The organism is Geothrix limicola (assembly GCF_030268085.1).
GTDB lineage: Bacteria > Acidobacteriota > Holophagae > Holophagales > Holophagaceae > Geothrix > Geothrix limicola.
Genome location: NZ_BSDE01000003.1, coordinates 334,093 through 449,435, shown reverse-complemented (window position 1 = coordinate 449,435; position 115,343 = coordinate 334,093). Strand labels below are relative to the sequence as shown.

Here is a 115,343-nt window from a genome sequence, read left to right as displayed (position 1 = left end):
AGCCTTGCGGTGGATGGTCATGACGTTACTTCGCTCTTTCTTGAAATAGACGTTGGCCACGCGCTTGACATCCTCGTTCGTCACGACTGTTAGGCGATCAGGTTCATCTAGGAAATCCTTGTAGGTTCCTCGGCCTTCTGCCTCAGCTAAGGCATCTCGCAACGCCGCATGGCCTTCCATTCGTGAAAAAGACTCGGCACGCACCCTGTTCTTAACACCTTGAAGTTCATGTTCTGTCAGGCCTTCCCTGGCAATCTTTTCGATCTCCGCATAAAGCATAGGTTCCAGATCCTCAGGGCGACGATCCGGGGCCGACATGGCATATAGGGAGAACGTGCCTCCATATTTCATCCCGTGATAGAAGGCGCCAACTCCGACGGCCGATTTCTGGTTCAGGACCAATTCCTTATACAAACGGCCGGACTTCCCATTCAACAATGACCCGAGAACCTCCAAGGCCGCAGCGTCCCGATGCACTGATGGCACGGTTTTGAAGGCGATGATGGTGCTGGGATTGGATTCGACTTCGGCATTCAGACGTTGTTCGGCGGTTTGGACTGGCTCCTGCGTGATGACTTTAGGCGGATTCTTTGGGTTGGCAGGGATGCGCCCGAAGTAGCGCTCAAGCATTTGCAGGACTTCGCCGGGGTTGAAATCCCCCACAAGCACGGCAGTGATGTTATTGGGGGCGTAATAGGTCGCGAAAAACTCGTTCGCCTGGTCCCGGGTCATCTGCGTAACATCGCTGATCCAGCCAATGACAGGCCATGAATAAGGGTGAGCCTGCCAGACCATGGCGGTGAAGGCCTCGCCTGCCTTGCCTGTGGGAGTCGCATCGACTCGAAGGCGGCGTTCTTCGATGACTACGTCTCGCTCGGAATAGAATTCCCGAAAGACGGCATTCTTCAGCCGATCCGATTCAAGCCAAGCCCAAAGTTCGACTTTGTTGCTAGGCAGCTCAATGTGGAAAAAGGTCCGGTCTGATGTGGTGTTGGCATTCATGCCGCGGGCCCCGGCCTGCTTATAGATCCTGTCCAATTCATCCTTTACCGTGAGGGCCCGCTGTTGTTTGACCAGAGAATCGAACTCGGCCATGAGGCGTTGTAATCTCGGGGTTCGGGATGCTGGATCGAGCATGTCGGCGATTTCGCCTCGCCGCTGTTTTTCTCGAAGAACATCCCATTCTTCACGGATCTTTGATTGAATGTTGTCTTGGGAGTCGTTCAATTCAGCATCGCGTTTCGAATCGCGTGTGCCAATGGTCTTGGTCCCTTTGAACATCAAGTGCTCGAAGAGGTGGGCGATGCCAGTCATCCCGGGGCGCTCATCCGCACTCCCTGCACGAACGACCCAGCCTGCGGCGATGGTTGGCTCATCATGGCGCTCCACCATTAAAACCCGCATTCCGTTGGATAAGGTTTTCTCGATCACCGGAATGGCCTGTGCTGTCATGGGAAGCGTCGCCACAAAGGCAAGAAGGCGTGCATGAGTAAGAGGTCGCAGCATTAGGTTCTCGCTAATTCAGTCAAGAAAGAGGCGCGGACGGTTGCCTCAGGGTCAATAATTTCCGGACGACGTGAGTTTCTGTTGCATGATGTCGAGGATTTCGGCATCCACGCTGGCCATGCCTTTGGTCACGACCAGGCCCAAGTAGACCAAGGAGGTTTCGCCATCATGGCCGACGATACCGTTGGTCTCGGGGATGCCTTCGCCGAGCATTGCGTGGTTGGCGGCTCGGAACGCGACCTCCACACCCGTCACTGTCTTCATCGAGCACCCGGTCTTCGCCCCATCGCAGATCATGCCCGCGAGGGTTCCGACGACGGTGCTTATGGCCAGGCCCGCTTTGTGGGCGCTCCCGCCTTCCAACATGACCAGTCCCGCTGCAATTCCGGCCCCGGCTGCGATGGCGGATCCGCAGGCCGCAGATAGGGTTCCCAAACGGAAGGTGGTGGCCGAGGTGATCAAGCACGCAAAGGCCAGGGCTTCGTCGATGTGATGATCGGAATGCCCGGATTCTCTTCCCCACAGCCAAATGGGAATGGAGACGGTGATGCCCTTGTTGCCTGATCCGGCCAGGGTCATCACGGTCCTTGATAGGCCCGACATGCGGGCCCTGACTCCGGCTCCGACGTACATCTCCGCCCGACTCTGGCCGTCGCGCATCTGGGAATAGACGAGGTGCTCAGGGACCAGCGACATTCCGTCCCTGGCCACCTCGACGTTGCAGGCAATGCCTTCCCGCAGGGCGGCTCGGTCTTCTTCCGTGAGGGATCGCGCAAGGGCCATCGTCTCCTGAATGCTCATTCCCGCGATCGAAGCCCTTAGGGATGAAACACGGCAGGGAACGCTCCTCGACGCGGCTGCTGAGGTCAGGATGCCGTTCCGTTCAAGGCGAGTCAGATTTGTATGGTCTCCCTCCACCACGGCCCGCCCGGTTCCGCCTTCGCGCACCACCGTGACATCGATGAACAGGTCAGCCCGGATCGGATGGACGTCCACACGGACTGCACAACGATCCATGAGGTCCTGAGCCTGGACCAGCGCTTCCGCGTCGGCTCCTTCAAAACAGCGGAGGCCCAACGAACTGTCTTTCAATTGGGATCCAATGGCCAAAGTCCAGAGAATACCCTGCCGGCCACCGGAATTCGGGAGACCCACCGCGTAGCAGTTCTTGTAGATCCTTGGGTCGCAGGTCAGGCGAATCTCTTTGATGGCCCCCTCACAAATGCCAGCGGCCAGGGCGGTGGCCCATGCCACCGCCGCCGGCTCCGTGCAACCCAGCGCTGGTTTCCATTCCGCCGCGAGGTATTCAGACATCAGCAGGGTTGCCCCGCCTGAATCGATGCTCATGGCTCAGAGCACCGGCTGCACGAAGGTCCGAAGCTGATCCAGCGTTTGTGGGCCGGTCCGTCCTGCCACCCTCTTCCCATCTTTAAAGAGCATGAGGGCAGGCACGGACATAATGCCGCACTGCTCGGCCAGGTCGGGTGTGGCATCCACATCCACCTTCACGATGGAGAGGCGGCCCTCAAATTCATCACCTAGACGGCACAGCAAGGGTTCCAGCGCCTTGCAGGGAGCACACCAGGGAGCACCGAAATCCACGAGTACGGTGCCCGATGCGATGGTGGTGCTGAAATCGCGGCTTTCAACGATCTTCAATTGGGACATGACGCCTCCTTTTATTGACCCTGCTCACCGAGCCAACGCTCGGCATCGATGGCGGCCATGCAGCCACTGCCCGCGGCAGTGATGGCCTGACGATAGGTATGGTCGGCCACATCGCCCGCGGCGAAGACGCCTGGAATGATCGTTCGCGACGAACCCTTCTCCACAAGCACATACCCGGATGGATCCAACGGGAGCTGGTCCTCGAACAGGCTCGTGTTGGGCTGGTGCCCGATGGCCACGAAGAGCCCCTTTACGGACAGGGAGGACAGCCCACCGTCCACCGTGTCTTTCAAGATCAGGGACGACAGTTTCTCGACAGCCTCTCCGAACGAATTTTCAGTTCGGATCGTCTGAAGGTGGGTGATTTCCTTGTTCCAGTGAAGCTTGATCTTTTCATGCGCCAGCGTGCGGACCTGCATGGCCTTTGAGGCTCGAAAGGAATCACGACGATGAATGAGATGGACCTTTGTGGCGAACTTGGTGAGATAGAGCGCTTCTTCGAGGGCCGTGTCTCCGCCACCCACGACCGCGATCTCCATCCCCCGAAAGAAAAACCCATCACACGTCGCACAGGCGGATACGCCTCCTCCGTGACGGCTCAACTCCAGGTCCTTGCCAAGGCCCAGCCACTTGGCCGAGGCTCCGGTGGCAATGATGATGGCCTCGGTCGTGTACTCTCCGACATTCGTGGTCAGCCGGAATGGACGGCACTTGAGATCGACCTTCTCGACGGTTTCCGACCGGAGCTTCGTTCCGAAACGAAGGGCCTGCTCGCGCATTTCCTCCATGAGGACCGGCCCTGAAATGCCCGTTGTGAACCCAGGGAAATTCTCGACTTCTGTCGTGATGGTGAGCTGGCCTCCGGGCTGGGACCCTTCGAAAACGAGGGGTTCCAGGCCGGCGCGGCTGGCATAGATGGCTGCGGTGTAACCTGCAGGGCCAGTACCGATGATGACCAGGCGGTGATGGGTCGATGTCATGGTCGTTCCATGGGGATGTCAAAATAAATCCTCCCGCCCGTCCCCCCCAAGAGCCGGGCGAGAGAGTTGCAACCCCAAGTCAACCAAACGTGGGGTTGCTTCCTTTTCGAGGTCAACGCTTTTGCCGAGGACCTCTGTCAGGGCGTGAATCGGCGGGTCGCCTCATAGGAAACCAGTTCGATAAAAGGGGAAAGGAACGCAGGTTTCACGGGCTCCTCACGCATGAGGTCCGTGCTGAGATACTTTTTGTTGTCGTCAGGGAAGAGCGTCACGACGACGGCATCTCCTCCCATCTGCTCCTGGATCTTGATGGCGCCGAGCAGATTGGCGCCACTGGAGATCCCCACCGCCAGACCCAGCTGAGCCGCCAGCATCTGGGCCATGATGATGGCATCGCCATCATCCACGGAGACCACGTCATCCAGCTTCTCCAGTTTTACAATGTCGGGAATGAATTCGTCGGAGATTCCCTGGATGCGGTGCTTTCCGACCTTGTAACCGGTGCTTAGGGTCGGTGAGTTGGCCGGTTCCAAGGGATGAATCCCCACCGCCGGGAAGGATTCCCTGAGGTAAGAGCCAACACCCATCACCGTTCCCCCGGTTCCGACACCGGCTACGAATGCCTCGGGACGCAATCCCATTTGGGCCAGCTGGAACTGGATTTCCGGACCCGTCGATTCCCGATGGGCCGCGACGTTGTCTTCGTTCGAGAACTGGCTCGGGAGGAAGCAGGCGGGATTCGATTCCTTCATCTCCTGGCTGAGCCGGACACTGCCAAGAAATCCACCCTCTCGATGGCTCACCAGACGGATGCTGGCTCCGAGGCTTTGGATCAGATCCTTCCGCTCCTGACTCATCCAGTTCGGCATGAAGATGGTGACGGGATGGCCCAGGGCCCGGCCCAGGGCCGCAAATGAAATCCCCGTGTTCCCGCTGGTGGCCTCGGCGATCGGGTCACCGGGCTTTAACACACCGCGTTCATAGGCTCGACGGAGGATGTGGAGGGCCATGCGGTCCTTCACACTTCCGGTGAGGTTGAAATGCTCGGCCTTCACATAAACGCGACGGAGGCGGCCCAGGTAGCGATAGTTCAGGGTCAAGAGGGGGGTGCGCCCCACGAGCGCGTGGGCGGTTTTTTCTAGAAAGTCGGAATGAAGCGCGGATAGGGACATGGCGGTCTCCTCGAGACTCAACGCGATTGACGGAGCCAGGCCAACATCCCGGCTGGTTTCTGGAACCCCAGACTCCGCTGTACCTCATGGCCCTGCGCATCGAGCAGGATCACCGTGGGGAAGCTTCGGATGCCAAGGCTCTTGGCGAGATCGGGGCGCACCTTGTCGGCATCCACCTTCACGGGCACCGCATGATCCTTGATCCAGCCACTCACCTGGGAATCCGGCCAGGTCTTCTCGTTCAACTCCTTGCACTGGGCGCACCACTCGGCGTAGGTATCCAAGAGCACGAGCTTGTTCTCGGCCTTGGCGATCGCCAACGCCTTTTCATAGTCCTGGCTGATCCATGGGTTTTCGGTTTTCTCCGCGGCAGCAGTCCCGCCCGCGGGCAAGAGGTGAAGGTTCAGTCCCGCCTCCGTGGCCTTGATGCCCAGCACCAGGGCCAGGATGAGAAGGAGAATGGCGAAGCCTTTTCTGAACTGGGCCACAAGTCCGTCGCCGGTTCCGAAAGCGCCGAACACCGCTGCGCCCACCAGCAGCACGACGGTCCACATGGCGAGATTCAATGCTTCAGGCACGATCAGCCGCACATTCCAGGCTGCGAAGCCAAGCACCGTGAGGCCCATGATGTATTTGAAGCGCGTGAGCCATTCGCCGCTCTTGGGAAGGGCGGCCGAGAAGGTGCCCACCACCAGGAACAGGACGCCCATGCCCAACGCGAAGGTGAAGAGCTGCAGTCCACCCTGGACGACGCTGCCCTGCTGAGCGATACCCACCAGTACCGCGCCAATGATGGGGCCGACGCACGGCGCGGAGATGGGTCCCAGCACCATGCCCATGAGGAAGGCGCCTCCATAGCCTTTGCGCGGACCACTTCCCTGCAGGCGGCTCTGAAGCCCCTGGGGCAGGGCGATTTCGAAGGCCCCGAAAAGGGAAAGCGCAAAGAGTCCGAAGAGCGCCGACACGGGAATGAGGAAGGCCGGCTTCTGGGCAAAGGCTCCAAAGGCCGCACCACTCTTGGCTGCCACCACGCCCAGGGTGGTATAGGTCAGGGCCATCCCCAGCACCAGCACCAGGGAAAGGGCGAAGCCCTTGAGCTTGCCGCCGCCCTTTGCCCCGATGATGGCCATCGTGATGGGAATCATGGGATAGACACAGGGCGTCAGGCTGGCACCCATCCCCGCGAAGAAAACCAGCAGCAGCGCAACCAAGAGCCCCCGCTGAGGCTCCGGCGCGCTCGCCGTAGTCGACGTGGTCGTCGATGAGGGCACGTCCACGGGCACAACGGCGACCGTCCCGGAGGGTTGTCCAACCCCCGACGACTCTCCTGCGGTCTCACCCTTCACCTCCCTTGAGGCGATCTCTGCCTTCGCCGAGCCCGGGATGTCCGAGGCTTTGACGCTCAGGGTCCTCGTCGTGGGAGGGAAGCAGTTCCCACCTTCCCCTTCGGTGCAGGCCTGGAATTGGACATTCAGGCGTACATCTCCCTTCAGGCCCGTGCCCGTCAGAGGGATGCGGATGGTTCCGTGATAGACCTCTTCACCAAGCTCATCTTTGGCGTCGCTCTTGGGAAGGGGGCCGACCTTCAGGCTTCCGGGTCCCGACGCCAGGGTGACGTCCGTAAAGGACTTCTTGATGTGGGCACCCTGGGGAACGGCGATGACGACGGCGCCCTTCTGGAAGGCGACGGCCACATCTTGGTCAGGCTCGAACCCGAACGCCGACGCGGTGAATGTCCCAAACATGGCCAGGAACATGAACAGACGTGTGAGTCTCATGGGTTTCTCTCAGACATGAGCGCGATGAAGCACTCGAGGGGCAAGGCGAGGACGCCCGGGCTGGTTGTCCTCGTCCTAGTCTTCGGGCGAAACCCCGGCGAGCACCCGTCCGGTTCTGAGGTTTCCAATTGGTCCGGCCCGTTCCGTTCTGGGCTGGTCAGTCCGGATGGCGTCACAAGGAGAATGGGGGGGGTGACCTTGCCGTAGGCACGAATTGGCGCCCCGGATCCGCCCTGCCCCCCGCAAGTCTTTGGCCTACGCAGGCGGCCGCAGATCCTGATGCCGACCCATGGGGGGAGGGATCTCCATTCGCCTTGATGATCCTCCCGAGGCACCGAATTGCAGGATCAGGAAAGCAATTCATAGGATCAGGCAAGCCCAGGTGGTCGGGCCTTTCTAGACTTCTCTCTGCTTCGCGATCAAACACGGTCGCGGTCATGGAGAACCCAATGGCTCACACGGCAATCGGCTACGCGGCGCAGAGCGCGACTTCGGATCTGGCCCCCTTCCACTTCGAACGCCGGGATCCCCGACCGGACGACGTGGTGATCGACATCCTCTACTGCGGGGTCTGTCACTCGGACCTGCACACCGCCCGGAACGACTGGGGCTGGACCGCCTATCCCATCGTGCCGGGACACGAAATCATCGGCCGGGTCCGCGAGGTCGGCGCACAGGTCACTCGGTTCAAGGCAGGCGACCCCGTGGGCGTGGGCTGCATGGTGGATTCCTGCCGCCACTGCAAGCCCTGCGAGCATGAGGAAGAGCAGTACTGCAAGGAAGGCTCCACCTTCACCTATGGCGGCAAGGACCGCCACGATGGCTCCTTCACCCAAGGCGGCTACTCGGACCGGATCGTGGTGTCTGAACGGTTTGTGCTGAAGGTCCCGGAGACGCTGGATCTCAGGGGCGCGGCGCCGCTGCTCTGCGCCGGCATCACCACCTGGTCGCCCCTGCGGCACTGGAAGGTCGGCCCGGGCAGCCAGGTGGCCGTCGTTGGCCTTGGCGGTCTCGGGCACATGGGGCTGAAGCTGGCCAAGGCGTTGGGTGCGGAGGTGACGCTGTTCACCCGCTCCAAGGGCAAGGAGGCAGATGCCCGCAAGCTGGGGGCGGACCGCATCGTGCTCTCGACGGACACGGAGCAGATGGCAGCCGTCTCGGACCGCTTCGACCTCATCATCGACACCGTCCCCTACGTGCACGACCTGAATCCGTACCTGCCGACCCTGGCCACGGACGGGACCCTGGTGTTGGTGGGCTACCTGGGCCCCCTGGATCCCTTCCTCAACACGACCTCCATGGTGCTGAGCCGGAAGTCCGTGGCGGAATCCCTCATCGGGGGGACTAGGGAGACCCAGGAGATGCTCGATTTCTGTGGAGAGCATGGCATCACCTCCGACGTGGAGGTCATCCGCATGGACGGGATCAACGCGGCCTACGAACGCCTGCTGAAGAGCGACGTGAAGTACCGCTTCGTTATCGACATGGCCACGCTCAAGGGGTGAGTATGACGAACGTATTGATCCTCGGCGCCTGCGGCCAAATCGCCCGTGTGGCCACCATGTTCTTCATGTTGCAGCCGGACGTTCACCTGACACTTTTCCTCAGGGACGCCAAGCGGCTGAAGAAGCTGGAACAGACGCCCCAGGTTCGCGTGATCGAAGGGGATGTGCTGGATCAAAAGGCGCTCGAGGCGATCATGCCTGGGCACGACCTGGTCTACGCCAACCTCTCCGGCCCGATGGAACAGCAGGCCAAGAATATCGTCGGAGCCATGAAGAAGACGGGGCTCAAGCGCCTGATCTTCATCAGCTCCATGGGCATCTACGACGAGGTGCCCGGCGAGCGCCACGGCAGCATCCTGGATCCCTACCGGAACTCGGTTCGGGTGATCGAAGCCACAGACTTGGACTACACCATCATTCGTCCGGCTTGGCTGAACGACCGTGACGAGATCGCCTACGGAACCACCCAAAAGGGCGAACCTTTCAAGAATCCTTCCGCCACCGTATCGCGGAAGAGCGTCGCAAGCCTGGTGGTCAAGCTGGCCACCACTCCGGGGCTGGAAGTCCGCCACAGCCTAGGGGTCCACAAGGAACCCTAAACAACCCATCGAGGAGTGAACACCATGAAGAAACGGAATCTTGGAAAGAGTGGCCTGGAAGTCTCTGCGCTGGGTCTCGGATGCATGGGCATGAGCTTTGGCTTCGGCCCCGCCGCAGACAAGCAGGAGTCTATCGCCCTGATGCGAGCCGCCGTCGAGAAGGGTGCCACCTTCTTCGATACGGCCGAAGTGTACGGGCCCTGGGTGAATGAGGAACTGGTCGGGGAAGCCCTGGCGCCCTTCAAGGGCCGCGTGGCCATCGCCACCAAGTTCGGCTTCGCCATCGACCAGGTCACGGGCCAGAATCCGGGTGGACTCAACAGCCGCCCCGAACGGATCAAAGCCGTGGCGGAAGCCTCGCTCAAACGGCTCCGGGTGGAGGCCATCGACCTGTTCTACCAGCACCGGGTGGATCCCGAAGTTCCCATGGAGGATGTGGCCGGAGCCGTGAAAGAGCTCATCCAGGCTGGGAAGGTGAAGCATTTCGGGCTGTCTGAAGCCGGCGTCAACTCCATCCGGCGGGCCCACGCGGTGCAACCGGTCGCCGCACTGCAGAGCGAGTACTCGCTCTTCTGGCGCGAACCGGAGGCCGAGGTCATTCCTGTCCTGGAGGAACTCGGGATTGGCTTCGTTCCCTTCAGCCCGCTGGGCAAGGGCTTCCTGACCGGAAAGATCGACGAAATGACGACCTTCGATCCCACGGATTTTCGGAATGTGGTCCCCCGCTTCACTGCAGAGGCACGCAAAGCCAACCTGGCCTTGGTCGAGGTCCTGAAGACCCTGGCCATGGCCAAGGGAGTCACCCCGGCCCAACTCGCCCTGGCCTGGCTCCTGGCGCAGAAGCCGTGGATCGTGCCGATCCCTGGCACGACCAAGGTGAGCCGCCTGGAGGAGAACCTGGGCGCCACAGACATCGAGCTGAGTCCCGAGGATCTCCAGACCATCCACGCTGTGACCTCGAAGGTCGAACTGACGGGTGATCGCTATCCAGCTCATCTGCAGAAGCTGGTGGGGCGGTAACCCGCCCACCCAGGAGGGAGTCCCTTGAGAACGCAAGACACAGGCAGGCTGGCGCAATCACCGATCCGGGTGCTGATGCCGATCATGGCGTTCGTGTTCATGGTCTACCTGAACATCGGTCTGGCCATGCCTGTGCTTCCTCTGCACATCCACCAGGACCTGGGATTTGATACGTTCGTGGTTGGCCTCGTGGCGGGCGCCCCCTTTGCCGCGGCGCTGTTCTCACGGCTCCTGGCGGGGCGCTTCACGGACCAAAGGGGCGGGCGAGACGCCGTGGTATTCGGGCTCTCCTTAGCCATCGCCTCAGGAGGCTTCTACCTGCTCTCCATGGCCTTCTCCAAGGAACGCATGGTCTGCCTGGGAGTCCTTGTTCTGGGTCGCCTTCTCCTGGGTGCGGCGGAGAGTTTCATCATCACGGGTGCCCTCAGTTGGGGAATGGGGCTGCTGGGCCCGAGCCACTCTGGCCGGACCATCGCCTGGGTTGGAACGGCCATCTACGCCGCCTATGGCGCAGGGGCGCCCCTGGGAACACTCCTCTACCACGGCTACACCTTCACGGGGATCGCCGGGGTGACCACCTTGCTCCCCTTGGTGACCCTACCGCTGGTCCTGTCCCTGCCTAAGGCTGAAGCAGTCAAGGGCGACCATGTCCCCTTCGTGGAGGTGGCGAGGCAGGTGTGGCAACCCGGAGTGGCCCTGTCGTTGAGCGGCGTGGGCTTCGGGGCTGTGACCACCTTCGTGAGCCTCCTCTACGTGGCTCGCGGGTGGGGCTCCGCGTGGTTCTGCCTGACGGCCATGAGCGTCGCCTTCATGGCCGGGCGTGGTCTGCTGGGGCACCTGCCGGACCGGTTGGGTGGGGCCAGGGTCGCCATGGTGTGCATCCTGATCCAGGCCTTTGGCCTGTTCCTGGTCTGGTCGGCGCCTTGGTCCGGCGTGGCGCTGGCTGGTGTGATCCTGGGCGGACTCGGGTATTCCCTGGTCTACCCGGGGCTCGGTGCAGAGGTCATGCGCCGCACATCCCAGCGGGCACGAGGCACGGCCATGGGAACGTTCACCGCGTTCTTCGATCTATCCCTGGGAGTCTCGGCACCGGCTCTGGGGTGGATGGCCGGAAGGACAGGGCTCGCCTCCGTGTTCATGGCGAGTGGTCTCCTGGCCTTGGGGGCTGCCGGAATGACCTTTCACCTTTGGCGTGGTCAGGACCCCGCGATCCAACACCCTGAACCCGCGCTCGTTCCCTGATGAGGAGATGAAACGTGGAAAAGGAATTGACCTCGAAAAACACGCCGGCTCAACAGATGCTCGGTTCCTTCGCTCCGATGCTCGTCCAGCTCACGGATGACGTTCTATTCGGAGATGTCTGGGAGCGGCCCGAACTCTCCAAGCGCGACCGGTGCCTGGCAACCGTCTCGGCGCTCATCGCCCTCCATCGGCCGGACCAGCTTCGATTCCATCTGCGATACGCCCAGGAGCACGGGATGACCCGAGAAGAATTGATCGAGGTGATCACGCACCTTGCCTTCTATGCAGGATGGCCCAGTAGCATGACGGCTATCCTGATCGCCAAGGAAGTTCTGGCGGTGGACGATGGTCAACCGGGGTAAGAATGGACCGAGGCAGACGTGTGGCCGCCTCACCCCCCTCGACCACGAGGACTACGGAAGGGGCGCTGTTCGAGCCCACAGATTGAAGCGATGGGTCACGGCGAGCGCTCTAGAATCTCCCTTCGATGTGGCTGTTCTAAGGACGGTGAAGATGAGCAAGCTGAATGCTGGGTCCAAGCATGCGGGCACGATCGAGGAACTGACCGATCTGGAGCGCCTCGCGCGACTGATCCAGGCTCATGCGCCCATCGACGGAACCTTTGATCTTCGTGTGCCCGGTGTCCACATCTCTCGGGCTTCCCGTGCCCAGAAGACCTTCAACCATGCCATCGCCCAGCCCTCTTTGTGCCTCGTGGCTCAGGGTGCAAAACGGGTGATGCTCGGGAAAGAGATCTACGACTACGACGCCTCCCGGATGTTGGTCTATGCCATGGATGTGCCCGTGACGGGGCAGGTGACACAGGCCAGCCTGGACGATCCCTACCTCAGCGTGCGTCTGGACATCGATCCAGCCCGGATCGCGGAACTGACGGCGAAGGTCTACCCGAACGGTCTTCCTTCAAAAGGGGAGGGACACGCCATCTGCGTGGACCAGGTGGATGACCGGGTGATCAACGCCGTGGTCCGCATCCTCGACCTCGCCTCACAACCAGGTGAAGCGGAGCTGCTGGCCCCGCTGGTCATGGATGAGATCCTCATCCGCCTGCTCAACAGCTCGCTTGGTGTGAAGCTGGCCATGGTGGGCCAGGAGAAGAGCAAGGTCCATCGCATCTCCCAAGCCGTGGCCTGGGTGAGGTCCAACTTCGACCAGCCCCTCGATGTCGAGCGGTTGGCCGCCCTCGTCCACATGAGCCCATCCTCCTTCCATCAGCACTTCAAGTCGGTCACGGAGATGAGCCCCCTGCAGTACCAGAAGGCCCTTCGCCTCCAGGAGGCTAGGCGTCTGATGTTGATCCTGCGGATGGACGTGGGCTCTGCCGGTCGAAAGGTCGGCTACCAGAGCGTGCCCCAGTTCACCCGGGAATACGGCCGGTTCTTCGGCAACCCGCCCACCAAGGACATCATCCTACTCCAGCAGCGGGCGGGGGTGGATGTCACGGTTCCAGAGAGCTAGTCGGGTTCTGGACGTCCTGGGGATTCGACGGGCCCCGTGGGCGATTCTTGGGAGGTGGAAGGAAAGACCGGCAGCAGGATGAATGTCGGATCTCCGACCTCCCTGCCACTGAATGGCGGGCAACCAGCGCTGTCCAAATCTCGAAGGAGTCGGCTCGGTTTCACAGAAAGGGGGCCGCCGCCTAACCATATTGATTACATTTGTATAACAACTCAAATTGCCCAAATGCATTTCGTATGAGGCACGAGCACCTGGAATAAGACAGGACACTGTCAGGAAACCATTGAACCTGCAATTCCCACAATGAACATGCAAATGTTGCGATCAAAAATCTTGAACTTCATTTAATAACCATTTGGTCCAGCATCGGAGCGCTCGGTGCCACCATCCAGCCCCCACACCAGTTCAATAAAAATCGATCTCGAACGCACATCGGCTGACCTTGCTCGCAATGGCCACTTACTCACAACCGGTTGGAACCTCGAAGAGAAAGCAGGTTGCGGTCGCGTGGGCGTACAGCCTGCCACGCTCGTCCTCGATACGAGCTTCGGCTGTGACGATCTGTCGGCCGCCATGAATCACGGCACCAATCGCGCGTAGGGGACCAGTCGTATGAGAGGCAGGCCGGACGATGTTCACGTTGAGTCCGGCCGTCGTATAGGAGCGCCCGGCTGGCAGCGTGGTTTGAACAGCGCAGCCCATGGCTGAATCCAGCAGCGTTGCAAACCACCCGCCATGCACCGTGCCCAACGGGTTGTAGTGTTCTCGTTGCGGTATGCCTTGAAAGACGGCGCGACCGTTATCCACCTCCAGCAACGTCATGTTCATGGTTTGGTTCATGGGTGGATAGGGCAACTCTCCCGACATCATGGCTTCGAGAATCGCGCGTCCGCTCTTGTTGATGAGTTGTTCCACTCGAGCAAGACCAGGGCCGCCCCCACCGGCAACCGATCGTTGCAGTGCGGCTTCCTGCTGGGCGGTCCAGTCTGTGTTTGGAGAGGTCATAGGTTCTCCTCGATGGGGCGCGCGCATTATTCTCGAACACGAAAAGCTTTGGGTTGGTCTGTGGCCTCTTTGCAAACTTCCCAAGTATTTAATTAAGACCGAATGATTTCCGCAGGCCTGAATCGACGGGGCCAGCGGGCATGAAGCGGCGCAGTCTGCGCAGAAGCGTGGCCTCGCCCTTTGGCGTACGCCGCATTTTCCATGCGCCCAATGCTGCCTCGACGATTGTATCGGCAACGCCATTGGGCTCTGGAGCTTTATGGACATTTTTTTGAATGGCCTGGGAAACGATGTTGCGCTCGTTATCGTAGGCTTGAATTTTAGAAGCCGCCTGGGGCGCATTGATATCCAGGTTCGTTTTGGTGAAGGAAGGTTCGACGAGCGCTACACGGATTCCGAATTGGCGCACCTCATGATCCAAGGTCTCAGACAGTCCTTCAACAGCATGCTTCGATGCCGAATAGAGCCCCATGTACGGGGCCGGAAGAAAGCCCAACACCGAGCTGATGTTGACGATGCGGCCGGAACGCTGCTCGCGCATATGCGGCAGCACGGCTTGGGTTGTGCGCAAAATGCCAAAAACATTGGTGTCGAACAGCGCCTGGGCTTCCGCTACCGACGTTTCTTCCGTCGCTCCCAGAAGAGCCACACCTGCGCTATTCACAAGCACGTCGATGCGCTTGGCCTGAGCAATAATGGCCTGGATTCCTTGTTGAACGGACTTCTCGTCTCGGACGTCCATCTCGATGAGTTCAATTCCGGGAAGTGGGTTGACGTTGGCGGTATTACGCACGGTTCCAAATACCTGACAACCCCGCCTGGCCAAGGCAAACGCCGTGATACGTCCGATACCTGAAGATACGCCGGTAATAACGACAACCTTAGGGTTCGACATGACAGTTCCTTTCTGCGTGGGTGGATTGAGATGGATGGCAAATCAGCTATGGACGTGGACTGGCTTGATCTTGTACCAAATGGCATACATGGCTGGCAGGAACACCAGAGTTAGGATCGTTCCGGCGAGTGTGCCTCCGATCAAGGTGTAAGCGAGCGTTCCCCAGAACACCGAATGGGTCAGCGGGATGAAAGCAAGGATCGCGGCCAACGCGGTCAGGACGACTGGCCGGGCTCTTTGCACGGTCGCCTCCACCACCGCGGTGAATGGGTCAAGCCCCGCTTGTTCATTGTGGGAGATCTGCCCAATCAGAATCAGTGTGTTGCGCATCAGGATCCCCGAAAGCGCGATCAGACCTACCAGTGCATTGATACCGAAGGGCTTCTGGAAGAGGATCAGGGTCGGCACCACGCCGATAAGACCCAGAGGACTGGTCAAAAACACGATGACCATGGCCGAAATCGAGCGCACTTGGAGGATGATGATCAACAGGGTCATTGCCAGCATGATCGGGAACAGCGGCAACATCGCCTTGTTCGCTTTGCCGGATTCCTCGATAGAACCTGCCTGCTCGATTCGGTACTCGCTAGGCAGCTTTGCCATGATGGGCTGAAGCTGCTGGAGGATGGCTCCGGAAACATCCGGTGGTTGCAGACTGTCAGCGATGTCTCCCCGGACTGTGATCGTCGGCATCCGGTCGCGGCGCCGCATGATCGGCTCTTCCATGCGTACCTCGACCTTGCCCACCTGCGACAGCGGGATCCGCTGGCCACTGCTGCCAACCAGTGTGAAGTCACCAATCCTTGCCGGGTCAAGTCGGGTATTCCCTGCAGTGCGGGCTACCACTTGGACCGTCCGGATATCTTCACGCGCAGTGGTGACGGGAACACCGCTCAGCAAGAATTGAAGTTGGATCGCCACTGCACTGGAAGTCAGCCCAACGGCCTGCAATCGATCCTGCTGCAGGGTGAAGTGCAGCGTCGGTGTCATGGTGCCCCAGTCAGAGTTGACCGTGCGCATCATCGGGCTGGCTTCCATAACCTGCTGCACTTGATTCGCAATGCTTCGCAGTTTCTCCGGGTCCGGGCCCATGACCCGGTAGGCGACCGGGAAGGGAGAATAGGGTCCGAACACCAACTGGGTTACGCGAACACGCGCCTCTGAAGCGAGCCCTCCTGCGATGGCTTCGCGCAGCCGCAGTTTAAGCGCATCCCGCTCATCCTGACCGTCAGTGCGAATCACGATCTTGGCGAAGGAGGGATCAGGCATTTCTGGGCCCATGGCCAAGTAGAAGCGGGGTGCGCCCTGCCCGATGTAGGCTGTGACGATCCTGGCCTCCTTTTGCTTAGCTAACCAGTCTTCCACCTTGGCTGCGGCGGCACTTGTCTGGGTGATGGAGGTGCCGTAGGGCATCTGAACCTCAACCAGCACTTCAGGGCGATCTGAAATCGGGAAGAACTGCTTCTTGACCGCACCCATGAGGAGCAGGGATACGATGAACAGGCCAACCACCGAACCAGCGACCAGCCACTTGCGCGCGATGACATGACCTAACAACTGCCGGAAGCGGTTGTAGCGCGGTGTGTCGTAGAGGGCAACTTCGAGCGCCGCGTGGCCCCTATGGCTTTTCTTGATTTCAGGCAACAACTTGACGCCCAGATAGGGGGTGAAAACGACGGCCACAATCCAGGACACGATGAGTGCGATGCCGACGATCCAGAACATATTGCTGGTGTATTCGCCCGCGGTGGACCGGGCGAAGCCGTTAGGCATGAAGCCCACAGCTGTGACCAGCGTGCCCGAAAGCATGGGCGCGGCCGTCAGGCTCCATGCATATGCGGATGCGGCGACGCGGCTGTAGCCCTCTTCCATCTTCACGACCATCATTTCGACGGCAATGATGGCGTCGTCCACAAGAAGGCCCAGCGCCAGGATCAGGGAACCCAAGGTGATGCGGTCGAAATTCTTTCCGGTGGCGGCCATCACCATGAAGACGGCGGCAAGCGTCAGCGGCACGGCCGCCGCGACCACGACTCCCACTCGCCAGCCCATGCTCACAAAGCACACCAGCAGAACCACCAGCAAGGCGGCGAAGAACTTGACCATGAACTCATTGACCGAGGAGCTGATATTGACGGCCTGATCCGTGACCTTGGTCAGACCCATGCCCAAGGGGAGTTCGTTGTTGATCTTGCCAACCTCTTGATCCAGCGACTTGCCCAGATCGAGTCCATTCCATCCGTCGCGCATGACGATGCCCAAGAGCAACGCGGGGTCCCGGCCATTACGGATGATGAATGAGGATGGATCTTCGTACCCGCGCTTGACGGTAGCGATATCCGAGAGCTTCAGAGTTCGTCCCTGCGCCACGATCGGCGTGTCGCTGATCTTCTGCAGCTTGTCGAAAGCGCCGTCCAGACGGATGAACACTTGGGGGCCTTTGGTCTCTACGGAACCTGCTGGTGTCAGGGCGTTCTGGCCGTTTAGCGCGGCGAACACGTCCATCGGGCTGATACCGAGAGTTGTCAGACGCTCGTGGGAGAATTCCACATAGATGCGCTCAGACTGCTCGCCGATGATGTTGACCTTCTTTACACCCGGGACGTGGAGTAGCCGCTGGCGAACCGTCTCCGCGTCGCGGACCAGGATGCGCTGCGTTTCGCCCTTGGCCTTCAGCGCGAACAGGGCGAAGGTCACATCCGAATACTCATCGTTGATCATGGGGCCAATCACACCTTGCGGAAGATTGGCTACCTCATCACCCGCCTTTTTCCGTGCCTGGTAGAACTCCTCCTTCACTTCCGAGGGAGGCGTGCTTTCAAGCAAGGTGAGGGTCGTGAAGGCCAGGCCTGGCCTTGTGTAAGTCTCGGTGCGGTCATACCAGCGCAACTCCTGCATGCGCTTTTCAATCTTCTCCGCGACCTGATCCTGCATTTCCTGGGCGGTGGCTCCAGGCCAGGCTGTGACGATGGTCATCACCTTGACAGTAAAGGCCGGGTCTTCCGCTCTGCCCAACTTGAAGAAGGAAACGAGTCCAGCCAAGGAGATCAGGCAAATCAAGAACAAGGTAATCGAGCGCTCGCGTACGGCCAGCGCCGACAGGTTGAATCGGCCTTCGCTCACGGGTGCACTCCCTGGGCTGCGGAAGCGACTGTCTGCCCGGCGATCCGAACCCGTTCGCCTTCATGCAGCAGATGGGCCCCCAGTGCGACGATCTGGTCGCCTTGCTTCACCTGTCCAACGATGTAGGCGGCATTGTCGTCTAGAGACTGGATGGCGACTGGCCGCCAGGAGACCTTGGTCGGCTCACCACTAATGACCCATACACCTGGACCCTTGCCGCCGTCGAACACGGAGCCGATCGGCACCAGCAATCCGCCTTGGGCCGAGGAACGGCCGTCCGCGATCTGGACGCTGACCGTGGTTCCCAACGGTGCATTTGCCAGGTCGCCCTCAAGCACATACCGCGCCTCGAAGGTGCGGGTCAGTCGATCTGCCGCCCCCGAGAGCTGCCTAAGTTTGGCCTGAACCGTAACGCTTTCTTTGCCGAAGAGCGTGGCACGTCCGGAGGACCCGACGGCGGGACGCAAGGTTTCCGGCAACTGAATGACGGCTTCGCGTTGGCCCGCGTGGGCCAAGCGCACCACGATCTGTCCAGCGCCGACCACCTGGCCAGGCTCGGCCAGGGTTTCCATGACCACCCCATCACCATCGGCCACCAGCTCCGCATAGAGGCTGGCATTGCGGGCGGCATCAGCTTGGGCCTCGGCGGAACTGAGCTGCGCTTTCGCCATATCCGCCCCAGCCTTGATCTGGTCATAGGCCGACGCGGAGATGGCACCTGTTCCACGCAAATCGCGGTAGCGGGCTTCGTCTTCCGCGGTCTGCTGTGCTCGCGCCCGGGCGGCGGCAACCGCTTCCTGCTGCGCGCGAGCAGCGAGCTTCAGATCAACTGGGTCGATGCGCATGAGGGGCTGGCCGCGCTTGACCGTCTGCCCCGCATCAACGAGTCGCTCCAGCACCTTGCCGGGGACGCGAAACCCCAGGTCGCTCTGAACCCGCGCGGCTACGGTTCCCGTAAAGATGCGCGAGCCGGAGGCTGCCCCTTGAACGGCCACGGCACGGACCAGCGGGGCCTGGGTGCGAGGATCGACTCCCCCTTCGTGCCCGCAAGCGAGGAGAGCAAGCGGCAAGAGCCACGTGAGGACAGTTGATGGTGAGAGGCGTGGTCTGAGCATGAAGGTCCCTCGAGGAAGTTGTCGGGACGTTCATGCTGGCACTAGTGACCAATTTGGTCAATGGTCACTTCAAATTCTTTTCATCACGGCGACAAACTCCGGAGCACCAAGCCAGCGAGCCGAGCCGGTGCTTCCTCGGCGAAGTCGAGGTTATGTTGTAAAAGCAGTGGGTTAAGATACTGGCGAATGACCAGATAGATGGCCATCGTGGTTTCATCTAGGGGCGTTTTCCGTTCAAAGTCCCCACTCTGCCGCCCTTCCTCTAAGACTCCTTGTAGCAGTTTCTGAATTCGCCCCTCATAGGCGAGTGCTGTTTGCCAGCGCTCAGTGGCAGCTGAAGCGGCAATTTCATAGAGCTTTCGATCCTGAAAGAACAGGCGGAGGCTTGCCTCGACGATCGCTTTGAACATCCGCCGCAGCTTCTCAGGCGGCCGGTCCACTCCGTCAATGGCCGCCCCGACTTCAGCTTCGATCTCCTGCAGGCAGGCTGCACAGATCATCTCTCCAATGACCTGCTTGGATGCAAAAAATTTGTAGATGTAAGCTTTAGAGTATCCAACAGCCTTGGCGAGATCCGAGACGGTCGTTTTCTCGTAGCCGTATCGGCTGAAGTGCTCGGTGGCCGCTGCAACGATTTGATCCCGGACCTCGTGATCAGCTGGGCCACGGCCCGAAACGGGATAGGGGGGGGGCGTCTTCATATGACCAAGCCTACTCTCAACAAAAAAGAAGGACAACGAGTGACCATTTGGTGATATGGTCACCACCGTGCCTTTCTCCTTTCTCGAGAGAACCCCATGCCCTCAAAACACATCCTTGCTCCCCTCCTTGTTGCCAGCCTTTCGGCGGCAACCGTAGCTGGTTCCGACAACATCGGACCGCGTGTCTCCATGCCAGACCGGTTTCTGGGTCAGGCGGCTGTGGACCAGCGGCATGCCACTGCCCATGGAGATTTCCTTGCATGGTGGACAGGTTTCGGTGATCCAAAGCTGAGCCGATTCGTTCAGCTTGCCCTGGAGCAGAATCTGGATCTGGCGCAGGCATCCGCTCGGGTCACCCAAGCGCGCGCCGGACTTGGTGCGGCTAATGCCGCGTTGCTGCCTTTCGGAATGGTCGGCGGTCAAGCGGCCAGAGCCTACCAATCCGTCGAGACGCCCTTGGGGCGAGTCTTGAATTCGGTGCCGGGTTTCGACCGGTACGGCAAGGCCTATGAAGCGAATCTCAGCGCGAGTTGGGAACTCGATCTATTCGGTGGCCTGCGTCACGGCCGGGAAGCGGCCTTCGCGGATTATCAGGCTTCAGAAGCCGGAGTAGTGGCTACGCGACTGGCTGTGGCTGCCCAAACCGCCGACATCTACATCAGCATCCGTGGATTGCAGACACGTCTTGGGGTGGCCCAGAGACAGGTGCACACGCAAGAGGAATTGCTTTCGCTCGTCAATCTTCTATATGGCAAGGGGTTGGTTGCCGAACTTCAAGTGAGGCAGGTCGAGGGTGCCCTGGCCCAGGTTCGAGCATCGATACCGGTCCTTGAGGCGGGTCTGGACGTGGCCATGAACGCTCTGGATGTGATATTGGGTTCGGCGCCCGGCACGCATCGGGCTGAACTGGCTGATACAGGAAGCATCCCCGCCGCGCCGCAGATCGTAGGGACAGAGTCGCCCAGTGAATTACTCCGGCGAAGGCCAGACCTGATCGCAGCTGAGCGCCTCCTCGCCGCGTCACATGCCCGTATTGGGGTGGCCGTCGCTGAGTACTATCCCAAATTTTCCCTGAGCGGACTGATCGGCGGCGCGACGTCGGTGTCCAGCGGCAACCTGTTCTCAAATGGTGCCAGGCAATCCGCTGGAATATTGGGTCTGCGCTGGCGCCTGTTTGATTTCGGGCGCATCAATGCGCAGATCGACGCCGCAAAGGGCCGGGAAGCCGAGTTGCTGGCTGCCTACCGGCTGGCCGCTCTGCACGCCACGGAGGACGTGGAAAACGCCTTCTCGGCGCTGGTGAAGCGCGAAGAGCAGGCAGCCGTGCTCGTCCAGGGTGTGGATTCGCTCAGCCGGGCGCGAGCAGCTGCGTTTGCAGCCTATCAAAAGGGCGTCGTCAGCCTGATCGAAGTCCTGCAGGCTGACGAAAACGTGCTGCGTGCCTCCGATGCACAAGCGCAGGCACAAACGGAATCAGCCCGCGCAGCCGTAGCCGCCTACAGGGCACTTGGTGGCGGCTGGGATGCCCCAGGTGCACCCAAGGCATTGCCATCAAACACCTCTGTCGCAGCCAGGATGATCCCCTAGGTGCTGAACGTGATCCCAAGCCCAGCCGAATCGCACCCCTCATGAACGGAAGCAGGGGGTCGGATATCTGCGGCGGCTCGTCTCGGCCCTTCTTCTATTCCTACCCGGAGACTTGAGGTGCCAATTTGGCACCTCAAAAAATTCCTTCACCCCTGGTCCAGTCAAGGGTCAGATGATAGCTCCCCCGGGGATCAGCAGAGCCGGCAACGACATCTAGCCTGGCCTCAGATCGGACCTGAATCAGGAGCGCACAGGTACACCGGCCACCGCATGGTGGTTCAATCGTAAACCACATTGATGCAGCACATACAATTTCAATACTCGTATTTTCAGTTCATTCCGTGGAATTTCAGTTCATTCCGCACCCGACATCAGCCCGGGCGACTAAACCGATTACGAAGATTTTCGTTGACGACTACGAAACCTGTCGTATCTTTTCGGCACCCCTCCTCTGGAGACAACACCATGCCCCCAGTCGTCCGACCCACCGACGCCGAGCTCGCCATCCTGCGGGTGCTCTGGGAGCGGGGGCCCAGCACCGTGCGCCAGGTCTTCGAGGTCATGTCCGAAGAGCGGGAGCTGGGCTACACGACCGTGCTCAAAATGCTGCAGATCATGCACGAGAAGGGCCTGGTGCAGCGGGACGTGACGGACCGGGTGCATACCTTCTCCACCACGCAGACGCAGACCCAGACCCAGCGGCACCTGCTGGATGACCTGCTGGACAAGGCCTTCGGGGGGTCCTCGTTGAACCTGGTAATGCAGGCCCTGGCCACCCGCAAGGCCAGCCACGAGGAACTGGCGGAAATCCGGAAAATGCTCGATCACGCGGAAGGGAGGAAGCGATGAACCCGTTCCTGTCGCTCGTCCAGCAGGCCGTCGCCCACCCGGCGTCCCAGGCCCTGGGCTGGAGCCTCCTCCATTTCCTGTGGCAGGGCACGGCCCTGGGCCTGCTGGCCTGGCTGGCGCTGACCCTGCTCCGACGGGCCAACCCCAAGGCGCGCTACGGCATGGCCTGCGCCTTCCTCGTGCTCATGGTGGCCGCCCCGGCCATCACCTTCCTCACCCTCCAGCGGCAGGCCCCGGCTCCCGTGGGGGCGCTCTCCCTGAGCGTGGAGACGGCTCCGGCAGCCGTCGCCGCGGCGCCGGCCCCAACCCCCAACCTGGCCCTGACCCAACGCCTGAAGGCCAAGCTGGATCCCGCCCTGCCCTGGCTGCTGGGTGGATGGGCCCTGGGCGTGCTGCTGCTGTCGGGCCGCTTCCTCGGCGGCTGGGTCCGCGTACAGCGGCTGCGCCGCCGCAGCGCCCTGCCCGTGCCCGCCGAATGGCACCTGGTGCTGTCCCGCCTCTGCCGGGAGCTGAAGCTGTCGCGCACCGTGCGCCTGCTGCAGTCCGCGGCGGTGGAAGTTCCCACGGCCCTGGGCTGGCTGCGGCCCGTGATCCTGCTGCCGGCCTGCGCGCTATCGGGCCTGTCGCCCCTGCAACTGGAGGCCATCCTCGCCCACGAGCTGGCCCACATCCGCCGCGGGGATTTCGCCGTGAACCTGCTGCAGTCCCTCGTCGAAGTGCTGCTCTTCTACCATCCCGCCATCTGGTGGCTGTCGGCCCGCATCCGCGCCGAGCGCGAGCTCTGCTGCGACGACGTGGCGGCCGACCTCTGCGGCGATCCCCTGATCCTGGCCCGCGCCCTCACGGACCTTGAGGCCCTGCGCGAGCCCCTCACCCCTGCTCCCAACCATCTGGCCCTGGCCGCCAACGGAGGTTCCCTCATGCATCGCGTCCGCCACCTGCTCCACCCCGCCCTGCCCATCACCAGCGGCGCGCGGGTCACCGCCCTGGCCGTCCTGGCGGCCTCCCTCCTCGGCGCAGCCGGCGTCGCCATGCAGGACAAGCCGAAGGATCCCGCCCCCAAGGCCGATCCGAAGGCGCCCGCCTCCGACGAACAGCGCAAGCTCACCGTGAAGATCCAGGGCGACGTCAAGCTCAATGCCGAAGCCCCCGAACCCGTGACGGTGGCGAGTGGCACCTTCCGCGTGGAGGAGCAGAAGGACGGCAAGGCCCGCGCCTATGCGGCCACGAAGGACAAGGCCACCTACACCGTGAATGGCAAGGAGCAGGCCCTCGATCAGGACGGGAAGGACTGGCTGCGCGGCGTCGTGAAGAGCATCAAGCAGCGCCGTCCGGGCCATGAGCGTGAGCGCGTCGTGGAGTTCCGCACGCGGCACATGGAGGACCGCGCCCGCGACATGGAAGCCCATGCCCGGGAGATGGAGGCCCACGCCCGCGAATTCGAGGCCATGACGAAAGATCTGGAAACCCGCGGCGCCAACATGAGCCCCGAAGAGAAGGCGAAGATCCAGGCCGAAGCCGAGCACCTCAAGGCCGAGGGCGCCAAGCTCAGGGCCGAGGGGGAGCGGCTCAAAAATGATCCCGAGCTGAAGGCCCTCATCGAGCAGGCCAAGAAGGAAAGCCGCCAGGTCCGCATGGAAGTCCGACGCAAACACGGCGAACCCGGTGAATGGACCATGCTCGAGCACCGGAGCGAAGGACCGCTGGACATCGAGATCGAGAAGGATCTCCACATCCCGCCCATCCATGTCCCGCCCGTCCACGTGCCTCGCATGCACGTCCGCACCTTCGTCCATGACGAGGACGATCCCAAGGCTGAGATGGAGGCAATCCAGGCCGAGATGAAGGCGCTCCAGAGCCGCCTGGACCAGCTGAAGAAGGAAGCGGCCTCGCCCTCCAAGACGCCGAAGACCCCCAGGACGCCGCGGCCCCCGGCACCTCCGCGTTCGGTCCATCCCCCGGTTCCGCCGCCTCCGCCGTCCCTGGAAGGTCCCGATGCGCCCCCGGCCCCGCCGGCTCCCCCTGCGCCGCCCGCGCCTCCCACGGCCGTGCCGCCGCCCCCACCGCCACCTCCCGCACCCGAGCGCTGAAACCTTCGGACGACCTGAAGGCGGGGCTCCTTCCTGGAAGGGTCCCCGCCTTTCCTTTTGCCTGAGGCTCCGCTTTACGGCGACCCTTCTGCGACGACCGACGACGCGGTCCCGCTGGGCGCAGCCCTGTGCGGCAATTCCGACGCCTCATCTCCAACGCCCCTTCCATCGCCTGTGGGAGCCCCATGCGTCCTTCTTTCCTCAAGCCCCGAACCGTCCTCGCCGGACTCGCTCTTTCCGTAATGGCCCAGGGCGGCGTGCTGGCCGATCACCCAGGCCGGTGGCTGGGCAACCTGACCCTTCCCAACGGCCGCACCATCCAGACCGGCGTGGAGCTGTTCAGGCGGGCGGACGGGTCGGCCTGGGCCAGCCTGGCCAGCCCGGGCCGGGGGGCCGTCGACATCCCCGTCGCCAGCGCCCGGGAAGAAGGGAACACGGTGCTGCTGGACTTCACCCATGCCACGCTCCAGCTGACCTGGACCCAGGACCACTTCCACGGCGAATGGCGGCAGGGCGGGGACAAGCTGCCCTTCGAACTGCGCGCCACGGCGGCCTTCCCACGGCCGCTGCGCCCCCAGACCCCCAAGCCGCCCTTCCCCTACGAGGATCAGCCCCTCGCCATCCGCACCCCGGACGGCATCTTCCTGGGCGCCACTCTCACCTTGCCGAAGGGCTCGGCCCAGCCCGACGTGGTGGTGCTGATCGGGGGGAGCGGCCCCGGCAACCGCGATGAAGACGGGGGCGGCCACCAGCCCTTCGCCGTGCTGGCCGACCAGCTGGCCCGCCGGGGCCTCGCGGTGCTGCGCTACGACAAGCGCGGCGTGGGCCGATCCACGGGCAACTACTACCAGCACACGGACACCCAGCTGATCTCCGACGCGGCCGCCGTCGTGCGGACCCTCAGGGCCCGCCACGCCTTCCGCCGCATCGGCCTCCTCGGACACAGCGAAGGCTCCGGGCTCGCCGCGACCGTCGCAGCCGCGCATCCCGATCAAGTGGATTTCGTGATCTCCATGGCCGGCATCGGACTGTCGGGCCTCGACAGCATCCTCGTGCAGGACCGTGTCTACGCGAAGGACCAGGGTGCGAGCCCCGCGGAGGTGGACCAGCTCATGGGCTATGTGCGCCAGTACTACGGCACCATCCTCGCCCAGGCGGACGTGCCGACCCGCCTCGCCGCCCTCAGGGCCCTGCAGAAGGGCCTGTCTCCGGAGCTCAAGGCCCTCATCGAAAAGCGCCACATGAACGAAGGCACCCTTTCCCTGGACGCCGCCGAGGAGCCCGCCCTGCGCGCCTCCCTGCTTTCCGACATCCCGGCCCAGTGGCGGGCCGTGCGCTGCCCTGTGCTGGCCCTCAACGGCAGCCTGGACCACCAGGTGCCCCCGGAGCACCTCCAGGGCATCCTCGCGGCTCTGAAGGCAGGAGGCAACGCCCGGGTGGAATCCGCGCTACTGCCCTCCCTCAACCACCTCTTCCAGACCGCCAAGACCGGCCGCGAGGACGAGTACGACAGCCTGGAGGAAACGCTTGCCCCGTCGGCGATCCAGCGGGTGGCGGATTTTGTCGTGGGCCTCGGGTCGAATTCCCGGTAGCCACCGGATCCTAGCGCCCGGCCTCCATCCGCTTCAGCTCGGTCCACAACCAATCCCGCGAAAGCACCGTGCGGCCATCCTTCAGCCGGATCTCATAGGGACGACCGCTCATAGAGCTTTCGCTCGCGCAGAGGCGGATGAAGTCCGGGGCCGTCTTCACGCGGCTGCCGGCATTCTTCCACTTCAGGCGGAGGTGGTCGGCGGCCTCCTTTGGGCTGTGCTGCGTGCCGTTGCGGATGAACACGGCGCCCTGCAGGCTGGCCACGGCCTGGATCAGCGTCTCGATCTTCTGGGCCTCGCTCGTCTGAACGTCGGGCATCGGAGCCGCGGCAGCGACAGGGACGGCGAGAAGGAGCACCGGGATCATGCCCCGAGCATGCCAGCTCCTTGCCCGTCCAGAACAGACGTTCGCCGCACTCAATGTCGCGGGCCGGCAATCCGGACCAGCGTGGCCTGGGTCTCGGCTTCGGCCCTGGCCGGTGGCCAGGAGGCCAGTTCCTGCAGCGATCGGTCCCGAAGCAGCGCACGGATGACGTGCAGACCGAGCCAGTAGCCCGCCCGGTTCGGCAGGTCCGGCTGCTGCGGCGTGCGCGCCGCGTTGAACCAGCGCTTGAAGGCGGTCGTGGGCCCTCCATCAAGCACGGGTTCGTCCGCCTCCGCCAGAAAGCGCGTCGCGATGGCGGGCAGGCGCTGCTCCGGAATCGCGCCCAGGTCTTCCTGAAGCAGCAGCTGGCCCTCCGTGGATCCGGGTGCGAGCCGGACACTGACGCAGGTCGCCAGCCCCTCGACGAACAGGGGCAGGAGCAGTCGGGCGCCGGGCATGACCCCGTCGTTCAGGATGCCCGCGTGCCGCGCATGGTAGAGGTGGAACAGCTCATGGGGGAACAGGACGTCGAGGTTCGCCTGCTCGAGCAGCAGCGAATCCGCCGCGAGCAGCAGCACAGGCGAACCATCCGCCCGCACGCCGCTTTTCGCGTCGAATCCCGGCGCCACCACCACCCGGACCGCGAGATCCGTGGGCGTGTCCGGAAACAGGGAACGGAATGAGACCAAACGCGACGGAAGATCCTTTTCGAGGATTCGGATCATCCCGGGTATTTGATCCCCGACGCGGGCATAGTCGGCGAAGCGAGCCTCGAGCAGGCGCGCCTTCCGAGCCTTCCAATCCGGATGGTTCCGGACCTCCCACACGGCCGAGGCGTAGAGATCCTGTTGCGGTCCTTCGATCCACCGATCCCAGAGCCTGACCTGATCTTCGAGGGAGCGGCCGCGAGCTTCGACCCAGAAGGCCTCGAAGGAGCCTTCGATGGACGGCCTGGAGGCGGCCATCATCATCGGCGTAGAAACGACCGCGCAGGCCCCGAGCAGGCGCAGGGAATGCTTCACTCGGCCCATCTCAGAGAGTGCGCAGGAAGGCCTCCACCCGCTCCCAATCCCGCGTCAGGGGGAAGGGCGGCAGGGCGGCGCGCACCTGGGCGGCGTAGCGCTTTCCGAGGCGGTCCTCGCTGGGCAGCATGAGGCGCGGATCCATGACGGCCACCACGCCGCGATCGGAACGGGTGCGGATGAGGCGGCCGATGCCCTGCTTGAGCTTGAGCGTCATCTGCGGCACCTGGATGCCGATGAAGCCCAGGCCCTCGCGCTGCGCGTCGGCCTCGCGGATGCGGGCCTGCAGCACGGGATCGTCCGGCGGCGCGAAGGGCAGCGCGGAGACGACCACGAGGCTGAGCGCCTCGCCGGGCAGGTCCACGCCCTGCCAGAAGCTGGCGAGGCCCAGCAGGGCCGCCGAGGGCGTGGCGCGGAAGCGGTCCAGCAACTGGGTGCGCGAAAGGCCCTCGCCCTGCACGAAGAAAGTGATCTCGGGCAACGCATCTTCCAGCCGGGGACGGAAGGCCGCCAGCATCTTGCGGCTGGTGAAGAGCAGCAGCGCCCGGCCGCGGCTGGCCCGCAGCATGCGCTCCATGGCCGCCAGGGAGGATTCGACCCAGGCGGGATCACCCACGCCGCCGCCTGCCCCGGGGCGGCGTTCCGGCAGGTCGGGCGGTACGAAGAGCAGGCCCTGGTCTTCGAAATCGAAGGGGCTTTCCACGTGCTCCGCCACCTCGACCTCGGGCCGGGTGAGGCCCAGGCGCAGGCCCAGGCCGTTGAAGCCGCGGCCGTCGCGCAGGGTGGCGCTGGTGAGGACGACGCTTTCGAAACCGCGTCGCACGTGCTGGTGGAAAAAGGGCCGCACGTCCACGGGATTGGACTTGAAGTGCACGAGGCTGGCGCCCTCGCGGCTGAGCGTCGAGACCCAGCCCTCGGGCTGCGCAAAGATCTGCTCCATGCGCGAGAAGGCCGTGCCCACGCGCTCGGCGAGGCGCATCCAGATGGGGTTCTCGGGATCGGCGGCGGCGAGGCGGCGCGCCTCGATCCACAGGGGGTGGCCCGCCTCCACCCAGGCGCCCACGGCGTCGGCCAGGGCCTTCATCTCGGGGCCCGGCGCCAGCAGGGGCTGCACGCCGCCGTCCAGGGGCACCCAGGCCATGAGGTCGGCCCAGGCCCTTTCCCAGGGCTCCAGCAGGCCCAGCAGGGCCGCGCCCTGGTCCCGGGCCGCGTCGCGCAGATCCGTGAAGAGCAGGTTCATGGCACGGCTCGACCAGGCCTCGGCGCAGCTTTCCGTGAGCTGCTCCTCCAGGTCGTGGGCCTCGTCCAGGATGAGCACCGGCGCGTCCGGCAGCACCTGGCCGAAGGCTGATTCGCGCAGCACGCGGTCAGCGAGGAGCAGCGCGTGGTTGACGATGATGAGGTCGGCCTCGGCCACCTCGGCCCGCAGCTTCGTGAGGTAGCAGTCCTCGAAGCGCGGGCACTGGCGGCCCGTGCAGCGCTCGGCGCGGGCGTTGATCTTGTCCCAGAGGGGCGACTCGCCTTCGCCGAAACGGCCCAGGCCCTCGCGGTCGCCATCCTGGGTCTCGCGGGTCCAGCGCTGCAGGGCCAGCCAGAGCTGCTGATCGGCGCGGGTGAATTCGAGATGGGCATCCGTGGAGACGGCCTCCCAGGCCGTGCGGCAGAGGTAGTTGGCGCGGCCCTTGGCGAGCACGGCCTTGATGGGCCGACCCAGGATGCCCGCGGCGCGGGGCACGTCTTCTTCCAGCAACTGCCGCTGAAGCTGCTTGGTGCGCGTGGCCACGAGGATGGGATGGCGCCCCGCCGCCAGGGCCGGCACCAGGTAGCCCAGGCTCTTGCCCGTGCCCGTGCCCGCCTCCACGGCCTGGATGACGGCCTCCGGCTTGGATTCAGGTTCGGCGCCCCGGTCGCGCCACTGCTGGAAGCGGGCGGCGCCCTCCACCACGGTGTTGTGCACCAATTCGGCCATGCGCCGCTGGCCGGGCCGATCCTCCGCCCCCGGGAAGCAGGCGAAGATCCGACCCTCCTGCGGGGCGAAGAAGCGGTCCATGGGATGCGCCATTCCACCAGTCTGAGGCAAAGGCGGAAAAAGGGCGAACAACGAAAAACGGAAACCGCGAATGACGCGAATGGGCGCGAATGAAAATCACGGGATGACCTGGCGCCATTCGCGGTTGATTTTATTTGTGATAGTCCTTGCCCCGGATGATCGTGAAGGCGCGGTAGAGCTGTTCCAGGAACATGACCCGGCTCAGTTCGTGGGGGAAGGTCATGGGCGAGAGGCTGATCTGTTCGCGGACCTCTTTTTTCAAGGCCGGATCGAATCCATGGCTGCTGCCCAGGGCGAAGGCCAGGCTCTCGCCGCGGTCCATGCGCTCGGCCAGCCACTGGGCCAGGCCCTCGCTGTCGCGGAGTTTTCCTTCGGGCGTCAGCAGTACGGGGCAGCGGGCCGCCATCAGCTTCGGCCGCAGTCGCTCGGCCTCCTCCTTCAGCTGCCGGGCCGGGTCGCCCTTGCCCTCGGGCAGCTCCACGACGTCCATGCGGGCATAGGCGCGAAGCATGTCGAGGTAGTGCCGTTCCAGGCTGCGACAGGGTTCCAGGCGGAGGCGGCCGAAGGCCAGGAGGGAAATGGGATACATGATCCTATTGTGATGAATTTCCCTTGGCAGCCCAGCGAAAGGACGACACCATCCTAATCATCCCGATCCTTCAGGAGGAATCCCATGCGTCGTTCCCTGATGCTGCCACTCGCCAGTCTGCTCCTCGTGCCAGCCTTCATCAGCTGCGGCGGGGATGAAATCCCGACGACGGCGCCCCAGGCCGCGAAAGAGCCCGCCGACATTCTCTACCACCTGCAGTACGTGGCCGTGCGCAAGGACTACAAGCACGTCGCGCTCATCGCCCCCATCACGCCGGACGTGGTCTACCCCTCGGCGCGCCAGCTCCACGTGGACGCCAAGGCCCTCGGCATCACGCTCACCCCCGAAGAGATCAAGGGCCTGGGCATCGAGCACCTGGCCGACAAGCTCGACACCCTGCCCGGCGGCCCCACCGATGACTACCCGGTGAAGGACGCGCGCCTGGCCTTCAACGCCGGCATCTACCGCATGACCAAGGCCCTCACCGCCAAGACCTGGGGCAAGATGCGCCACATGGGCATCACGGACAACGCCGCCGGCCGCGCCTACGGCTCGCAGGCCATCATCAAGGACATGGCCCTGGGCTTTGACGGCAAGAAGGTCCTCACCGTCAGCTGCCTCAAGAAGCCCGATGGCACCTTCGGCGTCACCCTGCTGCGTTGGGAAGTGAACCCCAAGACCCTCAAGCAGGACTAAGATTTCAAGGTTCCGAGGCCGCGTGGAATCCACGCGGCCTCGGCATGTACGGCCCCAGGCATCCTCCTGCAAACTCAAAGGAGCCCCGACTCCAGAAATGCAGTGGCTTTTCATTGTACCGCCTGGGAAAATCAATCCTTCGGCTGGCGGGGCGTCCCAACACAATCCAGCCGTGGAGGATTCATGGCCAAAAAGAACGTCATCCACGTCGTCGGCACGGGCACCATCGGCGAACCCCTCATCGGGCTGCTCATCGAATATTCGAAGGAGCTGGGCATCGACGAGGTCACCTTCCACAAGAACAGCGTGACGGATCGGCCCAAGGTGAAGGCCCTCCTCCGCCGTGGCGCCAAGCTGTCCGTGGACCCCCAGAACGTGGAGGGCTTCCGCTCCTGGGGCATCGAGCCCCACATGCTCCACGACCAGGCCCTGGAAGAGGCCACCGTCGTCATCGACTGCAGCCCCAAGGGCCTCGAGATGAAGGAGCAGCTCTACAAGAAGTACGAGCACAACACGCTGGGCTTCATCGCCCAGGGCAGCGAATTCGGCTTCGGCCTGATGTACGCCCGCGGCGTCAACGACGAGCTGCTGACCGGCAAGGAGCAGTACGTCCAGGTGGTGAGCTGCAACACCCACAACCTCTCCTGCATCCTGCAGACCCTGGCCCTGGCCGAAGGCAACGACAACCTCGTCGAAGGCTCCTTCGTCTGCATGCGCCGCGCCAACGACATCAGCCAGGTGAAGGACTTCTGTCCCGCGCCCCAGGTGGGCACGCACAAGGACGGCAAGTTCGGAACCCACCACGCCCGCGACGCCTACCACCTGTTCCAGACCAAGGGCCTGGAGCTGAACCTCTTCAGCAGTGCCGTGAAGCTGCCCACCCAGTACATGCACAGCCTCTGGTTCGACCTGCGCCTAAAGCGCGCCACCACGCTGGACGCCCTCAAGCTGCGCATCAAGGCCAACGACCGCATCGCCATCACCGAGAAGAAGGACGCCAACACCGTGTTCTCCTTCGGCCGCGACCAGGGCCACTTCGGCCGCATCATGAACCAGACCGTGATCCCCCTCAGCACCATGACCATGCCCAACCCCAACCGCGTGGTGGGTTTCTGCTTCACGCCCCAGGACGGCAACAGCCTCCTGTCCAGCGTCTGCGCCGCCCTGCACTTCATCCACCCCGAGGACTGGGAGCAGCGCATCCAGGTGCTGAAGCCCTTCTTCTTCGATGAAGTGTAGGAACCGCTCGGTTCGCCATTGATCCGAGATCGAAAACGGGCCCGCATCCGCGGGCCCGTTTTCATTCATGCTTGTCTTCTCCCGGGCCGCCTGCGGCCCAGGCCCCACAGGATGCCCCGTGCAGATCAGCGCCCGCTACACCCTCACGCCCGACGAAGCCCTGCGCGGCAGCCGGGCCTTCAAGCGCCTCTGGTACGCCGTGTCCGTGGGATCGGGCGCCCTCGTGGCCCTGCTGGGCCTGGCCGCGCTGATCGCGTCCAGGGGCCAGGGCGGCTTCGGCTTCTTCATGATCTTCAACGGCCTGCTCTTCGTGGGCATGCCGGAGGCCGTGCTGCGCTGGGCCCGCCGCCGGCAGGGCGCCGCGCTGTACACGCCCCTGACGCTGCGCCTGGACGACGAGGGCCTGAACCTGGAGACCGCCACCAGCGAAGGCGGCCTGCCCTGGGGCGCCTTCACGGAGATCCGCCGCCGCAGCGGCTTCTGGATCTTCCGCCGGGGCCCCTCCCAGGCCGTGCTCGTCCCCGAGCGCGCCCTGGACGAGGCCGCCGGCGCGGAGCTGGAAACCTTCCTCCGCAGTCGGGAGCTGATGGTGTGATGAGGCTCAGGGCGAAGCCTGCCATTCAGCTGTCCGGCCCCGTGGACCAGGCCGCCCGGACCCTGCTGGGCCAGCTCCTCGTGCGCGGGGACGTCACCCTGCGCATCACGGAGGTCGAGGCCTACGGCGGCCCCGAGGACAGCGCCAGCCACGCGCGCCACGGCCGCACGGGCCGCAACGCGCCCATGTGGGGCCCCCCGGGCCGGGCCTACCTCTACTTCTGCTACGGCGTGCACTGGATGCTGAACGTCGTGACGGGCCCCGAGGGCCGCGCCGAGGCCGTGCTCATCCGGGGCGCCGAGGTGGTGGCCGGACTGGACACCGTGCTCCAGCGCCGTCGCGCCGCCCAGGCCACGCCCCAGCTCTGCGCGGGGCCCGGCAAGGTGGCCCAGGCCCTGGGCCTCGACAAGGCCTTCGACGATCACGACCTGCTGGCGCCCGCGGGACTCGAACTGCGCCCCGGCGAGCCGCCGGCCCTGATCCTCGCCGGACCGCGCCTGGGCATCGGCTTCGCCACCGAGGAAGACCAGGCCCGCCCCTGGCGCTTCGCCGATGGCGGCAGCCGTGCCGTCCTCCAGCGGAAGGCCCTGCACCCGCTTTGAGTCGCGCCTTGTGCAACCCGGTGAGGGCTTGCATACTCAGGATCCGCTCAAGTCGCGCCCTCGCGGGGGACGAGAGAGCGGAACACCAAGCCACGGGGGTGACCGGTTTCGACAGGTCGTGATCCGGGTGCACGGTGCAGGCGGGGGTTGGACGGATGGCCCCCTTATCAATCCGCCCACATCAAACTGCCAACGATAACTTCGAACTGGCTCTCGCTGCCTAGGGCAACCTAGGTTCCGAGCGAGTCCTCGGGATCTCTGGGTACCGAGCTCGTTAAACCTCTGAAAGGGTGGCTTCGGCCTGCCGGACGGAGGCACCAGATAGGCCGCCGCGACGCTCCCTGACGGCGGCCGAGATCAGGGGCACACCGCCCGGACGGCTCGTCCGTTCCCCGCCGGGCGGTTCCAAGAGCGGACCAAGCCTGTGAAGAGCCGCCATTCGGCATGTCTTGGACGTGGGTTCGACTCCCACCACCTCCACCAACGGAAAGCCCCCGCTTGCGGGGGTTTTTTGTTGGTGGAATTGCCGCTGCGGGCAGGTAGGCGCCCATGTCGGCAGCCCCGTGGGCTGTCGGCATGGATCAGCGCCGTGCCCAGCAGCGACACGCTGGGCGGTCGGACCGAGCTCGTTCCGCGCGGATCAGTCCGGCTTGAGGGCCAGGCGGGGGTGCGTTTCGGGAGCAGGCGCTGCCACCGTTTTCGAAGGGCTGAGGAATCCGGGGAGAATCGCCTGGAAGATGCCGTTCCCGATGAGCTTCCGGATCACCTCCCACTCGCTGGTCTTCGGCCCCCCGGTGGAACCGGAGATGTGGGCCACGGTGGCCACCGCATGGGTCGAATGGTTCTTGAAGAGGTTGGCGAGGAATTGCATCCCATGCAGCTTCATCCGTTGGCGGAAGGGCTTCGCGACATCCTTCTGACGATCCGAGATCCTCAGGTTTTTGATGAGGGGTTTGACGTAGCCTTCCACCTGGCCGTTCTTGACGGCGATCTCGGTGTAGAGCGAGAACAGGCCATCCGCCACGTCCACGCCCGCGTGGGCCATCAACATGCCGTTGAGGTCCACCAGCTTGGCATCCTCCACTTCCAGGCTCACCGCGAAGTCGGCCGGCCGGGCCGTAGACCGGATTCGGCCTTTCAGCGTGGTGGTCCCGCTGCCCATCAAATCGCCCCGGGCATGAAAGTCTGAATGCTGCGCGCCCTGGTGGTTGCTCAGATGTTCCAGATCGAGGTTCAGGTGGGACATGAACACGCGATAGGACGGAGTCGTTCTACGGTTCTCGAAACCAAACTGACTGTTCTTCAACCTCAAGACATCGATATCTAGCCGCAGCTTCGGCGCATTTCGAACCTTCTCCGCCAGCTTGACGGCCTGTTGCGCGTGCTGTTTTTCCACGGCCTTGGTGGCGCCGCTGGTGACGTAATCCAGGCGGAGGCCTTCGAGTTCGACATCCGAGAGATGAGCCGTCTGCCCTTCGGGGGTGTATTCCATCGAGCCCTGCAGGGAGAGGAATCCGCCCGTGGTTTTCAGTTGGTACTCCTGGGCGAGGGGGCTGAGGCGGTCCAGGGGCACCTGCTGCAGACGGATGTCCCCATGGGCGGCGACATAAGGCTCACGGAGGAAATCCGCTTCTCCCTTGAACCAGACCCGGCCCGTATCGAACAGCATCCCCTCCATGGTGATGGGCGAGGGATAGGTGCGCTTCGCTGCGGCCAGGTTGCGAACGTTCCTGGCGGTCATGAAGACCCTCGTGAGCTGGATCGGCTTGCTGGCCGTGCGATCGGAAAGGTAGAGCAGGGATCCGTCCTGCACTTTCACCTGGTTCAACTTGAAGGGAAAGATGGATTCGACGGCGCTCTGCCATCCCCGTTCCTTCAACCCCATGTGGCTTTGGGCTTCCTCACGGATCTGGGTGAGGTTCAGATGCAGGGCGGGACGCACCAGGGTCAAGTCCCCGACGACCTTGAACCGCAAAAGCTCCCGCAGCATCAACGAGAATTTCAGCGCTCCAAAATCGGCCACGGAGGTCTCGGGGTGGGAATCCTGCTTCACCACAAGATCATTCAGGTCGAAGGCCGCACGCCACAGGTGCGGATGAACCCGCCCGATCCGAACCGTGTACCCCTTCAATTTCGAATTCATGGTCCGCTCGGCCCAACCCCGCATGGGCTCTGCGAGCAGGGCGTCTCCAAAAAACGAGAGGATCAGCGCCATCAAGGAGAAACCGATCAGGAGGCTCTTGCCGCGATGGGCGCGGCAGATCTTGAGGAATCGCTTCCACCTTCCGGGAGGCTTTCCTGGCTTTGTCATCGGTTCCAATCGTCCTGAAGAAGGGTTGTCCGGGGCGGCCAGCGGTGGGCCGAGACCTGGTTCGATCGGGGCTTCACCAGCTTTTGCGCAGGATGGCGACCATGTAGTCCAGAGCCTGCTGGGTACCGAGTTGGAGCATGCCCTTGAAAGGCCCTGGCGTGGCGGGGTTCATGGGTCGATGGATCAGCACGCCCGTCTGTGAGGCCGCGATCGCAGGGTTCACGGATCGCAGGATGGATGGTCTTGGTTTCATGGGAGCCTCCTCGGGTCAGGAGAGAGAAAGCACCATCCGAACCACATTTCAAATAGCTAAAAAACCAAACGCTTCCATGCAACGATGCGATGCCTTGAAGATCTCCTCCTTCAAGATGAGTTGTTCCATCGATCAATTTGAAAGCCGCCTCGATGGGTCTCCTGTCGACTTCGGTGCTCACACCTTGCGCTCCGCGTGCCCGCCGAAGGCATGGCGCATCGCCGAAAGCACCTTGTCGGCATAGTCCCCCTCGCCCCGGGAGGAGAAGCGCTGGTACAGCGCCGCGCTGAGGACCGGCGCGGGCACGGATTCGTCGATGGCGGCCTTCACGGTCCACCGTCCTTCGCCGGAGTCGGAAACCCGCCCCGCGAAGCCCGCGAGATCCGGTTCTTCGAGCAGGGCCTGGGCCGTCAAGTCGAGCAGCCAGGAGGCCACGACGCTGCCCCGTCGCCAGACTTCGGCGATGGCCCCGAGGTCGAAATCGTAGGCGTACAACTCGGGGTCGCGCAGGGGCGTGGTTTCGGCATCGGCCTCGCGGGGCTTCGTGCCGACGTTGGCGTGACGCAGGATGCTGAGGCCCTCCGCGTAGGAAGCCATGAGGCCGTACTCGATGCCGTTGTGGACCATCTTCACGAAGTGGCCCGCCCCGGCGCTTCCGCAGTGGAGGTACCCGAGTTCAGCGGTGCCCGGTTCCCGCTTCTCGCGGCCGGGCGTGCGCGGGCTCGAGGCCATCGGTGGCGCAAGGCTCGCGAAGATCGGTTCCAGCCGATGGAACGTTTCCGGCTCCCCGCCGATCATCTGGCAGTAGCCCCGCTCCAATCCCCACACGCCGCCGCTGGTGCCCACGTCGAGGTAGTGGAGCCCCAGGGAAGCGAGTTGCTTGGCCCGGCGGATGTCGTCGACGTAGTACGAGTTCCCGCCATCGATGAGGGTGTCCCCCGGGGCCAGCCGCGGCGCGAGGTCGTCGATGGCGGCGTCCACTCCGGCGGCCGGCACCATCAGCCAGATGGCTCGCGGCCCGGGCAGCTTCGCGACGAACTCGTCCATGGACGAAGCCCCCTCGGCCCCTTCCTTCACCAACGCTTCCACCGCCTCGGGCGAGCGGTCGAACACCACACACGCATGGCCCGCGCCCATGAGCCGCCGTACCATGTTGGAGCCCATCCTTCCCAGTCCGATCATTCCGAGTTTCATGGGTTGATCCCTCCTTCTTGCCAAAGTCGAAATCCGCCGAGGAAGGCGTTGGCGTTATCCCCCGGGCGGACACCGGGCGGCAGCGGGCCCAGGCGCGAGGCGTTGCCGCCCCCCACGACCACGGAATCCGCCTCCAGCGCTTCACGCAGCAGGGCGACCACGGCCCACACATGCTTGCGCCATTTCGCCTTGCCCAGGCGTTTCATCCCCGCCGCCCCGAGGTAGTCTTCGTAGCTCCGTCCCTTCCGGTAGGGCAGGTGGGCGAGCTCCATGGGTTCGAGGCGGCCTTCGACGATCATGGCCGACCCCATTCCGGTGCCGAGGCCGAGAAAGAGCATGCGGCCCCCCTGGTAGCTGCCGAGCGCCTGCATGGCCGCGTCATTGATGAGTTTCACGGGAAGCCCGAAGGCCTTGGCGAAGTCGAAACCTACCCAGCCCGAGCCCAGGTTCCTCGGTTCGGCGGCGATGCGTTCGTGCACGACCGGTCCGGGGTAGCCCACGGAAAGGGCCCCGTACGACCAGTCGGCGGTGAGCTGCTTCACCTTCTTCACGAGCTGCGACGGATGCAGGGAGGGACCCGATTCGAACCGGCGCGGCTCCGACCGGTCCGAGGCCAGCATCTTGACGTGCGTCCCTCCGATATCGATGGTGAGGATGATCATGGCGAGGCCTTCGGCTGAGCCCAGTCCCCGGTGGCGGCGATCAACTGGTCGGCCTCGATCGGCCCCCAGGTGCCCGGTTCGTAGGGATGGAGCGGGGCCGCCTGGCCGAGCACGGGATCCACGATGGCCCAGGCCGCCTCCACGGCATCCTGCCGCGCGAACAGGGTGGCGTCTCCCTGCATCGCCTCCCCGAGGAGCCGCTCGTAGTCGCTCATCTCATCGCCCGACGGGTGGTGGATGAGCGTGAGCTCGGTGGGCTCACCCACCATGGCCTCTCCTGGCTTCTTCACCCGGGCCCCCAGCGCGATGCTCAACTCGGGTGTCAGGCGCAACCGGAGGTGGTTCTCATCGCCCAGGGCCAAGCGGGCCAGGGGCGGGCGTTTGAGCCGGACCATCACTTCGGTGGTGGACACCGGAAGGCACTTCCCGGCCCGAATGTAGAACGGCACACCCTCCCAGCGCCACGAGTCGATCACCAGGCTCAGCGCCGCGAAGGTCTCGACTTCGGAATCCGGCGAAACCCCCGTTTCGTTCCGGTAGCCCTTGAACTGCCCACGGACGAGGTCGTCGGGTCCCAGGGGACGAATCTGGCGGAAGACCTTCACGAGTTCATCCCGGATGGATTCGTGGTACGTGGTCGCGGGGGGCTCCATGGCGAGGTATCCCACCACCTGCATGAGGTGGTTCTGCACCACATCGCGGATGGCGCCGGCCTCTTCATAGAAGCTGCCGCGGCCCTGGACGCCAAATGATTCGGCCATGGTGATCTGGACGCTCTCGACGTAGTTCCGGTTCCAGATGGGTTCGAGAAAGGTGTTGGCGAAACGGAAGACGACGAGGTTCTGCACCGCCTCCTTTCCGAGGTAGTGATCGATGCGGAAAACGGAAGATTCGTCGAACACCGTGTGGATCGTTTCGCTCAGGCGCACCGCCGAAGCCAGGTCGCGGCCGAAGGGCTTCTCGACGATCACCCGGGCATTCTTCGCGCAGCCGGAGGCCCCCAAGTGTTCGATGACCGTCGGGAACATGCTGGGCGGGATGGCCAGGTAGTGAAGGGGATGGGCGGCCTGGCCAAGCTGCTCGCGAAGCCTGTCGAAGGTGGACCGCTCCTGGTAATCGCCCTCCACGTACCGCAGGAGGGTGAGGAGTTTCTCGAAGGCGGCCGGGTCGAGGCCCCCGCCGTGCTCCACGAGGCTCGCCCGCGCGCGCTCCTGGAGGCGCTCCAGGCTCCAGCCCGCCCTGGCGATTCCGATGATCGGGCACTCCAGGTGCCGATGGCGGATCATCGCCTGAAGGGCCGGGAACACCTTCTTGAAGGCCAGATCACCCGTGGCCCCGAAGAACACGAAGGCATCGGAAGGCGGCAGGGATGTCGTCATGCGCGACCTCGATGGGAAGACGTGGGTGGCGCCACGGTGACGGTGAAATCGCGGCCTTCCCAGCGGGCCGCCGCAGGCCAGAAGAAGGTGAAATTCAACGGGACGCCGGCCTGGAGCGTTTCCGAGGGAAGGTCGGCCACGTGGATGCCAAGCCCCGTGTCACAGGTCGGGGTATCGATGATCGTCCGCCATCCGTCTGGACTCCAGTGGACCAGGGCGGGTTCGAGCACCTCGAGGCGGAGGCGCTTGCCGAATGGCATCAGCAGGCATTTGTGATTGAAGCGCCAGATGGCGTGGGGAGAATCCACCCGAAGCACCTGGTAGCGCTGCACCGGCTGGGGCGGCATGTCGAAGACCCGACCATCGGCGAGGGAGCGGCACAGCTTGACGTACTCCGCGTGGGCCCAGACCAGCGGCATGGCCGATCCGGTGGGCTTGCCGAACACCAGCTCGTGCTCGGGGCTGTCGGCGCCGTCCCAGGTCTGTTCCGGCAGGAGGCCCCCTTCGTTGGCGAAACGCGAGAGGGCCGAGGTGAGGGCTTCCGCCTCCTCGAGGCGGCCCGCGGCCAGCTCGTAGTGCGCGCGCTCGCCGGTCAGCAGGGGCCAGGGCCGGCCGATGCCCGTGCCGTCGAACGGGCTGCCGTCCTGATGTTCGCCGTAGCCATCGCCGTTGTAGCGCCGCCACAGGGGGCCGCTCGGCGTGTCGACTTTGAGGAGCGAATCGATGGCTTTGACGGTGTTGACGATGCGCGGATCGTCCGCCGCCCGGAGGCCGAACCGAACCAGGGCGAGGGCATCCGGACTGATGATGTGCGAAGCGGCCTCGGCGCTCTGTCCCGGCGGTCGGTTCTTGATGGGGACGAAGCCGGTGGCCGGGGAGGCGGCATCCGCGGCGTCCGTCGGTGCGATGCGGACATAGTAGCCATCGACGCCGAGCTCGCGGGCGAGGTCGGTGCCGGTGACATAGGTCCACCGTTCGATGGCGGCGTTCCAGGCGTCGGCGGTCTCCCGCAGATAAGCGGCAAGGCCCGGCTCGACCTGATCCGCGAGATCTGCGGCGCAGAGGAGTGCCGCCACTTCCACGGCCAGGGTGAACGGCGAGTAGCCCGGATCCTCCTCCCAGCGGTCCTGCTGGGTGACGGGCCCGTTCTGAACGAGGAATCCCGCGGCCCTTCGGACCATGGGCCACAGGCGGGCGAGGTCGGGTTCGGCCAGGGCCCCCGATCGCCGGGCGAGATCCACCAGGAGGATGGGGAACCCCGTCTCATCCATTTGAATGCCGTTCCAGTAGGGCGCCCCGTCGAGCCACATGTTCTGGGGCCAGTGGCCGTCGGCCTCCTGGGTGACCGCGAGGTAGCGGAGGATGCGGCCCACCTCCTCGAGGGCTCCGGCCGCCAGCAAGCCACCGGCACTCTCCACGAGGTCCCGGGGCCAGGCCAGGTGGTAACCGCCGAGGTCTCCGTCGTCCTTGGAGAAGCCCCAGGGGATCGAAAGGCTGGCGATGAGGCCTCCGGGGAAGCGCGAGGATTCATGCGTCCGCAGGACGGCGGTGGACACCCGGTAGAGGTCCCGCGCCCCGGGCCGCGGTCGCTCCAGGGGCCGCAGCGTCCGCTGCCAGGCCTCCCAGTCGCCGCGGTAATCCGCGGCGGCCTTGTCGAAACCATCCCATAGGCTGGCGATGGCGCGATGTCCCGCCTCGGTGTGCGTCAAGCCGAACCCCAGGGCGAGAACGAACTGGCCCCGCGAGGCCATGAGGTCCACCTCGCCGGTGAGGGCGACGTTGCCGTTTTCGGCCCGGTCGTAGGTCCATTCCATCTGGCTGTGCTGGCGGAGATCCTGCCAGCCATCGGAGACGCCCACAAAGCCCGCCGAGCGTTTCTTCCATCCCGCAGAACAGGCCAGCGCCAGGGCCGTGCCGTTGCGCACGGCCAGCAGCATGGGCACGCCCTTGACCTCGTCCACCCAGGCCGTGTTGCCGTTGCCCGCGTTCTCCAGGTGGGGGGCGAGCAGCACATGGACCGAATAGCCCGAGAGGGTCCCCACCAGGGGGACGAAGGTGATTCTCTGGAGCACGACTTCGCGGGAGGGATCGGCGAGGATCTCCTTTTCGATCCGGTACCTGCCCTCCCGACAGGTGTTCACCACGCGGAAGGCCGGGATGCCGTCGGCCACGGTCGTGACCTCGTGCTGCGTATGACGCTTCTCTTCGGAGAAAAACCTCACGCCGTCCGTCACGATCAGCCCCAGGTCGCGCGTGCAGGCCTGGTCGATGCGGGAGTAGTAGACCTCATTCACAATGCCGTGGCTGAGGGTGAACCAGGTCCGGCCGCTGGCGCGGAGGGCCGTGCCCACCCCGCTCTTGGCGCTGGAGGTCCAGCGCGGGGGGATGCCGGGCCAGCCCGGGGGGGTGGGGTCGGATGGGCTCGTCATGGCGGGGTCACGGGGTTCTCATCGCATGGGCAGTGGTGCGTGCCGCCAGCGCGGCCAGGAGCTTGTCGAAGGGTTTGTTGAAGGCTTCGACGCCCTCGTCCTCCAGGCGTTGGGTCACGGCATCCAGGCTGATACCGAGCGCTGCCAATTGCTCCAGGATGAGAGAGGCCGCCGGGATGTCCTGGTCCAGGCGGGCTTCCGGCACGCCGTGATCGCGGAAGGCTTGGAGGGTTTCGACGGGAACGGTGTTGACGGTGTCCGGTCCGATGAGGGCCTCGATGTACTTGACGTCGCTGTAGCCGGGGTTCTTGGTGCCCGTGCTGGCCCACAGGAGGCGCTGGGTGCGAGCACCCTTTTCGGCCAGGCTCTGGAACCGGGGCGAATGAAACAGCTCCTTGTAGATCTGGTAGGCCAGCTTGGCGTTGGCCGTCGCCACCTGACCCAGCAGCCCTTTGGCGAGGTCGGCCGTGGGGCCCCCCTGCGCGACCTTCTTGTCGAGCATGGGATCCACCGCGGCATCGACGCGGCTCACGAAGAAACTGGCCACGGAGGCGACCTTCGATACGTCCTCCCCTTGAGCCAGGCGAGCCTCGAGACCGGCCAGGTAGGCTTCCGCCACCTGGCGGTAGCGCGGCAACCCGAAGAGCAGCGTGATGTTGACGTTGATGCCTTCACTGAGGAGTTGCCGGATGGCCGGGAGCCCTTCAGACGTGGCGGGAACCTTGATGAAGACGTTGGGACGGTTCAGATCGGCCCACAGCCGGCGGGCCTCCTGCAACGTGCCTTCGGTGTCGCGGGCCAGATGAGGGTTGACCTCCAGACTGACGTAGCCATCCTTGCCGCCGGTCCGCTGGTAGAGCGGCCGGAAGGCGTCCGCGGCGCTTTGCACGTCGCGCTGGCTGAGGGCTTCGTAGATGGCATTGGCCCCCTTGCCCTCTTGAACCATGGGCAGGATGTCCTCGTCGTAAGCCTGACTTCCCGCCAGGGCCTTCTCGAAGAGGGCGGGGTTGGAGGTCATCCCCTTCACGCCATCCTCCTCGATGAGTCGCCGGAGCTCACCGCTGGTGATCAGATCCTTCCGGATGTAGTCGAGCCAGATGGACTGCCCGAACGATTCCATGAGCTTGAGAGGATTCAGTTTCATGATCCCGACTCCTTGGCTTCCAGCGCCGCCACTTTGGAGAGACGGCGACGATGGCGTTCCGCGCCGCTGAACCTCGCGGCGAGAAAGGTCCCCACCAGTTCCCAGGCCAGCTCCTGACCGACCACGAGGCCCCCCAGGCAGATCAGGTTCAGATCGTCATCCTCGACGCCCTGATGCGCTGAATAGGATTCATGGATCAGGCAGGCCCGCACCCCCGGCACCTTGTTGGCGACCACGCACGCGCCCACGCCGCTGCCGCAGATGGCCACACCGCGAGCGATCCGGTCGTCTGCGATGGCCCGGGCCAGGGGCACGACCACATCCGGATAGTCGTCCTCGGGAATCGGGTGAGCGTTGCCGAAATCGGTGACGTCGTAACCGGCTTGGCGCAGCCGTCCGACCAGGTACTGCTTGAGGTCATGACCGCCGTGATCGGAAGCGATGCCGATGGACTTCAGGACTCCGGGAGACCGGGCCATGGTTCAGGTGCCTTTCTCGTCGAGCAGCGCCAGGGCGCGCTGACACACATGCTCGGGGCTGAACCCGTACTCGCGCAGCAGGGTGGGCCCAGGGGCCGAGGCCCCGAAGTGATCCACGGCGATCACATCTCCCCGACTGCCGATGTAGCGATGCCATCCCTGCGACACGCCGGCTTCGACCGCGAGGCGCGCCTGGATGGAGGGGGGCAGCACGGCGTCACGGTAGGCCTGGGGCTGGGCCTCGAACAGTTCCCAGCTCGGCATGGAGACGAGGCGGACGGGGATCTGCTTCGCCTGCAATTCCTCTGCGGCGGCCACGATCAAGCCGATTTCGGATCCGCTCGCGAGGAGGATGAGGCGCGGTGCATCCTTGGGTGGGTCCGCCAGGACGTAGGCACCGCGACGGAGGCCTTCCGCGGAGGCGAATCGGTGGCGGTCGAGGGTCGGCACGTTCTGGCGCGTGAGCACCAGGGCCACCGGTCGATGGTTCGATTCCACGGCGACCCGCCAGGCCACCGCGGTTTCATTGGCATCGCCGGGGCGGATGACGATGAGGCCGGGGATGGCTCGCAGGCTGGCCAGATGCTCCACCGGTTGGTGGGTCGGGCCGTCCTCGCCCATGCCGATGCTGTCGTGGGTGAACACGTAGATCACCTGCAATTCCATCAGCGCGGCGAGGCGGATCGCAGGACGCAGGTAATCGGAAAAGGTGAGGAAGGTGGCCCCGAAGGGCAGGAGGCCGCCGTGGGCCGCCAGCCCGTTCAGGACCGCGCCCATGGCATGCTCGCGCACGCCGAAGGCCAGATTCCGCCCCGCTTGATTCCAACCGCCGCCGGCCGAACCCTGCAGATCCCCCACTTCCCGAATGGGGCTCTGGAAATTGCCCATCCCTTTCAGTTCGGTTTCCGTGGAGGGATTCAGGTCCGCGGATCCACCGATGAGGCCCGGTAGCGCGGCGGCGAGGACCTGGAGGGCCGCACCCGAAGCGACGCGGGTGGCCATGCCCTTGGCATCGGCTGGGAAGGACGGCAGTCCCGAATCCCACCCGTGGGGCCGTTCGGACTGGATGAGCTGGCGCAGTTCACGGCCGAGCTCGGGATATTGCGCCTCGTAGCGGGCGAAGGTCGCCTTCCATTCCGCTTCGTCCATCCGCCCCCGTTCGACCGCTTCGCGGAAGTGGCGTTCCACGTCCGCGGGCACGTGGAAGCTTGGCTCCAGGGGCCAGCCGAGGTTCTGTTTCGTCAAGGCCACCTCCTCCACACCCAGGGGTGAGCCATGGGCCGTGAAGGTGTCTTGCTTGTGCGGTGATCCGTAGCCGAGATGGGTCCGCACCTGGATCAGCGAGGGCCGCGTGGTTTCGCCCTGGGCGGCGGCGATGGCGCGGGCGATGGCCTCCACATCGTTGCCGTCCGCCACGGTTTCCACATGCCAGCCGTAGGATTCGAAGCGCAGGGCGAGGTTCTCGGTGAAGGTAAGCTGCGTCGAGGCCGCCAGCGTGACGCGGTTGTCATCGTAGAGGTAGATGAGCTTCCCGAGTTTCAGGTGGCCCGCCAGGGAGGCCGATTCCGCGGCCACGCCCTCCATGAGATCGCCATCACTGACCAGCCCATACGTGAGGTGGTTGATGAGATCGAACCCGGGCCGGTTGTACCGAGCCGCCAGGTGCGCTTCGGCCATGGCCAGGCCCACGCCATTGCCAAAGCCCTGACCCAGCGGACCCGTGGTGACTTCCACACCGGGCGTCAGGCCGCGCTCCGGATGTCCCGGCATGCGGCTGCCCCACTGGCGGAAATGGTGAAACTGTTCCAGCGGCAGATCGTAGCCCGTCAGATGCAACAGGCTGTAGAGCAGCATGGACCCGTGACCCGCCGACAGGACGAAACGATCGCGGTTGAACCACGACGGATCGGCCGGGTTGTGCCGGAGGAAGCGTGTCCACAGGGTGTAGGCCATGGGTGCGGCGCCCAGGGGTAGGCCGGGATGGCCGCTGTTGGCCATCTGGATGGCATCCACGGACAGGAAACGGATGGTGTTGATGGCCAGCTGCTCCAGGGGCCCCACCGCAGGTGCACTGTCGTTGGTGCGGTCCATGGCAGTACCTCCAGATGCTTGGATGTCGGAGAAGGAATCTTTGGAGATCCCGATGCTGAATTTGGTGCGGCGTTGGTGTGAATGGGTGGTGTGACCCCACGGGGCGGCGGTACGTCCATGCCTGAGGGGCATCAAGCGGGCCATGTTGAATGCCGATTAAAATCACTGATTAAACGTTACTTGAACCCGCGTAGACACGGCCGAACCGGCCAAAACGAAGTGGCCCCCCACCAAAATGAAGGGAACGGCCGAGGGGAAGGTTCTGCCCGAGCCGGCTCTTTGCACACCTCCGAAAGAACGAGTCGTCGTTCCCCCAAAATGCTGGGGTGCGGCTCAGTCAAGCCGGATTGGATTCCGAGGTGACGGTTGAGGCTTGAAGCTCAGCATCTGGGAAGTAGATACCGACGCAATCCGGACAGATGCCGTGTGAAAACTGCGCCTCCGAGTGCTGCGAAATGTATGTTTCGATGGCGTGCCATGTTCCTTGATCGGCTCTGATTTTTTTGCAGTGGGCGCAAATGGGCAACAGGCCGTGAAGCTTTCGGATCTCGTGCTGAACGTGACGGAGTTCCGCGTGAACTCGAATTCGGGCAAGCAGCTCGGGGACTCGGAATGGCTTGATGATGTAGTCGGATGCACCCGCCTCGAAGCAGGCGAGAATCACATCCAGCTCGCTGTCGGCGGTGACGAAAATGACGGGAATGGCCGCGGTGGCCGGGTCCCCTTTGAGCCTTCGGCAGGTTTCAAGTCCATCCACCCCGGGCATGAGGAGATCCAGCAGCACCAGGTCCGGTTTCCCTTGGGCCGCGAGCTCCAAGGCCCGGAGACCGCCCTCGGCCAGTGCCAACGTATACCCTTCTCGACCCAGAATCGTGGCGATGAGGTCGAGGTCGCTTGGCGTGTCATCCACGGCGAGGATAAGAAAACTTTCGGATCGTTCCATGAGTCAGCTCCATCGACGGTTGTGTGTGGTTTGCGTTTCATTTTTCAAGGAGACCGGGATTTGGATCCCCGGCGATCTTGAAGCGGTCCTTCTCCCTGCGATCCGATGAGATCTCGACGGCGATGGCCGCCGCTTCCTCGGCCGCCACACCCGTGCTCCGGCGGATGTATTCCTCTTCTCCAAGGCTGTCCTTGGCACGAAGCATCAAGTCCTCGGCCTGCTCCTGCTCGCCCGGAAGGCCCACTCGCAGCTCCTCGATGAGCATCATCACCGTGGCGGCGACGGGCAGGGCCAGGATGGCGCCGAGGAGGCCCATGAGGGTGCCGCCCACCAGAAGGGCGAGAAAGACCACGGAGGAGGGGAGCCGAAGGGATTGTCCGTAGATGCGTGGAACGAGCAGTCGGCTTTCGAATTCCTCGTAGGCCACCATCATGACGAGCACCACGAGGGCGGACGTCGAACTGTGGCCCAGGGCCGCCAGGACCGCAGGAAGCACGGAAAGGATGGCGCCGATGTAGGGAAGGATATCGGCCACGCTCGCGAACACGGCCAGGGCCAGGGCGTTTTCGACCCCGCAGGCCCTGAGCAGGATGAAGGTGAATGCGCCCATGAGCGCGCAGGTGATGAGTTGACCGCGGATGTAGGCGCCAACGATGGTTTCCACGTTCAGCATGACCCGGGAAAGCCGGATGTGATGGGTGCGGGGGACGAGCGCGAAGAGGCCGCCGCGCAGCCGATCCCGGTCGATCATCATGTAGAGGGCCAGGAAGATGGCGCTCATGCCGTAGGCGGCGATCTCGAAGATGCGCAGGGAATAGCCGAACGCCGTGGCGGCCATGGTGTTCCCAAGCGCGCCGTAACTGAGGTTGCGAAGCCAATCTGCGAAAGGGGCGCTGAGGTGGTGCTGGGCGAGTCGATCCGCCAGGCCCGTTCGGAAGGCCGGCTCCCGCTCGAGAAGGGAGATGGCCTGGTTCACGATCGAGGGAACCGTCAGCGTCAAGACGAGCACCGCGGCGATGGATACCGCCAGAAAGACGAGGAGGATTCCAAAGTTGCGCCTCACCCGGTGCCGTTCCAGCCATTGGACCGCCGGACTCAAGGTCCCCATGACGAGAAGCGCGACGATGAGTACGAGAATCACGGGCCAAAGCCGAAAAACCAGCCAAAGAGCCGCACCAAAGAGGAAGATGCGGATCAAAGTGCCGTTCGTGATGTCGTATCGAATGGTGGCTCCGCGCTGAACGGAGGGAAGAATGCAGGTTTCGTTCCGTGGTTCGGATGGCCCGGAAAGGGCCTTGCGGCCAGGGAATTCGCGATTCGGCTTCGGGGCGAATTACCGTTGGCACCGGCGAAGCCACTCAAAATGACGGGGGCACCGAATCATTTCGAAGGAGGATTCCAGGAACCTCCTCTCGCTCCGAGCAAGGGCACGATGCCGCCGTCGATTTGAAGGGCGGAGGCCATCATCTTGATGGGCCTCTGTGACCCTTTGCCCGGTGGTTGTGCTTCGAAGTCCTAGGATTCATGGGTCTTTGTCGTTGGCTCGAAAGCTGCACGTTCAGGTGACCGGATTCCTCGCCGCGGCGCGGAAGACTCGACGCAGGCGAACGGCCCATTCATTCGGAGAGACTCATGAATCGAAACCTGGTTGTCCCTTTGTTCTCGCTCGTTCTGCTTTCGGGCTGCATGGTGGCGCCCAGGATGGGAGGGGGGCTGGAAATCGTGCCGATCCTCCCCGTGGTCGTCGAGGTGGATGCGGATTCCTATTACGCCCACGGCGGCTATCACTACTTCTACAACGATGACCGCTGGTACTACTCGGAAACGAGGGACGGGCGCCGCATGGAGCTTCCGAGATCCCACTGGCCCAGGGAAACACGGCGGCCGGGATGGGATCGCCATTAAGGCGCATCCAGCCTGAACGGCGCAAGAACACGGCCGTCACCGGCTTCCCGCCTGCCTTGCCGGCAGGTGGAGGTGGCATTGGTGAGCGGACGCAAGACATCCAAACGGGGAGGTGGACATGCTCGGACTCATCCTGATCATCATTGTGGTGTCGATGCTCGTCGGCTCCTTCCCCAGATGGCCGCATAGCCGCAATTGGGGCTACTACCCGAGCGGCGGGATGGGCCTTCTGCTGCTCGTCCTGATCGTGTTGCTGATCAGCGGGCGGCTCTAGCCCCGTGTGCCGTGCGCGAATCGTGGCCCCTGCTCCGAAGCCTCGGAGCCTGCCTCGCCGCCGTACTGGTGGTCGTCGGCATGCCGATCCAAGGGGTGGCCGCGGAAAAGCCGTGGCGCGGCCTTGAAACCCGGAAGGCCCACATCGATAAGATCGAGGTGGTGATCGGAGATGTCTTCGACCTTACCAAGGCCGATGAAAACACCTGGATCGGCCGCACGGCCGATCACCTTCACGCCTCCACGCGCGAGATGGTCATCCGGAGGGCACTCCTCATTTCCGAAGGGGAGCAGGTGCGCGAGCGGCGGATCTACGAGACGGAGCGGCTCCTCCGGGCGCTGCCCTTCATCAAGGATGCCCACATCGATCCGGTGATCCAGCCGGACGGAACGGTGGTGGCCCGCGTGCGCGTGCGGGATGCCTGGACGACCCAGGTGAATGCGGGCGCCTCGCAGGTGGGTGGCCAAAGGGCCATGAACTTCGGAGTCGATGAAAAGAATTTCATGGGCACCGGCAAAAGCGTGACCTTCGATCTTTCGAAGGACCACGAGCGAAGCACCTGGGGACTCGCCTACGGGGACCCCCAGTTGTTCGGAAGCCGCTGGACCCTCGCGGCCCACACCCAGTACCTCACGGACGGGTTCACCCGCAGCCTCGATCTTGAGCGCCCATTCTTCGCCCTGGACACCCCGTGGTCCACGGGCCTCAAGCTGTCCCAGGCCCACACCAGCCTTTACCTGTACGACGAAGGAAAGCAGATCGCCCAGGTGCCGTTCATCCAGAACGAGGTCCGCTTGTCGGCCGCCAAGCTCCTGTTCGAAAGGGAAGACCGTGTCTGGCGTGGAGGGCTTCTCTTCAAGCGCCAGGACACCACCTATGGGCTCATGACGCAGACCGCCCCGTCGGGAGCTTTGGCTCCACCCCTGCTGAAGGACCGGCGCCTGCGGGGACCCGCGCTCACCCTGTCGACGCAGAAGGATGCGTTCGATACCTTCGCCGACCTGCAGGGCATGGACACCCCAGAGGACTACAACCTGGCCTGGACGGGGGCCCTGGAACTGGGAGCCTACAGCCGGGCCTGCGGGTCCTCCATGGCCGCGCCCTTCTTCAAGGTCGAGGGGGCCAAGGGCTGGTCCGCTTCGAGCGAAACCCTCACCCTGTTCACGGCCTCCTGGGAGGCGCGGAAACCCCCGGCCGGCCTGGAGAACAACCACCTGTCCACGTCTCTGGTGCACTACCGGAAGCTGACCCCAAACCAGATCCTCGCCGGATTGGTGACCCTCGACCTGGCCCATCGCCCGGATCCGGAAACCTGGTACTACGTGGGCGGAGACCAGGGCCTGCGCGGATTCCCCAACCAGCTGCATCCGGGGGATGCACGGTGGACGGCCTCCTTCGACTACCGGCTGCTGACGGAACAGCGCTGGTGGGGCCTGGTGCGGCTCGGATACACCGCCTTCCTGGACGTGGGGTCGGTGCGCCGGATGGATGGGCAGGGATGGTCCCGCACCTATTCCGATGTGGGGGTCGGGCTCCGGCTCGGCAACCTCAAGAGCGCCCTGGGCCGGGTGATCCTGCTGAGCGTGGCGGTGCCGCTGAATCGTGAACCCTACCAGGCGCGATGGCAGGTCACGGTCGGCAATGCGATGAGGTTCTGAGCCGGGTTCTGATCCGGCGGCTCGTCCTGGATCCCCGGCGGCAACGGGGCGATCCATCAGATCATTTTGGCGACTGGGCTAGTCATAACGATGGATGATGGCGTGAATCGTCCAAGGGCATGTTCCGCATGTGCCATGACAACGGCATTTGGGCGTTGGAACGAAACCTGCTCCATGTTGAGCGTTCGGCGATCCACACCGAGACACCTGTGTTCCACCTCATGGGGGTCTCGGCAACACCTTGGCTGAGGCCAGGGCTGTTACCTTCCCAACGAGCACGCTCTCGCACAGGACTTGGATGTGATCGGGATTTCGAGATGAATGGGCGTATAAGTTAAGACAGGTGGCGCTCACACCTTCGGCCTCGCGATCCGCAAGTTTTTTCGCGGTTACCCAGAGGTCGACCGTGTCCCAACTCCGTTGTCATCCCGTTCCGGCGCTTCCAGCCGCAGAGATGCTTTGGCTTTGCGACATCTGCGCCTTCCGATCGATCCGGGTGGTCGGGCCCCATCCCAGCCATCGGCTTGTTCAGCTTGCGGGCCGCAAACCCGAGGCTCCGGATCCTGAAGCCCTGGATCCTGAAGCCATGGATCTCGAATGGGGCGGCCTTCGAGGCCCGGGTGCCGAAGCCACGTTGCTTCAAACGGCTCGAAGAATCGGAACCCTTTGCGAAGGCGCCTTCGCCTCGGGGCCTCAGAAACGGTTTGCCATGAACCGGCGGCCCGGCCCAGGAATGAGGCTCACATGGCCATGAAAACGCCCTACCGCCTGCTGGCCTCCTACGCGGCTGCGGTCCTCGGGGCCGTGCTGCTCGTGATCCCCTCCTTCTGGGCGTTCGCGCAAATGAAGGAGGCTGGGAGGTCGCGGCAGCACACCTATGAAACCCTCCTCGGCGCCGAAGCCCTCGAAGCGGACCTGCTCCAGGCCGAGGCAAGCCAGCGCGGGTACCTGCTCACGGGAGATGCGTCCTTCCTGGGTCTCTACACGGCCGATCATCGTCACGCGCAGGATCAGCTGAACGCCTTGCGTCAACGGAACCTGGCGCCTTCGGCCCGGGTGCACCTGGAGTCCCTCGCCCCCATCGTTGACGAGAAATGGGCGGACATGGCTTCCACCATGACGCTCCGCCGAAACCGGCATCTGCCCGCCGCGAGAGCGGCGGCAAGCCTCGAGAAGGGCAAGCCGCTGATGGAGGCCATTCGTTTGGAGATGGCAGCCTTCACGCAGGCCGAAGAAAGCGCCCTGGCCCAGAACGAAAGCTCCTTCCGCTCCCTCATGGATCGGCTGTTCATCCTGATCGCCGCGGTCAGCGGCTTCGCCTTGCTGGCGGCCGTTTCCTTCATCCAGTCCCTGCGCCGTCAGACCCATCAGCGGTTGAAGGATCTGGTCCATCTGGAAACACAGCATCTCCTGGAGGCCCAGGAGGAGACCAACAGCCAGCTGCTCCAGGCCAATGCAACGCTCCAGGAGAGCGAGGAGAAACTGGCCGTCACCCTGAACTCGATCGGGGATGCGGTCATCGCCACCGATGCTCAAGCCCGCATCAAGCTCCTGAACCCGGTCGCCGAGCGCCTCACGGGGTGGCCCCTGGCTGAAGCCATGGGACATCACGTGGATGAAGTCTTCCGGATCATCAACCAGGAGACGCGGCACCCGGCGGTCGCTCCGATCCTGGAGACCCTGGCCCATGGCACGGTCCAGGGACTGGCCAACCACACCCTGCTCATCGCCAGGAATGGCACCGAATGCGCCATCGCCGACAGCTGCGCCCCCATCCGGAACCGCGACGGCGGCGTGGGAGGGGCCGTGCTGGTGTTCCGGGATGTCACGCAGGAATACGCTTCACAGCAATCGCTGCGGGACAGTTCCGCGCAGATCCAGGCGATCCTCAATACCGTCGTGGACGGGATCATCACCATCCAGGCCCTCGACGGCCGGATCGAGACCGCGAATCCCGCGGTGGAGCAGATGTTCGGCTACCCGGCCGCGGACCTTGTGGGGCAGAAGATCAGCCTGTTGATCCCGCAGATGGATCAGATTCCATTCGAAGCCCCCTTGGGGCATGAGCTCGCAGACCAAGAGGCCGGAAACGATGGCCCGGGCCGCGAACTGGAGGGCAGGCGCAAAGGGGGCGAGGCTTTTCCCCTGGAAATGATCGCAAGCGACATGTGGTTGGGCGGCAAGCGCTACTTCACCGGCCTTTTGCGAGACCTCAGCTCCCGCAAGCGCGTGGAAGAGGCCCTGGTGAAAGCCGGAGCCCTGCAGACGGCCATATTCCACAGCGCTAATTTTTCGAGCATCGCGACGGATGCCCATGGCGTCATCCAGATCTTCAACGTGGGCGCCGAGCGCATGTTGGGCTACGCCGCGGAAGACGTGGTGAACAAGATCACCCCCGCCGACATCTCCGATCCTGAAGAAGTGATCGAGCGCGCCGCGGCCCTCAGCCTGGAGCTGTCGACGCCGATCGCCCCGGGGTTCGAGGCCCTGGCCTTCAAGGCCTCGCGCGGCATCGGAGACATCTACGAGCTGACCTACATCCGCAAGGACGGCACCCGCATTCCTGCGGTGGTCTCCGTCACGGCCCTGCGGGATCGCCAGGAAACGATCATCGGCTACCTGCTCATCGGAACGGACAACACGGACCGGAAACTGATCGAGCTCGAGCGTGAGCGCCTGGACCAGGTGCTGCAGGACAGGAATGCCGAACTGATCAGCGCGCGCATCGTCGCGGACAAGGCCAACCTCGCCAAATCCGAATTCCTTTCGAGCATGAGCCACGAGTTGCGCTCCCCCCTCAACGCCATCCTCGGCTTCGCCCAGCTCATGGACTCGGCCACGCCGCCGGCGACGCCGGATCAGAAGGCCAGCATCGACCGCATTCTGCACGCGGGCTGGTACCTGCTGGAACTCATCAACGAGATCCTGGACCTGGCGGTGATCGAGTCTGGGAAACTCTCCTTGTCCCAGGAGCCGGTGTCCCTGGCGGAGGTCATGTTCGATTGTCAGTCGATGATCGAGCCCCAAGGCGAGAAGCGCGGCATCAAACTGACCTTCCCGGTCTTCGGAGCACCCCTTTTCGTACGGGCCGACCGGGTTCGCCTGAAGCAGGTCCTGATCAACCTGCTATCCAATGCCATCAAGTACAACCGGCCGGGCGGGACGGTCAACGTCGCCTGCGATTCCGCGACTCCGGGGCGGGTGCGCATCAGCGTCCAGGATTCGGGTCAAGGCATGACGCCGGTGCAGCTTCGCCAGCTCTTCCAGCCCTTCAACCGCCTGGGCCAGGAGCACAGCAACGAAGAGGGAACCGGCATCGGCCTGGTCATGAGCAAATTGCTGGTCGAGCTCATGGGCGGGACCCTCGGGGTGAACAGCAGCGTCGGGGTGGGAAGCCTGTTTTGGTACGACTTGAACACCTCTGAATCGCCGAGTCTGGTGGATACCAAGGTCGAGGACAGGGTCGAGCGGAAGACGTCCGAAGGCGGCGCGACCTCGCTGCGCACGGTTCTGTGTGTGGAGGACAATCCGGCGAACCTGGCGTTGATCCAACAGCTCATTGGCCGCCGACCGGAACTGCGACTCCTGTCCGCTGAAAATGCGACCCAAGGCATGGCCTTGGCGAAAGAGAAGCAGCCCGATGTCATCCTCATGGACATCAACCTGCCGGGCCTGAACGGCATCGACGCGCTCATCATCTTGAAGAACACGTCGTCCACGGCCCACATTCCGGTCATCGCCATCAGTGCGAACGCCATGGTCGGCGACATCAAGAGAGGGTTGGATTCCGGATTCTCCCGGTACCTCACCAAACCGATCAACGTCATCGAATTCATGGACGCGCTGGACGAAGCGCTCGAAAAGGCAGGAACGGCCGCATCCATCCCGGGGCCGAACGAAACTTCGAGGTACACATGATCGGACCAACGGACATCCTGCTCGGCAAAATCCTGATCGTGGACGATCAGGAGGCCAACGTCGCGCTCCTGGAACAGATGCTTCGGGGTGCGGGCTATACGAACGTATCCATGACGCGGGATTCGGCGCGGGTGTGTGAATTGCACCTCATCCATCACTACGATCTCATCCTGCTCGACCTGCAGATGCCCGGAATGGACGGCTTCCAGGTGATGGAAAACCTGAAGCAGGTCGAAACCGAGGGCTACCTTCCGGTCCTCGTGATCACCGCCCAACCCGGCCACAAGGTGCGAGCCCTGAAGGCGGGCGCGAAGGATTTCATCAGCAAGCCGCTGGACCTGGCCGAGGTGCTGATCCGCGTTCACAACATGCTCGAAGTGCGCCTGCTTCACATGGAAACCAAGCAGCTCTACAAACGGGTGCTGGACGAGCAGAAGGTATCCGAGCGGTTGCTGCGGGATCTCCTCCCCCCCTCCCTCGCAGAGCGGTTGGAAAAGCGGGGTTTCGCACTGCCTGCGGCTGCCAGTGGCGTCATCACGGAGAGCTACGCGGAAGTCACCGTCCTCTTCGCCGACCTCATGGCTTTCACCACCTTCGTCGAAGGCGCCAATGCGGAGGTGCTCATGGGCGTACTGGATGAGATCTCCACCCGCTTCGATGGCGCCGCAAAAGGCCCGCGCCTCGATCCAGCCAAGACCATCGGGAATGCCTATCTGGCTTCCGTCGGGCTCAGCGATCAGGCGACGGCGCTGACCATTCAAAGCGCCCGCAGGGCGCTGGAGGTGATCGAGGCCGTCGACCGTTTCAATGAGCGCAGCCGGTACAAACTCAAGCTCCGGGTGGGCCTCGATACGGACGCGGAATCAGCGGACATCGTCGTCCGACGCAAGATCACCTACGACCTCTAGGCGCGTCACGGGGAATCAGCCTGGGGGTTGGGGACCGAGCGCTCAGAAGTTGCTCGGAGCGCTCTTCGAGGCTCCAATAAGTCCGTAGCTCTTCAGTTTCCGGTAGAGGGTCGCGGAACCGATCTTGAGCTGCTCAGAGGTTCGCGTCTGGTTCCCGCTGTTCAAGGCGAGGGCGGCGAGGATGTACTCCTTCTCGATCTCCTCGAGCGGGCGGATGGTTCCGAAGGAGGCGATGGGGATGGGGCAGGCCTGCCGAAGCTCCTCGGGCAGGTCTTCCAATTCCACGCGGGGGCCCAGTGACAGGGCGACCGCGCGCTCCATGGCGTTCTCCAGCTCGCGGACATTGCCAGGCCAGGCGTATCGCAGCAGTTGATCCGTGGCTCCGGGTGTCAGCCCGGTGATCTTGCGCTTCATCTGCAGGGACGATTGGGCAAGCAGGACCCTCGCCAGGGGCAGGATGTCCTCCCGGCGATCCCGCAAGGGAGGCACGTAGAGTTCCACGACCTTGAGGCGGTAGTAGAGGTCCTGCCTGAACAACCCGTTGGCAACGCCAAGGGCGAGGTCGCGGTTCGTGGCGGCAATGATGCGGACGTCCACCTTCCGGTTCTTGTTTTCACCCACGCGGCGGACCTCCCGCTCCTGGATCGCCCGCAGCAGCTTCACCTGCATGCCCGGTGACACTTCGCCCACTTCATCGAGGAGCAAGGTGCCGCCATTGGCGGATTCAAACAGGCCGGGCCGGTCATGGGTCGCGCCCGTGAAGGCGCCGCGCGCATGGCCGAAGAGCTCGCTCTCCAGCAGCGTTTCGGCGATGGCTCCGCAATTGACCGGAATGAAGGGGCCACCGGCGCGGGTGGACTCCTCATGAACGAGGCGGGCGATGCGTTCCTTCCCGGAACCACTTTCCCCCGTGATGAGCACGGTCGAATCCACCCGTGCAACCCGTTTGGCGAGGTCCACGAGCTGACGCATGGCTGCGCTCCTGGCCACGATGCCGAGTTCGGGTTCGTCTCCAACCTCGGTCACCTGGGTAAGCGCTTTGCGGTGTTCCTTGATCTTCCGTTCAGCGGCTTTCAGGGTTTCCGTGACGCGGTGAATGGAGATGTCGAGGCATTCCTCGAGGCGGCCCTGATCAAAGAAGCGGAGCTCGGCCGCCCGGTCCTCGCCCCACTCTTCCCGGGCTCGACCGAAGAGATGGCAGCCCGCGTCACCCTTGCCTTGGCAGCGGTCTTCGAGCACGAAGATATCCTTCCCGAGTGTGCGACTCAGGTACCCGCTGAGGAGCCCGCAGATCGTCCAGCACATGGGCGCATCCGCACGTCCGAAGTGGAGGAGGTGCTGTTCGGCCTCGTAGCAGCCCACAAGCATCATGCCTTCTTTGGAAAGCGGGTCACGACTATCCAACTCGACGCCAAAGAGGCCGCCCAACGTGTGGATGCGGGTTCCTGCCCAGCGACGTTCTTCCTCATTTTCCCATTTGAACTCCGCCTGCATGGCTTCTGCCATGCGCCAACCGTGAGCGAAGCCGAACTGGGTGAGCACAGCGCGAGCCGCCGTATACCCGAAATTCTCCACGAGGTACTTCCGCAAAAGCCCCATGGCCACGGCATCGAGAAGGATCGCGCGCTGGCCGGCGAAGCGGATCACGCCGCCGGCCGGATCCAATTCCAGGAGCTCTTTATGGTCTAGATCGTCGGCACGCATCGGTGGCCTTCATCCTTCGGAGTGAAGGAGCTGATCGTTCATCTTGATGGAGAATTCTACCACCGACATGAAAGGCCAATAATTTAAATATAGAAAAAACATGCGTTAGCAAATGGCTTGAAACGTGCGGAGAAGAACCCTAGATGAGGGAATCACCGTGAATGCTCCAGCTGTCGCCATCCGCCGGGCCACCTATTGGGCAGCGCTGTTAACGGGCCTCGCCTTGGTAGGCATGCAGTTCAAGTGCGATCGACCTCGCACCATCCTGGCCGCCGCGGGATTCCCCCGTGCCAGCCGACGGATCGCACAGCCGGTGGAATCCGTGTCGGCTGGAATGCCGCAATCCGCACGGGACGTTGGCGCACGGACCGAGGCGCAGCGCCTGCGCGAATCGATCTCCTCTTTCCAACCTCTTGAAGGAGCCAGCCGTGAACCACGTTGAAATCCTGAGGCCCACCCTCACCAAGAACCCCCAGTCACCCCACCCGGGATTGGATGCGCGGGCCGAGGAGGTCCAACCCCTTCAGGTGAGGACGTCCGGGAGAAAGGCCGCTGACCTTTCCCCGCATGAATCCAGGCACGATACCGCGCCCAAACCAGCGCCCAAGCTCAACGCCCGGGAGAAGCAGCCCGCGGCGCCCCAGCAAGGACCTTCCCAGCTTCGCCCCGGGAAGCCACCCGTTGAACCCAACAAGACGTAAGTAGATCCATGCGATCCAACGCCTGCCTATCTGCTTCAGCGCAGGATCTCCCAACCCAATCGCCCCGAGGGGCAGAAAGAGAACCCATCATGCGACAGTTCAATTTGAATTTCCGCAACGCCCTGCTTGTCTCCGTTCCATTGATCCTCGCCGGCCTGCCCATGCAGGCCTCGGAGCAGGATCGCCGTATCGAGAACTCGGCCAAGAACAGCTACAACTTCAAGACGCATCTGAAAGACGACACCATCAAGGTCGAATCCTCCGCCGGGGTGGTGACCTTGACGGGGACGGTTTCCCGCGACTATCACAAGTTCCTGGCCCAGGACACGGTTGCCGGACTGGCCGGCGTGAAGAGCGTGGACAACCAGCTGGTGGTGGTGGGCGACCAGCCCGCTGAACACTCCGACGGCTGGATCACCATGAAGGTGAAGACCGTCCTCGCCTTTCACAAGAATGTGAGTGCCATGGGCACCGAGGTGAGCACGGAGAATGGCGTCGTCACGCTTTCGGGCAAGGTCGAAAATGCTGCCCAGAAACAGCTGACCGCCGAGTACGCCAAGGATGTGGAAGGCGTCACCTCAGTCCGAAACAATCTGGTCATCGACAAGACCGAGCACCAGACCGTGGGTGAAAAGGTGGATGACACCTCCATCACCGCCCAGGTCAAGACCACGCTTCTGTTCCACAAATCCACCCACGCCCTGGCCACGAAGGTGACCACGAAAGACGGTGTGGTGAGCCTGCACGGCGAGGCCAAGAATGGGGCCGAACGAGATCTGGTCACCAAGCTTGTGGAGGATGTCCACGGCGTGAAGATGGTGCAGAACCGGATGACCGTGAAATAGATCGCCAGCCATGAACCCCAGTTCCCGGGGAAACCCGGGAACTGGCGCTCCACCGTTCTTTTGGAGGGACAGCCATGTTGTGGACCGTTGCCATCATTCTGATCGTCCTCTGGGCCCTCGGCCTGGTCAGTGCCTACACGATGGGGGGCTTCATCCACGTGCTGCTGGTGCTTGCCATCGTCGTCGTCCTGATTCGGCTCATCCAGGGCCGGAGACTCGTGTAGGAGAAAAGACCCATGCTCGAGAATCGCAAGAGCTATGAAGGCCATCTGGATGCCCAGCTGGCGAAATGGAAGGCGGAAATCGATCTCGCCCGAGCCAAGGCGGGTCGCGCGGAGCCCCGTGCAAAAGTCCAATTCGACCTGGCCATCGACAGCCTCCAACGGGCCCATGACGAGGCAAACCGGCATCTGAGCGGCTTGAAGGAAGCCAGCGACGAGGTGTGGGAAGACCTCAAATTGGGAACGGAAAAGGCCTGGACAGACATCAGGTCTCATTTCAACCGATCCATCGAGATGCACTGAAGGCGGCCTTACCGCCCGTGGATCGCCCAAGTTCGCACCCCACCCCATGCCCGAATCAGGAGTGAATCATGAGCAAGCATCAAATCCTTGTCGAACATGAATTGTTCGATGAAAAGGCCACGGAAGAACTGGTGGCGATGTTGAACCAGTCCCTGGCCGACACGTTGGACCTGGCCTACCAGACCAAGCAGGCCCACTGGAATGTAAAGGGTTCCAATTTCTATGGCCTTCACCTTCTCTTCGACACCCTCTACGTGCAGCTGTCCACTTATGTGGACGACTTCGCCGAAAGGGCCGTCGCGCTGGGAGGCCAGGCCTATGGAACCGTGCGCGCCGCAACTGCCACGTCAAGCCTCGAAGAATATCCACTCGATGCCAAAAAGAGCATGACCCATGTGAACGCGCTGGTGGACCGCTACAGCGATTATTCGAGCCGCGTTCGCCACGCCATCCGAAAAGCCGAAAAGCTCGGCGACAAGGATTCGGCCGATCTCTACACGTCGGTCAGCCGCGCCATGGACAAAGCCCTTTGGATGCTGACCTCGCACCAGGATGTCTGATTCGTTTGGAGTCCCAATGTCCATCGCACTGGAGATCACCCTCATCGTCGTGCTTATCGCCCTGGCCGCCGGTGTGGTTCCCCTGCTCGTCCAGCTGCGCACCACGGCCCGCGGGCTGGACCGGTTCCTGTTGTCCGCCAAGAGCGACCTGTCCCAGATCGCCGAGGACGTTCATGCGTCTCGGCTGCGAATGGATCAGTTGGCCGGAACCCTGCAGATCACATTGGGAGACCTGTCCACATTCACCCATTCGATCCGGGAGGTGGGCAGCGCGGTAAAGGATTGGCACGCACGGTTTCGCAGCGCCATGGATTCCACGACGCGAAACCTGGGCGGCCTGATCGGAGGGGTCAGCTCGGTGCTGGCCTTCTTTAAAAGCAAGCAGGCCCATCACGAAACAGAAAAGGAGCACGCTCATGAACGAACCTAGACCTTCCTCCTATGGCACGACCTTTTTGACCTTCCTTGCCGGCGCGGCCGTGGGGGCGGTGGTGGTGGCCTTGACGACACCCAAAACCGGGCCGGAACTTCGCGGCAACCTGCGGGATCTCGGTCTCCGCGCGAAACGCAGGGCCGGAGAATTGGCCGAAGATGCCGCCGATACGTGGGACGACTTCAAGGAGCGGACCGTACTCGCAAGCGCCGACCTGAAGCGTGGGGTGGCCGATGCCGCCCGTGATTTGCGCGGCTGAGCGCCGCGTAGGACGGCCTCGCCGCCCTGCACTCCTGACTGCTTTCCTGCTCGAAACCCAACAGCCCCTGGCGACCGCCCTCCCCTCGTGGGCAGGCCGGTAGCCCCTCCATGAACCCCTTGAAAGGAATTCCATGATCATTTTCAAAGCCATCCCGCTGATGACCGCCATCCTGGTTGCCCAGGCCGGCACCCCCTCGGCTACCCCTCTCTCCTATCCCAGTCAGAACCAGCCGCCGCCGGCCCAGACGGTTTCGGTTCCCCTCTACCGGGTGACCGTCGTCCAGGGAACGGCCAAGGCCATCAACTACCGGAACCTGAAGCACTCCACCGAAATCGATCTGCTCGGCACCGTGCTCGGGCCGAACGCCTCGGGCGAGGCCCGGGTGAAAAGTGAAGACGGAGCCATCCAGATCACGGCGAAATTCAAGAACATGCCGCCCGTCTCGACCTTCGGTGGGGAGTTCCTCACCTATGTGCTGTGGGGCATCTCTCCAGAAGGACGAGCGACGAACCTGGGGGAGGTCATCCTCGAGCACGGCAAGGGCAAGGTCAAGGTCACGGAGAAACTCCAGACCTTCGGCCTCATCGTGACGGCGGAACCCTATTTTGCGGTGAGCCAGCCCAGCGATGTCATCGTGCTCGAAAACGACATTCGGAAGGGTTCAAAGGAGCAGTTCGAATTCATCGATGCCAAGTATGAACTGCTGAAGCGTGGGCAGTACACCATGAACTTGAGCCCTGTCGCGCCGGTCATCCTCGATAAAAAGACGCCCTTTGATGTCTACCAGGCCCGCAACGCCGTACGCATCGCGCATGCGTCTGGGGCATCGACGTACGCGGCGGACTCCTTCGCCAAAGCCCAGGCGTACCTCGCGGAGGCGGAGACTCATGCGGGCGGGAACAAGGCCCGAATCGTCTCGGCTCGCGAAGCCGTGCAGCGCGCGGAAGACGCCCGGCTCATCGCGGTTCAACGCCAGGACGTAGAGCGTGTGGCCCAGGAACGCAGTGCGGCCGAGGAGAAGGTCGAAGCCGCGAAGCGGGAGGCCTCCCTCGCCACGGCGGCTGAGGGCGCCGCGCTTCGGCAGGCACAGACGTCGGAAAGCGAAAACGCGGGATTGAGAACTCAGAACGCAGGGCTGCAAACCCGCAACGACGGGTTGCAAGAGCGCCTGATGACGGAACTGAATGCCGTCCTCCAGACCCGCGCCACCGCCCGCGGCCTCATTGTCAACATGTCCGGAGTGCTGTTCCAGAACGGCAAGGCCACCCTCTTGCCCGCGGCGCGTGAAAAGCTTTCGAAAATCGCGGGCATCCTCTCGACCCACAAGGGTCTGAAGATCGAGGCCGAGGGCTTCACGGACAGCAACGGGACGGAGGCCTCCAACCAGATCCTTTCGGAAAAGCGGGCCCAGAACACGAAGGATTATCTGGTGCAGCAGGGGGTGCATGCCAACGCCATCACCTACAAGGGATTCGGCGAGAGCAGCCCCATTGCCTCCAACGACACTGCCGAAGGCCGGCAGGAGAACCGCAGGGTTGAGCTGGTGGTTTCTGGCGAGGGCCTTGGTGCGCCCAAGGATGCCGGGCTCTGAGCAGGATGGTCCACCATCCGATCCGCACTCCCAACCGAAGCATTCATCCATCCACTTGAAGGAGTCTTGACATGAGCCAGGTCGTCCAATTTTCCAATACCCCCTTGAAAGCCTCAAGCATCCTCGGCACCCGAGTCGTCGATGTCCATGCGGAAAGCCTGGGCAACATCAAGGAACTCGTCATCGATCCGGAGACCGGGCGGGTGGCATATGCCGTCGTCGCCTTCGGGGGCTTTCTCGGCATGGGAGAGAAGTTGTTTGCCATTCCATTCAAGTCGTTTGATTACGACAAGGCGAACAACCAGTACACCCTCCAGGTTCCAAAGACCCTACTGGAAAAGGCCCCGGGCTTCGACGCAGACCATTGGCCCTCCATGTCCGACGAACATTGGAACCGCGATATCCACGCCTACTACGGATATTCCCCTTATTGGGAGTAGGCCCCGTTGCGGGCCCGACGGAGCCACGGTCCAACAGGGCCATGGCTCCGCCAGCCCGTGATGGGTTCCCAAACGGTTCAAGGAAAAAGCACGGAGCTCAGCCATGACCCAATCCAAATCTCACGCGGCCCTTTCATCCGTCATCACCTTTTTCGCTGGCGCTGCCATCGGGGCGGTGGTGGCGGCGCTCACCACTCCCAAGAAGGGAATAAGGCTTCGGAAGGATCTAGCAGGGCTCGCCAGTGAAGGCAAAGCGCGGATCAAGGCGGCCTGCAACGATCTGAAAGGCACCGGGAAACGCGCAAGAAGAACCTTTGTCTGGAAGCATCCCAATCCAAAGCAAGACATCCATGTCCCAGGGGGGCCCTCACCGGTTGATCCGGAAATCTGGGCCACTGAAACATGATTCGAAAACGGAAGGATGAAAAGGGAGTTCCCATGATGACGCTGATCAACGGCCACCAGGTTGCCTACACGGATGAAGGGAAGGGGCCACCCCTTGTCTTCGTGCATGGCTTTCCCTTGAACCGCAGCTGCTGGTCCAAGCAGGTGGAATGCTTCAAATCCCGAAACCGGGTCATCGCACTCGACCTACCCGGATTTGGTGCCAGCGAAGCAGAACGGGGCCCGGCGACGATGAATCACTTCGCCGAGGGAATCTTCACGCTGTGCCAGTACCTTCAAACCGGCCCGATCGTCCTGGTGGGGCATTCCATGGGTGGCTACATCGCCCTGGCTTTCGCCCAGGCTTACCCCGTGTTCCTCCGCGGCCTGGTCCTCGTGGGAACGAGGGCCGGCAGGGATGAACCCGAAGTCGCATCCGCGAGGCGCATGCGTGCGCGCGCCGTTCAGCAAGCAGGGATCGGCTCGGTGGTGACGGACATGGCCCCGAAGATGCTGTCGGCCATCAATACGGATCTGGACATGGCCCGTCAGGTGCGCGACACCATGGCATCCTCCAGTTCTGAAGGCGTGGTGAGTGCTTTGCTGGGCATGGCCGATCGGCCCGATCGGCGCGCTCAACTTGCGAGCATCCAAGTCCCCACACTGGTGGTGGCTGGCGCCGACGACACCCTGATCCCTATGCGTGAATCCGTGGACATGGCCGAAACGATCCCGGAAGCTCGGCTGGTGGTCATCCCGAAGGCGGGTCACCTGGTGGCGTATGAGCAACCAGGCCCCTTCAATGAAGCCCTGGCCTCATGGCTGGATTCCAGTCCGAGGGGGCGTCAGATCTTTCCGCTGGTCCGCCAGGATTCCCAACTCAGGACCGTACCCGAAGGGGTCACGCCATGAATGAGCGCCACGCGGTGATCGGCGTCTTCCTCTCCCACCTGGAGGCGGAGGCGAGCATCAAGGAACTCCACCATGCGGGGTTCGACATGCAGAAGCTTTCCATTGTGGGCAAGGGCTTCCACACCGAAGAGCATGTCATCGGGTACTACAACGCCGGGGACCGGATGAAGGTCTGGGGCAAGCTCGGTGTCTTCTGGGGCGGGTTTTGGGGCCTGCTGTTCGGTTCAGCCCTCTTCGTCATCCCGGGGGTCGGTCCGCTGGTGGTCTTCGGCCCCTTGGTGAGTTGGATGGTCGGTGCGCTGGAAGGCGCGGCCGTCATGGGCGGGCTGGGAGCCCTGGCCGCGGCCCTCTACAGCCTCGGCATCCCCAGGGACAGTTGCCTGCAGTACGAAACCGCCGTCAAATCCAACCGCTTCCTCGTGATCGCCCATGGAATGGGGGAGGAGGCTTCGAAGGCCAGGCACATTCTCGAAGGGGCTGGTGCAGCCCACACCTGCGTGCATGCCGAATCCTGCAGGGAGCTCGTGAGCGTGACCTAGCCCGCCCCTTCAATCGTCAGGCACCGGGCATGGAGATGCTCAGCTTCGATCCCCAGAAAGGAACCACCTTGAAAGCGCTTGTGTATCACGGACCCGGGATGCGGGCCTTCGAGGAGAGACCTGACCCCGTGATGTCGGAGCCCACCGATGCCATCGTCAGGATCGCCCACACCACCCTTTGCGGGACGGACCTGCACATCATGCAGGGAGATGTACCGACCGTCGCACCAGGCCGGATCCTCGGCCACGAAGGGGTGGGCATCGTCGAGGCGGTCGGCGCCAGTGTCCTGGGCTTCCAGGTGGGCGACCACGTCCTGGTTTCGTGCATCACCTCCTGCGGGCGATGCGTGAACTGCAAGAAGGGCATGCCTTCGCACTGCCAGGAGGGCGGCGGGTGGATCCTGGGGAACCTCATCGACGGAACCCAGGCCGAACGGGTGCGCATCCCTTACGCGGATCACAGCCTGTACGCCATCCCCCCGGATGTGGATGAAATGACCCTGGTGATGCTCAGCGACATCCTTCCGACAGGGTTCGAATGCGGGGTGCTCAGTGGCCGCGTGAAGCCCGGAGACACCCTGGCCATCGTGGGTGCCGGCCCCATCGGACTGGCCGCGCTGCTCACGGCCCAGTTCTACTCGCCCGCCGACATCTTCATGATTGACGTGGATGACAACCGCCTCGAATGGGCCAGGAGATTCGGCGCCACCCGTTTGATGAACAACCGGGATGGCGGAGCGGCCGAAAGGGTAATGGCCCTGACGGAGGGCCGAGGGGTGGACGTGGCCATTGAAGCTATCGGGCAACCCGCGAGCTTCGACATCTGCCAGGCCGTCGTCGCCGCAGGAGGCCACCTGGCCAACATCGGCGTGCACGGAAAACCGGTCCAGCTGAATCTGGACAAGCTCTGGTCCCACAACATCACCTTGACCACCCGGCTCGTGGATACCACCTCGACGCACATGCTGCTGAAGACCGTCACAGCCGGGAGGCTCGATCCCAGGCCCCTCATCACCCACCGCTTCGCCTTGAATCAGATCATGCAGGCCTATGACACCTTCGGTCAGGCCATGCAGGAACGGGCCCTCAAAGTGGTCATATCGAGTGCCTCATGACGGTGCACCGACACCGGACGTAGAAGGTCTTACAGAGAGGAGTCCCCATGAAAAAAGCCCAGGAGGTCGCCTCTAAACTGATGGGCTCGGCCTATGAATCGCTGGATGAACGGGCCCAGAAAGTCGCTCGCCACGTGGCGGAAGGCAAGCACATTGCGCGGAATGTCACTCAGGACTACGAAAAGGGAACCACGTTCGGCCAGCGCGCGGCGGATCGGGTGGCGTCCTTCGGCGGATCCTGGATTTTTGTGGGCCTCTTCGCCGCAGTCATGCTCCTCTGGGTGGGATTGAATGCCTTCCTCGTCATGAGCCGCGGAAAGACGTTCGACCCCTACCCGTACATCCTGCTCAACCTGTTCTTGTCCATGCTGGCGGCCATCCAGGCCCCCGTCATCCTGATGTCCCAGAACCGTCATTCGGAGAAGGACCGCCTCAATGCGGAGCATGACTACGAGGTCAACCTCAAGGCCGAACTCGATATCATGCTGCTCCACGAAAAAATGGACCTTCTGCGCGAGAAGCAGTGGGAGGAGCTGCTGGCGATCCAGAAGGAACAATTGTCGATCCTGGCGGATCTGATCCACAAGAAATCCCTCGTTCCATGAGCCGGAACCCCGTGGCCCGAAGCCGATGGGCATGGCCTGATGGCGTCGGGTGGTTCAGCTTTTTCGTTCTGAGCCTGATGTGCGTGGCCTGCGCCCGGCTCCCGTCGTTGAACTACCTCAAGGAACCGCTCAACCGGCCCGTGGCGCCGAAAGTGGAGGACGGAAAGGGGACGCTGGATCCGAAGGCCGCCTCCTCCCTCTTGGTTGGAAAGCTCGGCCGGTCCAAGATCGATGCGAAGGCCCTGGCTGCGCTGGAAGAAGCCGCCACAGGCCGGCCGCTCATTGCAGGCAACAAGGTCACCCTTCTGTTCGATGGGCCGAGCACGATATCAGCCATGATGGCCGCGGTCTCCCGCGCCAAGGACACCATCAACCTGGAGACGTACCTGTTCGATCAGGATCCTTTGGGCCTGAAGTTCGCCGATCTTCTCATCGAGAAACAAGGCGCGGGCGTTCAGGTCAACATCATCTACGACTGCGTGGGAACGATGGGAACCCCCCAAACCTTCTTCGACCGCATGCAGGCGGCGGGCATCAGGCTGTTGCCCTACCATCCCGTCAGCCCCCTCAGTCACTTGGGACGCTGGCGCATCAACAACCGGGATCATCGCAAGATCCTCGTGGTGGATGGCCAGTTGGCCTTCGCCGGAGGCGTGAATATCACGGCGGCCTACACGCGCAGTTCGCCCTTTCGCTCTCATCGCAAACCCATGCCTGGTGCGGGATGGCGGGATACCCACCTCCAGATTGAAGGTCCCGCGGTCGCGGCCCTGCAGTGGATGTTCCTGGACAATTGGGCCAGCGGGCACGAAGGGGACCTGTCCGCCCGGGACTATTTCCCTCCCCTCACGGTTCAGGGCGACAAGGTCGTTCGGGTGCTCCGGAGCCAGCCCGGAAGCAATCACGAAATCTTCAAGGCCTATTTCCTGGCCATTCAAGGCGCCACGAAAACCATCCACATCACGGCCGCCTACTTCATTCCGGACGCGCAGATCCTGGGGGCGCTTCTCGACGCGGCCAAGCGCGGCGTGGATGTGAAGCTCATCCTCCCCAGCGTCTCGGACGGCTGGCTGACCTCGCAGGCCGCCCATTCCTTCTATGCGCAGATGCTGGAGGGAGGCGTCCACATCTACGAGTTGAAAGCCTCGGTGCTGCACGCCAAGACCGCGGTCATCGATGGATGCTGGTCCACGATCGGTTCCACCAACATGGACACGCGCAGCTTCCTTCACAACAAGGAGGTGAACGTGGTCGTGATGGGAGACGCCTTCGGATCGGAAATGGAGAGCGCCTTCCAGGAGGACTTGAAGGACTCCCACCAGATCGACGCCGTCATCTGGAACCAGCGCACCTTTGGCCAGCGGTTCAAAGAGTGGCTCGCAAGACTCGTGTCCTATTGGCTATGAACGCCAGGTTCCATCGCTTCGCAGTTACCGCCTTCACCCGAACATCAACCCAGGAGAACCAGATGAAAATGGCCGCAAATGTATGGATCGATGCCCGGAAGGCGGTCATCCGTAGGCTTGGTGACGATGGCGAGACGGCACTGGAGATCCGATCACCCCTCGGGCCCTGGCCCGATCCGAAAAAAAGCGTTCCGGGGGAACCGCCGGCCCTTCCGCCAGGCCTCGGTCCCCACGAGGCCTTCACGGAACGCCTCAGGCACTACCTGTTGGAGGTGATCGCGGCCATCGGCGACGCGGGATCCATCCTGATTTCGGGGCCGGGGGATCTCAAGTGTGAATTGGGCCGCCTCATCGATGCCATGGGGCCCGATCGGCGAAGCCTCGTGATGATGCCGATCGAACAAGCAACTGACCGCCAGATCGCGGCACGGGCCAGGGACCACCTCTATTTCTAGACCCAGGATGCCTTCGACGCATCGCTCCCAGGTGGCCGACCGGACATCCGCCTTCTTGGGGTAAGCCCAGGTCCCTGTGAATCCCCATCGAATTGAAGGGATGGCCCTTCGTCATGAAGGGACCAGGCTCCCCTTGGAAGACGGAAGGAATCGCAAGCGGGCTTGAACCACGGCGTTGCGAATTGGCACGAAAGACGCTCTTCAAGGAATCACGAGGGGTGCGCAATCCACGCGCACCAGGCCACGAAAGGGCCTTCTTGAAGGTGACACCATGAAAACCGTTGGGCTGATCAACGCGGGCGTGCTTCCTCTGCTGCTCGAGGCCATGACTCCGGGCTATGCGCAGCACGACCCCCGCGACCAGGAACCCCGGCGCCAGGAGCAGGAAGCCCGGCCTCAACACCCCGAAGAGAGGGCCAAGCCCGCCCATCAAGAACCGCCTCACAAGCGGCAGGAGGCCAGGCCAGAGAGGCCTCCGCAGCCCATCCGGCCGTCACACAAGGAACCGCCGCACCGGTCGCCCGAAGCGAAGGCGGCACCGGTTGCAAGGCCGCCACTGGAAAGACCGATGCGTCCGCAGACTCAGGTCCAACCCAGGCCCTCACCCCAGCCGCGGCCCCAGGTCCAGCAGGCCCCGCGCCCATACGCTGATCAGCACGCGGGCATCTGGCAGAACCGACGCGCCCGTCACTGGGAGTCGGAGCACCAGACCTGGCAGCAGCGGGGGGGATACAGCGGCTACCGCATCCCCATGGATCGCTACCGCGGCAGCTTCGGTCCGCGTCATGGCTTCCGGATGTTCAACTATCCCTTGTTGATGATCGGCGGTTACCCGCGGTTCCAGTATGGCGGCATGTGGTTCAGCGTGATGGACCCCTGGCCCGAATACTGGACCGATGACTGGTACAACAGCGACGATTTGTACATCGAATGGTTCGACGGGGGCTACTATCTCCGCAACCGTCGGCACCCGATGGATCAGCTCGCGATCACGGTGATGGTCCATTAGGAATTTCAGACATGGAAGCGCTCAGCTGGACCAAGGCGGATCGGCCCACCTCTTCTTGAGGCGGGCCAGGTGCGCGTTGAGTGGACCGGCACCCTTGAAGGAGATGAAGTGAATCAGATCGATGGCAAGGAGCCCCTCAAGCCCCCTTGCGTCGCCATCGTCGTGGCCCATCCGGATGATGAAACCCTGTGGTGCGGGGGCCTTCTTCTGAGCCACCCCGAATGGTCAACCTTCATCGTGACGCTGTGCCGTGGAGAGGACTTCGACCGCTCGGCCCGGTTCCGCCAGGCCCTGGTCAGTCTCAGGGCCACGGGCGCCATGGGGAACCTTGATGACGGGGTAGACCAATACCCTCTATCCGCCAAGCGCGTTCAGGACACCATCCTGTCGCTCCTGCCGAAATGGCCTTTCGACCTCCTTCTGACGCATGCGCCCCAGGGTGAATACACATGGCATCGACGGCACGGGGAGGTCTCCCTGGCGATGCACGCGCTGTGGCGGAGCGGGCAACTCCAGGCGAAGGCCCTATGGCAGTTCGCCTACGAGGACGGGGGAGGCAGCTATCCGCCTCGACCTCAAAGCCACAACACCCTCCAGCTTCCCCTGACCGAAGCCATCTGGAACCGGAAGCTGCAGATCATCACCGAGGTCTACGGATTCGGCGCGACCAGTTGGGAAGCCCGCGCCGCCAGCCGCGTGGAAGCCTTCAACTGCTTCACGGACGGAGGGCCGCCCAATCCCGCGCTTGAGCAGAGCCTGCTGGTGAACCCGTGAGGATCCTGGTGCTCTACAGCTATCCCCCCGCCCCGGGCGGCCTGGCGACCCAGGGCGACCTCCTGTACCGGGGTCTCCAGGAGATTGGCGTGGAGGTCTGCGCCGCGAACCTCCGATCGGATCTCGAGAAGGAGTGGTACTACCGCTGGTTCAAGCCGGATGCCGTGGTGGGCATCGGCTTCTGGGGCGATGTTCCCGACATCGTCCTTCATCCTCAGCGCTTCGGCATGCGGGCCGTTCCATGGATTCTGGCTGACGGGTACGTCGCCAATTACCGTGAGGTTCTGGATCATCTGCCCCTCGTCCTGGTGACCTCCGATTGGGTGCGGGAGACCTTCGTCCGCGACGGCATCCGCGGGGACCACACCGTGACCTTGCCCGTGGGCTGCGACACCGACGCCTTCATTCCGAGGGGCCTGGATGATCCGAAAGTACGGGCCATTCGTGAGGCCCTCGGCGTGACCCCCGAGGAACGGCTCATCCTGACGGTGGGAGGCGACGCCGCTTCCAAGGGCGGCCGGGAGGTGATGGAAGCCCTGGCGACCATTCAGGGTGAGGTTCCACCCTGGCGGTACGTCTGCAAGGTGTGGCCACAGGAGCGGACGCAGGTTCAAAACGAATTCGATCGGGCACTGGCCGCGTCCCTCGGGATCGGGGACCGGGTGAGTTTCCAGACCCATCAGGTCTCCCGGAACCTCATGCCGTACCTCCTGGCGGCCTGCGATATCTACGCCGCACCTTCCCGGCTGGAGGGTTTCGGCATGCCCCAGGTGGAGGCCGGGGCCTGCGCCAAGCCGGTCATCGGGATCCGGGCCATGGCCATGCTCGACACGCTGGTGCATGGAGAGACGGCCTTCCTGGCAGGCGTGGCCGAGGAGATCCGCATCACGGAGGCGGTACTCGGTCCCGAATCTGGTTTTGAACCGGGCCATCGCGTGGTGTTCGGCAAACCTCGCGTATCGGACTACCGGGCGAATGTCTCAGACATCGCGAGCTATCTGAAGCTTCTGCTCAACGACCAACCTTTGTGCCAACGCATGGGTGCGGCGGGGCGCACGCGCGCGGTGGCGCGCTTCGATTACCGGCGGGTGGCGCAGCGCCTGGTCGACATTCTGCGCGGAACCTAGGTGCGATATGGAAAGCGCCATCCAACTCACCAAGCAGGCGGCGATAGACGTGTTGCTGCACAACCGATCGGGTCCCTTCGACGGGCTGCCACGCACCGCGGGCTGGGGCTACCCGGAACCCTACACCCGGGATCTGCTCATATCCGCGCTTGGGATTTTCACCTCGGGACGGGAAGAACTCGTCGGTGCCTTGCGCGAGGTGCTGGAAACCCTCGGCCGGAATCAGGGGCCGCACGGGCAGATTCCATCCCTGGTGCAGGATCCCGAAAACCGCGGCGCCAGCGACACCACACCCCTGTTCCTCCTGGTCCTGGGAATGTTCCGACGGCATACGGGCGAAGCGGCCTTCCTTGAAGCGGCCGGTGCCAAGGCCCTCACCTGGATGGCCTATCAGACCACCGAGGATCGGGATCTGGTGGGCCAGCAACCCACCAGTGACTGGCGGGATGAACAGTGGGTGCTGGGCCACGGCCTGTACGTCAATGCCCTCGTCCACGGTTACCTGCGCATCCTCGGCTTGAACCGCCAGGCCGGGGCCTTCCGCGAGGCTGCCAACCGGGTGGATGGCCGTGGGTTCCTCACCCCAGGGCAACCCACCTATGCCTTCTGGTTCTACAAGGTGCTGCGAAACGAGCGCTGCGACGTGCTTGGCAACAGCCTGGCCATCCTGACGGGATTGGCGGATGGCGATCGGGCTCGGGAGATGGTGGGGTGGATCGAGGCCCAATGCGAAGCCTTGCGGCGACAGGGCGAATTGGCCTTGGACCTGCCCCCATGCCTGTTCCCCTTTGTGCAGCCCGGGGACTGGGATTGGCACGCCCGGGATGGGATCTACAACCCTCCGGGCAGCTACCACAACGGTGGGGTCTGGCCCTTCGTCTGCGGGTTCTACATCGCCGCCCTTGTGGCAGCCGGAGCCTACGACCTGGCCGAGAGGAAGCTGCTAGCGCTTACGGCACTCGTGCAGCGTTCAAAGAAAGGGCAGATCCATCATTCCGGAGCCTTCGGCTTCAACGAGTGGTTCCGCGCGCAGGATGGCAGCCCGGAAGGCGAAGAGTGGCAGACGTGGTCCGCATCCATGTACCTCTATGCCGCTGCCTGCGTGGAGGCCCGCGAGGCCCTGTTTTTCTGAACACGTCGACCTTCCAGCCCGGCGGCGAAAAAAGGAATCGATCCGATGCGCCTCCTGCCTCATCTCGATGGCTTGGTGCGAAATGTGAAACCGGTGGGGACGCGCAGAGAGCCCATCGGATGGGGTTAATGGGTCAGCACGGCACCTGCATTCTTCTTGGGTGTCGAGGAGGCCTTCATGACAAACCGATTGGCAAACCTGGCACTACCTGCCGTACTCGCAGCTTGTGGTTGCCTGCCCGCGACGGCCCAAATCCGCCTGGGTTCGAAAGGCACCGGGACCAGGATCGAGATCATGATGCTGATACGGCCAACCGGGTTCCGCCATGCATGGCCGAGCCGGTTGGCTGAATCGCATTCCGGGACAGCGCGAGGAAATCAGTCTTTCGCGTCGTTCGCTTCATATGATTTTGCAGTGAATCCACGCATCTTCATCAAACTGGTAGATCGCGCAAAGCCTGTGATAGCCATCGGCGATCACGACCCTTCCCCTGGCCGGATCTCGCACCAGAAGCAGGGGGGAAAGGACCGTCCCCTGCTTGATGCGCCTCTTATCTCGCTCCACATGCGAGTTGCTGATTCCAAGGGGGGACAATTCTGAGGCCCTGAGAATATCCTTCGCCTTGAACTCGACCATGGGGGCGCTTCTCAGGCGTGCCACCATTCCAGCCACGGTTTCGTCTTCATACATCAAGCGAAGGAAAGAATCCGCCGCTGGATAGTCGTGTTCTTCCGCGTTCAGAAGCCACTTGATGTCGGGTGCCTTCACTTTGGCCATGGGATTCTCCGAGATGACCTGCGCACGACGTTGAAATGCGATCGGGGAAGAATGACGCCATCTGGCCGGGCAGGTTGCAGCTTCGACCCTGTGCGTTTCTTTGTGAAGACTCGGGATGTTTCGAACCAAGGGCGCGAGCCCACTGCAGAACGCTGGCTGCGGATCACAACAGGGTTCCTAGAAATGGCGGATTTCCGCACTGGTTGAAGCCGTTCCTGCAGCGATCGACCCACCCGTCACGAGGACCGCGCCATTCGAGATCAAGGTGGCGGCGTGACGGCCCCGTGCCGATGTCAGGTTTCCAATGGATGTCCATAGGCCCGTCGCGAAGTCGTAGGTCTCCGTGCTTGCCAGCGAACCCGTTGCATCCATCCCTCCAGCGACCAGAACCTTCCCATTCGGAAGGGCGGTGGCAGTGTGGCCCCTGCGTGCGACGGTCAACTTCCCCGTGGTGGTCCAGTGGCCGGTCGCCGGGTCATAGATCTGAGAAAGGGCCAGGACCTCAAGGTCGTATCCTCCCGCCACGAGGACTTTCCCATTGGGAAGCAGCGTGGCCGTGTGATCCATTCGAGCTGTTCCCGTGTCTCCGGCAAAGGTCCAGGCGCCTGTCCCCGGGTCGTAGATCTCTGCACTCATCAATGGACCGGAACGCCCAAGGCCGCCCACCGCAAGCACCCTCCCATCCCTCAGGAGGGTGATCGTGAAACTTGATCGTGCAAAGGTCATATCGCCCGAGGGCGTCCAAACGCCTGAAAAGGGATCATAGATCTCCGTGCTGGCCAGAGGACCCGAATCACCGCGCCCGCCCGCCACGAGGACTTTCCCATCGGCCAACTGGGTCATCGCATGGAGTGTGCGCGCTGCTTTCAAGGGGCCCGCGAAGGTCCATGTCCCTGTTGCCGGCTCCCAGATTTCAGTACTCGAGAGGCCTGAGGGCTCACTTCCGCCGCCCGCGACCAGGACGGTTCCGTTCCTGAGCAGGCTGATGGTGGGGTGGCTGCGGCCAACACCCATGCTTCCCGTCGCGGTCCAGGTGGCGGTCGAGGGATCGTAGACTTCGGTGCTGGATAGATTGGCGGATAGGCCATCTCCCCCGACCACCATGGCACGGCCATTTTGAAGCATCGTCGCGGCGTGATTCGCTCGGCCTGTACCCATGTCCCCTGTGCCAGTCCAACTGTCCAGCTTCGGTGAGGGCGGGCCATGGGTGGAAACGGGCGCAGACGATTCCGCTTTCCCACCACACCCGAAATTCAAAACCATTGACGAAGCCAAGAGACCAAGACAAACGCGATCCCAATTCCGGATCCACCGTGGGGATTCAGGGCATTCACGGGTGTGCTTCATGGAACGTTCCTCTGATGACCTGGTGGTTGAAGGGATGAACACGTCATGGAGAAAGCGGGGCTATACCGGCGCCTCAGCACCGGTCCGCTCCAGTCGGGCGACGCCACTCAGAGAGCAATAACCGAACCAACTCACAAGCGCCTTAATCAAAACAAATAAAGCGATGAGCAACGTTGGATGAAAATCGGAACATCCAGAATGAGGGAAAAGAACCTTCAAATTGACTGAAGGATCCTGTCCGAACGGGAAAGGATGCCTGCGAGGAGTGAATCTCTGACCAGAATGCAGCGCCCGCATCCGCTGGTGCGTTACTTGCGTGCTTCGGACCAAGGAGCTTCACCATGCCCGACAGACGAAACCACTCGAAGATCCCAGCACCTCGAGGTCTATTTCAAAAGATTGAACGCAGGCGGCGGCTTTCGGATAGGCGGAAACATCAAGGCCTGGGCCGCCTGATCTACATGGATGTGAGAGATGTGTGGGGCTACCTCAATGCCAAATGGCATCGCTCAGGCTAGGTTGCTTCGCTTGGGAATCCCGCTGCTGCCCCTTCGCACAGGGTTATTCGCAGATATCAAATTGATGGATCGTTGTATCAGGCTGATGGATTGATTCGAGCTGAATCCTCAAGGTCTCTTTTGTAAATCATCAAATCGCTATCGGTAGGAGCGAGGCATAGAACCTGCATCAATTCATGGCAATTGTGGGTCTATCTGAAGAAAGGTCAGCGAAACGAGTCTCTGCTCATGTGTCTCTTCATCCGACGGGATGTCCGAGCCGTTCGAAATGAGTGATGGTCTCGAACATTCCCATTCGAGGCTGCGTTTGAATCGAGGAGAGCACATGTACGCCGTTGTTTCCAAGCACAGGCAGGAAATTGAGAAAATAGAAGTCCGGGACCGGTTCGATTTTGAAGATCGATGCTTGAGCCACCTGGTGCCGCCTCGTCCCTGCCGGGACTACCAGGAGCACCATCCTGGGCCAAAAGGTGTTCGGGTCGTTCTTCTCCCAGAGACGGGCGATTTCGAGGCGAGGGCCTATCTGGAATTCAAGAAGCACCTTCAGGACGAAACACACTATCAAGTCATGCAGGAAGGTCAGCCAACGGCATACACCGTGGTCATGGGCTAGTGATGCAAATTTTGAATTCCATACCAATGATCGAAAACTCGACATCAACGAAGATGTGTGGCGGTATGAATCATTCAAAAGTTAGGCCCGGCCGTGATGCTTCCTGGCAGCCCTGCCATGTTTTGTTTCAAATCCAAGCCGTCCTGCGGCTCGACCCTGCAGGGACAAAGAGCAAGAGTTTTTCGAAGCTTGGCAGGGTTCTGAGATTCGCCTTCGAACCCATGAATTCGCATGGGGCCTGCGATGGATAAATCGATCCAAGTATCCGAACAAGGTTTCGAGCTCCGTCGGCTTGCCGAGGAACTGGCGCTACGTCACACGCCGCCCCAATCGGTTGATCTCGAAAACCTGCTTCCTGACTGGGCCCTGGAAATGGTTCATGAACTCAGGGTGCATCAGATCGAGCTGGAGTTGCAGAACGAGGAACTGAGAAGCGCTCAAAAAGCCTTGGAGGAAACCCACGCGCGGTATTTCGATTTTTATCATTCGGCTCCAATCGGGTATTTCTCCCTGAGTGAATCCGGCGTGATTCGAGATGTGAACTTGTTTGCTGCTTCCAGATTGGGTGTTCCCCGAATGGCCCTCATGCAGCAGCCCTTCAACAAGTTCGTCTCCCGTGAAGACCAAGACGACTTCTACCTTCATCACAAGAACCTTTCAGGCCCCGGATCGTCGGAGCAATTGGACGTTCGACTGGTCCGGTCGGATGGTTCTGAATTCTGGGTCCACCTTGAGGCCGCCGTTGTTCAAAATGCCGATGGATCATCCTTCATTCAAATGAGCATGAGGGAACTTGAAACGAAGGCATCCCTCAATCACCAGACCCAGCTGCTGGAACCTGTCCCCTTTCAACCGACATGGATGCACGCGCTGTTTCCAGGTCTCAGTGCCCCACAAACGGTCCCGCCATCACCGCCCGTGCCGCCGAAGAAGGACAGGGTTGTGCCATCCATCGGAAGGCTCCATCGAATCAGCGAGATTCGAGATGCCAGGGTCAAGGACATTGCTGGTGTCGTCGCTGTGCACATGGCCAGCTTCCAGAACTTCTTCCTCACGTTTCTTGGTCGCCGGTTTTTGAGCCATCTTTACCTTGAGGTGACCCGCGAACCAGGCGCCGTGTTCTTGGTCGCCACCTCGCCAGAAAATGAGATTATTGGTTTCGCCGCCGGGGTACCCGACCTGGGCGCTTTCTATCAAAGGCTCGCCAGGAGGAAATGGCTCACGTTTGGACTCTCCTCCATGCGGGCGGCCATTTTGCAGCCCTCGATCATTCCGCGATTGTGGAGATCTCTGGGAGCATCTCGTTTGGCGGCCCACGCGTCGTACCCGGCGACCTTGATGTCTCTTGCCGTGATCCCAAACCAGAAGCGAACCGGTATCGGAAAGCGGCTCATCATGCGATACCTGTCGAGATTGAAGCGGGACGGCGTTTTGGGGGTTTGCCTCACCACGGATCGGGATGGCAATGCTCCCGTGCTCGCCTTCTATGAAAAGCTCGGATTCACGAGGACGCGAGAATATTGCACGAGGGAAGGTCGATGGATTTGTGAATTCTCCATCCATCCACAGGAGTGCTTGATCGATCCTTGATGGTCGGCCCGGTGCTTGCTCTTCCGCCAAAATCCTACGCCGCAGGCGATGGAGATCTGCTCTCGATTGGGTCTCATCAGGTCCCGATCCTCGATGAGCATGGGTGGGCCTTGCCCTCCGGACTGAAGGAGGCATCGTTCATCTTGATGGAAAGTACTCCTGCGCGCATCGATCGATATTTGTTTAAACGCAGCAGTTCAAGCCATTAGGTATTGGCCAGAATCCTGCATTAGAACCTATCACTGAGGGGGTCACCTGATGCATGCACGAGGAGAAGTGATCCATCGCATCAGCCTTGGGGTCACCATGCTCCCCGGAGGGTGGCTGGTGGCCTCCCAGCGTGAATGCAATCCGCCACCGTTCTTGGTCCGTTGTCATCCAGAAGCTGGATTGCGAGATGCGCGGTGAATCTCACTTCGATGCGATACCCCTGAATTGAAAGCGGAAGGAGGCCCCATGTTCATGAACGTCAACGGAAACCTGATGGCCTACACCGACGAAGGATCGGGCTTCCCGTTGCTCTTTCTTCACGGTTTTCCCCTGAATCGTGGTTCATGGTCCCCTCAAGTGGACGCATTCAAATCCAAACTCCGGGTGATCGCACCAGATCTTCGAGGGTTCGGTGAAAGTCATGCGACCGGTGGTCTCGTCTCCATGGCCTGCTTTGCTGAGGATGTCTGGGACCTGGTGCAGCAGCTCGGCATCGGCCCCCTCATTCTCGCGGGCCACGCCATGGGTGGATTCGTCGCGCTCACCTTCGCGAGAATGCACCCGAAATGGGTCCGCGGACTGATGCTGGTGGGGACCAAGGCCGGCCTTGATTCCAGCGAGATGATGAATGATCATCGGCAAACAGCCGAAACCATCCAGAGATCTGGGACCACCCTGGTGATGGAAGAGCTGGCGCCAAGGATGCTTTCCCCGGTCAACGCCAACGGCCCTTTGGCCACTTCAGTTCGCGCCCTCATGGCATCCGCAAGTCCCGAGGGCATGCGTGGCGCGCTGCTGGGAATGGCGGAGCGGCCTGATGCGCGCCCCTGGCTCGGCAAGATCCGTGTGCCTGCTCTCGTCATTGCAGGTTCGGATGATCGAGTCATCCCCCCCACGGAGTCGGCCGCGCTGGCGGACTCCATCCCTGATTCCCAGCTGAGGGTCATCCCCAATGCTGGACACCTGGTGGAACTCGAGCAACCCGAGACCTTCAATAAAGTCCTGAGTGATTGGCTTGCATGGGGCTGCGAAGGACCCGTGCACAAAGAGGGCCGGTTAACTCAGCCCATCCACCTGCTTTCTGAAGTCAGCAAACCGTTCAGGCAAGGCTGTGAAAGCGCATTGGTCTGATGGTCAAAGTCATACGGCTTGGGAGGTCCCGCTTCAAATAGGTTCGACGAACATCGAAATCAGTTAAGGCTAGGCACAAAAAACGATGGAAATGGCCCCGTTCAGACCATGCTCCATCAGGAGATATCCACCATGACCGAGATGAACGAAAAGAAAAGGGTATCCAGGCTGGTTCCGAGTTCATCGGTCAGGGCGACCATCTCCACGCCCAGTGACGAGACAAGTCCTTCGGCTGATCATGATGGGGGGACGAGCACGGTGCCTCAGAACACCTTTCCCATCGTCGGCATCGGCGCTTCCGCTGGCGGACTTGGGGCTTTTGAAGCCTTCTTTTCAGGCATGCCCACGGATGCCGACCCGGGCATGGCTTTCGTCCTCGTCCAGCATCTGGCTCCGGATCACAAGAGCCTCCTCACCGAACTCATTCAGCGTTCCACCCAGATGAAGGTGTACGAAGTCGAGGATGGCATGGTCGTCCAACCCAACTGCGCCTACATCATCCCCCCGGGTCGGGACATGGCCTTCATGAAGGGCACCCTGCAGTTGTTGGAACCGTCTGCGCCGCGCGGCCAGCGGCTGCCCATAGACTTCTTCTTCAGGTCCCTGGCTCAGGACCAGCACGACCTCGCCATCGGCATCGTGCTGTCTGGTACCGGCAGCGACGGCACCTTGGGCCTGAGGGCCATCAAGGCCGAAGGCGGGATGGCCATGGTCCAGAGCCCCGACTCCGCTGAATACGACGGCATGCCAACCAGTGCCATCGCCACGGGGCTCGTGGACTATGAATTGGCCCCTGCCAAGATGCCTGCCCAGCTCATGGCCTACGTGGCGCACGCCTTCAGCAAGCCCCCGCTTTCCAAAATCGCACCCACGCCCAAATCCGAAAATGCCCTGAAGAAACTCTTCATCCTGCTGCGAGCTCAGACCGGGCATGACTTCTCGAGCTACAAGCCGAGCACCATCCACCGTCGCATCGAGCGGCGCATGGCCGTGCATCAGATTGAAACGCTCGAGGAGTATGTTCAGTTCATGCAGCACACGCCTTCAGAGGCAGAGTCCCTTTTCCGGGATCTGCTGATCGGCGTGACTCATTTCTTCCGGGATAAGGAAGCCTTCAAGGCCCTTGAAGAGGTGGCCATTCCCAGGTTGTTCGACGGGAAGCCCGCGGGCTCGGTGATTCGCGTCTGGACTCCTGGCTGTTCCACCGGTGAAGAGGCCTACTCCATCGCGATCCTGTTGCAGGAAAGGATGGAAGCACTGAGGCAAAGTTACATCCTGCAGGTCTTCGCCACGGATCTGGACAGCCAGGCCATCGCCACCGCCCGCCTTGGGATCTACCCCGCCAGCATCGCCGCGGGCCTCTCGCCGGAGCGACTGGCGCGGTTCTTCACACCCGAATCCGATGAATCAGCCTACCGAATTCACAAAAGCATCCGGGATCTGCTGATCTTTTCCGAACAGGACGTGATCAAGGATCCGCCCTTCTCAAAAATCGACCTCATCAGCTGCCGCAACCTCCTGATCTACCTGGGCGCAGATCTGCAGCGGAAGCTCATTCCCCTCTTCCACTATGCGTTGAATCCGGAAGGCATCCTTTTCCTGGGAACCTCGGAGTCTGTGGGGGATTTCGGCGATCTGTTCTCCGCGCTGGATCGCAAATCGAAACTGTACCTTCGCAAACAGGATTCTCAGGGCACGCAGCGAACGACCATGACCCGCTTCATCCCGCCCATGGGCAAAGGCTCCATGGCTGCTCCGAGAGTCGCTGGAAAACTGGCCACTGGGATCAAACAACCCCTGCGGGAACTCACCGAACAGGCGCTGTTAAAGCAGGCTTCCCTCATCGGAGCCCTCGTCAATGGCAAAGGGGACATCCTCTACCTTCACGGACGTGCTGGGTTGTACCTGGAACCCATGTCCGGCGAGGCGGGCATCAACAATATTTTGAAGATGGCCCGTGATGGTTTGCGGCGTGAATTGACGACGGCCCTCCACAAAGCTGTATCCACGAAGGAAGCCATCCAGTGTCCGGGGCTGAGAGTCAAAGCCCACGGGCAATTCACCACGGTCAACCTGAAAATCTACCCCATGCCGATCAGCGCTCAGGCTTCCTTGGATACTCCGCTGTTCATGGTCATCCTGGAGGGGACTTCAAGCGCCGAATCCAAAGAGAATCGGCCGAAAGGTCGGCTTCCCAAGGAGGGCCAGGGGCTTCCTGATGCCGATTCCGCAGCACGCATCGCCGCTCTCACCCGGGAACTTCAGGCGAAGGATGAATTTCTGCAGATCACCAATGAGGAGCTGGAAACCTCCAACGAAGAGCTCAAATCCTCCAACGAGGAAATGCAATCGGTGAATGAAGAACTACAGTCCTCCAACGAGGAGTTGGAAACCTCCAAAGAGGAACTACAGTCCGTCAACGAGGAACTCTCCACGGTCAACGCTGAATTGCAGAACAAGGTGGCTGACCTTTCGAGAGCCAACAATGACATGAACAACCTGCTGGCTGGCACCGGCATCGGCACGGTGTTTGTTGATCACCGATTGAACATCCTGCGCTTCACCCCATCGGCCACACGGATGATCAACCTCATCCAGAGCGACGTGGGAAGGCCCGTGAACCACATCCTCTCCAATCTGGTCAGCTACGCCAACCTGGCTGCAGATACCCAAGCCGTGCTGGACACCCTGATCCCCAAGGAAATTGATGTGCTGACGACGGATGACAAGTGGTACACCATGCGCATCCAGGTTTATCGCACGCTGGAAAATGTCATCGAAGGGGCGGTCATCACCTTTGTGGACATCACGGAAATGAAGCGGGCCGAGGCTGCGCTTCGGGAGAGTGAAACGCTCTTCCGACAGTTGGTGGGATCCCTGCCTCAACTCACCTGGATGTGCCGAACCGATGGCCTCTACGATTATGTGAGCCCGCAATGGGAGGCCTTCACGGGCGTATCCGAGGCGCAACTGTCCGGCAGCCGGTGGTTGGATCAGGTCCACCCGGAGGACCGTGAGAGGTTGACGGAGGTTTTGGGTTCCTCGGTGGCGAAGGGCGAACCTTGCGAAGTGGCATTTCGGCTCCGCCACCACAGCGGGACATTCCGTCGATTCCTGACCCGGGCCATCGCCCTGCGCGACGCTTCGGGCCGCATCACGAAATGGCTGGGGCTGAGCACAGAGATCACTGATTCCGCCCAAGACGCAGCCGAGCCCTCGCGGAAAGAGGGTCCAACCTCAACCAAACGAATCGAGGGCAATGAAAGCGAGGCGGTGGCCAATGCTTAACAAGAATGATGGATCTGAGATGGCCGCCAAGTTGCGGTGGCGGGCGGAGGAACGTTGGCGGGCCGAGGAGGTTGCCCACCTTCATGCCGGGGCCTCACTCCCGGCTGCAAGAACCCTCTCGGTGGAGGAGTTCCAGAAAACCATTCATGAACTCCGGGTTCATCAAATCGAATTGGAAATGCAGAATGTCGAGCTTCGCCGCGTTCAAGCTGAACTCGATGTATCCCGTGCGCATTACTTCGACCTGTATGACTTGGCACCCGTGGGCTACTGCATCCTATCCATGGCGGGTCTGATCCTGGAGGTCAACCTCACCGCCGTTGCCCTGCTGGGTGAGGCTCGATCCACGCTCGTGAAGCAACCGCTCACACGGTTCATTCTGAAGGAAGATCAGGATATCTATTACCTGCATCGCAAGCGTCTGCACGAATCCAATTCACCCCAATCCTGCGAATTGCGCCTGGTCAAGAAGGATGGAACCACCCTCTGGGTGAGCCTTGCCTCCACTCCGCCGAATGCCTCAAGAAACCCCGACGACCTTCCCGTGAGCCGATTGGTGCTGAGCGATATCAGCGAACGCAAACGGGTGGAGCTCGAACTTGCTGACCTTCTGGCGAAGTCGCAACGCACCAAACCCCGGCGACGGGTTGGACCAAACACTGAACCAGTCAAAGGTCCCATCGACATGTCGTGAATTTGAAGGGAGCCTCCGATGCATTCGACCGAAGATGAGTTGGGGATGGCCAAAGACCTGCGCCTTCGAGCCGAAGCGTTGTTTCACGCGCACTGGACCGCCTCACCCGAGGATGTGGAGGCCATGACCGCGGATGACCGTCGGCAGCTCGTTCACGAGCTGCGAGTCCACCAGATCGAACTGGAGATGCAGAACGAGGAGCTGCGCCTGACCCAAGCCAAACTGGATGCGTCCCAAGCCCGCTATTTCGATTTATACAATCGGGCCCCCCTGGGCTACCTCACCATTGATGAAGGAGGGCTGATCCAGGAGGCCAACCTCACTGCGGCGACCATTCTTGGGGCGGATCGCGGCGCCATGGTCCAACAACCGATCACCAGGTTCATTCTGGATGAGGATCAGGATGAGTACTACCTCTACCGAAAGCAAATATTCGAAACCCGCGAGCCGCGGTCCTGTGAATTGAGGATGATGAGGCAAGACGGGACTTCCTTCTGGGCGCACCTGGAGGCCTGTGTCGTCACGGCGGATGACGGATGCACCCTTTCCCGCCTCGTGCTGAGCGACATCACCGAACGTCAGCGGTTGGAAAAGGAGCAGGAACATCTCCGGCTCCAGGTGCAGCGGTCGCGGAACATGGAGACCCTCGGTCGTTTGGCGGGAGGGGTGGCCCACGACATGAACAATGTGCTGGCCGCGATTCTTGGTTTGGCTTCGGCCAATCTGGAACTCCAACCCAAAGGCAGTACGGCCTACCTCGCGTTCGAGACCATCTGCAAGGCCGCCGTGCGCGGCGGCAACACGGTGAAGAGCCTATTGACCTTTGCCCATCAGCGTCCTGCCGAAGAGCAGGACATCGAGCTGAATGTGATCCTTCGAGAGGAGGTCCGACTCCTGGAACGGACCACGCTCTCCAAGATTCATCTGGAGATGGATCTGGACCCGGCCCTGGGGCTCATTCGGGGAGACGCCAGTGCATTGACCCATGCCTTCATGAATTTGTGTGTGAATGCCGTCGACGCGATGGCTCAGAATGGCACCCTTTCCCTGCGCACTCGGAACCTCGGCGAACATTGGGTCCAGGTCATCATCGAGGATACGGGATGCGGCATGTCCAAGGAGATCCAGGCCAAGGCCCTCGACCCCTTTTTCACGACCAAGGAGGTGGGCAAGGGAACCGGGCTGGGATTGTCCATGGTCTACAGTGCGGTCGAGGCCCACCGCGGGCACATGGCCATCGAAAGCGAGCTCGACCGCGGCACCCGCGTGGAAATGTCCTTCCCAAGGTGTGACGTTCAAGTCAAGCCGATGCAACCCCTGATCGAACCCTACCTGGGACAGCCCCAGCCGGTGTTGGATGTGGTTGTGGTGGATGACGACGAACTGATTCACAGCGCCATGAAGACGCTCCTCCAAGCGCTGGGTCACAGGGTGACCGTGGCTTCAAGTGGAGAGGAGGCCCTTGCGCAACTTGAATCGGGCGCGAACCCCGATGTGGTGATTCTGGACATGAACATGCCTGGTCTGGGTGGCCTCGGGACCCTTCCCCAACTGCATGCCATGCGCCCCAAAATGCCCGTGCTGATCTCCACCGGCCGTGTCGATCAGTCGACCCTGGATCTCATCGCTGCCCATCCCTACACCTCCTTGATACCCAAGCCCTTCAGCCTGGATCAGCTTCGCAAGCGCCTCGAACCCATGCTGTCCAAGGAGACATTCGGCGCCCTTCCATCACGATCCCGACGGACCAGTGCTGAGCGTCGACGCGCCGAATCCACCTTCCAGGTTGGCGCTCAGATCCACTCTGCCACCAAGGGCTACCTCGGCACGGAGCGGCGGAACGGTTTCAACACGGATCGCCGTAGGCTTTGATCCAGAGTCCGGTCTCGCAGGACCTGGCCGAGGCTTATCGGGATGGGTTCTTTGGATCAGACAGTTTTGATTGAGTGGACTCCACCAGTTTGATCGGAAGGTCGTGCACGGGGTTTCTCATTCCCAGTAACCATCTGATTCAAAGCTTGATGGATCGTGGTCTGGAATTTGCCTTGGTGGTATGTCGCCCTCCAGATTCCCTGGGCACCAGCAGCGACGCCAATGGAGATCAAACATGAGAATCTCTCACCTCACCTTGGTGACTGCGGCCTTGGCCCTTTCGCCCCTCACGGCCTTAAACCTTCCAGGCATTTTTCAGCACGCCGTCACCATGACTGTTTCCCCAGACATTCCGGCGGCCCAAGGCAAGGTCAAATTCAACAAGACGGATGATGGCAACGTCTCAATCAATCTGGAGGTGAAGTACCTGGCGGATCCTCAGAAGCTTCAACCCCCCGCAACGACCTATGTGGTTTGGGTCAGCGCAGACAAGGATTCACCGGCGCAGAACATCGGGGCCCTGAAGGTTGATAAGGATCGCGAGGGCACCCTCAAGTCGGTGACTCCCCTCCACGCCTTCCAGTTGTTCGTGACGGCCGAAGCCAATGGCCAAATCCAGACACCTGCAGGCACCAGGCTTCTCTGGACTGAGTACAACTCGAACTAGAGCCTGTTCTCAAAGCCGGGGCTCGTGAATGCGCACGCGATGGCAGTCCCTGCGCGGAAGCGGCGCATGGTCTCGTCATCACCCATTCGCAGGGCCCGGGTTTGCCGATGGCTTCAAACGTCCAGCCCGAAATTCCAGGAACAATTCCAGGAACAAGGGGAAACCTGTCCGGAAGAGCGAAAAAAGCGGGGGCCTGAGCCCCCGCCTCTTCCCCGCGCCGCCGCGTTCAGTCCATCTCGCCCGCCAGCGCCGGCACCTCGGCCACGGGAGCGGGTGCAGGCAGCTGCGTCCGCCCCAGCACCGCGTGGAAGCGATCCCAGTCCAGCTCCTTCTCCCAGCTGGCCATCACGACGGCCGCGATGCAGTTGCCGATGTGGTTGGTGATGGCGCGGGCCTCGGACATGAACTTGTCGATGCCGAGGATGAGGGCCATGCCGGCCACGGGGATGCCGGGTACCACCGCGAGGGTCGCGGCCAGGGTGATGAAACCCGAGCCTGTGACGCCGGCGGCGCCCTTGCTGGTGATCATCGCCACCACGAGGATGCCCAGCTGCTGGCCCAGGGTGAGCTCGATGCCCAGGGCCTGGGCGATGAAGAGCGAGGCCAGGGTCATGTAGATGTTCGTGCCGTCGAGGTTGAAGGAGTAGCCGGTGGGGATGACCAGCCCCACGATGGATTTAGAAAGGCCCAGGTTCTCCATCTTCTCCATGAGCGGGATCAGGGCCGATTCGGACGAGCTGGTGGCCATCACGAGCAGCAGCTCGCTCTTGATGTAGCCCACGACCTTGAGGATGTTGAAGCCCGCCAGCCGCGCGATGATGCCCAGCACGACGAAGATGAAGAGGGCGCAGGTAGCGTAGAAGAGGAAGATGAGCTGGGCCATGGGCAGCAGCGACTTCAGCCCGAACTTGCCGATGGTGTAGGCGATGGCCGCACCAGCACCGATGGGCGCGAGGTAGAGGATCTGGTGCATGACGCCGAAGAAGGCCTTGCTGAGGTTCTCCAGGAAGCCGATGAGGGGCGTCTTGTGCTTCTCGTTCAGGGCCGCTACGGCAAAGCCCAGCAGCACCGAGATCAGCAGCACCTGCAGGATGTCGCCATCCGTGAAGGCGCTGAACATGGTCTTGGGGATCATCTTCAGCAGGTGGTCCGTCACCGTCAGGTGCTGGGCCTGGGTCACGTAGCCGGCCACCAGCTTGGGATCGAGTTTGGATGGATCCGCGTGGAAGCTCCGCCCCGGCCCGAACAGGTTGGCCATGACGAGGCCGATCACCAGGGCCAGGGTGCTGACGATTTCGAAGTAGAGGATGGCCTTGCCGCCCACCCGGCCCGCCTTCTTGATGCTGCCGGAACCCGCGATGCCCAGCACCACGCTGCAGAGGATCACGGGCGGGATGAGCATCTTGATGAGGGCGATGAAACCGTCGGCCAGGGGCTGCATCTTCACGGCGACGCCGGGGAAGAAGTGGCCCACCAGCGCGCCCAGCACGATGGTGAACGCGACCCAGTTGTACAGCTTGGACGCGGCGCGCTTGAACATAGGACCTCCTGGTGATTTGCCCCAGTCTGGGGCGCCCGGAAGACGCATGTGCGTTCTGGAACTTGATTCAGGGATTTGGAACTTTTGTAAGCGGGGCCTGTAATTCAGGTCACAGGGAACCGGTCAGAGGAAACGTTGCGCCTGCGGCAGGTGGGCCCGCTGGAGCTGGAAGCGGTGGACGGGCCGCCCGCCGGTGCCATAGCCCGGCTCCATGCGCAACACCCTGAGGGTGCAGAGGAACTCCACGTACTTCCGCACGGACACCCGGGAGATGCCCACCTGCTGGCCGATGTCCTCGCTGGTGAACCCGGGGCCTTCCCCCGGCCAGGCCTCGATGGCCCGCAGCACCTTGTCCAGGGTGTTGCGATCGAGGCCCTTGGGCAGTCCTTCCAGTTTGGGGCCGTCGACGGGCTGGCGGGCCAGGCGCCGGTCCAGCTCGGTCTGATCGAGGGCCCGGCCGCCTCGGATCAAACGGCGCGTCTCGCCATAGCGATCCAGCGCCTGCTTGAGCCGCTCAAATTCGAAGGGCTTGATGAGGTAGTCCACGGCGCCCAGCTTCAGGGCCCGGTCGATGGTCCGCGTGTCCCGGGCGGCGGTCACGAAGATCACGTCCACGTCCAGGGCCTGCCGCCGGATCTCCTCCATGAGCTCGAGGCCGCTCTGGCCGGGCATGAAGATGTCCAGCAGCAGCAGGTCCACGGGGCGGTCCCGCAGCAGGTCCAGGGCCTCGGCGGCGCTCCGCACCGAGGCCACCATCTCGAAGCCCGCCACGCGGCTCAGGTAGACGCGATTGAGCTCGGCCACCATGGGATCGTCCTCGACCAGCAGCACGCGGATCATGGCTCCCCCCCCGGGAACAGGCGGAGTGAGGCCGTGAAGCGGGCCCCGCCGCCTTCCTGATTCTCCCCCACCAGGCGTCCCCCCCGGGTCTCGATGGTGCGAGCGGCCTGCCACAGCCCGAAGCCGCGGTTCTCGCCCTTGGTGGAAAAGCCCAGCGTGAAGGCCTTGTCCAGGAGCCCCTCGGGCAGGCCCGGGCCGCTGTCCGTGACGGACAGGTGCACGAAGGTTTCCTCGGGGCGGAGTGAGACCAGGATCTCCCGGCGGCTCCCCTCGCCGATGGCCTCGACGGCGTTCTCCAGCAGGTTGCCCAGCACGGTGACGAGGTCGTGGGAAGCTGCGTCCTCGGGACAGGGCGGCAGGAAGGCCTCCTCGTCGAGGCGCATGAGGATGTTCTGCTCCCGCGCCGTAGAGAAGCGCGCCAACAGGAAGCCGGCGACGACGGGATCCTTGATGCGCTGCACCACGAAACCCACTTCGTCATCCAGCCTTCCCGCCACGTCGGTGATGAAGGTCTTGAGCCGCCCGTACTCCTCCAGCTTCACCAGGCCGAGGATCACGTGCAGCTTGTTCATGAACTCGTGGGTCTGGGCGCGCAGGGCGTCGGCGTAGAAGCGGACGCCCGTGAGCTGCTCCGCCAGCCGGTTCACTTCGGTCTTGTCCCGGAAGGTGGCCACGGCCCCGGAGATGCGCCCATCGACGAGGACGGGCACCCGGTTCGTGAGGATCTTCAGGCCCAGGATGTCGCCCTCCTGGTCGTACTCCGCCTGGCCCGTCTCCACGACCGCGCGCAGCCTCGAGCTGGGCAGCACGTCTTCGACGTTGCGGCCCACCAGGGCGCCGTGGCTGCCCGCCAGGGCGAAGAGGCGCAGGGCCTCCTCGTTGACGACCGTGATCACCAGCTCCCGGTTCACGCCGATGATGCCTTCGCGCACCGAATGCAGCATGGCGTTGCGCTGCTGGAGCAGGGTCGAGATCTCCTGGGGCTCCATGCCCATGAGGATCCGCTTGATGCGGCCCGCCAGGTACATGGCGCCGAGGATCCCCGCCGCAAAGCCGATGAGGCCGCCCAGGGCGATGCGCTTGCGGATGCTCACCACCGCGCGGTCCACCCCGGACTGGAGGATGCCAACGGCCACGGCCCCCACCTGGCGATCCCCCACCCGGACCGGCGTGAAGGCCCGCAGGGAGACGCCCAGCGTGCCCTTGGCCACGGACAGGTAGGAGCGGCCTCGGTAGACATCGGCGTCGTCGCCTCCGGCGAAGCGGGCGCCGATCAGGGAGCGGTTGGGATGGGAGAGCCGCAGGCCCTGCATGTCCATCACGACCACGTAGTCCATGCCCGACTCGAGCCGCACCTGCTCCGCATAGTCCTGGACCTGGGCCGTCGGGCGACCGCCGCCGAGGCCCTCGCGCACCACCTCGGCCTCGGACACGAGGCGGGACAGCAGCATGGCCTTCTCGCCCAGGGCCTCCCGGGTCTGTTGTTCCATCCGCCAGTGCACCATGAGGCCCGTCACGAGCAGGACCAGGGCGAGAATCAGGCAGACCAGGAGGTTGATCCTGGCCCTGAGCTGGAAGACCGGGCGCGTCCTGGGCATGGTAAGCACCATCCTAGGGTGGAAGGCCCCTCATGGGCGAAGGAAGCGCGGCTCAGTCTGCCGCAAGCCCAGCTTCACCGGCCGCCAGAGCCCGACGCATGCGACTCCGGGTGAAGGCGCCGTTCGCCACCTGAGCGGGTGCAAGCAGGGCATAGGTCCAGCCGGCCAGCGACCCGGCGTCGGAGGTGAAACGGGCGAGCGAAATGGAAAGCAGGGCCACGGCTCCGTTGATGAGGAAGCGGCGCAGGCGCCCGGCCAGCTCCAGGCACTCGGAGGGGGAAAGCCCCAGCGCCCCGCGCTGCCGCCAGGCATGCAGGTGCATCAGGAAGAGCACGGCGTAGACCGTGAGGAAGCCGAGGCCGTAGACCACCATCAGTGTCTTGGTTTCCGCGACGCTGTTCAGGGCCCCGACGGATTGCTTCAGCAGCACGCCGTTCACCAGCAGGGTGAAGAGGAACTTCATGGGGTAGACGTAGAGCAGCACCACGAAGAGCAGGACCATGTTGAGCACAAGGGTGCGGAGGTCCGTCAGCGGATAGCGCTTGAAAAAACTGTGGTGATCGAACCAGATCAGCCCCAGGAAGGCGAAGCAGATGCCGAAGGCGGGGAAGCCCCAGAGCGTGCGGAAGAGCTCCTGCGCCGAGCGGGGCACTTCCAGAGACACCACCAGCAGGGTGACGGCGAAGGCGAACACCGCGTCGCTGAAGGCCTCCACGCGATGCAGGGCGAATCCCGGGCGGCGGCCCGCGGGACCAGACAGATCGGTCATGGGTTCCTCGTCATGGGAGTCGAAGGCCGGCTTTCGGGGATCTGGATTCGCGGCGCCGTCCGTTTCAAAGGGACTCCATCTCGCGCCGCGCCAGGATTCCCGCATCCCCCTGATCCTCGTACTTCTCCACGGCCACGGCCCGCCCGTCCTCCAGGACGAAACGCAGGCGCAGTTCGTTGCCTTCGATGAAGAAGGTGGTCGGCGAGGAGGCCTGCAGGGTGTAGGGCCGTCCCCCGTTGTTGCGGCTCACCAGCCGGCCCTTCTCCAGGCGGATCACCCGCTTGCCCAGGGGAGAGGCGTAGGTGCCCACCAGGCGGGCGAGCTGGGCTTCGGGCACCTCAACGGCCCTGGGTTCGGGGAGGGGCCGCCCTCCCGCCAGGGCCAGCAGGCGGCGGCTGAGGTACTCCACGTTGACGGCATGCGTCGAGCCGAACTTGTCTTCGTTCTGCAGGATCACGGCCACGGTGTGGTTCGCGAGGTCGGTCTCGACTTCCGCGCTGAACCCCACCACGTCGCCCCCGTGGCCCACCAGCGTGTGGCCCTGGGAGCTGCGGATCCACAGGCCCAGGCCGTATCCAACGCCCTGGCCGTCCGGGGTGCGAACCTGCGTGATCATGCGGCGATAGGTCTCCGGCCGAAGCAGCCTGCCCCCGTGCAGGGCCTCGGTGAAGGCCGCCAGATCCGCCGTGTTGCTCACCATGCCGCCATCCATGAAGGCGATGTCGAGGGGGGCCGGATAGGTGGGGTGGCCGCCGTCCGTGTAGCCCGTGGCCAGGCCGGGCGTCACCTGGTCGACCTCGCATTGCCTTGTGTGTTTCAGGTCCAGCGGTTCCACGAGGCGCGCCTGCAGGTTCTGGGCGAAGCCCCGCCCCGTGATCGTCTCGATGAGCTTCTGCAGAATGAGGAAGCCGCTGTTGCTGTAGGTGAAGGCCGTTCCGGGTTCGAATTCCAGGGGGAGGTCGCGGAAGGTGGCGATGACCTCATCCAGGCTGCGCCGCTTCGCCCGCAGGGCCGCGTACCCGCCCTGCGGCCCTGCGCTGTAGCTGGGGATGCCGGAGGTGTGGCTCAGGAGATGGGCCACCGTGATCTTCTTCCAGGCTTCGGGCACGTCCTTCAGGTAGGTCGAGATGGGCGCGTCCAGGGAGAGCTTGCCCTCGTCCACCAGCTGCAGCACGATCACCGTGCCGAAGGACTTGGTCACCGAGCCGATGCGGAAGACATTCTCGGGGGTCGCCTTCACGCCCAGCTCCAGGTTGGCCAGGCCGTAGGCCTTGCGGAACAGCACCTGGCGGCCCCGCTTCACCAGCACCGAGGCGCCCGCCCGGCCGGGCCGGTAGTGCTGCGCCAGCCATCCGTCGAAGGCCTTGGCGCCCCCGTTCTCCCGGCCCGCGGCCAACAGGGCGGCGGGCCCGAGAAGGAGGCAGGCTGCCAGAATGGATGGAAGGCGCATTCAAACTCCGGAGTGGTGATGTTCAAGCATGGCCGGAGCCCGCGCAAAGATCATCCTTTTGGATTCAATGTTCCAGGGCCATGGCCTCGGCGATGATCCGCCGGTCCGCCTCGCTGATCTGGAACACGCCGAACCGGAATCTGGCCCCCCAGTTCCGCTGTCCCGTCGTGAAGGAGAGCCGCGCCAGCAGCGGCGCGATGGGCGTCTCCGAGGCGGGCATCCAGGCGACGTCCTTTCGAAAAGGCCTGAAGTCCGCGCCCATCTGGACCGCGTAGGGATCGCCCTCTTTCACGTGGCCGATGGCCGTGAAGGCCTGCAGCCGCGCGCCACCGCCCATCCGTTCGGAGGGCGAGTAGTAGATCACCACGTCGCCGGGCCCCATGCGGCGCAAGGGAGCGTCCTTGCCGTGGCAGACCTGCATGAAGCCCTGCGCGCGACCCAGGCGCACGTGCTCGGCCGAGGCGACGGCGATCCATGTGCGAGATTGGACACGGGATTGGATGCCGCTCATGCGTTCTCCTCGGGGAAGTAGACGCGCAGACGGTGGCCGTCCGGATCCAGGGCCACGAAGGTACGGCCGAAATCCATGGCCACGGGGGCCTGGAGGATGGGCAGGCCCTTGGCCTTCCAGGCGGCGTGGGCGGCCTCGACGGCCTCGGCCGAATCGACGGTGAAGACCAGTTCGGCGCCGCCGCCCGGGCCCCCCTTCGCCGCCTCGAAGGCGGGCTCGACCGTGTGCTTGGACCAGAGCCCCAGCTTCAGGCCCGTGGGCAGGACGAACATCGCGAAGGTGGGCCCCGATTCGACGGGTGCGCAACCCAGCAGGTCACCGTAGAAGGCCGCGCTGCGCAGGGGCTGGTCGACGTAGAGAAGGGTGAAGTTCGGGTTCAGCACGGGGGCTCCTTGGACCGGAGGTGGCGGCCTGCCACCCCTTCCGACCAAGGTAGGAGCCCCCCTGTCAGTTTCCGTCAGCAGTGAGTTTGACTCCGAGGCCCTCGGCCTCCCGCCAGGCTTCCAGCAGGGCGCGGCGGTGGCGCGGATAGCGCTCTTCGCTCACGCTCAGGCTCTGGATCCGGTCCGTGCGGAAATGGCGGAAGGTGTTCCTCAGTTCGCACCAGGCCACCACGACGCGGGTGTGTTCGAAGAAGCCCAGGGCGAAGGGCCAGATGGTGCGCGTGGAATCGCCGCCCCGGAGGTCGCGGTAGGTGATGCCGAGCTTCCGTTCGCCGCGGATGGCGCGGCGGATCTGCGCCAGTTCCTCGTCCCCCTCGGGCTTCGGTTTCGAAGGGCCGATGAGCAGGGAAGATGCCTCCAGTTCCCGGCGCAGCTCCTGGGGGATGACCGTCGCGACCTTGGCCGATACCTCCCGCGCGGCTTCGGCCAGCTGCGTGTCGGCCCGCTCGGACACCCAGCGCAGGCCCAGCACCAGGGCCTCGATCTCTTCCTCTGTGAACATGAGGGGCGGCAGCGTGAAGCCCGGGCGAAGCTGGTAGCCCAGGCCCGGCTCGCCTTCGATGCGCGCACCCTGGGCCTGCAGGGAGGCGATGTCCCTGTAGAGGGTGCGCAGGCTGATGTCGAGGGTCTCGGCCAGGACCTGCCCGCGCACCGGGGCCTGGTGGCGTCTCAGGACCTGCATCAACTGGAGCAAGCGCTCGGCACGGGACATGGTTTCGGGGCACCTGGGCAATGCCCCATGGTCGCAGGGAACGGGCATAGATTCTGCGAGATGCGCCTTGACAATCCGTCAAGAGATCGACGTACAATCCTGAAAAAGGCCCCCATTTAGTGCTTCTCATCACCTCTTGATCCCACGGCCCTCCCCGGTTCTGGTTCCTCCGGCTAGAGTCATGTCGTCCTGTTTCCGGCCTTCGAACCATGCCGCCGCAGCCTCGGGACGGGCTCCGCGGCACCCCTTCCAGACCACCCTGCACCGGGCTCGCGCCCAATCTTTCTCAACACTCTCCTTTTTGGAGGAACCATGAGCCAGTACGTCAACGAAGTCCTCGAGGGCCTCAAGAAGAAGGCTCCCTGGGAAAGCCTCTTCATCCAGGCTGCCACCGAAATCCTGCACTCCCTGGCCCCCGTCCTCGAGAAGGAGCCGAAGTACAAGAAGAACGCCATCCTCGAGCGGATCGTGGAGCCCGAACGCGCCATCGGCTTCCGTGTGCCCTGGGTGGACGACAAGGGCCAGATCCGCGTCAATCCGGGCTGGCGCGTGCAGTTCAGCAGCGCCATCGGCCCCTACAAGGGCGGCATCCGCTTCCACCCCAACGTCACCCTCGACACCCTGAAGTTCCTGGGCTTCGAGCAGATCTTCAAGAACAGCCTCACCGGCCTGCCCATGGGCGGCGGCAAGGGCGGTTCCAACTTCGATCCCAACGGCAAGTCCGATGCGGAAGTCATGCGCTTCTGCCAGTCCTTCATGATGGAGCTCTACCGCCACATCGGCGCTGACACCGACGTGCCCGCCGGCGACATCGGCGTGGGCGGCCGCGAAGTGGGCTACATGTTCGGCATGTACAAGAAGCTCGCCAACGAATTCACCGGCGTGCTCACGGGCAAGGGCCAGTACTGGGGCGGCAGCCTCATCCGTCCCGAAGCCACGGGCTACGGCGTCGTCTACTTCGCCGAAGAGGCCCTGAAGACCAAGGGCGATTCCATCGGAGGCAAGAAGGTGGCCGTGTCGGGCTTCGGCAACGTGGCCTGGGGCGCCGTCACCAAGGCCACCCAGCTGGGTGCCAAGGTCGTCACCATCTCCGGTCCCGACGGCTACATCTACGACGCCGATGGCATCAGCGGCGAGAAGATCGCCTACATGGAAGAGATGCTCCGCATCGACCGCATGTCCGTCGCCCCCTACGCCCAGAAGTTCAAGAGCGCCCAGTTCCACGCCGGCAAGCGCCCCTGGGAGCAGAAGGTGGACGTGGCCCTGCCCTGCGCCATCCAGAACGAGCTGAACCTCGACGAGGCCAAGAACCTGATGGCCAACGGCTGCCTGGCGGTCATCGAAGGCGCCAACATGCCCAGCACCCTGGAAGCCGTGGAATTCTTCCAGGCCAACACCGGCAAGATCCTCTTCTCCCCCGGCAAGGCCTCTAACGCCGGCGGCGTGGCCACCTCGGGCCTCGAGATGAGCCAGAACTCCATGCGCTTGGGCTGGACCGCCGAGGAAGTGGACGCCCGCCTGCACCAGATCATGATCAACATCCACAAGTCCTGCGCGGATGCCGCCGCCCGTTTCGGCACCCCCGGCAACTACGTGAACGGCGCCAACATCGCCGGCTTCATCAAGGTGGCCGACTCCATGATCGACCAGGGCCTCGTGTAACCACCAGCCTTTCGCGATCGCAGAAATGGGGGCCGAATGGCCCCCATTTCTGCGTTGGAAGTAAACTGCCGGAGAGACGAGGCCTTCCCGATGATCAGTCGCGAATTCAATGAGATCTTCCGCAAGTACGCCTCGGACAAGGAGATCTTCCACGATCTGATGCCCCTGCGCACGCGGGAGATCCTGCTGGTGGCCCCGGCCTTCGACGCCTTCACGCTGGAGCAGGACGGCCTGCTCACCGAGATCCTCTTCGACGGCTACTACCAGCTCAACATGAGCAACCCGCCCCGGGTCATCAACGTCTCCACGGTGGAAGAAGCCCTGGAGAAGTGCTCCACCCGCCACTTCGACATGATCATCGTCATGAGCCGCCTCGGCCAGGGCGGCCACCTCGAATTGTCCAGAGCCCTCAAGAAGGCCGCACCGCGGATCCCCATCTACCTGCTGCTCAACGACAATGTCGAAGTGGGCGCCATGGACCGGCGGCGCCAGGAGCTGCACCGCCACTACGACCAGATTTTCGTGTGGAACGGCAATCCCGAGATCTTCATGGCCATGGTGAAGTTCATGGAGGACCGCGCCAACGTCGAGAACGACACGGCGGTCGGCCTCACGCGCGTCATCCTGCTCGTCGAAGACAGCATCCGCTACTACTCGCGGTACCTGCCCATCCTCTACGCCGAGATCCTCAAGCAGACGACGCGCCTCGCCAAGGACCAGGCCATCGACGGCATGACGCGCACGCTCTCCATGCGCGTCCGGCCCAAGGTGATCCTGGCCACGACGTACGAAGAGGCCATGGCCTTCTGCGACAAGTACCAGGACTACATGCTCTGCCTCATCACGGACCGCAAGTTCCCCAAGGACGGGGTGCTGGACCGCGAGGCCGGCATCAAGCTCATCAAGGCCCTGAAGGACCGCAACCCCCACCTGCCCACCCTGCTGCAGTCGTCCGACCCCTTCAAGGAATCCTGGGCCACGGCCATCAACAGCGGCTTCCTCAACAAGAACTCGTACACCCTCGGCGCCGAACTCTCCAACTTCTTCTACGAAAGCCTGGGGTTCGGCGACTTCATCTTCCGCGACGCCAACGGCGCCGAGATCACCCGGGCCACGGACATGGAGGACCTGCAGGCCAAGCTGCGCACGGTGCCCGTGGAATCCCTCGTCTACCACGCCTCCCGCAACCATTTTTCGGCCTGGATCATGGCCCGCGGCGAGGTGCAGGTGGCCCGCGTGCTGGCCAAGTTCCGCATCACGGACTACCGCGATCCCGAGGAGATGCGCACCTTCCTCATCAACGTGGGCGACTACGTGCAGCGCATGAGGACGCTGGGCAAGGTGATCCCCCTGACGGAATCCACCCCCAAGGACGAGCCCAACATCCTCCGCCTGGCGCCGGGCTCCATGGGCGGCAAGGGCCGCGGCGTCGCCTTCATGCATTCCCTCCTCTCCAGGCTGGACCTGGACAACCTGCTGCCCGACGCGAGCATCCGCATCCCCCGCTCGGCCATCATCGGCACCGAGGAGTTCAACAGCTTCATCACCCGCAACGGCCTGCGCCAGATGCTGCAGAACGACGTGGACGACGACGCCATCAAGCGGCGCTTCCTCATGGGCTCGCTCTCCCCCGAGCTGGTGGCCAAGCTGCGTCTCTTCCTCACCAAGCACGCCAAGGTGCCCCTGGCAGTGCGCTCCTCGGGCCTGCTGGAGGACAGCCTGTCCCATCCCTTCGCGGGCCTCTACAACACCTTCTTCCTGCCCAACAACGATCCCGATCCGGCCGTCCGCGAGGCCCAGCTCACGGAGGCCATCAAGCTGGTCTACGCCTCGGTCTACTCGAAGGCCTCGCGCTCCTACTTCACGGCCATCGACTACAAGATCGAGGAAGAGCAGATGGCCATCCTCATCCAGGAGGTCTCGGGCAGCCGCTTCGGTGACCGCTTCTACCCGCACATCTCCGGCGTGGCGCAATCCTTCAACTACTACCCCGTGGCCTACACCCAGCCCCAGGACGGCATCGCCAACATCGCCGTGGGCCTCGGGAAGTACGTCGTGGAAGGCGGAAAGACCTACCGCTTCGCGCCGCCCTATCCGGAGATGGACATGCTGCCGCCCAAGGAGCAGCTGCGCACCACGCAGAAGCAGTTCTACGCCCTGGACATGAGCCAGACCTCGGTGGACCTCTACGGCGGCGAGGATGCCACCCTGCTCACCCTCGACATCTCGGAGGCCGAGAAGGACGGCGCCCTCCAGCACTGCGCCTCGGTCTGGGACAACAACGACGACCGCATCCGCGACGGCCTGGACAGCCCAGGCGCCCGCATCGTGAACTTCCGGAACATCCTCAAGTACGACCAGTTTCCCCTGGCCAAGATCCTGCAACGCCTGCTCGAACTCATCCGCGAGGCCATGGAGACGCCCGTCGAGATCGAGTTCGCCGTGAACCTGGACAAGGATCCCAACAGCGGCAAACCCACCTTCACCCTGCTGCAGATCAAGCACCAGCTCCTCGACAACGGCGAGGTGAACCTGGTGGCTTCGGACCTCGTGCCCGAGGACCTCTTCCTCTTTTCGGAAAAGTGCGTGGGCAACGGCATGGTCGAGGGCCTGCGCGACATCGTGTGGGTGGATCCCGACGGCTTCGACAAGTTCGAGACTCCCGCCCTGGCCGTGCAGCTGGAGCACCTCAACGACCATTTCCGCACGGAGGGCGGCAAGTACGTGCTGCTGGGCCCGGGCCGCTGGGGCAGCAACGACCGGCACCTGGGCATCCCCATCACCTGGTCCATGATCTCCTGCGCCCAGGTCATCGTCGAATACGCCATGGAGCATTTCCAGGCGGACGCCTCGCTGGGCTCCCACTTCTTCCACAACGTGACCTCGCTCAACATCGGCTACTTCACCGTGCCCTACCCGCGGGGATCGAGCCGCCTGGACTGGGATTGGCTGCGCCAACAGCCGGTGGTCTCGCGATCGGGCTGCCTCGTGCACAGCCGGGTGGATGCGCCCCTGCACATCGTCATGGATGGGCGGCGCAGCGCCTCGGCCATCTTCAAGCAGGCGCCCAAGCCCGCACCGGAGCCCGAGACCTTCGATTAGCCCGCGGGACCAGGGCCTGCGGGCAGGTCCTGCCCCCTCAAAGCAGCCTGGGCAGCGCTTCCGCTAAAGTGGAGGTTGGAGGGGCCCTTGATCCAGCATCCAGGCAACGTGTTCGTGGTCTCCGCGCCGTCCGGCGCGGGCAAGTCCACCCTCGCCCAGCGGCTGGTGCAAAGCGTGCCCGACCTGAGCTTCTCCATCTCCTTCACGACCCGGAAGCCGCGGCCCGGCGAGGTGGACGGCCGCGACTACTTCTTCATCGACGACGACCGCTTCGAGACCATGGTCCGCGAGGACGGCTTCGTGGAGTGGGTGCAGGTCTACGGCCACCGCTACGGCACGGGCCGGGCCTGGCTGAACGGCGTCCTGGCCACGGGCCGCGACGTGCTGCTCGACATCGAGACGACGGGGGCCCTGAACCTGCGGCGAGCCATCCCCGACGCCCGCATGATCTTCATCCTGCCCCCCTCGGCGGCGGCCCTGGAGCGGCGCCTGCGGAGCCGGGGCAAGGACACGGACGAGCAGATCGGCATCCGCCTCAGGCACGCACGCCATGAGCTGGAGCTGTACCACGCCTACGACTACCTCATCCTCAATGACGATCTCGAGCTCGCCTACCAGCAGCTCGAAAGCATCGTCTACGCCACCCGCGCCAGCCGCGAACGCATGGCCCCCGTCGCCCAGCGGATCCTCGAAGGGTTCTGACCACCTTTTAGGCAAGCAGATAAAAGGCACTGAGCCGTGATCTAAACACGTGCTTTTACGCATTCTTATTCGCGTTCATTCGCGACATTCGCGGTTCCAAGTCTTCCCCCAGGCACCCTCCGGGAACCAGCATTCGCCCTCGGAACGGCTCGGGCGTATCCTGGGAGGACTCTCCCCAGGAGCCTCATGGCCCGTTTTATCAAGCGCAATTGGATGTGGATGATGATGGCGGCCACGGTGGCCGTGGCGGGTCCCCTGCTGGCCCGCTCGGGCGGTGAGACTTCCCGCCAGCGCAGCCTCGACACCCTGACCGAGATCATGGACCTGGTGCAGAAGCAGAGCCCCGAGCCCCCCGCGCCCCGGCAGCTGACCCACGCCACCATCCAGGGCATGCTGCACACCCTCGACCCCCATTCGAACTACATGGATGAAAGCGAATTCAGGCTGCTGCGCGAGGAGCAGAAGGGTTCCTTCTACGGCATCGGCGCCATCATCCAGCAGCACGACCAGGGCATCGCCATCATCAGCCCCATGAAGGGCGGCCCCGCCGAACATCAGGGCGTGCGCTCCGGCGACATCATCAAGGAGATCGATGGCACCAGCACCGAGGGCATGACCTCCAACGGCGCGCTTCAGAAGCTGCGCGGCGAGAAGGGCACCCTGGTCGAGCTCGCCATTCAGCGCGCGGGCATCGCCGAGCTGCTGCACTTCTCCATCGCCCGGGCCGAAGTGCCCACCAACAGCGTCTACTACAGCTTCATGCTGAACCCCACGACGGGTTTCATCCTCATCAAGGATTTCGGCGAGACCACCTCCGAGGAATTCGAGAAGGCCGTCACCACGCTGAAGAAGCAGGGCATGAAGCAGCTCATCCTCGACCTGCGCAACAACGGCGGCGGCGTGCTCGACGCGGCCATCGGCATCTGCCGCCAGCTGCTGGGCCCCGACCAGCTCATCGTCAGCCAGAAGGGCCGCGACGGGCGCGACGAGAACCAGACCCGCACGAGCAAGGGCGCCCAGCTCGATCCCTTCCCCCTCGTCATCCTCATCAACCGCGGATCGGCCAGCGCCAGCGAGATCGTCACCGGCGCCATCCAGGATCACGACCGCGGACTCGTCCTCGGCCAGACCAGCTGGGGCAAGGGCCTCGTGCAGAGCGTGCTCACCATCAACCGCTCCCGCGGCCTGGCGCTCACCACCGCCCGCTACTACACGCCTTCGGGCCGCAGCATCCAGCGCGACTACACCCACGGCCTGGACGACTACTACAATCCCGAGGACGAGAAGGACGCCAAGCCCCAGGGCCCGGCCTTCAAGACCGACCTCAACCGCACGGTCTACGGCGGCGGCGGCATCAACCCCGACTACGCCATGCCCTTCATCAAGCCGAACGAGTTCATGATCAGCTTCCGCTTCCAGCACTCGGCCTTCTTCCGCTTCGCCGTCCACGAGAAGGAGCACTTCGGCATCAAGCCCGGCCAGCACGCCGACGACGTCATCCTGGGCCGCTTCCGCAGCTGGGCCCTGGAACAGAAGCTGCCGCCCATCACGGACAAGGACTGGGAGGCCAATCGCGACCTCATCCAGGAGCAGATCTCCATCGAGATGCAGAACGTCGCCTACGGCATCGAGGCCGGCTTTAAGATCCAGTGCGAGAAGGATCCCTTCATCCTCAAGGCCCTCGAAGTCATGCCCGAGGCCGAAACCCTCCTGCAGAAGAAGCAGCTCCTCTCCCGTAGCGCATCCGCGACGGTCGGGACCACCCTCTAGGCCGTCCTCTCCGCGAGGCTTCCATGGACGTCACCCTCCCCGAGCACGTCGAAGCCCTGCGCCTTGAGGTGCGAAAGTTCGCCGAAAAGGAGATCCGCCCCCACGTCATGGCCTGGGACGAGGCCAAGAGCTTCCCCTTCGAGGTGGTCAAGCAGCTCGGCGAGATGGGCATGATGGGCGTCATCTTTCCCGAGGAATACGGGGGCGCGGGCATGGGCTACGCCGAATACGCCGTCGTCGTCGAAGAGCTCTCCCGGGTGGATGGCTCCGTGGGCATCACCGTGGCCGCCCACAACAGCCTCTGCAGCAACCACATCTACACCATGGGCGACGAACGGCAGAAGCAGGCCTACCTCAAGCCCCTGGCCAGCGGCAAGGCCCTCGGTGCCTGGGGCCTCACCGAGCCGGGATCGGGCAGTGACGCGGGTTCCCTGCGCACCACCGCCAAGAAGGAAGGTTCCCACTACATCCTGAACGGCACCAAGACCTTCATCACCCACGGCACCTACGGCGACATCTTCGTCGTCATGGCCCGCACGCGACCGCCTGAATTCGGGCACAGCAATGCCGATGGCATCAGCGCCTTCGTGCTGGAGAAGGGCATGAACGGCTTCCGCCCGGGCAAGCAGGAGAACAAGCTGGGCCTGCGCGCCAGCGACACCTCCGAGCTCATCATGGAGGACGTGAAGGTGCCCGAGGCCAACCTGCTGGGAGAGGACGGCGTCGGCTTCAAGCAGGCCATGCGCACCCTGGACGGCGGCCGCATCAGCATCGGGGCCCTGGGCCTCGGAATGGCCCAGGGCGCCTTCGAAGAGGCCGTGCGCTACAGCAAGATCCGCCACACCTTCGGACACCCCCTCGCCGACCACCAGGGCATCCAGTTCAAGCTGGCGGATATGGGCATGGAGATCGAGGCCGCGCGCCTGCTCATCTACCGCGCCGCGGGACTGAAGGATGCAGGCCTGCCCTACGCCAAGGCCGCCAGCATGGCCAAGCTCTACAGCTCCGAGGTCGCCTGCCGGGTCGCCGATCAGGCCGTGCAGATCCTCGGCGGCTACGGCTACATCAAGGACTACCCGGTGGAGAAGTACTACCGGGACGTGAAGCTCTGCACCATCGGCGAAGGCACCAGCGAGATCCAGCGCACCGTGATCGCGCGGTACCTCCTTTCCGAATACTGACCTGACCGAGGGGACCGTCTCGACGCCTCGCGCCTTCTGCGTCCTCCCTCCTGCATCCCCACGCGGTGTCCGAGCCAAGCCCACCACCGCGTCTGTTCCCGGAGTTCCCATGCGCACCGCCCTTCTCTTCACGGCCTCCCTGGCCCTTCTAGCCTCGCGCCCGATGCAGGTAGACGACCTCTTCAAGGTCAAGAAGGTCGCCGATCCGCAGATCGCCTCCACGGGTGCCCTGGCCTACCAGGTGGGCAGCGTGGATTTCGCGGCCAACAAGAGCGTGAATCGGATCTGGTTCAAGGCCGCTTCCGGCGGAGCCAAGGAGCTGGATCTCGGCACCGGCAGCCAGTCCCGGCCCCGCTTCAGCCCCGACGGCAAGAAGCTGGCCTACCAGTCCGGCGGCCAGGTGTGGATCCTCAACCTCGCCACCAAGGAGAAGAAGCAGCTCACGAAACTGAGCGGCAGCGCCGAAGGCCAGACCTGGAGCCCCGACGGCAAGTGGATCGCCTTCCTCAGCACCACCGTGCCCAGCGGCAATGACGCCGAGAACGCCGCCTACCTCAAGGCCAAGGAGGAATCCAAGGTTTCGGGTCGCCTTTTCAACACGCTGAGCTACCGCCACTGGAACGAGTGGAAGGATGCCCAGCAGGTGAGCCACCTCTTCGTCGTGCCCAGCGACGGCAGCGCCGCGCCGCGCGACCTGACCGCGGGCTTCACAACGGACGTGCCCAACTACGCCGGGGTGTCGGCGGGCGACGGGTACGCCTGGGCCCCGGACAGCAAGGCCCTGGCCTTCGAGTCGGCCCCCGAGCAGACCAAGGCCACCAGCACCAACGGCGAGATCTACGAAGTGCCCCTCGCCGGCGGCGCCGCCAAGAAGGTCTCCAACAACCCGGCCATGGACAACACGCCTCGCTACTCGCCGGACGGCAAGTACCTGGCCTGGCGCGCCCAGCGCCGGCCCGGCTTCGAGGCCGACAAGTGGGAGCTCTGGGTCATGGACCGCGCCAGCGGAGAGATCGTGCGCAGCACCCAGGCCTTCGACCTGGGCTTCGGCGACTTCCAGTGGCAGGGTTCCGATCTGCTGGGCGTCAGCGAGCGCCAGGGCCACGCGGACCTCTTCCGCTGGGACGGCCAGACCGTGCAGCGCCTCAGCACCAACCTGCACATCGAAGGCTTCACCGCCTCCAAGGATCAGGTCGTGCTGGTCTCCACCAGCCTGACGACGCCGACCGACCTCTACTCGCTGGACCTCAAGACCGGCCAGACGGCCCGCGCTTCGCACCACAACGAGGCGCTCGCCAAGGAGCTGGGCCTCAACAAGGGCGAGGACCTCTGGGTGGACACCCTGCCCGTGGATGGTAAGCCCACGAAGACCCACGCCTTCATCGTCAAGCCCGTGGGCTATGACCCCGCCAAGCGCTACCCCGTGGCCTTCGTGATCCACGGCGGCCCCCAGGGCGACTGGGCCGACGCCTGGCATCCCCGCTGGAACGCCCAGGCCTGGGCCAGCCGCGGCTTCATCACCGTGCTGCCCAACCCCCGCGGGTCGACGGGCTTCGGCCAGGCCTACTGCGACGCCATCAGCGGCGACTGGAACGGCGCCGTCATGACCGACCTCATGAACACGCTGGACGCCGTGCTCAAGCAGTTCCCCAACGCCGATCCCAAGCGCGTCGTCGCCGCCGGCGGCAGCTATGGCGGCTACGCCGTGAACTGGATCTCGGGCCACTACGCCGACCGCTTCGCCGCCTTCGTCACCCACGCCAGCATCTTCAACACCGAATCCATGCAGCTGGGCACCGAGGAGCTCTGGTTCCCCCACTGGGAGTTCAAGGGCTGGCCCTGGGAGAGCGCCGAGACCAAGGCCCGCTGGCAGTCCCAGAGTCCCACCACCGGCATCGCCGGCATGACCAAGCCCATGCTCGTCATCCACGGCGAACTGGACTACCGCGTGCCCGTCACCGAAGCCTTCCAGCTCTACAACACCCTGCAGGTGCGCGGCATCCCCAGCCAGCTGCTCTACTTCCCCGACGAATGCCACTTCGTCGCCAAGCCGCAGAACAGCAAGCTCTGGTACGAGACCGTGCTGAGCTGGTGCGAACGCTGGACGAAGTAAAAGCTTTCACCACGGAGGCACTGAGGACACTGAGAAGCCACACGGAGAAATCGTTCAAAAATGGGACTCTCCGTGAATGACTCCGTGATTCCCGTGCCTCCGTGGTGAATCATTTCCCCGGAATCACGCCCCCGCATTCCCCCGGATCGGACAGCACTCGCCAGGGTTCCAGGACGAAGGGACGGCTGAAGGCCCTGGGGTGGGGCAGCTCCAGGCTCAGTTCGGGCCCCAGGAGGCGTAGGTCTTCGGGCGTTTCCCAGGTCCAGTGGCCGGGCGCGCCGTCCGTCGTGATGAGGTCCAGGTCCAGCGTGCGCGGGGCGTTCCGGCCCGCCTGGCGGTCACGTCCCTCCGCCAGTTCCAGGCGCAGCAGGGCCTCCAGCAGGCGCCGCGGATCCGCCTCCTCCGTCACGAGGATCGCCACCGTGTTGAGGTAGGCGGGTCCGCATCCCGATTCATCCGGCGTCTCCATCACCAACGGCGAAGGCAGCACCGCCCCCAGGCTGCGCAGGGCCGCGAGCCCCGCGTCCAGGTGTGCACGGCGATCGCCGAGGTTCGAGCCCAGCGCGACGACGGCCTTCATGGGAACCGCGAATGAACGCGAATGGGCGCGAATGGAAACCCCGCCTTCGCGAAAATTCGCGCCATCCGCGGTTTCATTGCTTTTTCCCGTGTTCGGCCACCACCAGGGTGCGGATGCCGCCGCGGATGAGGAAGTCACCTTCGACGCGCATCCACTGTGGCTGGGTGGCCTTCACGAGGTCGTCGAGGATCTGGTTGGTGACGGCTTCGTGGAAGGCGCCCTGGTCGCGGAAGCTCCAGAGGTAGAGCTTGAGCGACTTCGATTCGACGCAGAGCTGATCGGGCTGGTAGAGGATGCGCAGCTTGGCGAAGTCCGGCTGGCCCGTGAGCGGGCAGAGGCAGGTGAACTCCTCCGTCTCGAAGGTGATCGTGAAGGGCCGCCCGGGCCGCGGGCTCGTGAACGTATCGAGCTTGCCCGTGGGGCGCGTCACGACGAACTTCGGCAGCTGATCGGGGAGGGAGGCTTTGGGGGTCTTCTTGGTGGCCATGTCAAATCCGTAGGGTGGATTCACCGCAGAGAACGCGGAGAACGCAGAGGAACATTATTCAGGATGATCCAGAACCAGACGCTGAATTCCATCCAAGTTCGTAACAAAGGCATTCCTCGTAGGCCGACTCCAACAATCCGGGCCCGAGGTGCCGATGAACCTCGATGCAGGCTCCGATGAGCCTTTCACTCAGTTCATCCAAGGACAGGCCTGAATTCGGCATGCATTCCTCCGCGCTCTCAGCATTCTCCGCGGTTGGCGGTTTTCAGATGCTCAGGAATGAACGCGTACGGGATGGGATCGGGAAAACCCGCCTCCTGGAAGCCGCGCAGGCGCAGGTGGCAGCTGTCGCAGTGGCCGCAGGCTTCAAGCTCGCCCTGGTAGCATGACCAGCTGAGGTGCAGGGGGGCGCCCAGGTCGCGGCCCCTGCGCACGATCTCGGACTTGCGCAGATGGATGAGGGGCGCGTGGAAGGCCAGTCGTGTCTCGGGCTTGGTACCGAGGTTGGCGGTCTGCTCGAAGCTGCGGAGGAAGGCCTCGCGGCAGTCCGGGTAGCCGCTGCTGTCCTCCTCGACGAAGCCCACGAAGATGGCCGAGGCCCCAAGTACCTCGGCCCAGCTCACGCAGGTGGCCAGCAGATGTGCGTTGCGGAAGGGCACGTAGCTCACGGGCACGCCAGGCTTGTCCAGTTCGCCCTCGGGCAGCGCGATGGAGGTGTCCGTGAGCGCCGAGCCGCCAATGGCCTTCAACGTGTCGAAGCCGATGATGAGCCGGCGCCCTTCGGGCACGCCGTAGAAATCCGCAATGTCGCGGAAGGCCTGCCGTTCGCGCGTTTGAGTGCGCTGGCCGTAGTCCGCGTGGAGCAGGGCCAATTCGTAGCCTTCGGCCTTCGCGATGGCGGCCGTGACGCAGGAGTCCATGCCGCCGGATAGGGAGACGACCGCGAGTTCAGCCATGATGTGCCTCAAGACGCGCCCGAACGGCTGTCGCTGCCTCTTCACTCAAGCGTATTGTGACGATCACATCAGCCGTAAGACTGAAGTGAACTTCATCAAACGCAGGTTGAATGCGTCCCCAAGAGATCTGAAGTGGTGAAAGGTTCGAGCCGGAACCTTCCGAATCGTACGGAATGACCAAGCCTTCCACGGCCATTCCCACGGGCCGCCGGTCTCCCCAAACGGGGAATTGGGAGATCTCTGGGCCCAAGTGGCGCCCGATCTCGGTGCCATCCAGATCAAGCAGCACAAGCCCTTCGGGAATCCAACTTTCTACGCTGAAGTTGAGGTCGGAAGAGAATCGCTCCAAAGCCTTTCCCCACGCATCCCGCTGGAAATCGCCCAGATTGGGGTGGCGGCCAAACCAGCTCATACCGCACCTTCAGACATGCTCACAGCCCAGGTTTCAAGCTCATCCATCGCCCGCTGCAACCGCGCGCCTTCGGCGTTGTCGTCAGCCTTGGGCTCCAGCCGGTAGGGCTGACCGTAGCGGATGGTGCATGTCGCAAACGGCAAGGGGATTACCATGCGGTCCCAGGTTCGCAGTTCGAACTGCCGGTCGAAGGCCAGGGTGACGGGCACGATCCAGGCGCCGGTCTTGCGTGCGAGGGCCGTGACGCCGGGCTTCAGCTCCATGAGAGGGCCGCGGGGGCCGTCGGGCGTGATGCCGAAATCCCAGCCCTGCTTCACGGCCTGGATCATGCGCACGAGGGCCTTGGCACCGTCGTCGCTGGCGGTGCCGCGCACGGCGTGGATGCCGAACCAGCGCCAGGTGGCGGCGCTGCGCTCGCCATCCCGGCTGTCGCTGGAGAGAATGGCCACACCCCGGCCCTTGCGGAGAAAGGGGTAGGCCAGGGGCATCATGAAGAGCCGCCGGTGCCAGAAGCTGAGGATGAAGCGCTCGTCGCGGGCGGCGAGATCTTCGACCGCTTCGAACCCCTCGCGGCGCACGCGCAGCGTGTACGACCAGAGCTTGGACAGGCCCGCCCCGAGGAAGGGGATCAGGCGGAAATGCAGCCAGACGGAAAAGGGCGAACCTAGGGGGCGCCCACGCTCCGCGATGGCCACGCGGGCGGCCATCAGGCTTCTCCCGTCAGCAGGTCCGCGCGGCTGATGGGGTAGCGCGTGCCGCAGTAGTCGCAGCGCACTTCCAGCGGCCCCTCGTCCTGGAAAAGGTCCGCCTTCTGCGCTTCGGAGAAGCGGCGCAGCGTTTCCAGCAGCGCTTCGCGGGTGCAGCGGCAGCGGTAGTAGAGGTCCGTGGCCACCAGGTCGTCCGTGCCTTCACCCTGGGCCACCCAGGCGGCGAGGAATTCCGCCGTACGCTCCCAGTAGGGCACCACTTCGAGACCTTCGATGGCCTGCACCAGCCGCGCCAGGCGGGCGGGCGGGCAGTCGGGCAGGGGCTCCACCAGCAGGCCGCCGGCTTCACCGGTGCCCGGATCACACCAGAGGGTGAGGCTCGCCTGGATCTGCTCTGAGCTTTGCAGGTAGTGCTCCACCTGCACCTGGATGCCGCCCTCCACCAGTTCGAGGTTCCCGATGTAGGGCTGGCCCGCGACGTTGGAGCGCATGACCTGCAGCAGGCCCGGCGCGGCGATCCAGTCCTGGGCGCCCGGGTCGCCGAGGTCCAGCACGCCGCGGATGGTGCCATCCGGCCAGCTATCGGCCACCACGGCCTTGGCCCGGCCCGAGCCCTTCACGAGCAGCTGCAGGCGTTCCGCGAAGACTGTGCGGCCCTGGAGGAGGGCCGTGGCCGAGAGCAGTTCCGTGAGGCAGGCACAGGCGTCCGGATCGAGGTGCGGATGCCCGCGCCGGACGCCATCCCACAGGGGACTGGCGTCCAGCGAGGAGAGGCGGATGTGCCGGTCCTTCGTGAGGGCCTTGAGGACCCTGGACTGATGGATTGCGTCGTTCATGGGTTCCTTAAACATCCTCCACCACGGAGGTACGGAGTTCACGGAGGGAAAGCACGGAGAGGAATTTCATCAGGGTTTGCCCTCCGTGTTTTTCTCAGTGTCCTCCGTGTCTCCGTGGTGAATCCCTACCAGCCGATCTGGCGGCCCTTGTTCTGCTTTTCCAGCCAGGCCATCAGGGGCTTGAAGTAGTCCATCATGGCGCGGGTGGAGAGGTCCTCGCCCGTGGCGTCCTTCAGCACCTTGCGCCAGTCCTCCGTGGCGCCCTTGGACAGCACCTTCTTGAGGAAATCGCCCACTTCCTTGTGGCCGGCGTAATTGGTGGCGTGGGGATCCTGGTGGAGGATCTTCTTCGCGATGTGATCATGCATCTGGAACTTGAAGACCGTCGCCCAGCCGTAGCTGTAGTAGTAGGCGGGCGTATCGTTGATGTGAGTCTTGGTGGGGGCATCGCAGAACTGCTCGCCGCGCGGGCTGGGGGGCTCCACACCCTGCAGGTCGTGCACCTGCTTCCACCAGCGGGCGTTCATCTGATCGGCGGGCATGCCCTTGGCGTAGAACTCGGATTCCCACTCGGGCATGGTTCCGCAGGACCAGAACATGAAGGGGATGGCGACTTCCAGCGCGTCGTTGAGCAGCACCTGCATCTCGTCGACCTTGTAGTCCGCGGGCAGGACGCCAGCGCCCTTGAGGTAGGGAATTTGGCGGGTGGCCAGGGCGATGAGCTCGCCCACGCCCTCGTGGAAGCTCGGGTTGGCGCCATCGCGCAGGAGGGGCGGCACATTGGGATTGGTGTAGCTCATGAAGTAGTAGCCGTGGCCCAGTTCGTGATGGGTGGTCTCGAACCACTCCATGTTGGGCTCGACGCTCATGAGCGAGCGGATGTCGGTTCCCAGATCCAGGTGCCAGCAGGAGGCGTGGCTGTTCTTCTTGCGCGTGCCGCCCGCGGGCACGGGGTAGAGGTCCGACTTGACCCAGAAGGAGGCGGGCAGCGGATCGAAGCCCAGGCCGGTGTAGAAGGCTTCGGCGGTCTTCACGATGCGCTCGGGCTGCCAGCCCTTGAAGTAGGGGTCGAAGTCCACGGCGTTGACGAAACCGGTCCAGTTCTGGCTCCAGCGGTTGTTGATCCAGTGGGCCGGGATGGCCTTGGGCACGGGCTGGCCGTACTTCTTCGCCATCTCGTACTTCACCCAGGTGTGCAGCTGCAGGTAGAGGGGCCTCAGTTCGGCCATGAACTTGCGATTGAAGGCGAGCATCTCGTCGGTGGTGAGCCCGTACTTGGCCACCTGCAGCTCGAAGTAGTCGTGGTAGCCCAGGGCCTGGGCGCAGCCGTTACGCAGGTCCCGCAGCTTGAGCAGGCCGTCCTTCAGGGCAGGACCGTTCTCCTTGGAGGCCTCCCACACCTTCCGGCGCTCCTCCAGGTTGTTGCTCTTGCCGAGGATGTCGTCGATCTGGTTCGCCGTGATGGGCTTGCCGTCCAACTTCCAGGTGAACCCGTTCATGGTGCTGGCCTGGGCCGTCTCCGCGGCCACCCGCGCGGCCACCAGCTCGGGCTTGGTCATGGGACCCTCGGCGGCGTTCAGCAGCACCCGCTCCAGCTGGCGCACGGTGATCTCTTTCAGTTCCTTGCGGTGCGTCAGCAGCTCGCGGGCTTCGGTGATGAGGGCCGGGCTGCCGTTGAAGGCGGCGTAGGCCTTGCCCGCCCACTCGGCGCCGGCATCGTGCTCGGGCTTCACGTCGGTCGACGCGAGCCAGGAGGCCTGCTGCTGCACGTAGGTCAGGGCCTGGTAGCCCGAGTTCACCAGGCTCAGGAAGCGGTCCGCGCGCTCCTGCACGGGGGCGGCCATCTGGGCGACCAGCGGGGCGCCGAGCATCAAGGCAGGAAGGATTCGCATGGAAGCTCCAGTTAATCCTTCATTTTGGGCCCTGCAGGCGGGATTTAGAATCCCTTCCTTTGACCCCTCAAAGCGGCAGCAGCACGGTGAAACTCGTGCCGAAGCCGGGCTGGCTCTGGGCGCGGATCTGGCCCTGGTGGGCCGCCACGAGGCGCTGGACGATGGCCAGGCCCAGACCGAAGCCCCGCTGGGCGTCGCCGGGCTCGGCCTGACGGAAGGGGTCGAAGATGAAGGGCAGCTGGTCTGCAGGAATGCCGCGCCCCGTATCGATGATGCCCAGGCGCAGGAAGCGCAGACCGGCCTCCACCCCCGAGCCGAATTCCATGCCCGCCTCCAGCTTCACGGCGCCGCCCCGCGGCGTGAACTTGATGGCGTTCCCCAGCAGGTTGTGCAGCACGCGGTCCAGCTTGCTGCGGTCCCCGGTGATCATGGGCAGCGTCTCCGGCCACTGGGTCTGCAGGAGGATGCCCGCGTCGTGGGCCCGCACCTGGAAGTGGTCCGCCACGCTTTCGAGCCAGGGCACCGGCTCGAAGGGCACCGCCTCGATGGGCAGCTGGCCGTGCTCGCTGCGGTGAAGGTCCAGCATCTCCTCCAGCAGGGTCTGGACGCGGCCGAAGCTGGCGAGGGCCTGGTCCAGCGTGCTGGGCCGGATGGCCTGGCCCTCCTTCAGCGCATCGAGCACCAGGCCCACCCCCGTGAGCGGCGAGCGCAGGTCGTGCACGAGCATGGCCGTGAAGTTGGCCTTCAGGACGTGGATCTCCTTGAGCTTCAGGTTGGCGTCCAGCAGCGACTGGTTCTGCTGCTCGAGGTGCTTCTGCATGCGCCGAAGCGTCACCTGGTGCTCCACGCGGGCGAGCACTTCGTCCGACGAGAAGGGCTTGGTCACGTAATCCCGGCCGCCGCTCTGGAAGGCCTTCACCTTGTCCAGGGGGCTGTCCATGGCGCTGATGAAGATCACGGGGATCAGGCTCAGGTTCGCGTCCTGGCCCATGGCCAGGCAGGTGTCGTAGCCATCCATCTCGGGCATGGCCACATCCATGAGCACCACTTCAGGCGGCTGGCGGCGCATGGCTTCGAGGGCCATGGCTCCGCTGGTCACCGTCCGCACGCGGTGGTTCTGGCGCTTGAGCACCCTCGCGAGCACATCGAGGTTGGTGGGGTTGTCATCCACCAGGAGGATGTCAGCCGGCGGCACGAGCATGGGAGCCTCTGTTCAGAAGGTGGAGCCTCAGTTCAGATGTTGGAGGATGTCTTCCAGATTATAGGCGCGCAAACGCTGCCGAAGCGCCTGCACCAGGGCCTGATCCGGCACTTCCACCAGCAGGGCTTCGGCGGCCTCCAGATCCCCGACGGCGACTTCCTCCTGGAAGCGGCTGCGCCAGTCGGGATCCTGCCTCGCCAGCGCTTCCAGCCCGACCGTGCCCGGGGCCGGAAGGGTGTCGGCTTCGCGCTCGAAGCGCAGGCCCAGGTGCGCTTCGAGCGCCGCGAACAGCTGCTCTTCCTCGATGGGCTTGGTGAGGAAGGCGTCGAAGCCCCGCTGGATCAGGTCCTCGCGGCTGACGTCGTAGACGCTGGCGCTGATGGCGATCACCGGCGTGCGCGCGATGCCGAGGTTCGCTTCGCTCTGGCGCATCCGCGCCACCGCCTCGAAGCCGTCCATCTCGGGCATGCGCAGGTCCATGAGGACGAGGTCTGGGCGGCCCTCCCGCCACTGCTCCAGACCGGCCCGCCCGTGCTCGGCGAGGCTGCAGCGGAAGCCGACCATCCTCAACAGGCGATCCAGAATGTCGCGGTTCTCGGGCCGGTCGTCCACCACGAGGATGTGGCGCTGGGGCCCGCCTTCGGCCACCTGCAGGACGCGCCCCTGGGTGGACAGCAGGGCCGGCACCTCGGGCACGGGTAGGGGGATGTCGAAGTAGAAGCGGGAACCCTGCCCCGGCACGGAGGACACGCCGATGCCCCCGCCCATGATGGCCACGAGGGCCTGGCTGATGTGCAGGCCGAGACCCGTGCCGCCCGCGGCGTGGCCCTGGGAGGTCTGATTGAAGGCGCCGAAGAGCTGGGCCTGCTCGGCCTCGGAAATGCCCGCCCCCGTGTCTTCCACCGAGGCCGCGAAGACCTCGTCGGACCACTCGATCTGAAGGCGCACCATGCCGTGGGTCGTGAACTTCAAGGCGTTGCCCAGCAGGTTCACCAGCACCTGGCGCAGCTTGGCGGGATCGCCTTCCACCTGCGGCGGCAGGCCCTTCGCCTCGACCGCGAAGGCCAGTCCTTTGCTCAGGGCCGTCAGGCGGAACAGCGAGTCCAGCTCGTTCACAAGCACCGATGGGTCGAAGGGCACGCGGCGCAGCTCCATCTTGCCGGCCTCGATCTTCGACAGCGAGAGCACGTCGTTGATGAGCGCCAGCAGGTGCTCGCCGGCCCTCAGCACGTGCTCCAGCTGGACGCGGTCCTCCTCGCTGCGCAGCGGTTCCCGGGCCATGAGCCGCGAGTAACCGAGGATGGCCGACAGGGGCGTGCGCAGCTCGTGGCTCATGCTGGCGAGAAAGGCGCTCTTGGCCTTGGAAGCCTCCTGGGCCCGGGCCTCGCTCTGCTTCAGGGCCTCCTCCGCCCGCTTCAGCTCGGTCACGTCCTCCATCAGGCCGTCCCACAGGATGCTGCCGTCGGCCTGGGGCGTGGGGTTGCTGCGGGCGCGGATCCACTTCATCTCGCCGGGCCGGCTCGTGAAGGTGCGTCCCGTCCAGCTCAGCGGCGTCAGGTTCCGCGTCGCCTCCTGGTGAAGACGCTGGTATTCGGCGCGATCCTCGGGATGGAGCTTGCCGATGACGTAGCCGGGATCCTCCTCCCAGGCCTGCTTGTCCGCGCCGTAGAGCTCGCTGAACTGCGGGCCGATGAAGGGCCAGGCGCGGCGGCCGTCCGGCCAGATCTGGGTCTGGTAGACGACGCCCGGCAGGTGTTCCGCCAGGCGCCGGTAGCGCGCCTCGCTGGCCTTCAGGGCCGCCTTCAGGCGCTCGATGTCGCGCATGTCGAGGGCCACGCCCATGGTGCCCAGCAGATCGCCATCCAGGCCGCGCACCCGGGAGATGGACAGCAGCACGGGGACGAGGGAGCCGTCCTTGTGTCGGTAGTGGCATTCGGTGGCGAAGCCCGGAATGTCCGAGGCCGCCTGCAGGGCCTCGACCCGCGACGTGATGGTGCGGCCCAGCCTTTCGCTCACCTCCCTCGCGAGCACGTCCAGCTCATCGGGCAGACGCCAGAGGAGCGGCGTGGCCTTGCCCAGCACCTCCTCCGCCGTGTAGCCCGTCATGAGCTCCGCGGCACGGTTCCAGCGGCTCACCCGGCCTTCCAGATCGAGCCCGATGATGGCCGCGCGGGCTCCGTCGAGAATGGCGCGCTCCAGGGCCTTCTGGGCGTGAAGGTCCAGCAGGAGCTGCCGGAGGCGGGCGACCGTGCGGTTGAGCTCCCGCTCGGCGATCGCCAGTTCGCCTTCGCCTGGTTCCTCGGGCACGGGATCCAGATCCCCATCGGCCACCTGGCGCAGGCGCGCCACCAGGCTCGCCACACCCTGTCGCAGGTGCGTGGCGAAGCGCCATCCGAGCCCGAGCGCCAGCAGGAACGTGAGCGAGATCATGACCACGCCCATCGCCAGCGTGCGCTGGGCGCTGAGTTCCAGTTCCCGGATCATGACCCGGGCTCGGCGATCCTCCTCACTCCTCAGGTTCTGTAACGCCCTCGAAAAGGTCGAGACCTCGGGCATCCACTCGTTGTCGCCGAAGGTGCCCAGCACAGCGCCCGAAGCCTGGGGCATCAAGTCCTTCAGCCGCGCCTCAAGCGCATGCAGGCGGACCAGATCCTCCTCGGCCACCCGGAGGGCCTCCTCCCCGCCCCGGTGCGCCTTGTAGGCGTCCCAGGCCACCCGGGCCCGGGCTTCGCTGTCCTGGAGGATCCGCAGCCCCGCCTCGGGGGCGATGCGCCCCGCCCGCACGCCGCGCATCGCCATGGTGATGTCCACCGAGTAGGCTTCGGAGACTTCCATGAGCTGCAGCATGGGATGCAGATGGTCCTGGTAGATCTCGTTGGCCCGCTGGGAGGCCCGCCGGGCGAGGATGAGCAGTCCCACCGAGCCCAGCGACATGAGGAGCGCGAGCAGCCCCAGGGCCATCCGGACCTGGGCCCCAATGGAGCGCTGGCGAAGGTAGGGCACGATCCGAATCCTGTGAGCAGGCGGGGTGGCGGGGAACTTAGACCCCTAGCATCGGCTCGGCCCGGCGGGACTGTGAATCTTTTTACCCTCCGGCCTCAGATTCAGGCGGATGGCAACCTAGCGCGTATAGCGCGGAGGCTCAGGCTCGCCCTTCTCCACCCGGGCGAGGGTGGCCTCCATCCGCTTCCGAGCGCCAGGATCCTTCTCGGTGTCCAGCATGGCCCTGAGGATCGCCACGTGGGCCACTTTCAGGGCCTCCGCGGCCGGTGCGGCCACGTCGGGCTTCACGCCCACGTGCTCCCAGTTGGTGTTCGTCACCGGGTTGATGGCGCGACCCGTGGGGATGAAGGCGAAAAACCCGTGGGCCAGCAGCACGGCCCCACCGGGGTTCGCGCCGCCACCGGTCGTTTCGCCCACCAGCGTCGCGCGCTTCTGCGTCTGGAAATCGTAGGCGCATTCCTCGCCGCCGGAGAAGGTGCGGGCCGAGGTGAGGACGTAGACCGGTTTCGTGTAGCGGGGCGCGACCGTGGGGCTGGTCCAGTACTGGCGCGTCGTGTTCTTCGGGCGGTTGTAGATGGAGTTGAGGTGGCGGCTGTCGCCCTCCTCGAAGAAATGGCTCACGAGGTAGGCCACGCTCTCCGGCTCGCCGCCGCCGTTCTGGCGCAGGTCGAGGATCAGCGCCTCCGTGCCCGACAAAATCTGCAGGGCCGAGGAGAGGGCCGGACCGACGAATTCCGTGGGCCCGAACCCGCGGACGTCGAGGTAGCCCACATTGCCTTGCAGCTGTTCCACCTTGGCGATGCCGAAGGCGCGGCGCTGCGAGGCGAGACGCATCTGGGCGACCTCCTCGCGCGTGGGCGGCCTGTCGTCATCGTCGCCCATGGGCTGGAAGGCCGGATCGAAGCGCACGCGGAAGTGGCCATCCTGGCCCAGGTCGCGCAGATCCTTCCCGAGCGCCTCCGCGAAGGCCTGGGCGCTCGTCGCACCCAGGTAGGCCCCCTTGGCCAATCGGGCCTTCAGCGCGGTGCCGGTCTTCTCTGCCACCTCGGGGAACACGTAGCGGGCCTTCAGCTCCCTGGCCAGAGCCTCCACCACGGCCTTCTGCTGATCGGGCGTGACGGGCACCGGCGCCTCCTGGGCCGAGAGGGTCAGCACGAGGGCGGGCAAGGTGAAACAGATCGATGTACGCATGGGGCCTCCAGGTCCTCCAGGTTTCGTGGCCGTGCCACCGGGGTCTAGCCGGCAACGTGCCGGTTTCCCGGCGGAATGCCAGAATGCCTCCGGGGATCGCGCGCGAGGCGTGCTCCCGTTCACACCGCCCATGGATCCGGAGCCTCCATGCCCATCCCCAATCTGGACGATTCCGACCGCCGCATTCTCGCCGAACTGGGCGCCGACGCCCGGCTGACCCAGGTGGCCCTGGCCGCCCGCGTGGGCCTGTCCCGCTCCGCCGTGCAGGAACGCATCAAGCGCATGGAGCGCGAGGGCGTGATCCTGGGCTACACCCTGCGGCTGGGGGAAGCCCCCCGTCCGGGGCTGCGGGCCTTCCTGCTCATCAAGGGCGACGGCCCCAGCCACGATCGGGCCGTGCGCCTAGCCGCGGCCATCCCCGAGGTGCGCGTGGCGGATTCCGTGAGCGGAGACATCGACCTGGTGCTGCAGCTGGAGGCGGATCGGGTGGAGGACCTGAACCGGGTCCGCGACGAGGTGGGCCGGCTACCGGGCATCGCCTCCACCCAGACCCTGCTCGTCATGTCGCCGCGCTTCGACCGCCGCTGACGCGCGAAGGGCCCCTCGCGGGGCCCTTCAGGCCGTGGAACGGAGCTTAGGCCTGCCCGAATCTAGAGCTGTTTCGTCCAGCGCAGGATGGGCTTGCGCGCGGCCGTCGTCTCATCCATGCGGCGCAGGGGCGCCAGGACGGGCGCCTGGTGCAGCAGGTCGGGATTCTCCTCGGCCTCCTTCGCGATCTGCAGCATGGTGTCGCAGAAGGCGTCCAGCTCGCCCTTGTCTTCGCTTTCCGTGGGCTCGATCATGAGCGCGCCGGGCACGATCAGGGGGAAGTAGATCGTGGGCGGGTGGTAGCCGTGGTCGATGAGGCGCTTGGCGATGTCGAGCGTGTGCACGTCGTGCTTGGCCTGGTTGGTGTCGCTGAAGACGACTTCGTGCAGGCTGGGCGAATCGATGTGCAGGGCGTAGCTGCCCTTCAGGCGGGTGCGGATGTAGTTGGCGTTCACGATGGCGCGCAGGGTGGCGGTCTTCAGGCCGTCGCCACCGTGGCTCAGGCAGTAGGTGAGCGCGCGCACGAGGATGCCGAAGTTGCCATAGAAGCTGTGCACCTTGCCGATGCTCTGGGGGCGGTTCCACTCCATGCGGTAGGTGTGCCTGGGCACCTCGCCCTCGCCCACCTTCTCGGTGTCGCGCAGGATGACGGGCACGGGCAGGAAGGGGATGAGCTTCTCGGCGCAGCAGACGGGGCCGGCGCCGGGGCCGCCGCCGCCGTGGGGCGTCGACATGGTCTTGTGCAGGTTCAGGTGCATGACATCCACGCCGAAGTCGCCGGGGCGGGCCACACCCACGAGGGCGTTCATGTTGGCGCCGTCCATGTAGACGAGGGCGTCCACGCTGTGGAGCAGGTCGCTGATCTCCTTGAATCGGTACTCGAAGACGCCGATGGTGTTCGGATTGGTGATCATGGCGCCGGCGATCTCGCTGCCCAGCTCGCTCACGAGGGTCTTCAGGCCCTTGCGCACCTTGCCGTTCACGGGGTCGGTCACGTCGTCGAAGCTGATGGTGCCATCGGGCATGGAGGGCAGCTCGACGACTTCATAGCCGGCCATGGCGGCGGTGGCGGGGTTGGTGCCGTGGCCGCTGTCCGGGATGAGGATGACGCGGCGCTTGGCACCCTTGGACAGGTGGTAGGCGCGGATGAGCATGACGCCCGTCAGCTCGCCGGCGGCGCCGGCGCTGGGCTGCAGGGTGACGCCGGGCAGGCCCGTGATCTCCTTCAGCCATTCCTGCAGGGTGAAGAGCATGCCCAGGTTGC

Annotated in this window: 100 protein-coding genes, 1 other RNA gene and 2 pseudogenes (2 of these 103 only partly in view); 54 read left to right on the top strand and 49 right to left on the bottom strand. The window is 63.7% G+C overall.

Features of this window, described 5'->3' with window-relative positions:
• From QSJ34_RS09925 to QSJ34_RS09900, 6 genes are all read right to left on the bottom strand, one after another.
• Positions 1–1,506, bottom strand: the 5' portion of a protein-coding gene (locus QSJ34_RS09925; RefSeq protein ID WP_285574537.1) for a M16 family metallopeptidase. Its footprint begins 21 nt before the window's first position; the window shows 1,506 of its 1,527 coding nt (coding positions 1–1,506); it begins with the start codon at positions 1,504–1,506; its stop codon lies off the left edge, out of view.
• 51 nt (positions 1,507–1,557) lie between these two features.
• On the bottom strand, positions 1,558–2,853 hold the full coding sequence (locus QSJ34_RS09920) for an L-serine ammonia-lyase, iron-sulfur-dependent, subunit alpha (protein WP_285574535.1): 1,296 nt from the start codon (positions 2,851–2,853) through the stop codon (positions 1,558–1,560).
• A gap of 3 nt (positions 2,854–2,856) precedes the next feature.
• Positions 2,857–3,174: a thioredoxin family protein gene (locus QSJ34_RS09915; protein WP_285574532.1), complete on the bottom strand. Its 318-nt coding sequence runs from the start codon at positions 3,172–3,174 to the stop codon at positions 2,857–2,859.
• Positions 3,175–3,185: 11 nt separating this feature from the next.
• The gene (gene trxB, locus QSJ34_RS09910; protein WP_285574529.1) at positions 3,186–4,154 is read right to left on the bottom strand and encodes a thioredoxin-disulfide reductase; all 969 of its coding nucleotides are present in this window, start codon (positions 4,152–4,154) and stop codon (positions 3,186–3,188) included.
• A gap of 137 nt (positions 4,155–4,291) precedes the next feature.
• The gene (locus QSJ34_RS09905) at positions 4,292–5,326 is read right to left on the bottom strand and encodes a PLP-dependent cysteine synthase family protein (protein WP_285574526.1); all 1,035 of its coding nucleotides are present in this window, start codon (positions 5,324–5,326) and stop codon (positions 4,292–4,294) included.
• A 17-nt stretch (positions 5,327–5,343) separates the two neighbouring features.
• Entirely contained in the window at positions 5,344–7,020 is a 1,677-nt protein-coding gene (locus tag QSJ34_RS09900) for a protein-disulfide reductase DsbD family protein (RefSeq protein ID WP_285574524.1), read from the bottom strand.
• Between the two features lie 533 nt (positions 7,021–7,553).
• Between QSJ34_RS09900 and QSJ34_RS09895 the strand changes: the two genes are divergently transcribed.
• From QSJ34_RS09895 to QSJ34_RS09870, 6 genes are all read left to right on the top strand, one after another.
• Positions 7,554–8,609: an NAD(P)-dependent alcohol dehydrogenase gene (locus tag QSJ34_RS09895; RefSeq protein ID WP_285574521.1), complete on the top strand. Its 1,056-nt coding sequence runs from the start codon at positions 7,554–7,556 to the stop codon at positions 8,607–8,609.
• Between the two features lie 2 nt (positions 8,610–8,611).
• Positions 8,612–9,208, top strand: coding sequence for an NAD(P)H-binding protein (locus QSJ34_RS09890; RefSeq protein ID WP_285574519.1), 597 nt, complete (start codon positions 8,612–8,614; stop codon positions 9,206–9,208).
• A gap of 24 nt (positions 9,209–9,232) precedes the next feature.
• Positions 9,233–10,228 (top strand): aldo/keto reductase, encoded by a 996-nt coding sequence (locus QSJ34_RS09885; protein WP_285574517.1) that lies wholly within the window; start codon positions 9,233–9,235, stop codon positions 10,226–10,228.
• Positions 10,229–10,252: 24 nt separating this feature from the next.
• Positions 10,253–11,470, top strand: coding sequence for an arabinose transporter (locus QSJ34_RS09880; RefSeq protein WP_285574515.1), 1,218 nt, complete (start codon positions 10,253–10,255; stop codon positions 11,468–11,470).
• A gap of 14 nt (positions 11,471–11,484) precedes the next feature.
• Positions 11,485–11,832 carry a carboxymuconolactone decarboxylase family protein gene (locus tag QSJ34_RS09875; RefSeq protein WP_285574513.1) on the top strand — a complete coding sequence of 116 codons (348 nt, stop codon included), beginning with the start codon at positions 11,485–11,487 and terminating at the stop codon, positions 11,830–11,832.
• 151 nt (positions 11,833–11,983) lie between these two features.
• Positions 11,984–12,946: an AraC family transcriptional regulator gene (locus QSJ34_RS09870; RefSeq protein WP_285574510.1), complete on the top strand. Its 963-nt coding sequence runs from the start codon at positions 11,984–11,986 to the stop codon at positions 12,944–12,946.
• A gap of 459 nt (positions 12,947–13,405) precedes the next feature.
• Here QSJ34_RS09870 and QSJ34_RS09865 read toward each other — a convergent pair whose 3' ends face one another.
• From QSJ34_RS09865 to QSJ34_RS09845, 5 genes are all read right to left on the bottom strand, one after another.
• Positions 13,406–13,951 carry a PaaI family thioesterase gene (locus tag QSJ34_RS09865; RefSeq protein WP_285574508.1) on the bottom strand — a complete coding sequence of 182 codons (546 nt, stop codon included), beginning with the start codon at positions 13,949–13,951 and terminating at the stop codon, positions 13,406–13,408.
• Positions 13,952–14,039: 88 nt separating this feature from the next.
• Positions 14,040–14,846: an oxidoreductase gene (locus QSJ34_RS09860; protein WP_285574506.1), complete on the bottom strand. Its 807-nt coding sequence runs from the start codon at positions 14,844–14,846 to the stop codon at positions 14,040–14,042.
• Positions 14,847–14,888: 42 nt separating this feature from the next.
• Positions 14,889–17,969: an efflux RND transporter permease subunit gene (locus tag QSJ34_RS09855; protein ID WP_285574504.1), complete on the bottom strand. Its 3,081-nt coding sequence runs from the start codon at positions 17,967–17,969 to the stop codon at positions 14,889–14,891.
• Positions 17,966–19,084, bottom strand: coding sequence for an efflux RND transporter periplasmic adaptor subunit (locus tag QSJ34_RS09850; protein ID WP_420798836.1), 1,119 nt, complete (start codon positions 19,082–19,084; stop codon positions 17,966–17,968). The genes QSJ34_RS09855 and QSJ34_RS09850 overlap by 4 nt, the downstream gene beginning before the upstream one ends.
• An 83-nt stretch (positions 19,085–19,167) precedes the next feature.
• Positions 19,168–19,785: a TetR/AcrR family transcriptional regulator gene (locus QSJ34_RS09845; protein ID WP_285574498.1), complete on the bottom strand. Its 618-nt coding sequence runs from the start codon at positions 19,783–19,785 to the stop codon at positions 19,168–19,170.
• 96 nt (positions 19,786–19,881) lie between these two features.
• Between QSJ34_RS09845 and QSJ34_RS09840 the strand changes: the two genes are divergently transcribed.
• The 4 genes from QSJ34_RS09840 (at position 19,882) to QSJ34_RS09825 (ending at position 25,903) form a co-directional block, all read left to right on the top strand.
• Positions 19,882–21,372 (top strand): efflux transporter outer membrane subunit, encoded by a 1,491-nt coding sequence (locus QSJ34_RS09840; protein ID WP_285574496.1) that lies wholly within the window; start codon positions 19,882–19,884, stop codon positions 21,370–21,372.
• A 465-nt stretch (positions 21,373–21,837) separates the two neighbouring features.
• The gene (locus tag QSJ34_RS09835; protein ID WP_285574494.1) at positions 21,838–22,221 is read left to right on the top strand and encodes a BlaI/MecI/CopY family transcriptional regulator; all 384 of its coding nucleotides are present in this window, start codon (positions 21,838–21,840) and stop codon (positions 22,219–22,221) included.
• Complete coding sequence (locus QSJ34_RS09830) at positions 22,218–24,311, top strand: M56 family metallopeptidase (protein ID WP_285574491.1); 2,094 nt, start codon at positions 22,218–22,220, stop codon at positions 24,309–24,311. Before QSJ34_RS09835 ends, QSJ34_RS09830 begins: the two co-directional genes overlap by 4 nt.
• 185 nt (positions 24,312–24,496) lie before the next feature.
• Positions 24,497–25,903, top strand: coding sequence for an alpha/beta hydrolase family protein (locus QSJ34_RS09825; RefSeq protein ID WP_285574488.1), 1,407 nt, complete (start codon positions 24,497–24,499; stop codon positions 25,901–25,903).
• A 10-nt stretch (positions 25,904–25,913) separates the two neighbouring features.
• Here the strand turns inward: QSJ34_RS09825 and QSJ34_RS09820 are convergent, their stop codons facing one another.
• The 4 genes from QSJ34_RS09820 to QSJ34_RS09805 all read right to left on the bottom strand — a co-directional run bounded on the left by QSJ34_RS09820 (position 25,914) and on the right by QSJ34_RS09805 (position 29,928).
• Positions 25,914–26,222, bottom strand: a complete 309-nt coding sequence (locus QSJ34_RS09820; protein ID WP_285574486.1) for a DUF5329 family protein — start codon at positions 26,220–26,222, stop codon at positions 25,914–25,916.
• Between the two features lie 98 nt (positions 26,223–26,320).
• Positions 26,321–27,289 carry a hypothetical protein gene (locus QSJ34_RS09815; protein ID WP_285574483.1) on the bottom strand — a complete coding sequence of 323 codons (969 nt, stop codon included), beginning with the start codon at positions 27,287–27,289 and terminating at the stop codon, positions 26,321–26,323.
• Between the two features lie 10 nt (positions 27,290–27,299).
• The gene (locus tag QSJ34_RS09810) at positions 27,300–29,351 is read right to left on the bottom strand and encodes an ATP-dependent DNA helicase (RefSeq protein WP_285574480.1); all 2,052 of its coding nucleotides are present in this window, start codon (positions 29,349–29,351) and stop codon (positions 27,300–27,302) included.
• A 118-nt stretch (positions 29,352–29,469) separates the two neighbouring features.
• Complete coding sequence (locus QSJ34_RS09805) at positions 29,470–29,928, bottom strand: 23S rRNA (pseudouridine(1915)-N(3))-methyltransferase RlmH (RefSeq protein WP_285574478.1); 459 nt, start codon at positions 29,926–29,928, stop codon at positions 29,470–29,472.
• Positions 29,929–30,012: 84 nt separating this feature from the next.
• On the opposite strand from QSJ34_RS09805, the gene QSJ34_RS09800 reads away from it, so the two are divergent.
• From QSJ34_RS09800 to ssrA, 5 genes are all read left to right on the top strand, one after another.
• Positions 30,013–30,624 carry a hypothetical protein gene (locus QSJ34_RS09800; RefSeq protein ID WP_285574476.1) on the top strand — a complete coding sequence of 204 codons (612 nt, stop codon included), beginning with the start codon at positions 30,013–30,015 and terminating at the stop codon, positions 30,622–30,624.
• Positions 30,625–30,807: 183 nt separating this feature from the next.
• On the top strand, positions 30,808–31,863 hold the full coding sequence (locus tag QSJ34_RS09795) for a hypothetical protein (protein ID WP_285574473.1): 1,056 nt from the start codon (positions 30,808–30,810) through the stop codon (positions 31,861–31,863).
• A 118-nt stretch (positions 31,864–31,981) separates the two neighbouring features.
• A complete protein-coding gene (locus tag QSJ34_RS09790) occupies positions 31,982–32,458 on the top strand; it encodes a YcxB family protein (protein WP_285574470.1) in 477 nt (158 codons plus the stop codon).
• Positions 32,458–33,060: a DNA-3-methyladenine glycosylase gene (locus QSJ34_RS09785; RefSeq protein WP_285574467.1), complete on the top strand. Its 603-nt coding sequence runs from the start codon at positions 32,458–32,460 to the stop codon at positions 33,058–33,060. The genes QSJ34_RS09790 and QSJ34_RS09785 overlap by 1 nt, the downstream gene beginning before the upstream one ends.
• 94 nt (positions 33,061–33,154) lie before the next feature.
• Positions 33,155–33,543: a transfer-messenger RNA gene (gene ssrA, locus QSJ34_RS09780) on the top strand.
• 157 nt (positions 33,544–33,700) lie between these two features.
• Here ssrA and QSJ34_RS09775 read toward each other — a convergent pair.
• The 11 genes from QSJ34_RS09775 to QSJ34_RS09725 form a co-directional block, all read right to left on the bottom strand.
• A complete protein-coding gene (locus QSJ34_RS09775; RefSeq protein WP_476620524.1) occupies positions 33,701–35,371 on the bottom strand; it encodes a DUF748 domain-containing protein in 1,671 nt (556 codons plus the stop codon).
• A 73-nt stretch (positions 35,372–35,444) separates the two neighbouring features.
• Complete coding sequence (locus QSJ34_RS09770; protein WP_285574461.1) at positions 35,445–35,624, bottom strand: hypothetical protein; 180 nt, start codon at positions 35,622–35,624, stop codon at positions 35,445–35,447.
• A gap of 177 nt (positions 35,625–35,801) precedes the next feature.
• Positions 35,802–36,818: a phosphogluconate dehydrogenase (NAD(+)-dependent, decarboxylating) gene (gene gnd / locus QSJ34_RS09765; RefSeq protein WP_285574459.1), complete on the bottom strand. Its 1,017-nt coding sequence runs from the start codon at positions 36,816–36,818 to the stop codon at positions 35,802–35,804.
• Positions 36,815–37,480 (bottom strand): ROK family protein, encoded by a 666-nt coding sequence (locus tag QSJ34_RS09760; protein ID WP_285574456.1) that lies wholly within the window; start codon positions 37,478–37,480, stop codon positions 36,815–36,817. The genes gnd and QSJ34_RS09760 overlap by 4 nt, the downstream gene beginning before the upstream one ends.
• A complete protein-coding gene (zwf, locus tag QSJ34_RS09755) occupies positions 37,477–38,859 on the bottom strand; it encodes a glucose-6-phosphate dehydrogenase (RefSeq protein WP_285574453.1) in 1,383 nt (460 codons plus the stop codon). The genes QSJ34_RS09760 and zwf overlap by 4 nt, the downstream gene beginning before the upstream one ends.
• A complete protein-coding gene (locus tag QSJ34_RS09750; protein ID WP_285574448.1) occupies positions 38,856–41,288 on the bottom strand; it encodes a glucan 1,4-alpha-glucosidase in 2,433 nt (810 codons plus the stop codon). The genes zwf and QSJ34_RS09750 overlap by 4 nt, the downstream gene beginning before the upstream one ends.
• Before the next feature lie 7 nt (positions 41,289–41,295).
• Positions 41,296–42,432, bottom strand: a complete 1,137-nt coding sequence (tal, locus tag QSJ34_RS09745) for a transaldolase (protein ID WP_285574446.1) — start codon at positions 42,430–42,432, stop codon at positions 41,296–41,298.
• Positions 42,429–42,911, bottom strand: coding sequence for an RpiB/LacA/LacB family sugar-phosphate isomerase (locus tag QSJ34_RS09740; RefSeq protein ID WP_285574444.1), 483 nt, complete (start codon positions 42,909–42,911; stop codon positions 42,429–42,431). The genes tal and QSJ34_RS09740 overlap by 4 nt, the downstream gene beginning before the upstream one ends.
• A gap of 3 nt (positions 42,912–42,914) precedes the next feature.
• A complete protein-coding gene (tkt, locus tag QSJ34_RS09735; RefSeq protein WP_285574441.1) occupies positions 42,915–45,002 on the bottom strand; it encodes a transketolase in 2,088 nt (695 codons plus the stop codon).
• A gap of 337 nt (positions 45,003–45,339) precedes the next feature.
• Positions 45,340–45,945 (bottom strand): response regulator, encoded by a 606-nt coding sequence (locus tag QSJ34_RS09730; RefSeq protein WP_285574439.1) that lies wholly within the window; start codon positions 45,943–45,945, stop codon positions 45,340–45,342.
• A 37-nt stretch (positions 45,946–45,982) separates the two neighbouring features.
• Positions 45,983–47,143, bottom strand: a complete 1,161-nt coding sequence (locus tag QSJ34_RS09725; RefSeq protein ID WP_285574437.1) for an AI-2E family transporter — start codon at positions 47,141–47,143, stop codon at positions 45,983–45,985.
• Between the two features lie 434 nt (positions 47,144–47,577).
• Between QSJ34_RS09725 and QSJ34_RS09720 the strand changes: the two genes are divergently transcribed.
• The 6 genes and pseudogenes from QSJ34_RS09720 to QSJ34_RS09700 all read left to right on the top strand — a co-directional run bounded on the left by QSJ34_RS09720 (position 47,578) and on the right by QSJ34_RS09700 (position 54,608).
• The gene (locus tag QSJ34_RS09720; RefSeq protein WP_285574435.1) at positions 47,578–47,850 is read left to right on the top strand and encodes a hypothetical protein; all 273 of its coding nucleotides are present in this window, start codon (positions 47,578–47,580) and stop codon (positions 47,848–47,850) included.
• Positions 47,851–47,968: 118 nt separating this feature from the next.
• Positions 47,969–48,124 carry a DUF3309 domain-containing protein gene (locus QSJ34_RS09715; protein ID WP_285574434.1) on the top strand — a complete coding sequence of 52 codons (156 nt, stop codon included), beginning with the start codon at positions 47,969–47,971 and terminating at the stop codon, positions 48,122–48,124.
• Between the two features lie 11 nt (positions 48,125–48,135).
• A complete protein-coding gene (locus QSJ34_RS09710; protein ID WP_285574433.1) occupies positions 48,136–49,782 on the top strand; it encodes a BamA/TamA family outer membrane protein in 1,647 nt (548 codons plus the stop codon).
• A 597-nt stretch (positions 49,783–50,379) separates the two neighbouring features.
• Positions 50,380–51,624, top strand: a pseudogene (locus tag QSJ34_RS18555) (CHASE3 domain-containing protein); the annotation flags it as partial.
• A gap of 12 nt (positions 51,625–51,636) precedes the next feature.
• Complete coding sequence (locus tag QSJ34_RS09705) at positions 51,637–53,700, top strand: PAS domain-containing hybrid sensor histidine kinase/response regulator (RefSeq protein ID WP_420798842.1); 2,064 nt, start codon at positions 51,637–51,639, stop codon at positions 53,698–53,700.
• Complete coding sequence (locus tag QSJ34_RS09700; protein WP_285574429.1) at positions 53,697–54,608, top strand: response regulator; 912 nt, start codon at positions 53,697–53,699, stop codon at positions 54,606–54,608. The genes QSJ34_RS09705 and QSJ34_RS09700 overlap by 4 nt, the downstream gene beginning before the upstream one ends.
• 42 nt (positions 54,609–54,650) lie before the next feature.
• On the opposite strand, the gene QSJ34_RS09695 is transcribed toward QSJ34_RS09700, so the two are convergent.
• On the bottom strand, positions 54,651–56,312 hold the full coding sequence (locus tag QSJ34_RS09695; RefSeq protein ID WP_285574425.1) for a sigma-54-dependent Fis family transcriptional regulator: 1,662 nt from the start codon (positions 56,310–56,312) through the stop codon (positions 54,651–54,653).
• Between the two features lie 790 nt (positions 56,313–57,102).
• On the opposite strand from QSJ34_RS09695, the gene QSJ34_RS09690 reads away from it, so the two are divergent.
• The 19 genes from QSJ34_RS09690 to QSJ34_RS09600 all read left to right on the top strand — a co-directional run bounded on the left by QSJ34_RS09690 (position 57,103) and on the right by QSJ34_RS09600 (position 71,126).
• Entirely contained in the window at positions 57,103–57,858 is a 756-nt protein-coding gene (locus QSJ34_RS09690; RefSeq protein WP_285574423.1) for a BON domain-containing protein, read from the top strand.
• A 74-nt stretch (positions 57,859–57,932) separates the two neighbouring features.
• Complete coding sequence (locus QSJ34_RS09685) at positions 57,933–58,082, top strand: lmo0937 family membrane protein (protein ID WP_285574421.1); 150 nt, start codon at positions 57,933–57,935, stop codon at positions 58,080–58,082.
• Positions 58,083–58,094: 12 nt separating this feature from the next.
• Positions 58,095–58,382, top strand: coding sequence for a sll1863 family stress response protein (locus QSJ34_RS09680; protein ID WP_285574419.1), 288 nt, complete (start codon positions 58,095–58,097; stop codon positions 58,380–58,382).
• A gap of 68 nt (positions 58,383–58,450) precedes the next feature.
• A complete protein-coding gene (dps, locus tag QSJ34_RS09675; protein ID WP_285574417.1) occupies positions 58,451–58,942 on the top strand; it encodes a DNA starvation/stationary phase protection protein Dps in 492 nt (163 codons plus the stop codon).
• A 16-nt stretch (positions 58,943–58,958) separates the two neighbouring features.
• Positions 58,959–59,372 (top strand): hypothetical protein, encoded by a 414-nt coding sequence (locus QSJ34_RS09670; RefSeq protein WP_285574415.1) that lies wholly within the window; start codon positions 58,959–58,961, stop codon positions 59,370–59,372.
• A complete protein-coding gene (locus QSJ34_RS09665) occupies positions 59,359–59,634 on the top strand; it encodes a YtxH domain-containing protein (RefSeq protein WP_285574413.1) in 276 nt (91 codons plus the stop codon). Before QSJ34_RS09670 ends, QSJ34_RS09665 begins: the two co-directional genes overlap by 14 nt.
• A gap of 133 nt (positions 59,635–59,767) precedes the next feature.
• Positions 59,768–61,228 carry an OmpA family protein gene (locus tag QSJ34_RS09660; RefSeq protein ID WP_285574412.1) on the top strand — a complete coding sequence of 487 codons (1,461 nt, stop codon included), beginning with the start codon at positions 59,768–59,770 and terminating at the stop codon, positions 61,226–61,228.
• Between the two features lie 71 nt (positions 61,229–61,299).
• Complete coding sequence (locus tag QSJ34_RS09655) at positions 61,300–61,668, top strand: PRC-barrel domain-containing protein (RefSeq protein WP_285574411.1); 369 nt, start codon at positions 61,300–61,302, stop codon at positions 61,666–61,668.
• 103 nt (positions 61,669–61,771) lie between these two features.
• On the top strand, positions 61,772–62,074 hold the full coding sequence (locus tag QSJ34_RS09650) for a YtxH domain-containing protein (protein WP_285574410.1): 303 nt from the start codon (positions 61,772–61,774) through the stop codon (positions 62,072–62,074).
• A gap of 32 nt (positions 62,075–62,106) precedes the next feature.
• Entirely contained in the window at positions 62,107–62,964 is an 858-nt protein-coding gene (locus tag QSJ34_RS09645; protein WP_285574409.1) for an alpha/beta fold hydrolase, read from the top strand.
• On the top strand, positions 62,961–63,503 hold the full coding sequence (locus QSJ34_RS09640) for a hypothetical protein (RefSeq protein ID WP_285574408.1): 543 nt from the start codon (positions 62,961–62,963) through the stop codon (positions 63,501–63,503). Before QSJ34_RS09645 ends, QSJ34_RS09640 begins: the two co-directional genes overlap by 4 nt.
• A 68-nt stretch (positions 63,504–63,571) precedes the next feature.
• Positions 63,572–64,618, top strand: coding sequence for a zinc-dependent alcohol dehydrogenase family protein (locus QSJ34_RS09635; protein ID WP_420798835.1), 1,047 nt, complete (start codon positions 63,572–63,574; stop codon positions 64,616–64,618).
• A 47-nt stretch (positions 64,619–64,665) separates the two neighbouring features.
• Entirely contained in the window at positions 64,666–65,223 is a 558-nt protein-coding gene (locus QSJ34_RS09630; RefSeq protein ID WP_285574405.1) for a DUF1003 domain-containing protein, read from the top strand.
• Positions 65,224–65,300: 77 nt separating this feature from the next.
• Positions 65,301–66,629 (top strand): cardiolipin synthase, encoded by a 1,329-nt coding sequence (cls, locus tag QSJ34_RS09625; protein WP_285574404.1) that lies wholly within the window; start codon positions 65,301–65,303, stop codon positions 66,627–66,629.
• A 62-nt stretch (positions 66,630–66,691) separates the two neighbouring features.
• A complete protein-coding gene (locus QSJ34_RS09620; RefSeq protein ID WP_285574402.1) occupies positions 66,692–67,084 on the top strand; it encodes a hypothetical protein in 393 nt (130 codons plus the stop codon).
• Positions 67,085–67,652: 568 nt separating this feature from the next.
• Positions 67,653–68,093: a hypothetical protein gene (locus QSJ34_RS09615; RefSeq protein WP_285574401.1), complete on the top strand. Its 441-nt coding sequence runs from the start codon at positions 67,653–67,655 to the stop codon at positions 68,091–68,093.
• Between the two features lie 108 nt (positions 68,094–68,201).
• Positions 68,202–68,867 (top strand): PIG-L deacetylase family protein, encoded by a 666-nt coding sequence (locus QSJ34_RS09610; RefSeq protein ID WP_285574400.1) that lies wholly within the window; start codon positions 68,202–68,204, stop codon positions 68,865–68,867.
• Positions 68,864–69,994: a glycosyltransferase family 4 protein gene (locus QSJ34_RS09605; protein ID WP_285574399.1), complete on the top strand. Its 1,131-nt coding sequence runs from the start codon at positions 68,864–68,866 to the stop codon at positions 69,992–69,994. The genes QSJ34_RS09610 and QSJ34_RS09605 overlap by 4 nt, the downstream gene beginning before the upstream one ends.
• Positions 69,995–70,001: 7 nt before the next feature.
• Positions 70,002–71,126, top strand: coding sequence for a glycoside hydrolase 100 family protein (locus tag QSJ34_RS09600; RefSeq protein ID WP_285574398.1), 1,125 nt, complete (start codon positions 70,002–70,004; stop codon positions 71,124–71,126).
• Positions 71,127–71,525: 399 nt separating this feature from the next.
• Here QSJ34_RS09600 and QSJ34_RS09595 read toward each other — a convergent pair whose 3' ends face one another.
• Both QSJ34_RS09595 and QSJ34_RS09590 read right to left on the bottom strand, forming a co-directional pair.
• The gene (locus tag QSJ34_RS09595) at positions 71,526–71,903 is read right to left on the bottom strand and encodes a hypothetical protein (protein ID WP_285574397.1); all 378 of its coding nucleotides are present in this window, start codon (positions 71,901–71,903) and stop codon (positions 71,526–71,528) included.
• A 177-nt stretch (positions 71,904–72,080) separates the two neighbouring features.
• Positions 72,081–73,250 carry a Kelch repeat-containing protein gene (locus QSJ34_RS09590; protein WP_285574396.1) on the bottom strand — a complete coding sequence of 390 codons (1,170 nt, stop codon included), beginning with the start codon at positions 73,248–73,250 and terminating at the stop codon, positions 72,081–72,083.
• Positions 73,251–74,093: 843 nt separating this feature from the next.
• Here QSJ34_RS09590 and QSJ34_RS09585 point away from each other — a divergent pair.
• From QSJ34_RS09585 to QSJ34_RS09555, 7 genes are all read left to right on the top strand, one after another.
• On the top strand, positions 74,094–74,381 hold the full coding sequence (locus QSJ34_RS09585) for a hypothetical protein (RefSeq protein WP_285574395.1): 288 nt from the start codon (positions 74,094–74,096) through the stop codon (positions 74,379–74,381).
• Between the two features lie 243 nt (positions 74,382–74,624).
• Entirely contained in the window at positions 74,625–75,971 is a 1,347-nt protein-coding gene (locus tag QSJ34_RS09580) for a GNAT family N-acetyltransferase (RefSeq protein ID WP_285574394.1), read from the top strand.
• 456 nt (positions 75,972–76,427) lie between these two features.
• Positions 76,428–77,312, top strand: coding sequence for an alpha/beta fold hydrolase (locus tag QSJ34_RS09575; protein ID WP_285574393.1), 885 nt, complete (start codon positions 76,428–76,430; stop codon positions 77,310–77,312).
• Between the two features lie 141 nt (positions 77,313–77,453).
• On the top strand, positions 77,454–80,600 hold the full coding sequence (locus tag QSJ34_RS09570) for a chemotaxis protein CheB (protein WP_420798841.1): 3,147 nt from the start codon (positions 77,454–77,456) through the stop codon (positions 80,598–80,600).
• A 19-nt stretch (positions 80,601–80,619) separates the two neighbouring features.
• The gene (locus QSJ34_RS09565; RefSeq protein WP_285574391.1) at positions 80,620–81,294 is read left to right on the top strand and encodes a PAS domain-containing protein; all 675 of its coding nucleotides are present in this window, start codon (positions 80,620–80,622) and stop codon (positions 81,292–81,294) included.
• A 45-nt stretch (positions 81,295–81,339) separates the two neighbouring features.
• Entirely contained in the window at positions 81,340–83,166 is a 1,827-nt protein-coding gene (locus QSJ34_RS09560) for a hybrid sensor histidine kinase/response regulator (RefSeq protein ID WP_285574390.1), read from the top strand.
• Positions 83,167–83,401: 235 nt separating this feature from the next.
• Positions 83,402–83,833: a hypothetical protein gene (locus QSJ34_RS09555; protein ID WP_285574389.1), complete on the top strand. Its 432-nt coding sequence runs from the start codon at positions 83,402–83,404 to the stop codon at positions 83,831–83,833.
• A 226-nt stretch (positions 83,834–84,059) separates the two neighbouring features.
• Here QSJ34_RS09555 and dctA read toward each other — a convergent pair whose 3' ends face one another.
• The 8 genes from dctA to QSJ34_RS09515 form a co-directional block, all read right to left on the bottom strand.
• Positions 84,060–85,373 (bottom strand): C4-dicarboxylate transporter DctA, encoded by a 1,314-nt coding sequence (gene dctA, locus QSJ34_RS09550; protein WP_285574388.1) that lies wholly within the window; start codon positions 85,371–85,373, stop codon positions 84,060–84,062.
• A gap of 123 nt (positions 85,374–85,496) precedes the next feature.
• The gene (locus QSJ34_RS09545) at positions 85,497–86,213 is read right to left on the bottom strand and encodes a response regulator (protein ID WP_285574386.1); all 717 of its coding nucleotides are present in this window, start codon (positions 86,211–86,213) and stop codon (positions 85,497–85,499) included.
• A complete protein-coding gene (gene dcuS / locus QSJ34_RS09540; protein ID WP_285574384.1) occupies positions 86,210–87,811 on the bottom strand; it encodes a DcuS/MalK family sensor histidine kinase in 1,602 nt (533 codons plus the stop codon). Before dcuS ends, QSJ34_RS09545 begins: the two co-directional genes overlap by 4 nt.
• Before the next feature lie 52 nt (positions 87,812–87,863).
• Entirely contained in the window at positions 87,864–88,580 is a 717-nt protein-coding gene (locus tag QSJ34_RS09535; RefSeq protein ID WP_285574382.1) for a TMEM175 family protein, read from the bottom strand.
• Between the two features lie 64 nt (positions 88,581–88,644).
• On the bottom strand, positions 88,645–90,030 hold the full coding sequence (locus QSJ34_RS09530; protein ID WP_285574380.1) for a serine hydrolase: 1,386 nt from the start codon (positions 90,028–90,030) through the stop codon (positions 88,645–88,647).
• Positions 90,031–90,094: 64 nt separating this feature from the next.
• Positions 90,095–90,541, bottom strand: a complete 447-nt coding sequence (locus QSJ34_RS09525; RefSeq protein WP_285574378.1) for an EVE domain-containing protein — start codon at positions 90,539–90,541, stop codon at positions 90,095–90,097.
• Positions 90,538–90,924, bottom strand: coding sequence for a VOC family protein (locus QSJ34_RS09520; protein WP_285574375.1), 387 nt, complete (start codon positions 90,922–90,924; stop codon positions 90,538–90,540). The genes QSJ34_RS09525 and QSJ34_RS09520 overlap by 4 nt, the downstream gene beginning before the upstream one ends.
• A 64-nt stretch (positions 90,925–90,988) precedes the next feature.
• Positions 90,989–91,696, bottom strand: a complete 708-nt coding sequence (locus QSJ34_RS09515) for a helix-turn-helix transcriptional regulator (protein ID WP_285574373.1) — start codon at positions 91,694–91,696, stop codon at positions 90,989–90,991.
• A 312-nt stretch (positions 91,697–92,008) separates the two neighbouring features.
• Here QSJ34_RS09515 and gdhA point away from each other — a divergent pair, with 312 nt between their 5' ends.
• The 6 genes from gdhA to QSJ34_RS09485 all read left to right on the top strand — a co-directional run bounded on the left by gdhA (position 92,009) and on the right by QSJ34_RS09485 (position 102,226).
• On the top strand, positions 92,009–93,358 hold the full coding sequence (gene gdhA / locus QSJ34_RS09510) for an NADP-specific glutamate dehydrogenase (RefSeq protein ID WP_285574371.1): 1,350 nt from the start codon (positions 92,009–92,011) through the stop codon (positions 93,356–93,358).
• Positions 93,359–93,448: 90 nt separating this feature from the next.
• Positions 93,449–96,460, top strand: coding sequence for a PEP/pyruvate-binding domain-containing protein (locus tag QSJ34_RS09505; RefSeq protein ID WP_285574369.1), 3,012 nt, complete (start codon positions 93,449–93,451; stop codon positions 96,458–96,460).
• Positions 96,461–96,550: 90 nt separating this feature from the next.
• Positions 96,551–97,162: a guanylate kinase gene (gene gmk / locus QSJ34_RS09500; protein ID WP_420798840.1), complete on the top strand. Its 612-nt coding sequence runs from the start codon at positions 96,551–96,553 to the stop codon at positions 97,160–97,162.
• A gap of 186 nt (positions 97,163–97,348) precedes the next feature.
• Positions 97,349–98,932: a S41 family peptidase gene (locus QSJ34_RS09495; protein WP_285574364.1), complete on the top strand. Its 1,584-nt coding sequence runs from the start codon at positions 97,349–97,351 to the stop codon at positions 98,930–98,932.
• Between the two features lie 23 nt (positions 98,933–98,955).
• Positions 98,956–100,113, top strand: coding sequence for an acyl-CoA dehydrogenase family protein (locus tag QSJ34_RS09490; RefSeq protein WP_285574362.1), 1,158 nt, complete (start codon positions 98,956–98,958; stop codon positions 100,111–100,113).
• A gap of 109 nt (positions 100,114–100,222) precedes the next feature.
• The gene (locus tag QSJ34_RS09485) at positions 100,223–102,226 is read left to right on the top strand and encodes a S9 family peptidase (protein ID WP_285574358.1); all 2,004 of its coding nucleotides are present in this window, start codon (positions 100,223–100,225) and stop codon (positions 102,224–102,226) included.
• Positions 102,227–102,335: 109 nt separating this feature from the next.
• On the opposite strand, the gene folK is transcribed toward QSJ34_RS09485, so the two are convergent.
• From folK to QSJ34_RS09430, 11 genes and pseudogenes are all read right to left on the bottom strand, one after another.
• The gene (gene folK / locus QSJ34_RS09480) at positions 102,336–102,806 is read right to left on the bottom strand and encodes a 2-amino-4-hydroxy-6-hydroxymethyldihydropteridine diphosphokinase (protein ID WP_285574356.1); all 471 of its coding nucleotides are present in this window, start codon (positions 102,804–102,806) and stop codon (positions 102,336–102,338) included.
• Between the two features lie 73 nt (positions 102,807–102,879).
• On the bottom strand, positions 102,880–103,293 hold the full coding sequence (gene queF, locus QSJ34_RS09475) for a preQ(1) synthase (protein WP_285574354.1): 414 nt from the start codon (positions 103,291–103,293) through the stop codon (positions 102,880–102,882).
• A gap of 94 nt (positions 103,294–103,387) precedes the next feature.
• Positions 103,388–103,516: pseudogene (locus QSJ34_RS09470) on the bottom strand (GxxExxY protein); the annotation flags it as partial.
• Positions 103,517–103,532: 16 nt separating this feature from the next.
• Complete coding sequence (gene queC / locus QSJ34_RS09465) at positions 103,533–104,249, bottom strand: 7-cyano-7-deazaguanine synthase QueC (protein WP_285574350.1); 717 nt, start codon at positions 104,247–104,249, stop codon at positions 103,533–103,535.
• Positions 104,242–104,661, bottom strand: a complete 420-nt coding sequence (locus QSJ34_RS09460) for a hypothetical protein (protein WP_285574347.1) — start codon at positions 104,659–104,661, stop codon at positions 104,242–104,244. Before QSJ34_RS09460 ends, queC begins: the two co-directional genes overlap by 8 nt.
• On the bottom strand, positions 104,658–105,368 hold the full coding sequence (locus tag QSJ34_RS09455) for a lysophospholipid acyltransferase family protein (protein WP_285574345.1): 711 nt from the start codon (positions 105,366–105,368) through the stop codon (positions 104,658–104,660). The genes QSJ34_RS09460 and QSJ34_RS09455 overlap by 4 nt, the downstream gene beginning before the upstream one ends.
• Positions 105,368–106,204 (bottom strand): Hsp33 family molecular chaperone HslO, encoded by an 837-nt coding sequence (locus QSJ34_RS09450; RefSeq protein WP_285574343.1) that lies wholly within the window; start codon positions 106,202–106,204, stop codon positions 105,368–105,370. The genes QSJ34_RS09455 and QSJ34_RS09450 overlap by 1 nt, the downstream gene beginning before the upstream one ends.
• Before the next feature lie 125 nt (positions 106,205–106,329).
• A complete protein-coding gene (locus QSJ34_RS09445) occupies positions 106,330–108,096 on the bottom strand; it encodes a M2 family metallopeptidase (RefSeq protein ID WP_285574341.1) in 1,767 nt (588 codons plus the stop codon).
• A gap of 67 nt (positions 108,097–108,163) precedes the next feature.
• Positions 108,164–109,297, bottom strand: a complete 1,134-nt coding sequence (locus tag QSJ34_RS09440) for a hybrid sensor histidine kinase/response regulator (protein WP_285574338.1) — start codon at positions 109,295–109,297, stop codon at positions 108,164–108,166.
• Positions 109,298–109,324: 27 nt separating this feature from the next.
• Positions 109,325–112,300 (bottom strand): response regulator, encoded by a 2,976-nt coding sequence (locus tag QSJ34_RS09435; RefSeq protein ID WP_285574334.1) that lies wholly within the window; start codon positions 112,298–112,300, stop codon positions 109,325–109,327.
• 117 nt (positions 112,301–112,417) lie between these two features.
• A complete protein-coding gene (locus tag QSJ34_RS09430) occupies positions 112,418–113,491 on the bottom strand; it encodes a S41 family peptidase (protein ID WP_285574331.1) in 1,074 nt (357 codons plus the stop codon).
• A 147-nt stretch (positions 113,492–113,638) separates the two neighbouring features.
• Between QSJ34_RS09430 and QSJ34_RS09425 the strand changes: the two genes are divergently transcribed.
• Positions 113,639–114,079 (top strand): Lrp/AsnC family transcriptional regulator, encoded by a 441-nt coding sequence (locus QSJ34_RS09425; protein ID WP_285574329.1) that lies wholly within the window; start codon positions 113,639–113,641, stop codon positions 114,077–114,079.
• 62 nt (positions 114,080–114,141) lie between these two features.
• Here the strand turns inward: QSJ34_RS09425 and gcvPB are convergent, their stop codons facing one another.
• A protein-coding gene (gene gcvPB / locus QSJ34_RS09420; protein WP_285574327.1) for an aminomethyl-transferring glycine dehydrogenase subunit GcvPB crosses the window boundary here: on the bottom strand, positions 114,142–115,343 show its 3' portion. Its footprint extends 331 nt past the window's final position; only the last 1,202 of its 1,533 coding nucleotides appear in the window; its start codon lies off the right edge, out of view; its stop codon occupies positions 114,142–114,144.

Excerpts from the sequence above, each read along its gene's own strand:
- QSJ34_RS09920 (WP_285574535.1), bottom strand. The coding sequence starts at position 2,853 with ATGAGCATCGATTCAGGCGGGGCAACCCTGCTGATGTCTGAATACCTC.
- QSJ34_RS09915 (WP_285574532.1), bottom strand. The coding sequence starts at position 3,174 with ATGTCCCAATTGAAGATCGTTGAAAGCCGCGATTTCAGCACCACCATC.
- trxB (WP_285574529.1), bottom strand. The coding sequence starts at position 4,154 with ATGACATCGACCCATCACCGCCTGGTCATCATCGGTACTGGCCCTGCA.
- QSJ34_RS09905 (WP_285574526.1), bottom strand. The coding sequence starts at position 5,326 with ATGTCCCTATCCGCGCTTCATTCCGACTTTCTAGAAAAAACCGCCCAC.
- QSJ34_RS09895 (WP_285574521.1), top strand. The coding sequence starts at position 7,554 with ATGGCTCACACGGCAATCGGCTACGCGGCGCAGAGCGCGACTTCGGAT.
- QSJ34_RS09890 (WP_285574519.1), top strand. The coding sequence starts at position 8,612 with ATGACGAACGTATTGATCCTCGGCGCCTGCGGCCAAATCGCCCGTGTG.
- QSJ34_RS09885 (WP_285574517.1), top strand. The coding sequence starts at position 9,233 with ATGAAGAAACGGAATCTTGGAAAGAGTGGCCTGGAAGTCTCTGCGCTG.
- QSJ34_RS09870 (WP_285574510.1), top strand. The coding sequence starts at position 11,984 with ATGAGCAAGCTGAATGCTGGGTCCAAGCATGCGGGCACGATCGAGGAA.
- QSJ34_RS09865 (WP_285574508.1), bottom strand. The coding sequence starts at position 13,951 with ATGACCTCTCCAAACACAGACTGGACCGCCCAGCAGGAAGCCGCACTG.
- QSJ34_RS09860 (WP_285574506.1), bottom strand. The coding sequence starts at position 14,846 with ATGTCGAACCCTAAGGTTGTCGTTATTACCGGCGTATCTTCAGGTATC.
- QSJ34_RS09850 (WP_420798836.1), bottom strand. The coding sequence starts at position 19,084 with ATGCTCAGACCACGCCTCTCACCATCAACTGTCCTCACGTGGCTCTTG.
- QSJ34_RS09845 (WP_285574498.1), bottom strand. The coding sequence starts at position 19,785 with ATGAAGACGCCCCCCCCCTATCCCGTTTCGGGCCGTGGCCCAGCTGAT.
- QSJ34_RS09840 (WP_285574496.1), top strand. The coding sequence starts at position 19,882 with ATGCCCTCAAAACACATCCTTGCTCCCCTCCTTGTTGCCAGCCTTTCG.
- QSJ34_RS09835 (WP_285574494.1), top strand. The coding sequence starts at position 21,838 with ATGCCCCCAGTCGTCCGACCCACCGACGCCGAGCTCGCCATCCTGCGG.
- QSJ34_RS09830 (WP_285574491.1), top strand. The coding sequence starts at position 22,218 with ATGAACCCGTTCCTGTCGCTCGTCCAGCAGGCCGTCGCCCACCCGGCG.
- QSJ34_RS09825 (WP_285574488.1), top strand. The coding sequence starts at position 24,497 with ATGCGTCCTTCTTTCCTCAAGCCCCGAACCGTCCTCGCCGGACTCGCT.
- QSJ34_RS09820 (WP_285574486.1), bottom strand. The coding sequence starts at position 26,222 with ATGCCCGACGTTCAGACGAGCGAGGCCCAGAAGATCGAGACGCTGATC.
- QSJ34_RS09810 (WP_285574480.1), bottom strand. The coding sequence starts at position 29,351 with ATGGCGCATCCCATGGACCGCTTCTTCGCCCCGCAGGAGGGTCGGATC.
- QSJ34_RS09805 (WP_285574478.1), bottom strand. The coding sequence starts at position 29,928 with ATGTATCCCATTTCCCTCCTGGCCTTCGGCCGCCTCCGCCTGGAACCC.
- QSJ34_RS09800 (WP_285574476.1), top strand. The coding sequence starts at position 30,013 with ATGCGTCGTTCCCTGATGCTGCCACTCGCCAGTCTGCTCCTCGTGCCA.
- QSJ34_RS09795 (WP_285574473.1), top strand. The coding sequence starts at position 30,808 with ATGGCCAAAAAGAACGTCATCCACGTCGTCGGCACGGGCACCATCGGC.
- QSJ34_RS09785 (WP_285574467.1), top strand. The coding sequence starts at position 32,458 with ATGAGGCTCAGGGCGAAGCCTGCCATTCAGCTGTCCGGCCCCGTGGAC.
- QSJ34_RS09775 (WP_476620524.1), bottom strand. The coding sequence starts at position 35,371 with ATGACAAAGCCAGGAAAGCCTCCCGGAAGGTGGAAGCGATTCCTCAAG.
- QSJ34_RS09770 (WP_285574461.1), bottom strand. The coding sequence starts at position 35,624 with ATGAAACCAAGACCATCCATCCTGCGATCCGTGAACCCTGCGATCGCG.
- gnd (WP_285574459.1), bottom strand. The coding sequence starts at position 36,818 with ATGAAACTCGGAATGATCGGACTGGGAAGGATGGGCTCCAACATGGTA.
- QSJ34_RS09760 (WP_285574456.1), bottom strand. The coding sequence starts at position 37,480 with ATGATCATCCTCACCATCGATATCGGAGGGACGCACGTCAAGATGCTG.
- zwf (WP_285574453.1), bottom strand. The coding sequence starts at position 38,859 with ATGACGACATCCCTGCCGCCTTCCGATGCCTTCGTGTTCTTCGGGGCC.
- QSJ34_RS09750 (WP_285574448.1), bottom strand. The coding sequence starts at position 41,288 with ATGACGAGCCCATCCGACCCCACCCCCCCGGGCTGGCCCGGCATCCCC.
- tal (WP_285574446.1), bottom strand. The coding sequence starts at position 42,432 with ATGAAACTGAATCCTCTCAAGCTCATGGAATCGTTCGGGCAGTCCATC.
- QSJ34_RS09740 (WP_285574444.1), bottom strand. The coding sequence starts at position 42,911 with ATGGCCCGGTCTCCCGGAGTCCTGAAGTCCATCGGCATCGCTTCCGAT.
- tkt (WP_285574441.1), bottom strand. The coding sequence starts at position 45,002 with ATGGACCGCACCAACGACAGTGCACCTGCGGTGGGGCCCCTGGAGCAG.
- QSJ34_RS09730 (WP_285574439.1), bottom strand. The coding sequence starts at position 45,945 with ATGGAACGATCCGAAAGTTTTCTTATCCTCGCCGTGGATGACACGCCA.
- QSJ34_RS09720 (WP_285574435.1), top strand. The coding sequence starts at position 47,578 with ATGAATCGAAACCTGGTTGTCCCTTTGTTCTCGCTCGTTCTGCTTTCG.
- QSJ34_RS09715 (WP_285574434.1), top strand. The coding sequence starts at position 47,969 with ATGCTCGGACTCATCCTGATCATCATTGTGGTGTCGATGCTCGTCGGC.
- QSJ34_RS09700 (WP_285574429.1), top strand. The coding sequence starts at position 53,697 with ATGATCGGACCAACGGACATCCTGCTCGGCAAAATCCTGATCGTGGAC.
- QSJ34_RS09695 (WP_285574425.1), bottom strand. The coding sequence starts at position 56,312 with ATGCGTGCCGACGATCTAGACCATAAAGAGCTCCTGGAATTGGATCCG.
- QSJ34_RS09690 (WP_285574423.1), top strand. The coding sequence starts at position 57,103 with ATGCGACAGTTCAATTTGAATTTCCGCAACGCCCTGCTTGTCTCCGTT.
- QSJ34_RS09685 (WP_285574421.1), top strand. The coding sequence starts at position 57,933 with ATGTTGTGGACCGTTGCCATCATTCTGATCGTCCTCTGGGCCCTCGGC.
- QSJ34_RS09680 (WP_285574419.1), top strand. The coding sequence starts at position 58,095 with ATGCTCGAGAATCGCAAGAGCTATGAAGGCCATCTGGATGCCCAGCTG.
- dps (WP_285574417.1), top strand. The coding sequence starts at position 58,451 with ATGAGCAAGCATCAAATCCTTGTCGAACATGAATTGTTCGATGAAAAG.
- QSJ34_RS09670 (WP_285574415.1), top strand. The coding sequence starts at position 58,959 with ATGTCCATCGCACTGGAGATCACCCTCATCGTCGTGCTTATCGCCCTG.
- QSJ34_RS09665 (WP_285574413.1), top strand. The coding sequence starts at position 59,359 with ATGAACGAACCTAGACCTTCCTCCTATGGCACGACCTTTTTGACCTTC.
- QSJ34_RS09660 (WP_285574412.1), top strand. The coding sequence starts at position 59,768 with ATGATCATTTTCAAAGCCATCCCGCTGATGACCGCCATCCTGGTTGCC.
- QSJ34_RS09655 (WP_285574411.1), top strand. The coding sequence starts at position 61,300 with ATGAGCCAGGTCGTCCAATTTTCCAATACCCCCTTGAAAGCCTCAAGC.
- QSJ34_RS09650 (WP_285574410.1), top strand. The coding sequence starts at position 61,772 with ATGACCCAATCCAAATCTCACGCGGCCCTTTCATCCGTCATCACCTTT.
- QSJ34_RS09645 (WP_285574409.1), top strand. The coding sequence starts at position 62,107 with ATGATGACGCTGATCAACGGCCACCAGGTTGCCTACACGGATGAAGGG.
- QSJ34_RS09640 (WP_285574408.1), top strand. The coding sequence starts at position 62,961 with ATGAATGAGCGCCACGCGGTGATCGGCGTCTTCCTCTCCCACCTGGAG.
- QSJ34_RS09630 (WP_285574405.1), top strand. The coding sequence starts at position 64,666 with ATGAAAAAAGCCCAGGAGGTCGCCTCTAAACTGATGGGCTCGGCCTAT.
- cls (WP_285574404.1), top strand. The coding sequence starts at position 65,301 with ATGTGCGTGGCCTGCGCCCGGCTCCCGTCGTTGAACTACCTCAAGGAA.
- QSJ34_RS09620 (WP_285574402.1), top strand. The coding sequence starts at position 66,692 with ATGAAAATGGCCGCAAATGTATGGATCGATGCCCGGAAGGCGGTCATC.
- QSJ34_RS09615 (WP_285574401.1), top strand. The coding sequence starts at position 67,653 with ATGCGTCCGCAGACTCAGGTCCAACCCAGGCCCTCACCCCAGCCGCGG.
- QSJ34_RS09600 (WP_285574398.1), top strand. The coding sequence starts at position 70,002 with ATGGAAAGCGCCATCCAACTCACCAAGCAGGCGGCGATAGACGTGTTG.
- QSJ34_RS09595 (WP_285574397.1), bottom strand. The coding sequence starts at position 71,903 with ATGGCCAAAGTGAAGGCACCCGACATCAAGTGGCTTCTGAACGCGGAA.
- QSJ34_RS09590 (WP_285574396.1), bottom strand. The coding sequence starts at position 73,250 with ATGAAGCACACCCGTGAATGCCCTGAATCCCCACGGTGGATCCGGAAT.
- QSJ34_RS09585 (WP_285574395.1), top strand. The coding sequence starts at position 74,094 with ATGTACGCCGTTGTTTCCAAGCACAGGCAGGAAATTGAGAAAATAGAA.
- QSJ34_RS09580 (WP_285574394.1), top strand. The coding sequence starts at position 74,625 with ATGGATAAATCGATCCAAGTATCCGAACAAGGTTTCGAGCTCCGTCGG.
- QSJ34_RS09575 (WP_285574393.1), top strand. The coding sequence starts at position 76,428 with ATGTTCATGAACGTCAACGGAAACCTGATGGCCTACACCGACGAAGGA.
- QSJ34_RS09570 (WP_420798841.1), top strand. The coding sequence starts at position 77,454 with ATGAACGAAAAGAAAAGGGTATCCAGGCTGGTTCCGAGTTCATCGGTC.
- QSJ34_RS09565 (WP_285574391.1), top strand. The coding sequence starts at position 80,620 with ATGGCCGCCAAGTTGCGGTGGCGGGCGGAGGAACGTTGGCGGGCCGAG.
- QSJ34_RS09560 (WP_285574390.1), top strand. The coding sequence starts at position 81,340 with ATGGCCAAAGACCTGCGCCTTCGAGCCGAAGCGTTGTTTCACGCGCAC.
- QSJ34_RS09555 (WP_285574389.1), top strand. The coding sequence starts at position 83,402 with ATGAGAATCTCTCACCTCACCTTGGTGACTGCGGCCTTGGCCCTTTCG.
- dctA (WP_285574388.1), bottom strand. The coding sequence starts at position 85,373 with ATGTTCAAGCGCGCCGCGTCCAAGCTGTACAACTGGGTCGCGTTCACC.
- QSJ34_RS09545 (WP_285574386.1), bottom strand. The coding sequence starts at position 86,213 with ATGATCCGCGTGCTGCTGGTCGAGGACGATCCCATGGTGGCCGAGCTC.
- dcuS (WP_285574384.1), bottom strand. The coding sequence starts at position 87,811 with ATGCCCAGGACGCGCCCGGTCTTCCAGCTCAGGGCCAGGATCAACCTC.
- QSJ34_RS09535 (WP_285574382.1), bottom strand. The coding sequence starts at position 88,580 with ATGACCGATCTGTCTGGTCCCGCGGGCCGCCGCCCGGGATTCGCCCTG.
- QSJ34_RS09530 (WP_285574380.1), bottom strand. The coding sequence starts at position 90,030 with ATGCGCCTTCCATCCATTCTGGCAGCCTGCCTCCTTCTCGGGCCCGCC.
- QSJ34_RS09525 (WP_285574378.1), bottom strand. The coding sequence starts at position 90,541 with ATGAGCGGCATCCAATCCCGTGTCCAATCTCGCACATGGATCGCCGTC.
- QSJ34_RS09515 (WP_285574373.1), bottom strand. The coding sequence starts at position 91,696 with ATGTCCCGTGCCGAGCGCTTGCTCCAGTTGATGCAGGTCCTGAGACGC.
- gdhA (WP_285574371.1), top strand. The coding sequence starts at position 92,009 with ATGAGCCAGTACGTCAACGAAGTCCTCGAGGGCCTCAAGAAGAAGGCT.
- QSJ34_RS09505 (WP_285574369.1), top strand. The coding sequence starts at position 93,449 with ATGATCAGTCGCGAATTCAATGAGATCTTCCGCAAGTACGCCTCGGAC.
- QSJ34_RS09495 (WP_285574364.1), top strand. The coding sequence starts at position 97,349 with ATGGCCCGTTTTATCAAGCGCAATTGGATGTGGATGATGATGGCGGCC.
- QSJ34_RS09490 (WP_285574362.1), top strand. The coding sequence starts at position 98,956 with ATGGACGTCACCCTCCCCGAGCACGTCGAAGCCCTGCGCCTTGAGGTG.
- QSJ34_RS09485 (WP_285574358.1), top strand. The coding sequence starts at position 100,223 with ATGCGCACCGCCCTTCTCTTCACGGCCTCCCTGGCCCTTCTAGCCTCG.
- folK (WP_285574356.1), bottom strand. The coding sequence starts at position 102,806 with ATGAAGGCCGTCGTCGCGCTGGGCTCGAACCTCGGCGATCGCCGTGCA.
- queF (WP_285574354.1), bottom strand. The coding sequence starts at position 103,293 with ATGGCCACCAAGAAGACCCCCAAAGCCTCCCTCCCCGATCAGCTGCCG.
- queC (WP_285574350.1), bottom strand. The coding sequence starts at position 104,249 with ATGGCTGAACTCGCGGTCGTCTCCCTATCCGGCGGCATGGACTCCTGC.
- QSJ34_RS09460 (WP_285574347.1), bottom strand. The coding sequence starts at position 104,661 with ATGAGCTGGTTTGGCCGCCACCCCAATCTGGGCGATTTCCAGCGGGAT.
- QSJ34_RS09455 (WP_285574345.1), bottom strand. The coding sequence starts at position 105,368 with ATGGCCGCCCGCGTGGCCATCGCGGAGCGTGGGCGCCCCCTAGGTTCG.
- QSJ34_RS09450 (WP_285574343.1), bottom strand. The coding sequence starts at position 106,204 with ATGAACGACGCAATCCATCAGTCCAGGGTCCTCAAGGCCCTCACGAAG.
- QSJ34_RS09445 (WP_285574341.1), bottom strand. The coding sequence starts at position 108,096 with ATGCGAATCCTTCCTGCCTTGATGCTCGGCGCCCCGCTGGTCGCCCAG.
- QSJ34_RS09440 (WP_285574338.1), bottom strand. The coding sequence starts at position 109,297 with ATGCTCGTGCCGCCGGCTGACATCCTCCTGGTGGATGACAACCCCACC.
- QSJ34_RS09430 (WP_285574331.1), bottom strand. The coding sequence starts at position 113,491 with ATGCGTACATCGATCTGTTTCACCTTGCCCGCCCTCGTGCTGACCCTC.
- QSJ34_RS09425 (WP_285574329.1), top strand. The coding sequence starts at position 113,639 with ATGCCCATCCCCAATCTGGACGATTCCGACCGCCGCATTCTCGCCGAA.